Here is a 115,343-nt window from a genome sequence, read left to right on the forward strand (position 1 = left end):
TCTATTCGCAATAAACAGAGGTTTTATCGCCAGGGTTTGAAAGCTATGTCACTTATACAGCAAGCTCTTTAGCTCCCCTGTCGCCCCCTGAAGATACTTGGTATAAAGCTGGATACCTTTACCAATTTTTTGAAATTCCACTTATTGGGAAAGTGGAGAGTAACTCACTGGGGATTTTTTTTACTCCCGAAGAAATGGGCGAACCGGGAGTCATAACTCTTCACTTTTAACTTTTGTGAGCAGACCTTCACAAGCATCAATCAGTAAATCAATGACCTGATTAAATCCTTCTTGACCACCGTAATAGGGATCTGGAACTTCCTTTAGAGTGTGTCGAGAGCAAAACTCGCATATCAAACGCACTTTATGCTGATATTGCTTAGTTTGATCAAGAGTGAGGATGTTCTCATAATTTTCTCGATCCATAGCCAAAATCAAATCAAAGTCTTGAAAGTCTGACTTTTGAAACTGGCGTGCTCGACCACGCAGTTTAATTCCCAACTTAGTAGCAGCCGCAGCACTCATACGTCTGTCAGGTGGGCTACCAACGTGATAGCTAGATGTACCAGCAGAGTCACAGAGGATGCGTACGCCTTTGGGGCCGGCGGAGTCATCGCTCAAGCCAGCCTGCTCAATTAGATGATTCATGATATTTTCTGCCGATGGCGATCGGCAGATGTTACCTAAGCAGACAAACAGCAACTTGTAAGGCATAGATATACTTTGTCATTTGTCAATAGTCATTTGTCCTTTGTCCAGTGACTAATGACCAATGACCCTTACGGGTGATGCTCCTGCGTCGCTACCGCTTCTCTACGAGACGCTACGGGTAAGCGAATCTATGCCGTAGGCTTTACGCTAACGCCAGTCACTCATGGGGGAAACTCCTTCTCTACAAGATGCTCCGCGTTCGCGTAGTGTTCCGAAGGAAAGGCGCTAGCCTCTCCCTTTGGGAGAAGACCGCGCTAGCTCATTAATAACCAATGACTAAAATCCAGGTAACTCCAACCCACTAGTTAATTCTTCCATACGTTCTCGCATTGTTGCTGTGGACTTGTTATAGGCTTCTTTCATTGCTACTGTTACAAGATCAGAAAGTACTTCTGCACCTTCTGCTAAAGCATCTGGAGAAATTTCTACCCGCTTGGGTTCTTGGTTCCCACTGACAATCACCCTCACAAGACCACCGCCAGATTCTCCTTGAATCTCCATTTGCTCCAATTCTTCTTGGAGTCGCTTTGCACCTTCTTGAACTTGCTGTGCTTTCTTAAAAGCTTCGGCTAATTCTTTCATTTTTCCTAAGCCAAAGCCGAATCCCTGTCCTTTTCCTGTCATAATTATTTGTACGCGTGTGCGTTGAATAACAAATCAAATTCAATTATAGATGCGGTAAGCAATTTGCCTCTTTTTTTACCAATAATTAATGCTTCATAGAATGGGGCAAAACAATTCCGTTAACGTTAGCGGGGCGTTTAGCCCGTTCCGAGTTCCGTGTTCTGAGTAAATAGAGTGAGATTCACAACTTAGCACTTAGTCAGCACTCCTGAAGAGCATTGGGCACAAGAAGCAGAGGTGCGGAGGGGAAAGACTTACTGCAACTGCTCCTCTGCTCCCCCGACTCCTTGAATTAAAAGTTTCAACAAGCACCTTGAAACTCTCCGAGTATTTTGACTTCTGGCTCTAAATTAATAGACCAACGTTCTTGTACTTGGTGTTGGATGTGGCGAATGAGACAGAAAATATCACTAGCTTTTGCCCCACCACGGTTAACGATAAAATTAGCATGGAGTAATGCAACTTGTGCGCCACCAATTTGGTAGCCTTTCAGACCCGTTTGTTCAATTAACCAGCCAGCACTGTAAGGTTTCGGATTGCGGAAAACACTGCCACAACTGGGAAAGTTATATGGTTGAGTGCTTAAGCGATGCTTTTTATGTTCTTTGGTGATTGCCACAACTTTTGCGGGGTCTGCACCTGGCGCGAGTTGTAAGGTGGCTTGGGTGACTATGCGATCGCCACCTTGCAATAATGAAGTCCGGTAGCTATAACCTAACTGTTCCGGGGTAAGAGTTTCTAGTGTACCATCGCGTGAAAGTACCTGGGCACTAACTAACATATCTGCGATACAGCTATTATGTGCCCCTGCGTTCATCACCACGGCACCTCCGGCTGTTCCAGGGATACCAACAGCCCACTCCAATCCTTGCCAACCTAATTCTGCTGCTGCCCATGCCAAGCTGGGAATCGATTCTCCCGCTGCAACAGTTAATTGACCGCTTTGGGGGTCAAAGTGGCTGAAGCGGAGATGACGAGTAGCAATGACTAGGCCTGATATACCACCATCGCTTACCAGCAAGTTAGAACCTGCTCCCAGTGTTGTCACCTTTAAATTACGTTCTTTTGCGTATTTAAGACTTGCTTGCAGTGCTTCTAAGTTTCGGGGGGCAACGTATAAATCAGCGGCTCCCCCAACTCTATAGGAAGTAAACGCTGACAAACAAGCCTGTGACTTGATAGCACAATCAGTACCGGGTAAGTAAATTACTTCGCTCTCCACTGAATTAGCTGTTTGATGTTTCTTTGTATTTAAAGCAGAAACTGTGCAGAGGTTTCCAGCTGCCTGGGAAATGGTCATCTTTACTTTGTTTTGGTAAAATTTTTACATTAATTTACCGCAAAGACACGGTAATAGAATTCACAGATGAAACCGTTGCTAGAGTGGCACTTTGCTTGGAAATAAAACAGCTGGTTCACAGAGTGTCGTAATGATTTCAGGAATCACCTGGTTCAAATTTCCAGCTCCCAAAAACAGCGCCAAGTCTCCTGGGCGTAGTGTTTGTAGCAAGTACTCACACACTGCGGGTAAAGTTGGTTGATAAACTACCTGCGAATGCTGTTTAGCAACTTCCGCCGTTAGACGTTCACCACTAATTTGCTCCAAGTTAGGTTCGCCTGCACTGTAAATATCAGTCAGTACAACCAAATCAGAATGGGTAAAGGACTCGGCAAATTCTTCTAAAAAAGTCAGTGTACGACTATAGCGATGGGGTTGAAAGATGGCAACCACTCTTTGCCCTGGTCTTGCCTGTAAACGTGCTGCTGCAAGAGTAACGCGAATCTCGCTAGGGTGGTGAGCATAGTCATCAATGAAAGTAATGCCATTGACTTCACCTCGAAACTCAAAGCGTCGTCTTGCTCCTTCAAAGGTGGCGATGCCTTTAGCAATAGCTCCAAATTCTAAGCCCAAGGTGCGACCAACAGCCACTGCGGCTAGGGCATTGCTGAGATTATGCCGACTGAGCAACCGCAACGTCAACACGCCCAAAGCTTTGCCTCTTTCCCAAACCAAAGCCGTGGTACCATCAGCACGATAATCAATATTGGTGACGGTGTAATCGGCGTCAGTATCTGAGTATAAGCTGTAGGTAATTGTGGGTTGCAAGCGATCGCGCACCGTAGCACAATCAATACTAGCTATTAACGTTTTACAATTCTTAGCAAATGTCTCGAAGATGTCAATGACTTCTTCTAATGTATCGTAATGGTCAGGATGATCGAGTTCAATATTGGTGATGATGCCAATTTCGGGAGCGTGTTTTACCAGAGAACCATCTGATTCATCTGCTTCGGCTACCAAATATTGGCTTTGTCCCAATCGAGCATTACCTTCCCAAGCATTGACTTCGCCACCGACTAAAATCGTTGGGTCTAGACCTGCTTCCAGAAGCATATATCCAATCATGCTACTAGTTGTGGTTTTGCCGTGTGTTCCTGCCACTGCAATACTGTAGTAATCGGCAATTAAAGCTGCTAGTACATCTGAACGATGTAAAACTGGACAACCTAATTCCAGAGCTGCTTTATATTCTAAATTATTAGTGTTAATTGCTGTTGAACAAATGACTTGAGGCAGTTTTGACTTAGTATTAGCAGGTAATTGTTCTTGGGAATTTAATACTACTGGATTAGCTAATACCTGAGGGTGAAAGAATTCGAGATTGCTTGCCTCTTGTTTACCAAAAATATGAGCGCCGATAGATTCCAACTTGTGCGTAATGTGGTTAGGACGAAGATCCGAACCTGATACTGGAAATTGACGCTTTGTAAGAACGTATGCCAGAGCAGACATACCTATGCCACCGATGCCAATGAAATGAAATGGTCTACCACTAAAATCTACAGAATTAGTCATTTATTGCTCCTCTTACACCACACCACACCATAATCACAAATGACACGCGTATCATAACAGGAATTTGATTTTTACCGAAACTACTCCTGTATCATGTTCATGTTTGATGCCCAAAAGATGTTTCTGCTCTGGCTTTCCTGGTTCAGAATGATTTTACCTTGGTTGGAGGTTTTTGCTATTTCTGAACTGTTCTTAAGATTATTCTGAAAATTTTGGCGGCATCGGGAAAGAAATTCTTGTAATGTCAAATACATATTTTTGGCTACCTTACTGGAATTGGCTACATAATACATTGTTTAGTGAAACTAATTTGAAATTGCATCAAGTCTAAGCGCGAATTGAGTACAATAGTACATTGGTAATGAAACTATTTTTCAATTGCATAAAAACCAGGCTTATCTGGATGCAGCAACTAGCAATTTTTGGTGGCACATTCGATCCAATTCATTGGGGACACCTGCTCGTAGCCGAGACAGCTTTGCATCAAGTATCCCTTGAAAAAGTAATTTGGGTGCCATCCCTAAATCCGCCTCACAAAGAAGCAGCTTTGTTTGAGCATCGTGTCAAAATGCTGCAATTAGCCATCAAAGATAATCCAGCGTTTACTGTCTCACTAGTGGAGACAAATCGCTCTGGGACTTCTTATGCCATTAACACCCTGATTGACTTATCTGCTTGTTCCCCAAATACTCACTGGTACTGGATTGTGGGCTTGGATACTTTCCAAACCTTGCCCGGTTGGTACCGTGGACACGAACTAGCACAAATGTGTGATTGGTTAATTGCACCCCGACACCTAGGTGGTGAGACTATAACTCAAAGCAAATTAATCTGCAAGCGAGTGGAGCAACAACTTAGAGAGCAGTCATACAACATTCACTGGCAACTCTTGAATATACCTTTAGTAGGAGTTTCGTCAAGTCTAATTCGCAAATTTTGCCGCGAACGCCAGTCAATTCGTTATTTAGTCCCAGAAACGGTCAGATCATATATCATTAACAACAATTTCTACTCGAACAAATCTGAATAAATTATGTGTTTTTTTATTGATCTAACACTTTATGGTTAAAAGTGACCCCCCCCTTTGCGATATGATTGGGGTCAACGATATCAACATATAAGCATAAATAACAGAGGGCAAGACACTGTGATAAGAGTTGCAATCAACGGTTTCGGACGGATTGGACGTAACTTTGCCCGTTGTTGGGTGGGTAGAGAGAATAGCAAGCTTGAGCTTGTCGCTATCAATGACACTTCAGACCCTAGAACCAATGCTCACCTGCTGAAGTATGACTCAATGCTAGGTAAGATTAAAGGTGCTGAGATTAGTGCCGATGATAACTCTATCATCGTTAACGGTAAGACCATTAAATGCGTATCCGATCGTAACCCCGAAAACTTGCCCTGGAAAGACTGGGGAATTGACCTAATTATCGAAGCAACCGGGGTATTTACTAGCAAAGAAGGAGCGCTCAAGCACGTAAATGCTGGAGCCAAGAAAGTTCTGATTACCGCTCCTGGTAAAAACGAGGATGGTACTTTTGTGGTAGGTGTGAATCATCATGACTATGACCACAACAAACACCACATTATCAGTAACGCTAGCTGTACTACCAACTGCTTGGCACCAATCGCCAAGGTGTTGAACGATAAGTTCGGTATCATTAAAGGCACGATGACCACCACCCACAGCTATACAGGCGATCAGCGCTTGCTAGACGCTTCTCACCGGGATTTGCGACGGGCAAGGGCCGCAGCGGTAAACATTGTACCTACCTCTACTGGCGCAGCAAAAGCAGTGGCACTGGTTATCCCAGACCTCAAGGGCAAGCTAAATGGCGTTGCCTTGCGCGTACCAACCCCGAACGTCTCAATGGTAGATTTCGTAGTTCAGGTTGAAAAGCGTACTATTACTGAAGAAGTTAACCAAGCTCTCAAAGATGCTGCCGAAGGCCCACTTAAAGGGATTTTGGACTACAGCCAACTAGAACTGGTATCTTCCGATTATCAAGGTACTGACGCTTCTTCGATTGTCGATGCTAGCTTGACTTTGGTTATGGGCAATGATTTAGTAAAAGTTATGGCATGGTATGACAACGAGTGGGGTTACAGCCAACGAGTCTTGGATCTGGCAGAATTGGTAGCCGAAAAGTGGCAATAATTAATTAGTCATTAGTCATTAGTCATTAGTCATTGGTCATTGGTCATTAGAAAAAGGACAAATGACATAGATGCGCCAGCGGCTTCCCGCAGGGTAGGACAAAGAACAAAGCACTATTGACCAAAATGTTGAAATCCCTGGCTAAGACTCAGAACTTGGTCAGGGAACTTTTTTTGCTCGTCGTGCAATATTACTGTCGATTTGGCTGTAATTCTGCCTGCGATCGCAGCACCTTCTCCAAGGTATTGCACTAAGGCTAATGCTAACTCTTGTGGTAAACACAGCACTAATTCAAAGTCTTCGCCACCATATAGAGCATAAGCTAGCGCTTGCTCTTGTGTCAGCCAATGGTTAAAAGTTTTTGGTAGGGGAATTTGTCTGCATTCTAAGACAGCGCCAACGCCACTCGCGCGGCAAATTTGGATTATCGCATCTGCCAAACCATCGCTGCTATCCATACCAGCAATCGGGAGTTGAGTACAGACGCGATTAATCGCGTCTGTACAGGATTGATTAATCGCGTTTGTAAAGGAGTTAGGAGTTAAGATTTTCCAGAGGATTGGTAAGACATCTAATCGTGGCTGTGGGCGTTGGTGTGCGCGGATTAGAGTCGTCTTTTCTTCGTTGTTGAGATTTTCTCCTAATTCAGGATGCAAAAGCAGTTCTAAGCCAGCTCTTGAGGCTCCATGAACGCCTGTAACAACGATCGCATCTCCCACAACAGCAGCGGAACGGCGGATAATTTGACTAGAGTTAACTTGACCAAAAGCGGTAATTGCCAGAGTAGTAACAGGCGATCGCACCACATCACCCCCGACAATTGGGGTCTTGTATTTTTGCAGGCATTCTGTCATTCCTTGGTACAAGCGCTCTACCCAACTCACCTTAACTTCACCAGGTAGTCCCAACCCGATAGTGATTCCCAATGGCGAAGCACCCATTGCTGCTAAATCTGATAAATTGGCAGCAGCAGATCGCCAACCAGCATCTTCTGGGGAAGTGGTGAAATTACTAAAATGCACCCCATCAACCAGTACATCTGTAGTCACTACCAAAGATTGCCCTGGTACAGTCTCAAGTACTGCGGCATCATCCCCGATAATTTCTGGTGGGCAGAAGCGCTGTAATCTTTTTAAAAGACCTTGTTCACCAATGTCTTTTACCTGTTGAGAAGATAAATCACTATTCACAATCGGTTTTCCGTGTTGCAAAATTACGAACAAAACTGATGATTTACTTTACTGTTTAAGATAAGGGTATTGTTTAGGAGTCAGTTGGAATGGTAACAACACCAGTAACCAGCATTATGTTTGAGGAGTACTTAACCTATGATGATGGTAGCGATTTCCATTATGAGCTGGTGGATGGGAAGCTAGAGTTAATGAATCCACCTACTATTGAACATTTCCTGATTGCCAAATTTTTTGAGCAATTACTAGATGCAGAAATCAAACGTTGTAGCTCACCTTGGCTGTATTTTCAGGAAAGTGGGATGAGAACGGGTAGAAATAAATCTAGGTTGACCGATCTGTGTGTAGTGACACTGGAGCAAGCTAGAGAATTATTGAATGTTTCAGCAGTATTTGAATCACCACCGTTACTAATTGTCGAGGTGGTCAGTCCAGAGTCTGTGAAGCGGGACTATCGTTATAAACGCTCGGAATATGCGGTGTTAGAGGTTCCTGAATATTGGATTGTAGACTCACTCGAAAAAAAAGTTTCCGTGTTACTACTAGAAGATGGATTGTACAAAGAAATAGTTTTTACAACAACTCAACAAATTGGATCGCGGACTTTTCCAGAATTAGCGATTACAGTTGATCGGATATTCACTGCCGGAAATCTGAATCAGGGGAGACGCGATTAATCGCGTCTGTACAAGATTATTTCCCCTTGTTCCCCCGCCCTCTTAATTATGCAGCTTGCGGCTGAACCAAATTTTCTATTCCCTGAACCACAGTTGCCGATTCAATTTTGTCACCAGCCTTCAGTTTATCCAAAACTTCTTTACCTTCGGTGAGATAGCCAAAAACGGCATAACGACCATCCAATAGGTTGCGTCCGGCGGGGGTGAGTTCTGGTTCAAATAAAAAGAAGAAAAATTGTGATGAACCACCATTTACTTCACTTTCAGGACGAGCCATTACTACTGCCCCAAAGGCAGAGAATGGTAGAACTGGCATATCAACGTAACGACCAGCTTCTTCTAAAGTAATGCCATAAGTAGGTACTTTATCGCCTTTAACTAAAATTTCTAAGGGAATAGCGCGATATTTGCCCGTTGTTGGGTCAATAAAACCCACATCTTTCCCAGCAGGATCTCCAGTTTGGAGAAAGTAAGATTCTTCAGAACGGGTAAATTCTAAGCCATTATAAAAACCCTTCTGTACCAAATCTACAAAATTACCAGCAGTTACAGGGGCGCTATAACCGTCTACGACAAGAGCTAAATCGCCTTTATTGGTTTTAATTTCTACAGTGGCACGACCTTTAAGTTGTGGCAGGTTGCTATATTCAGCAGGCACTTCAAAGGGAAATTGTTTCACCATTGAATCTTCTAGCCCAGTAACGAGATTTAGTAGTTTACTTCTCTGTTGCAGAATTTGTTCTTTATCTTTGCTGTTCGCCAATTCTTCCAATTTACCAACCCCAGCTTTCAACTCGGTAATCCAAGCTTCAGCTTGGGGTTGGCGTTCTGCCGGAACGCTTGTTAAGATTTGGGAAGGTTTATCGAGAATGCGGGATGCTTGGCTGATGTCTTTGGAAATAGCACCCCAACGTCGATTCGCCCGCAGTTGGGCAGAGATGTCCTCTAAGCTGCCTTGTAGTTGCCGGACAGGTTTGTTATCTATCGGGAGTGCATACCGTAACAAAGCCTTTCCGTCGGTAATTGCATTGCCGGCTGGGAGTGCGGCGCTACTGGAGGGAGTCCACCCAGCTGTAGTTATGCCTAAAAATATTGTTATCAGCAGTATTGCCATTAGGCTCTTCTTCAGCCAGGATTTTAAGAAGTTAAGCATGGGATAACTCAAATGCAGCAGTGAATTGTTGACTGGACGTAACCCATAAATAATCTTCCCACGTTAGGTGATGAGTGGAGCAGAGGTCTAGGGCTGAGGAAAAATGACTAATGACAATGACACCAAACTAATGACAAATGCCCAATGACGACCCTAGAAGGGTACAATAAATGCCGATTGTCTTCCAAAATTTGAAAGTTTCATGATCTCCAGTAACGACTTTCGACCCGGTGTTTCAATTGTATTGGATGGGTCTGTATGGCGAGTGCTTGAATTCTTGCACGTCAAACCAGGCAAAGGTTCCGCCTTTGTACGAACTAAGCTAAAAAATGTCCAGAGTGGGAGCGTTATGGAAAAAACGTTCCGAGCAGGGGAAACAGTGCCACAAGCCACTCTAGAAAAAAGTACGATGCAGCATACCTATAAAGAAGGCGATGAGTTTGTCTTTATGGATATGGAAACCTACGAAGAAGGCAGATTGACTCGCGAACAAATTGGCGATCGCGTCAAGTACCTCAAAGAAGGTATGGAAGCCGAAGTGATTCGGTGGGGCGAACAGGTATTGGGAGTAGAATTGCCTAAGTCTGTGGTTCTGGAAATTGTACAAACAGATCCAGGTTTAAAAGGTGACACTGCCACAGGTGGCTCAAAACCAGCAACTCTGGAAACTGGTGCAGTTGTGATGGTTCCTTTATTTATTTCCCAAGGAGAACGTATCAAAGTTGATACTCAGGAAGATAAATATATCAGCAGGGAGTAACTTTCATCTTTATGGAGATGTTTGCTCCCGATTGAAATCCCTACATAGGGATTAATTCCCTGCCACACTTAAGATGCTCATTTACGGATAGGTCGAGGTAATAAAAACTGTGCCATTGGACTTTAATGAAATCCGCCAACTTTTGGCAACTATCGCACAAACAGATATTGTAGAAGTCACGCTCAAAAGCGATGATTTTGAGCTAACAGTCCGTAAGGCTGTGAGCATTAGCAATCAGATGTTATCGGTAGGTCAAGGGACTTTAGGCGGTGTGGTAGGTTCAGGCTTGACATCGGGTTCATCTGGGGGAAACCAGATGAGCGGAAGTCAGCTAACAGAGGTGTCCACATCTCGTGTATTTGAGAATACTGGAACTAGCACACAAATGCAGTTGTCAGTAAATCCTCCCTTAACCATTGACCAAAAATTAGTAGAAGTGCCTTCCCCAATGGTAGGAACGTTTTATCGCGCTCCTGCGCCTGGGGAAGTGGCATTTGTGGAAGTGGGCGATCGCGTCCGCAAGGGTCAAACAGTCTGTATCATTGAAGCCATGAAGCTAATGAATGAAATCGAAGTCGAAGTCTCTGGACAGGTGATGGAAATTCTTCTCGAAAATGGCGACGCTGTAGAATATGGTCAACCTTTGATGCGAATTAACCCTGATTAAGTATTAATGTATATATGAAGTGAGTCATTGTTAAAATTTTCTGTTCTTGCGGGTTAACCCTGATGAAACAAACGTTGCCTTTACCACCAGAAGTGATGCAACAAGTAGCTGAATACTTCAGCTTGTTAAGTGAGCCAATGCGCCTACGGCTGCTACACTTATTACGGGATGAAGAAAAATGCGTGCAAGAGTTGGTAGAGGCAACACAGACTTCTCAGGCAAATGTATCAAAACACCTGAAGGTAATGTGGCAAGCAGGTATTCTTAGCCGCCGCAGTGAAGGAACTTGCGCCTATTACCGGGTGGAAGATCAAATGATTTTTGATTTGTGTAATCGGGTTTGCGATCGCCTCGCTACAAGGTTAGAGCAGCAAGCCCGTAATTTTCGTGTGTTAAATAGCAAACGTTAGGTCAGTTGTCATTATGTCCTTTGTCTTTTGTCCAAAACGAATGACTAATGACTAATGACCAATGACTAAAGCGGATAATCTTTCTGAAACTGTTCGCGAGTTAGCGGTTGTTGTAACTCTACACCCTCACCGCCTAAAACATCCAACGGTTTGCCGTTCACGTCAATATACACCTTGGCTTTGGGATTTAAACTTGTCGCAGTATAAACAACTTGTCCGACGCGGCCCATCATTGAGGTGCTACCACCACCACTGGTAAAATCATCAGATAAATTAACGTGAACTTCGTTATTTTCCGCCTTCAGTCCCAATAGCTTGGTTCCTTTAGGGATAGTTGTTGAATCTGTCCCTTCTGTTGGGCCTGCTAACAAACTCTGGAAAGCTGCTTCTAAAGGCTGGTTGGGTCGAATAGAAGCGACTTTAACAGGTTGGGGAACCAAAGCAACATTTTTATCTTTTGGTCTGAGCCAATAAACATTAGGGGTTTGCTCATTAGCTGGCTGCCTAGTTGATGGCTGTACTGGTTGTTCAATGCGGCCAGAAGGGTTTGATGGTGTGGGAGTATTGCTGGACTGTGTGGTAAACCAAGCTACACCGCCACCCACCGCTACAACCGCTGCTGACACGGCTGCAATTACGCCTGAAGAAATACGATTAGATCCTTGTTGGTCTTTCATGTTCAAAACCTTCCTAACTGAGGGCTGATATGGTAGTTATGTGAGGAGCAGCCTGGTTAAAGACGATACTTATAAGTAGAGAGTTTCCCACAATCTAGAGCAGACTTGATGGCTTTTAATTCTGCAAGTCCCTAATTCAATTTTAGAATTTTTATTTTTAATCTGTCATTTACCAGATTATGTAAATTATGGGGAGTGGAGATTGGGGAGGTAGGGTAGCAGGGGAGCAGAGGAGAAGTTCAGTAAGTTTTTTCTCTCTGCCCCTCCTCACCTCTGCCTCTTATGCCCAATTCCCCATGCCCCATGCCCTATGCTCTATGCCCTATTGCTTCGGTAATCCACTGTTTAAGTGTTGTTGTAACTTCATCAATGACTATTTCTTGAGATTTACGAGTGGCTCTTTCTACAACTTCAACTTTGCCATTAGCGATCGCCCGCCCGGTTACAATTCTATAAGGTATGCCAATCAAATCAGCATCTTTAAATTTCACTCCAGCACGTTCGTCACGGTCATCTAGTAGGGTTTCAATTCCTGCTTGATTAAGTTCTGTGTAAAGTTTTTGGGCGATTTCGATTTGTTGAGCATCCTTAATGTTAGGAATTGTGACGATCGCGTGGTAGGGCGCGATCGCAACTGGCCAAATAATCCCATCTTTATCGTAAGATTGCTCTACAGCAGCTTGCGCTAGTCGTGATACACCTACGCCAAAACAACCCATAAATAGCGGCTTTTCTTCACCCTGTTCATTGGTATAAGTTGCTCCCATTGCTTGGGAATATTTAGTACCTAATTGGAAGATGTGACCTGCTTCAATTCCACGAGCGCTTTGTAAGGTTTGTTCTGGGTTATGGATGGCGCGATCGCCTGGTCTTGACTTACGTATATCTACTACTGTACTTGGCAATGTAAATTGCTCACCCCAATTAGCACCAACCACATGATAGCCAGCTTCATTCGCACCTGTAACAAAGTTTTTTAAATCAACGGCTGTTTGATCTACCAAGCGCAAAAACTTGGGATGGATCTGCTTGTTGGCGGTAATATACTCATCTGCGATGTCTGGTGCAATGTAACCTAAAGGTAAAGATTTAGCTGTCCATGCTTGCTGGGCTTCTATATTTGGTACATCCAAACTAATAATAGTTTTAGCACCATATAAAGGCGCTAATTTGCTCAATTCATTTTGCAATTTGACTTCATTAACTTCCTGATCGCCTCGGATACTTACCAAAACCAACACCGTTAAACCATTATCATAAACTGTCTGATAAAGGACATTTTTCACCAATTGAGTGGGAGAAGAGTTGAGGAGTTGACAGACCTTTTCAATGGTTTCTGTTCCAGGTGTATCGCGTTTTTCATAGGTTGTAAACCGTGAGGTTTCGGCGTCAATTGGTAAAGAAACAGCCTTTTCTACATTAGCGGCGTATTTACCATCCTCAGTGTAGAGAACTTCATCTTCGCCAGCTTCCGCCAAAATCATAAATTCTGTGGAACCAGAACCACCAATTGCACCCGAATCAGCTTCTACTGCCCGAAAAGCTAAACCAGAACGCCGTAGGATATTGCTGTAGGCTTTATACATATCCTGGTAAGTTTCTTTAAGGCTGGCTTCATCGGCGTGGCAAGAGTAGCCGTCCTTCATGATAAATTCCCGTCCGCGCATTAAACCAAAGCGGGGACGAATTTCATCACGGAATTTGGTTTGAATTTGGTAGAGGTGTAGTGGTAGTTGGCGATAAGAGCGAATCATATCACGAGCGATCGCTGTGATTACTTCCTCATGAGTTGGGCCTAATCCTAATTGTTGCTCACGGCGGTCAATCAGGGAAAACATAATCCCCTCAGCTTTGGTGTAAGTGTCCCAGCGTCCTGATTCCTTCCATAAATCAGCAGGTTGTAATTGTGGAAGAAGACATTCTTGTGCGCCTGTAGCGTTCATTTCTTCCCGCACAATCTGGGAAACTTTTTGCAGTACCCGCCACATTAACGGGAGATAAGCATAGATACCACTACCGATACGATGAATGTAACCTGCACGGAGTAATAATTTATGGCTGGGAATCTCAGCATCAGCCGGATCATCCCGGAGTGTAACGAATAACATTTGTGAAAGTCGCATCGTTTATTCCCTTTCCAGAATCTCTAATTTGTTTATAAACCACCTGGCGATTAGAAATCGTGCACCAGATGCTTCAAATAGGGTAAAAAAGCCGGACGCCAGTCGCCTCAAGTCGGGAAACCCTTTCGGCAATCGCTCATGGGGGAAACCCCCAAGACCGCGTTGCCTTACCACAGCGCTGGCTCCCCAACACACTGGCTTGGCTACACAAACTCTCGTCCGCCTGAACGGACTAAGAAGGCATCCTAGTTTTTGAACTTGCGTGGTGTGCGATCGGCATCTTACAGGCGTTAAGATATGGCATGATATAATCTTTGCAACTATTTAATCTAGGTCTAGGTTATGAGTCCTTTGACATTAAAACTAGACACCGTTCACCTGAGTGACGAACAATTTTATCACTTATGTCAAAATAACCGCGAATTGAAATTTGAACGCACTGCCAAGGGAGAATTAATCATCATGTCCCCCGTTGGAGGTGAAAGCGGGAATAGAGAAGCAGATTTAATTATTGATCTGGGAATCTGGAATCGGCAAACTGCCCTGGGTTACACTTTCAGTTCTTCTACTATATTCAAATTACCCAATGGTGCTGACCGTTCTCCAGATGCCGCTTGGATTCAACGAGAACGTTGGCAAACACTTACACCTGAACAAAGACGTAAATTTCCCCCCATTGCACCCGATTTCGTGATTGAATTAAGGTCAGCAACAGATGATTTGGAAATGTTATGTTCCAAAATGCAAGAGTATATGGATGCAGGAGTGCAATTGGGATGGTTGATAGATCCACAACACCAGCAAGTGGAAATTTATCGCCAAAAACAATATGTGGAAGTGCAAAATCTGCCCACACAATTATCAGGTGAAAGTGTATTGCTAGGATTTAGCTTGAGTCTTTCTTGTTATTAAGATTTGCAAGTGCTGCTAAACTCCACTATCTGCTAACACTATTCATTGCAGCAGAAAATACTTTATAAGTCTGTGTAAGTACGCTTCATTAAAATAATCTACGTGGGCGGACTAAGAAGGTATCCTAGTTTTCTAACCTGAGTAATGCGCCAAGCACAGCGCAATAGGGAGGTTTTACTTCGACTTCATTACTCAGGGCATATTACAGCCGTTAGGATATCTTAAAAGAAATAACCATCAGGCGATTAGAATCAGGGCATCTTTAGGAGAAAACTACCTTGGCAAATGTAATTTATCAAGCACAGGCACCCTTAGAATTTATTCCTCCCGCGTTTAACCCTTTATTGTTACGAGTTGTCCATCTGTTGCTACCCAGTTGGATAAAATGGCAAACATCTATTACCGAAATTGAAGCAGACAACGTAGAGGTTCTGGTGGATCTCTATCGCCAGTTTCAGGAGGGTAAGATCCGTTTTCTGCTGGCATTTCGCCATCCGAAAACAGACGATCCGTTTTGTTTAGGCTACTTGCTGTCTCAACTGGTGCCAAAGGTAGCGCGATCGCAAGGTACAACACTACAACTTCCCATTCACGCTCATTTTATCTATGATCGCGGTATTCCTCTATGGGCAGGTGCCCACGTTGGTTGGATTGCTTCTCATTTAGGTGGTACTCCGATTCAGCGAGGTAAGGCTGACTGGACGGGGTTACGTTCGGCGCGTGAGTTGTTTGCTAATGGTAAATTCCCGATGGCGGCTGCGCCTGAAGGTGCTACCAATGGCTTATCAGAGAATATCAGCCCCCTAGAACCTGGTATTGCCCAATTAGGCTTTTGGTGTGCTGAAGATTTGCAAAAAGCTGGACGCGACCAACAGGTTCTAATTGTACCAGTTGGGATTAAATATAGTTACGTTGATGCTTCTTGGGAGGCGATCGCTAATCTTTTAAGTGAATTGGAAACGGCTAGTGGTTTACCTGTGAATCCAGCAGAAAATGCTTCTATAGAATCGCTTTATCCTCGGTTGTTGACTTTGGCTGAACATTTACTTTCGCTGATGGAAGAATTTTACACGCGCTTTTATCATCTAAAGCTTACGGATGCCAAAACAGTAGTAGGAGAAATTGAAGATAGAAATGAAGCACTAGCAGTTCGTTTACAAGCTTTATTGAATGCAGCACTGTTAATCTCAGAACAGTATTTTAATTTACACTCAAAAGGTAGTTTAAGTGATCGTTGTCGGCGAGTAGAACAAGCAGGTTGGAATTATATATTTAGAGAAGAATTTAAAGATGTAAAAGGAGTATCTGCTGTCGAAAGAGCTTTAGGCGATCGCATTGCAGAAGAAGCGAATGCACGGATGTGGCACATGCGTTTAGTAGAAAGTTTTGTGGCAGTTTCTGGTAATTATATTCGTGAAAATCCAACAGCAGAAAGGTTCGCTGAGACGACTTTAATTTTATGGCAGATGATTGCTAAAATCAAAGGCAATAAAGTGCAACGTCCGCAACTAGGTAAGCAAAAGGTAAAAATTACTGTGGGTGAACCCATATCTATTTCTGAGCGTTACCCAGCGTATAAGGAAAATCGTTTAGGTGCTAGGCAAGCTGTTGCTGATGTGACAAATGATTTACAGCACGCGTTGGAAAAATTGATTTAATTCGGCGTTGCATAAATGCGGGATGATTCAGTTATTCCCGCGGTCACCAAAATTAAATTTTGAAAATATCTTATGAAGAATCGAGCGATCGCCACGCTTGAATAAACTATACAGTAATTCTCATTATCAGAATGATTACTCACCGCTTGCTCCCATACAGAAGTTAATCATACAGTTTTCTGAAATGAGGCGATGCCTACGGCGGGCTACGCCTACGCATTCGTACATTCTCCAAATATCAATACTGCACGCAAACAAGCACAAAAGGTGGATGTGTAAGATTAATTAGAACATTCTCGACTCAATAGCAACTGCCCATTATCAAGCCGATATAGACCTTGCGGTTCGACAATCGGATCGCCTTTTTTCCAGGGACGGGATGTAGTTTCTACACCTCTTACTTCACCAGTTGTGTAGTTAGAAACCAAAACCCCAGGACGATTAGTGGTAAAAGCACCAGAACCTGTAATGGTAAAAGAGTTTTCTTGTCGCTTTGTGCCGCGTGAAATGCAACTATTGGCGATGAGTGCGTTGGTGTCGATGACTGGGGGTAATTCGGTGAAGCTGTTTAGGATAGAACTGGTATCGGGTGCGTTAATATTGATCAGACCTGAAACGCCTAGTTCAGAACTGGCTGTAATATCACTTTTTTCAGTTGGCTTTGTCCGCGACTCGATACCGAAGATACCTTGCGAGTTAATTTCGACGTTTCCACCGCGTCCTTTAAAGGCGTTGGCGCTAATGTCGCTGTTTTCTTTGGGGATGGCGACGATGAATTTTGAGTTGATATTGATATTACCGCCATTGCCACCTTTAGCAGCGGTGGCTGAAATGATACTGTCTCGACGTAACAAGATTAAGTTTGCGTCATCAATATTAATACTACCACCATCTTGGGATGCAGTTTCGGCGATAATATTAGCGCGACCGCTCAATTTTACTGTATCGGCTTTGATATCGATATTGCCTGCAATACCACTACCTTGACTATTGACTGATACCTGAGCGCGATCGCTCACGTTTAATTGTCTAGCATTCACTTGAATATTGCCACCTTGACCGGAAGCGCTGCTAGTAGTGTTAGCAAATAATCCACTTGCAGATCCTTGTTTTTCGCCAGAGAAGATTATGCTATTACTATTTAGAGTTATATTACCTGCTTGTCCACTGCCTGCCGCCGTTGTAATAATTCGTCCACCTTGGGTAGCTTCAAAATTATTTGCGTTAATCGTCACATCTCCGCCACGAAAAGCCGAAGTCGTTTGAGCATTGACTAAACCGCCATTACTAACACGGAAAGAATTTGTGTTAACAGTTATTGTTCCCCCTCGTCCGCTTGCATCGTCATTTGTTGCAGTAGACAATAAACTCGAAAATTCAACTCTACTAATTCCATCTACAACAACAGCATCACGAGCGTTAATAGAGATATTTCCAGCCCTACCTAGACCAGATGTAGAACCACTGAATCGTGCGCCATCTTCAACGAATAGCGAACCTGTATTAATGCGAATGTTGCCACCATTACCTTTACTATCATCGGCAACAACGCTGAAAACAGCAGTAGGATTTATATCCTCAAATTGTCCAAACCCAGAAGCAAGAAAACTGTCACGAGCATTAATAATAATATCTCCTGCATCCCCTCGCCCAAAAGTACTCGCTTGGAGTTGGGCACCATTTAGCATGGATAGCGCACCTGTATCAATGCGGATTGTTCCACCTTTACCATCACCAAACTCTCCAGGATTAAGAACACTTCCCACAATATTTGAGATAACTGCCCTACTATCTAATGAAACGCGATCGCTTACATTAATAAAAATATTGCCAGAATTACCTTTTCCTTGTGTCAAAGCTTGTAATGTTGCATTATCTCTCATGAATAGGTTTCTAGCATTGATGCGAATATCTCCTGCATTACCAATACCACTACTTTCAACACTGCTAGAAATTCCAGTGGAAATCCGTGTTCCTTCTTGAAGCCCAAGTTCTGAAAAAGATACATCCCCACGGGTGTTGATAGTTACATCTCCTGCATTTCCCCGTCCCAAAGTATTAGTTAGTAACTGAGAACCATTAGTCATAGATAAAGATTCGGCTTCAATGCTGATTGTCCCACCATTTCCTCTGGCGTTTGTTCCTACTAAACTAGAAATAACAGAGGTTTTATCCAGGTTCACTTGATAAACAGCATTGACTGATATATTACCTGCATCACCTTCTGCATAAGTGTCACTGAACAGGGCAGAACTATTAGAAAGTGAAAATGCTCCACTTGTAACATTGATAGTCCCTGCGTCACCTTCTCCATTAGTGATGGTTTTGATCTCACCTTCATTTGCAAGAGTTACTTGATTGCGTGCTTGAATTTCAATATTACCTGCGTTGCCTTGTTTTGTTGTGATCGTACTTAGGCTTGCACCATCAGCAACAACTACTGAGTCAGCACTGATACGAATATTCCCGCCATTCCCTTTCCCTTGTCTTTCGGCTGTACTTAAAATGCCACTATAAAGATTGAGATCGGGTTTACCCCCGGTAAATAAAACAGTGTCACGTGCGTCAATAATTACATCTCCTGCATCACCTTCACCAAAGGTGCTAGTATCCAGTTGAGCAGCACCAGCGATAGACAGTGAACCTGTAGAAATGAGAATATCTCCACCGTTGCCGATACCTTCATCATTAACCAAACTGCCGATCGCAGCGTCGTTATCTAAAGAAATGCGATCGCCTGCTTTTATCGTTATATTTCCAGCATTACCCCGTCCGTTGGTAGTAGTTCGCAGTTCAGCATCATTATTCATTAATAATTGATTGCCAGCATTAATTGTAATAGTGCCAGCATTACCCTCTCCATCAGTGCTAGCTTTTATTTTTACCCCATCAGCCAGCTGTGATAATAGTCTTGTGTCGATGTTGTTTGTATTATTAACCCCATCTGGACTCGCACCCATAACGACTTTTGAATTAGGATTTAATGAGATATTATTGCCTGCATTAATCAGAATGTTACCTGCATTACCTCTAGCATTTTTTTCTACACTACTGCTAATTTCACTAGGCAATACATAAATAAGTAAGCCTTCTGTACCGCTATCAATAACATTTTGAACAGCCCCACCATCAACTATTACTGAATCACGAGCTTTAACAGTTATATTGCCTGCATTACCTTGGTTTTTAGTGAGTGATTGTAACCCACCTCCATTGGTTAAGAATAGCGATCCAGTGTTAATGCTAATGTTACCTGCATTACCAATTCCTTCCTCTTCAACGGTAGTAAAAATAGTACTACCATTGCTAACTTTTTGAGTCACTCCATCTATAGATACTGTATCTCTTGCATTGATAATGATGTCACCAGTATTACCGCGTCCAAAAACACTAGTATCGATTTTGCCGCTATTTGTAATAGACAAAGAACCCGTATTAATCTCAATATTTCCACCTTGTCCAAACGCCTCGTTTTCGACAGTGTTAAGAATAGCGCTAGGGCGTAACTGAGAATTCACCCCATCTATAGAAACGCGATCGCTAGCATTGACAATTACCTTACCTCCATTTCCTTGTCCAAAGGTACTAGCATTCAGTTTTCCACCCCCAGTCACCGAAAGATTGCGCGTTGTAATATCAATATTGCCAGCATTACCTTCGGCCCCCGTTTCCACAACGCTGAATATCCTGCCTCCATTTAAAGCAATATCATTGTTAGCTTTGACAACAACACTACCAGCATCACCTTTGCCCCAAGTGCTAGCGCTAATATAACCAGAATCATTATCAGTAACAGACATTGAATCTGTACTAATGCGAATATCGCCACCTTTACCAATAGCATTAGGAAACACCCAATTTATAATAGCAGTCTGGGGAGCGATTTGTAATTTTCCTGTAGTGTTGATTGTGATATCCCCAGTTTGACTATTAACTGTTCCTAATCCGTAATAAATACCCGCTTGTATTGTGCTGCGTGAAATATCCAGATTGCCAGCATTAATTGTGATACTTCCACCATTGTTAGCTGCTACATCTATTAAAGAATTTGCAATATTTATATTTGCCCGTGCAAGGTTGTCAGGTAAGCTGAGACTGCTATCTGAATTTATCCCTATTGTTCCCGTTCCGCTAACAGCAGCAAGTTCAAGCCGTCCACCAAAAACCTCTAAAGTGCTTCCATTTAATCCAATATCACCACTAACCAAAGCCAGATTTTTTCCTGGTGCTACGCCTAAAAGAGATTGGTTAGCAGTTATAACACCACTCTGCTGTTGAGCAAACAACAAAGCCGAAGGATTAATAGTCAACAATGGCGATGCTTCGGGATTTGTCGCACTAAAATTTCCCTGGTTTCTAAACTGTACCGCGTTTGCAGTCGTTCCCACAAAAGAACCCTGCACATCTAAACTGGCATTTTTCCCAAACATAATGCCATTGGGATTTATCAAAAATAAATTCGGGCTAGAAGTACCAGATGTACCGAGTCTCCCCAAAATTTCTGAAGGGTTATTACCTGTCACCCGTGCCAGAATATTTTGAATATCTGCGCTAGGACTCAAGAAATATGCTCCCCGTCCCTCGCTGATATTAAATTCTTGAAAGCTGTGAAACAAATTGATTTGGCGAATCGCACCACCTGTAATTACTTCTATGGGTTGCCCCTGAAAGTTGCCTATAACTTGAGAGGACTCAGCCCCAAGTGTGTTATCAGGCACGATATTACTTTGCTGTGCCTGGCTTTCGCTAGTGAGGAGACTTACACTTAAGCAGCCCAGCAACCCTGCCAATCCGAACTGCAAACACCTGTTTAATCCGTATTTGATCGTCATAGGGTGCTATTCATATAGATTATTTGAGTATCTAATAAAACTGCACCTTTGGACGATAAACAAGCAAATATTCGTTAATTATGCAGTTTTCTGCAATTCGCACATTCTCCAAATATCAATACTGCACGCAAACAAGCACAAAAGGTGGATGTGTAAGATTAATTAGAACATTCTCGACTCAATAGCAACTGCCCATTATCAAGCCGATATAGACCTTGCGGTTCGACAATCGGATCGCCTTTTTTCCAGGGACGGGATGTAGTTTCTACACCTCTTACTTCACCAGTTGTGTAGTTAGAAACCAAAACCCCAGGACGATTAGTGGTAAAAGCACCAGAACCTGTAATGGTAAAAGAGTTTTCTTGTCGCTTTGTGCCGCGTGAAATGCAACTATTGGCGATGAGTGCGTTGGTGTCGATGACTGGGAGTAATTCGGTGAAGCTGTTTAGGATAGAACTGGTATCGGGTGCGTTAATATTGATCAGACCTGAAACGCCTTGTTCAGAACTGGCTGTAATATCACTTTTTTCGGTTGGTTTTGTCCGCGACTCGATACCGAAGATACCTTGCGAGTTGATTTCGACATTTCCACCGCTTCCTTGAAAGGCGTTGGCGCTAATGTCGCTGTTTTCTTTGGGGATGGCAATGATGAATTTTGAGTTGATATTGATGTTACCGCCATTACCACCAGCTTGGGCCGTGCCTGCGTTGGTGGAGATTTGACCACCACGCCGCATTAGAAGTAAATCCCTAATTACCAGCTTAATATTACCCCCATTGCCTGATGCTGATTCAGCGATGAATCTTCCCTGTTTATCTAAAGTAACTTTGGGCGAGTTAACTTCAATATCACCTGCAACACCAAAGCCTGAAGAACGAACAAAGAAACCACTATTAGCATCATCTTTAGGAAACCTTTTAGGAAGTTGAGCTTCTGTATTCTCAGGATTTATGTAGGTATCTGAAACAATTACTTGGTCTTTAGCATTGACTATAATCTTACCTGCATTACCACCTCTTGTGGTAGTTGTAATAAGTTGCCCACCATTACGAGCTTCCACTATTCGTGCATTGACTGTAATATTCCCACCATCACCAAAATTATAAGTTCTTGCGTCTAATAAAGCACTATCGGACATACGAAAAACATCAGTATTTACGGCAATATTGCCACTATTACCTGAAGTTTCAGTATCTGTAAAGAATCCACTGGAACTGCCAGTGATTGAATTAAAACCAGAAATCTTAACACTGTCAGTTGCATTAATCTGAATATTTCCAGCTTTAAGGTAATTGCTAATAAATTCAAAAGCATCTACAAAAGGATTTCCAGGAGAAGTAATTTCTACACCAGCATAAGCTCCACGGCTAGTGGTAACAAATTGAGCGCCATTCGTTAATGAGAGAGAGTTCGCTGTAACATTGATTTCTCCACCATTACCTAATCCTTCACTTTCTATAGAACTAAATATAAAACCATTTGAAAAAGACACAGAATCCTTGGCTTGTATGAAGACGTTGCCTGCATTTCCTTCTCCAGAGGTACTAGTCGAAATTCTGGCATCATCGGTTACAGATAACGAGGCAGAGGATATATTAATGTCTCCGCCTTTACCAACCGTTCTTCTTCCTAAGTCGCTTATAATTCCACTTGGCTTTCCTTCTCGGATTCCTGTGATTGCAACTGCACCGATGACATCGATATTAACATTACCTGCATTTCCCTGCTTGAATGGCTGTCTAACAGAACTGTCATCATTATTGTTAATAGAGGTTAACAATTGAGCGCCATCACTAATGGAGAGTGAAGCTGCCTTGATGTTGATATTGGCACCATTACCCTCACTTTTTGACTCTACGTTGCTGAAGATGCTAGTATTACTTCCTGAAATTGAAACAGAACCAGAAGCACTGACAAACACATTTCCTGCATCCCCACGTCCAAGAGTACTAGAAGCTAATTGAGCGCCATTGTTTAACGAAAGTGAGCCAGTAGCGATCTTAATATCACCTCCCTTGCCCATAGCTCCTGGCATTACAATGCTCAAAATTCTGCCATTCCTATCAAAGGAAACTTTATTGCTAGCATTAACTATTACCTGACCTGCATTTCCTTCTCCAGAAGTACTACTGTCTAACAAAGCATTATTAGTAACAAACAGAGAGTCCGTGGTGATGTTAATATCACCTCCTTTTCCTGTGGCTGTTGATCCAACATTGCTTCGAGCTGTGCTATTGAATCCATCCCTATGATTGCCATCAAAGATGACTGTGTCACGAGTATTAATTGTTATGTTACCTGCATTCCCTTTGCCATTGGTACTAGTACTCAGTGCAGCACCATTTGTGATAGATAGTGACCCAGCAGTTATGCGTATCTCACCACCATTGCCTTCCGCTCCTCTTAATACCCGACTGAGGGCAGCACTATTGAGTCCATTGCTCCCCACACCATCAAAAACGACTCTATCACGAGCATCAATGCTCACAGTACCTGCATCTCCTTGCCCAAGGGTGCTAGCAGTCAAAAAAGCACCATTTGTCACAGATAATGACCCTGTGGAGATGTTAACGCCACCTCCCTTGCCTACCGCTCCTGCTCCTGATATGCTAAAAACCGCACTGGCTGATCCATCAAAATTCACTGTATCGCTAGCATTAATGGTTACATTACCAGCATCTCCCTGACCAAAACTGCTGGCACTCAATTGTGACCCGTTGTTCACAGAGAGCTTTCTAGTGTTGATGTTTATCGTACCTGCTTTCCCCACTCCTCTAGCATCTACAAGAGCAAAGACTTCGCTTCCCACATCCAAGAAGGCTATATCACTGGCGTTGATATTCACATTGCCTGCATCTCCTCGTCCACTAGTAATGGCATATAGTCCTGCATTATTAGTGACAAAAATTGAGTCAGTGGTGATATTAATGCCACCAGCTTTACCTACCGCTCCCGTCTCTGCACTACTAAAGGCAGCACTAGCAGCTCCATCAAAGCGTACTGTATCGCTAGCATTAATGGTTACATTACCAGCATCTCCCCGTCCAAAAGTGCTAGCACTCAGTTGTGAACCATTTTTCACAGACAGCGACCTGGCATTAATGTTGACATCGCCGCTTTTTCCTACTCCTTCAGTTGTCGTTAGGCTAAAAGCATTAGCCCCATCAAATAAAACATTTTCACGAGCATCTATAATGATATTTCCCGCATTCCCTTGTCCTAAATTTGAGGCAGCAAGTAGAGCGCTATCCTCTAATGTAAGGGAACTAGAATTTATGGTAATATTACCTCCATTGCCTTTTGCTCCCAAATTCACAAAATTATAAATTCCGCTCCCAACTCCAGCAACTTTGATTTCTCCGGTAGCATTAAGTGTAATATCACCTGCAACAGTCTCAGGTGTACCCAAATCTTGCCCAATGCCAGCAATCAGTACACTTTCTTCTAAAATATCTATATTACGAGCGTTGACTATGATGTCTCCACCATCACTAGCACTTACATTTATATTTGCAGCATTTTTGAGAGACACATCTGCCCGCGTAACATTCTCTGGAAACGTTAGACTGAAATTATTATCATCTAGCTGAAGATTAATATTTCCAGGAGCAGACAATCCTCCTAACTCAACTCGACCACCATAGGCTCGCAATCTGCCACCATCCATGTTAATGTCGCTACCTACAAGCAGTAAACTCTTTCTATCTGGCACTCGTAAACCAGATGCATTTATGCCTGAAGGAGATATTCCTGCTGGTACAATTGAGTTATTTTGAATTGCCGCATTCTTATTAATCTGATTAAAAAATAAAGCCGAAGGATTAATAGTCAATAATGGTGCGGTTTGGGGATTTGTGGCACTAAAAACACCCTGATTACCAAACTGTACTCCGTTCGCAGTCGTCCCCACAAAAGAACCCTGCACATCTAAACTGGCATCTTTTCCAAACACAATCCCATTAGGATTTATCAAAAATACATTAGGATTAGAACTACCAAATGTGCCGAGTCTCCCTAAAATTTCTGAAGGGTTATTACCTGTCACCCGTGCCAAAATATTCTGAATATCTGCGCTAGGACTCAAGAAATACGCCCCCCGTCCCTCGCTGATATTAAATTCTCCAAAGCTGTGAAACAGATTGATTTGGCGAGTTGCACCACCCGTAATTACTTCTATCGGTAGTCCCTGAAAGTTGCCTATAACTTGAGAGGACTCAGCGCCAAGTGTCTTGTCGGGTACGATATTACTTTGCTGTGCCTGGGTTTTAGCAGTGAAGATACTTGCACTTAAGCAGCCCGCTAACCCTGCCAATCCAAACTGCAAACACCTGTGTAATGCGTATCTTATCGTCATAGGGTGCTATTCATCATGATTATTTGAGTATCTAATAAAACTGCACCTTGGGACGAGAAACAAGCGAATATTCATTAATTATGCAGTTTTCTGCAATCAGGCGATCGCACTCGTGCATTTTCCAGGAATGAAAACTGCACCCAAACAAGCAGAAAAGGCGGATGTGTGGCATGAATATGTCGGATATTGTGTAATTCATCGGCAACAGTAAAACTACTGACTGCTAATTAGTCCCTTGATTTTTCAGCTAAGTAATTACACAACTTCAGCTTTTTACAAATTAATTGCAAATTTTAGGAGGATGTGAAAACGATGATTATCGTCATGAAATCTGGTTGTCCTCGACAAGAAATTGAATTACTATTGACAGAACTTTCGCACTGGAAGATTGTCCCAGAAATCTCTGTAGGAAAACACAAAGTAGCAATTGGTTTGATTGGCGATACAACGGAAATCGACGTGCAGCAAGTGCAAAATCTAAATCCTTTTATTGAGCAAGTGCTGCGGGTAAAGAAGCCATTCAAACGAGCTAGTTTAGAGTTTCGTTATGGTGAACCCAGCGATGTAAAGGTGTCTACACCCTCCGAAACTGTCACCTTTGGTCAAAACCATCCTGTAGTCGTAATTGCAGGCCCCTGTTCTGTCGAAAGCGAGGAGATGATTGTAGAAACTGCGCTGCGAGTCAAAGCCGCAGGTGCAAAGTTTCTCAGAGGAGGTGCTTACAAACCACGAACTTCACCCTATGCTTTCCAGGGACATGGAGAAAGTGCTTTAGACTGGTTAGCAACAGCTAGATCGGTTTCTGGCTTGGGTATTATTACTGAGGTAATGGATGGGGCTGAATTAGAAATGGTGGCATCAATCGCAGACATCCTGCAAGTTGGTGCCCGCAATATGCAAAATTTTTCCCTTTTGAAAAAAGTCGGTGCAACAGGTAAACCTGTGTTACTCAAACGTGGTTTGTCAGCCACTATTGAAGATTGGCTGATGTCTGCTGAGTATATTTTGGCAGCAGGAAATCCGAATGTGATTTTATGCGAACGGGGCATTAGGACTTTTGACAGAGAGTATACACGCAATACTTTAGATATATCTGCAATACCTGTTTTGCGTAGTCTGACTCACCTGCCAATTGCTGTTGATCCTAGTCACGGTACTGGGAAATCAGAATTGGTGACACCAATGGCAAGGGCTGCTTTAGCAGCTGGTTGTGATTCGCTAGTGGTTGAGGTTCACCCTAATCCTCAAAAAGCCCTTTCAGATGGGCCTCAGTCGCTCAATTTTGCCAACTTTGAAGAATTTATGAGAGAAATGGCTCCCTTGGGCAAATTCTTTGGTCGCTGGCAAGAACAGAAATACACAAAAAGTATCGAAACTAATTCTCTACTCCCCTTACTAAATTGGAAGATTGGAGTTCTTTAACAAGAGAGGCAGGAGCAAATACTGCCTGATGCTGGCAGACTCGCTACCGCTGCACTATCTGTCTCTTGCGGCGACCTTTCGTGGAGCTTGCAGGTTTAAGTCCCTCACCAAAATCTCCGATTTGGTGGATTGGAATTAGATGGGGTTGAAGCCTCGCCTGATCAAATTCCAACCTCTTGCCTCCTGTCTCCTGCCTTCTTCATTAATTGTCAAGGTTGAAAACTTTAGTCATAAACTCTCAAAAACATGGATACTCTTCGCTTAAGTAAAAACACTGCTAACAAAACTGTCTTTCCTTTTGTGTATGGTTCTGATGAGACTGTAATTGTAGGCGATCGCAATCTCACTGTTGAAGAAGTAACTAGTGTAGCGCGTTATGGCAAACAAGTACGTTTAACTGACGATCTGGAAAAATTGGCTAATATCCAAGCATCCTGTGATTTTATTGGTCATGCAGTTAAATCTGGCGAACCTATTTATGGGGTGACAACTGGTTTTGGTGGTATGGCAAATGTGGTGATTTCTCCTGAATCTGCAGCTTTACTACAAAATAATTTGATGTGGTATCACAAAGTAGGTGCAGGAAAAAAATTATCTCTGGCTGATGTTCGGGCTGCAATGCTTCTACGTGCAAACTCGCACATTAGTGGTGCATCGGGGATTCGTTTGGAAATCATTAAGCGGATGCTGATATTTCTCAATGCTGGTGTTACACCTCATGTCTGCGAATATGGTTCAATTGGTGCTAGTGGTGATTTAACACCTTTAGCATATATCACTGGGGCATTGATTGGTTTAAATTCCAGCTACACCGTTGACTTTAACGGTGAAGAAATGAATGCACTAACAGCACTAAAAAAGCTCGGTTTAGAACCATTACAACTACTTCCGAAAGAAGGGTTGGCGATGATGAATGGTACATCAGTGATGACAGGTATCGCCGCCAACTGTGTCTACGACACCAAAAATCTTTTAGCATTAGCAATGGGCGCTCACGCCTTAGCTATTCAAGGTTTAAATGGGACTAATCAATCATTTCATCCATTTATCCATAAGCTTAAACCACATTCAGGACAAAAATGGGCAGCTAACCAAATGCTCAACCTGTTGACAGGTTCACGGTTAGTTCGAGAAGAGTTAAATGGTTCTCACAACTATCGCGGTGAAGATCCGATTCAAGACCGTTATTCACTGCGTTGTTTACCTCAATATATGGGGCCAATTGTCGATGGACTTGAACAAATTCAAAAACAAATTGAAGTAGAAATTAACTCTGTAACTGACAACCCGCTCATCGATGTAGAAAACCAAGCAAGTTATCATGGTGGTAATTTCTTAGGGCAGTACATTGGCGTAGGCATGGATCAATTGCGTTACTACATTGGGTTGTTAGCTAAACATCTAGATGTTCAAATAGCCTATTTGGTAGCACCAGAATTTAACAATGGGCTTTCTCCATCTTTAGTTGGTAACAAAGAACGGAGTGTAAATATGGGTTTGAAGGGATTACAAATTACTGGCAACTCGATTATGCCTCTGTTAACCTTCTATGGAAATTCCATAGCTGACAGATTTCCTACCCACGCAGAACAATATAACCAAAATATCAATAGTCAAGGTTTTGCGTCAGCAAATTTAGCGCGTCAATCTGTAGAAATCTTTCAACAATATATAGCGATCGCCTTAATGTTTGGTGTGCAAGCAGTTGATTTACGCACATATAAAACTGTTGGACATTATGATGCCCGTGTCACTCTCTCACCTGCAACCAGAGATTTATATCTTGCAATCCGCGATGTAATTGGACAAGTGCCTTCTCCTGACAGACCTTATATCTGGAACGACCACGAACAAGCTCTAGACGAACATATTGCCAAAATTGCAACTGATATTGCCAATGGTGGACAGATTGTGCAAGCAGTTAACCATCTTTTGTTGACTTTGAACTCTTAATACCAATGATGCACGCGTTAAACACTAGATGCAATCTCAATCTCTAATTAACAGTCATAATTTTTTCAAATTGGAGAGAAAATACAATGGTTAAACAAAGCATTTACCAAGATGTACTTAAAAAGCCTCCTGGCCCAACAGCTTTTCCGATTATTGGCTGCTTTCCACAAATGTCAACAAATCCGTTGCAATTCCTCACCAATTCAGCGCGTAAATATGGTGGTGTTGTCCATCTGGGGTCAATCGGCCCGCAACAACTTTACTTGATCGCCGACCCAGATTGTGTGAAGTATGTCCTGCAAGAAAATCCTCAGAATTATACAAAAGGTCAAAATTTTCAGGACATGAAACTGGTAATTGGTGAAGGCTTGGTAATTAGCGAGGGTGACTCATGGCGTTCTCAGCGTCGTTTAATGCAACCATCTTTTCACCGCCAGCAAATCGTCGCAATGGTCAATGACATGACCGAGCTTACTGCCCAGATGGTAGAACGTTGGAAAAAAAAACCCGCAGGTGCAACCCTCAATGTCTCTGAAGAGATGCTCGTGCTGACACAGAAGATTCTCCTGAAGACGACTTTGGGTGTCGATGCTGATAGCGACACTAGCGAATTAATTCAGGCTTGGAATACTATCTACAAATTCCTGAGCGATCGCTTATGGGCTATCATCAAACTGCCTATTAACTTCCCTACGCCAAAAAACCGCCAGTTTCAACAAGCAATTAACACCCTCCGCACAATTGCCAACAACATCATCCAACAACGCAAACAAGGCAATCATACCACTCATGACATACTTTCAATGTTCATGAGTACTCAGGATGAGTCTGGTAGAAAATTGAGTGACCAGCAATTACATGACCAGATAGTTGGACTCTTCTCTGCTGGATTTGAGACTTCAGCTGTAACACTTGGCTGGATCTGGTACCTGCTTTCCAAATATCCCACTGTGGAACGCCAGTTACAAGCAGAACTAACTACGGTATTGGCTGGAAGAACCCCGACCTTTGAGGATCTGCCGCACCTGAAATATACCAAAATGGTCGTCCAGGAAGCAATGCGACTTTATCCGGGTGCTTGGGTTTATGCCCGCAACAACTTAGCCGATGATTTGATTGGCGGCTATCATATCCCAGCTGGCTCCATGCTTTTGTTTAGTCCGTTTGTCACGCACCGCCTTCCTGCTTTTTGGGATAATCCTGAAGGCTTTGATCCTGAGCGATTCACACCAGAACGTTCTGTTAATCGTCCGCGTTATGCATACTTTCCTTTCGGCGGCGGTCAACGTCAATGCTTAGGTGACATATTTGCATTAACGGAAATTCAGTTGATTATAGCAATGGTGTGTCAATGTTTCCGCCTCAATCTACTGCCTGAACACCCGGTTGAGTGCCAGCCATTGCTAACTCTGCAAACACGCAAAGGCATCCTGATGACATTGCAGCCACGAACTGAACTTGATAACGTCAGTCAGCTAAATACTCAAAAGACATTATTAACACTGAATTCTGACTGGAGATCCTCTGCTTCTAAGTTCTGAATTCTTCTTATCAATCACTATTGAATTAGACGAAGGTAATCAATTTGAGTGAGTCTTTTTAGCTATGAATATTGCTCATCATATCGAGCGAGGTTATCAATTCTATCCTGATAAAATCGCTCTGATATTTGAAGATAAATCTTTTACTTACAAACAGCTTAACCAACTAGTAAATCGTCTTGCGAATGGCTTAAGTGGATTAGGAATTAAAAAAGGCGATCGCGTAGTTTTGTTTTTGCCAAATATTCCAGAATTCATCATTTCTTATCTTGGCATTCTCAAAATCGGTGCGGTTGTCGTTTCAGTCAACGTCATGCTGAAAAGCAATGAAGTTAGCTATATTCTTAATGATTGTGCTGCTAAGGCAATAATTACCACAGAGTCACTCGTTGAAAATGTACCAGAGGCAGATTTACCCGAACTGCAACACATTTTAATTGCAGAAGGTAGCGCCAAAAAGGGAATGACTTTAGCGAAACTGATGGAAAGTGCTTCTGGCAATGCAGATGCTATTGAAATGGATCGCTATGCTCCTGCTAGCATCGTTTATACATCGGGAACAACAGGTTTTCCTAAAGGAGCGACACTTTCTCACGGCAACATAATTTCTAATATGTATTCCCAAAACCGTTGTTGTGGAATGCAACCAGATGACCGATTACTACTTTACTTACCATTATTTCATTGCTTTGGTCAAAATGCTATTCTCAACGCAGCATTAAACGTCTGTGCCACAATTATCCTAAAACGTCGATTTGATCTTGAGCAAATACTGAACGCGATCGCTACTCATCAAGTAACAATGTTCTTTGGAGTACCAACGGTATTTATCAATCTTCTAAATAGTGATTTATCTGGCTACAACCTCAATACTGTGCGTTACTACTTTTCAGCCGCCGCACCGATGCCAATTGAAGTTGCCCAAACTTGGCGGGATAAATATGGAAAAGTGATTAATGAAGGATATGGTTTAACTGAAACATCACCATGTGCATCTTATAATCACGATTTGAAATACAAACTCGGTTCCATTGGCGCTCCAATTGAGAATGTAGAAATGAAAGTTATTGATGATAATGGTCGTCAGGTACAGCTTGGTGAATTGGGTCAGATAGTAATTCGAGGGCCTAACGTCATGCTTGGTTATTGGAATCGCCCATTTGAAACTGCGGAAGTAATTAAAAATGGCTGGTTCCATACTGGTGATATTGGTCGGGTAGATGAAGACGGTTTTTTCTACATCGTTGACCGCATGAAAGACATGATTAATGTGTCTGGATTTAAGGTATATCCGACTGAAGTTGAAAATGTGATTTATCAACATTCCTCTGTTGCTGAGGTAGCTGTATATGGCGTTAAGGATGCTATCAAAGGTGAGAGAGTTCAGGCAAATATTATTCTCAAGCAGGGCAACATAATTAACAAAGAACAAATCCTCAAGTTTTGTTCTGAAAGAATGGCAAAATACAAACTGCCCTCTGCTATTAATTTTGTAGATTCCCTACCAAAAAATCCAACTGGTAAAGTTCTAAAACGAGTTTTACGCCAGCAATCAAGCTCTCAATTAGCTGCTGTTAATAACTAAATGCTAGCTTGAACCACGTAATCAATAAAGCTAAAAAATCAACAAATAGGAATTAATTTTGACAATGGTGAATACTAAATCTATCAACAAAAACGCTAATTCTTCTCAAGCTTTGGGAACAAAAATTAACCCTCCATCTAATCAAATTTTATTTGAAACTTCAACTGGATCTTCTATTTTCTCTCCGGCATCGCTAAATGAAAAATCGCCAGAGTCAGAATTAACCCCTACGGTTGCAGAGGCTCTAGTTGAGATCCTGGAAAATTTGGGAGTTAACTACGCATTTGGTGTTTCAGGAGGTGGTATTGGGCCATTATGGGCAACATTAAACCGTAGCAACATCGAATTGCTTCACTTCCGTCATGAATCAGGAGCAGCTTTTGCCGCTACCGAGGCTTATTTTGCCAGCGATCGCCCCGTCGTGGTATTCACTACTACAGGCCCTGGTATCACTAACGCTCTGACTGGGCTTTTTGCTGCACGAGGGGAAGGAGCAAAGGTAATTTTTTTGTCAGCTGCAACCTCAACTGGAAATCGCGGGCGGGGAGCTTGTCAAGAAACCAGCGCCCACACAATGCCTTTCTCAGGAATTTTTACCTCAGGCCCACTATTCAATTACGCAACCATATTAGAGTCTGGAGATCAACTACCAGAAATTTCTCGCAGACTTGCCCAAGGTTTAACACAACCAGGCAGCTTTGTAGCTCATATTAGTGTTCCAACGCCAATACAAACGACACCATTAAAAGTACAGTTACCTCAATCAGTGTTTTCTCAATCTGTACCAACTGCTAGTGAAGAAGCGATCGCTGAATGTGTAAAGTTGTTATCAGCAGAATCTTTTGCTATCTGGGTTGGCTTCGGTGCGCGACACGCCGCAGAGGAAATCCGCCAGTTGGCAGAAAAAACTGGAGCGGCGGTAATGACATCACCCCGCGCCAAAGGCATTTTTCCAGAACATCATCCCCAATTTATCGGTGTCACAGGCTTTAGTGGGCATTTATCTGTTCTGAAATATATGCAGGAACAACGACCACAACGCATACTAGTGTTGGGAACACGCCTTGGTGAGCCGACTTCATTCTGGAGTCCGGCAATGATTCCTGTTAATGGGTTCGTCCATGTTGATATCGACTCACAAGTTCCAGGAGTGGCTTATCCATCAGTAGAGACTCTTGCTGTCCACTCGGAAATCAAAGCATTCCTCAAAGCTTTATTAAAACACCTTCCAGAGCGTCTTAATTGGTTTCCCACTTCCTCACTACCCCGTCCTGAAACCTATACAAATACTCAGCGCCCAAATGGCTTAGTGCGACCTGAAGCACTGATGGATGCAATTCAACGGCTGATTATTGAGGGCAGCGATGCCTCAGTTTTAGCTGAAGCAGGTAACTCTTTTGCTTGGGCAACTAATTTACTGCGATTTAACCAACCAGGTCGTTACCGGATTAGTACTGGTTTTGGGTCTATGGGTCATGCTGCCACTGGGGTAGTTGGTATGGCATTGGGACGAAAAGGTAAAGCCGTTGCGATTGTTGGGGACGGAGCAATGTTGATGAACAATGAAGTCAGCACAGCAGTGAAATTCGAGATTGCATCAGTCTGGATTGTACTCAACGATGGACGCTACAATATGTGCGCTCAAGGAATGGCATTGCAGGGGTTAAGTGGGAACGTCCCTATAGATACGGAGATACCGAGTACTAATTTTGCTGCGATCGCTAAAGCTATGGGAGCCGATGGCATCTGTGTTAATACTGAATCTGACTTGGAATTAGCTATAGAAAAAGCACTTGCTTCTACTATTCCATTCATTGTTGATGTCAAGATTGACCCAACCCGACCCGCACCGATTGGAGGTCGCATTCAAAGTCTGATTAAGCAAGGAGCCATAGAAGCCAAAACAGCCCGTTCCTAAATCCGTACATCTAATCAGGACAAGGGGACAAGAAGAAATTTCTCCCTTGTCTCCCCCCTCTCCCTTATCTCCCTTAACTGAACCGTATTGAGTCTTATTCCATTGTGTAACGCCAAAAACAAAATCAAAAGGAGATTTGTCATGACAACATTAGAACCAGTAGGTATTCGCGCAGTCTCAGTTAACTTTCCTAGCATCATCCGCACAAACGATTACTACAGAGAAAATTTCCCCAAGATGGTTGCTGAGGCTGAACAAAAAACCCTAGCTAAACTTTTTGTACCCGATAAAGCCACTGTTGATAGTGACGACGATATCTGGTCACAAGAAGTCGCACCGTATATGTCAGACCCCTTTCGTGGTACTGTCGAACGAAGGGTATTAGCTACCGATGAGACTTCGCTCTCACTAGAATATCGCGCTGCTATCGATGCTCTCGAAGCTGCAAAGCTATCTCCTGAAGACATCGATCTGATGCTCGTTACTTCATTGTTTCCAGAGCAAATCACACCTGGTAATGCTGCCTTTCTCGCTGGGAAATTAGGACTACAAGGTGCGGCGTGGAATATAGAATCAACTTGCACTTCAGTGTTGGTTTCGCTTCAGACGGCCTGTTCTTTGGTGCAAACGGGACGGTATCGCAATGTGTTAGTGGTTGTCTCAACTACATATTCACGCTATACCGACGAAAATGATACTCTGGCGTTTTTATCAGGCGACGGTGCTGGAGCTTTTGTAGTTGGTAAGCTGAAACCAAATCAAGGTATTCTCGGTACGAAAATTGCCAATACTTCTGCTACCTGTGGAGCTTTCTATAATGAATTCACCACCGATAAGCATGGCTACGTCAAAATGTTCATCCGAGGCGGCAAGGGTGCAAGTAAGATGTTCAACGAGACGACGGTGAAGTTTATTCGTCTATGTTGCCACGGTGCGATCGCTGATGCTGGACTCACCTTAGATCAAATCAACTTTTTTGTTTTTAATACACCCAGCGCTTGGTATTCACGAGTTTGCATCCGCGCTTTAGATATCGAACCAGAGCGTACAATCAACATCAATCCCCTGTATGCCAATATTGGGCCAACCTTTCCCGTTGCTAATCTGTATCATGCCGCCCACGCAGGTAAAATCCGTGAAAACGATTTAGTTCTCGTCTATACAATGGGTTCGTCATCTAATGCTGGTGGCTGTGTAATGCGTTGGGGCGATGTCGCGCTAGGCCCTGCTCCCGCTCCCTCAGTCAGCCTTTCTCAACCAAAGGATAGAATTCTGATCCGTCACTAGAATTGTAGTTCTATATCTATAGGACTTACGCACCCTCTACGAATTCTTTTCTTCTCTACGAGAGGCTGCGCCAACGAGACGCTCCGCGTTCGCGTAGCGTTCTAAAGAAAAGGTATCTTGGCGGTTCGATAAATTAAGCTTTTTAGCAAATTTTGCGTAAGTCCTATCTCAATTTGAGATTGTGCATAAAACTGTATTGCTATTCCTTTCACAATACAAGGATTATGTACATACAGATGGTACTTTTGCCGATAACGCGTAGGCGTAGTCCGCCGTAGGCATCGCTTACCAAACAATAAAATTCCCAGCATTCAAGTTATATTGCGAGATAACTAAAATGGCTTTGTTGAATAAATTCTCGATGGCTTCTGCTATCAGCGTCACAGCATGTTTAGTTTTAGGAATGGTTGGCATAAATCCAGCCGAAGCTGCTCTTTTTAAATTTACTTTCGAGGGTGAAGGAGCAAATGGTTACTTTATTTATGATGACTCAGCTAATAAGATAGAACCTCTTGGGCCGAACTTTCCTCTTGCTGAGTATGATGGCTCAGTGGAAAAGTATTTTGTTAATGTAGGGAATATTCTGGCTCAGGGAACAAAAGGAGCGCAGCAAGATATACATGATGAGGCCAGAAATATTGTTTATCTTGGACGTGCTGGTAGTTTGGGCTACGATGGTGCCATTGATGACTTTATTCTTTACGTTCCTCCGGCTGCTCGTGGGCAGCAATACGGTTTATCAATTCGCTTTAGTTATCCAGAGGGAAGCTTTTCAGATTCTGTAGTCCTACGAACGAGCCTACCTGACACGGCTAGACTCAGAGTTTATCCATACTGGGACTTTCCTAATACAACGGGAGACTACACCTTTGAAGGAACTGTTAAAACAAAAATCGAGCAAATTCCTGAACCTGCATCAGTGTCTGCATTACTGGGAGTAGGTGCTTGGTTTCTCTTCCGTCGTCAGCGCCGACAATTATTATCTACACAGGATTAATTACACCGAGCCAGTTTAATATATTTAGGTCAAAAAAGAATGCAACAAATAGACCATTTGTAGAGATGCAATTCATCGCGTCTTTAGCCAAGGATGTGTTGCAATCATTAATTTAATTGGTATTAGTTTTAAGAACTAATTTGACAATCAATCTTTTAGAAAGGTAATAAAAATGGCTCTACTGAATCAATTATCGCTTCCTGCTATTTCAAGCGTAGTAGCATTAGTCGTGTCAGTAACATTAAGCATAGATACCGCTCAGGCAGCATTGTATAAATTCACTTTCGAGGGTGAGGGAGTGAACGGTTACTTTACTTACGATGACACTACCATAGGGTTTGCAGATTCACCGAACGCTACCGGATATTTTGAAGGTGGATATGATTATAAATTTGACTTAGGCGAGAAGGGAGTTTTTCAAGGAACTATTGGCAATCCGATTGTTTTTTTACCCCGTCTAGAAGATGGTATTACAGCACCTGAAACCGACGATTTTCTTTGGGAAGTACTCGCTTCTCAACGGGAACCAGCATCCCCCTTCGCTTTGGTGAACTATTTTCATTACCCAAAGGGTTCATTTGAGGGATCTACCGCTATACGAACAACAGTCCCAAGTACTGCAATCCTTGATGTCTATCCAAATGTGGACTTTCCTAATTCAATAGGCAACCTGCTGTATACAGGAACTGTCCAAACCCGAATTGAGAAGGTTCCTGAACCTGCATTGTTGCCTGCATTGTTGGGAGTAGGCGCTTGGTTTATGTTTCGTCGCAGACACAAATTAAGTACTTAAGGATCAAATCATTATGGATAGGCTCACATTTCTTACACATACATCTCAACAAACTAATATGTCAGCGACACTCCAAAAATGGCGGGTGCGGGGACTCAGGGGTGCAACTACAGTTAGTCACAACTCATCACAAGCGATCGCCGAAGCTGTGGATGAGTTATTGAATGCCTTAGAAGTCAACAATCCGCTAGATCCTGCCGAAATCGTTAGTGTCACTTTTTCCGCTACTCCTGACTTAGATGCAATATTTCCCGCTGCAGTAGCGCGTCGTCGTCCGGGGTGGGAGCAAGTTCCTCTGTTGGATGTGCAGCAAATGCAGGTAAACAGTAGCCTGAAGTGCTGTATTCGAGTACTAATTCATTTTAATACTTCTATGCCTCAGAATGCATTACGCCCGATCTACTTGCGCGGTGCTGCACAGTTACGCCCAGATATAGCGGTATTCAGTTAGGTGTAGCCCGCCCTTAGACATTGCTCTTCGATGTGGCAAACAAATTATAATATATTTGAAAAGTCTTATGCTTCCAGAAAAGCTGAAAGAAATTGACCAACAACTCATTGATTTACTAAGTAAAAGAATTGCAGTTTTGGCTGAATCACAATCCATTTCTTTAGAGGAACAAATTACTAATTTTGCATTTGACTTGGTGCAGGCTGGTGTTCCAGAATCGATGTGGCAAAACCTGGTTACAGGTTGTAGCTCTGCTGTTGCTAGTGCATTTTCGCCTCCAACTAAGACCAAGCCACGACGGGTTACTCTAGTTGGTGGACGAGGGATAATGGGGCACTTCTTCCAGCAGAAGTTATCAGCCGCCGGTCACTACGTCAGTATTCTTGATCAGGGTGATTGGGAAAAAGCAGAATCTCTGTTAGAAAAAGCAGATTTAGTTTTAGTCTGCGTTCCGATTGAACAGACAATAGAGGTTATTTATAAGCTTGCTAAATACCTTTCTCCGACTACTGCTTTAGCTGACATTGCGAGTATTAAAACTTCAATATTACAGACTATGCTTGAGGAGCATAGTGGGCCTGTAATGAGCTTGCATCCAATGTTTGGCCCAGGTATCAAATCGTTCTTGTCTCAAAAAGTTGTAGTCTGTTCTGGTCGTGGAGACGACGCCTTCCAATGGCTTCTGGATTTGATTCAAAATGATGGTGGCAAACTGATTTTATCTACACCAGAAGAACACGACAAAATGATGATTGCTGTTCAAGCAATCCGTAACTTTAAAACCTTTTGTCTTGGAGTTTTTCTAGCAGAAGAAGAAATTGACATCCGTCGAAGCTTGAATTTTTCTAGCCCAATTTTTCGTCTAGAAATTGATATAGTTGGCCGCTTATTCACTCAGTCTGCACCTCTGATAGTAGATATTATGCTTGCTACATCAGAGCGCCGTGAAGCTATTAAACGATTAGCGGTCACTTGTAATCGGTTAGCGCAATTAATTATTCACAACGATCGAGATAGCCTGATTCGGGAGTTTAAAACAACCCATAGCATTTTAGGAGAAGAAATGAGCTCTGCTGTAGAGGAAAGTACTCAGATGATTAACACCCTGAGCACACTCTTAGCAGCTAGGGATATCGAACAAAAACAACCATATTTTGTTAGTAAACAAAGTGCGATGCCTTCTCTACGAGAGGCTTCTCTTTCAGAGACGCTAACGCGAACGCCAACGGTGGGCGTAGCCATCGCTAATCAACCCATAGCATCATGAGCCGATAAGAGTTTCAGAGAGTTCTTGCATAAATCCAAGACTTTGTAGACTCAACGCTAATTTTTACAATACAACCAAAAATGTTAACTAGAAAGCAATTTTTAACGATGAGTGCAGGTTTAGGATTAGGAATTCTGCTTCCCGAAGTAATCAAAGCCAAGAAAACCTATGCAGCCTCGCCTCGACTCTCAAAATTTACCGAGTCTCTGCCCATTTCATATCCGATTTCACCACCTAGTACCTTAGATATTGCGCCAGGTAAACATTCGTTCCATAGCAGCTTAGGATCTTTTCCCACTTGGGGTTACGGCGGATTGTCTTATCTTGGCCCCACTTTCGAGGTAACAAGGGGAACGCCAGTTAGGATTCGGGCATTCAACAAACTCGGTACTCATCCATTAGCTGGGTCAGTCGATACAAGCTTACATGGTGTGAATGCGTCCGACATAACTAACCCACGGACAGTCATACACTTACACGGCAGCAATACCGAACCTGACAGCGACGGTTATCCAGAAGACACATATCTGCCCGGACAGAGCAATGTGTACAACTACAACAACAATCAAGAAGCAGGGACACTCTGGTATCACGACCATTCCCTTGGCATGACCGCTTTGAACCTCCAAGTCGGTCTAGCTGGAATGTATCTGATTCGGGATGATGACGATCCCATTGGTGGCAATGGCCCTCTTGGTATCCCTGCTGGAGCGCCCTATGAAGTGCCCTTGATACTACAAGATCATTCGTTCAATTCCAATGGTTCAATGTCCTTTCCAGCAAAATGGGATCATGAGTTTTACGGTGATGTTGCTGTCGTCAACGGCAAGGCTTGGCCAAACCTCAATGTTGACCGAACTTTGTATCGCTTCCGCATCGTCAACGCTTCAAACTCCCGATTCTTCAGACTTAAGCTGTCGTCAAATCAGCAACTAATTCAAATTGGCTGTGACGGAGGATTCTTGAACACTCCAGTATATTTGTCTAAGCTACTGCTCGGGCCTGGTGAACGAGCTGATGTGCTAATCGATTTTTCTACAAGTCTGCCAGGAGATAAGATTATATTGCAAAATGACGCTCCTGCACCGTATCCCAAGGGCTTGGCTACGGTCATTGACCAGGGTTACTTTAAAATGCCAGAAATCATGCAGTTCACAGTGAATCGAGGCCCTGCTGTTTCTAAAGCTATTCCCACACGGCTGCGAGTTAACAATCCATTGATAACAAAGATTGCTACCAAACCAGTAAGACAGCGCAACCTGGTTCTAACAGATATTTTGAACTCTAACTTTCAGGTGTTAGCGATGATGCTCAACGCGGTTTACTGGCATGAAGCAGCCAACCACCCAGAATTGAGGGAGCAACCACAAGTAGACACAGTAGAGCAGTGGAACTTCATCAATCTACAGCCATTCGCCCACACAATGCATTTGCATCTAGTACCATTTCAAATCCTCAACCGCCAATCAATTAATGATACTGCCTACTCTGCAGCATACAGGGCTACTGGGCCACGTCAAGTACTTATGCACCATGCACCTGGTGGGGATAAAGTGCCATTCGGTTATCCACCACTTGATCCTACCCCCTATTTAAAAGGTTTAGCAAAACCACCAGCAGCGAACGAAGCTGGTTGGAAGGATACTGTGGTAGTCAATCCGTTTGAGGTTGTTCGTCTAATAGTTCCGTTCGGTGCTAAGGCCACAGCGAATTTACCTTTTGGCAATTCATTTACTGGACGCTTCGTGTGGCACTGCCACATGCTTAATCACGAGGATAACGACATGATGCTACCCTTTGACGTGCTACCGTAGCCCTTGCCAACAGCTATTAGTTACACAAATAAGTAGTCATAAAAAATCCTTGTTAATAATGGTTTGAAATAAAATGAAAAATGGAATGAATTTTGACAAAAAGCTTGCAGTTACCATCACTAGTACGGTCTGCCTTTTAACAACTACAATGGCTCCTGTTTCAGCCGCAATTTTTAATTTTTCTTACTCTGGTGCGAGTGTACTTGACCCAAATGACATTGTTACAGTCGCAGGAAAATTAACAACTAGCCCCTACGATTCAGCTACAAATAGTTATGAAATTATAGATATTACTGGCACAAGAAATGGCAACCCAATAGAGTCTTTATTATCTCCAAGATTATTTCTTGACAATGACAATCTCTTATTCGTTGAAACTCTGGCATTAGATGAATTTGGATTTGCTTACACCGTAGGAGGGGCGTCATATAATGTATTTCATACTTATGACTACTTAGAAATAGGCGATCAAGGTTATTATACAGGTTATCCCCTTAATTCTTTTTCTATAACACCTATCCCTGAGTCTTCGTTAATGTTAGGTCTACTAAGTATAACTGTTTTAGTGGCTATCAAAAAAAAGAAATAGTAGACTAGCTCATTTAAAAAACTCGATAATCCCAATTTGGGCATTGCTGATTCAGGTCAAATGGTAAAGACAATTCATTAGCGACAGCATCACCTAAATCAACTAAAATCAGCCAAATGGTAAATAAATTTTGGAGGTTACTTCATATAGCAATTATCTAGAAGTTTAAAATATCTAATGATTCTTCTATCTCTAAATCTAATATTATTTCTCGTGTATTTTTGAGTGCTTCTAGTTTACCTTCTTTACGATAAATGTCTGCCGCTTTTTGAAAATCTTCAATTGCTCCTTGTTTATCTATAATTTCTAAACGAATGTTACCACGATTATAATAAGCATCAGCATAACTAGGATTAATCTGGATTGCCTGAGTATAATCTTCAATTGCACCCTCAAAGTCTCCTAAATCTGAACGAGCATTACCACGGTTGTAATAAGCATCAGCATAACTAGGATTAATCTGGATTGCTTGAGTATAATCTTCAATTGCACCCTGAAAATCTCCTAAATCTGAACGAGCATTACCACGTTTTTTATAAGCTATGGCATCTTGAGGATTAATCTTAATTGCTTGAGGAAATCCTGGCTGAGAGCCTAATAAATAACGAGCAATCCCACGGTTTTTATAAACATCAGCATAATGAGGATTAATTTTAATAGCCTGGGTATAATCTTCAATTGCTCCTTGGTTATCTCCAACATGAGAACGAGCTTCAGCCCGATTTTTATAGATTATGGCAACATTAGGATTAATTCTAATAGCTTGAGTATAATCATTAATTGCTTCCTCTAATCGCCCCAATTGATAGAGAGCTAAACCTCGTTTATTGTAAGATTTAGCATCATGAAAATTCATCTGTATTGCCTGAGAATAATCTGCAATCGCCGCTTCATAATCTCCTATTTGATAATTAGCTAAACCTCGTTTATAATATAAAAAATCAACATCACTTTGATGAACTTGTAAAGCTTGATTATAGTTAGTAATTGCATTTGTATATTCTCCCCTTTGAAAGCATTCATCACCCAATTTTACATAAAACATATTTAAATCTTCATGATTTGATTCAGGCTGAAAAGAAGATTTTACTACCTGATAATTAGTTGGCTTAGATAGAGTTTCTTGTTTCGGAAGATATTTATAAATAGGTGGTTGTTGCTGAGAAAAATTATTTATAGAAGATTGTAACTGTTCTAGATAGCACCATAAACCACCACCATATAGTAATTGTTCTATTCCAAAAGAAATTTTACCAGTCTTCAACTTAATCATTTGGGTTGGCAGAAAGCCAGCCAAAAAAAGGTGATATTCAGATTGTGCTTCACTGACATCTTCTTGAATTAAAATGCAAACTACAACTGCGTTTTTTTCAACTTCTTCAGAACTAATTGACCATCTAACTCTGTCAATGCGACCATGACGAGATTTAACCTCTATACCAATAGATGGGTCAGAAGTCAAGGTAAAATCTATATTGCCATCGCCGCCAAATCGCTTTTCATAATCGACTTCGGTGATAAAATCAGCTAAACGTTCTTTGACAACTTCCTCACCCAACTTTCCTTTGAGATAGCTAATAAAAACATCACGCACTGGTAAAACACGCTTATATTTTTCAGCCATCTGCCAGCAAAATTCCCGTAGTGCCTTTAATCTCTCTCCAGAAATTATAGTTAATTCACTATATTGACCTTCTGTTTCACAATGAAGCAGACAACCAGATGCTAATCTTTTAATAAAATCAGACTGTAGCGATCGCAGTAGTGTAATCCAGTCCATTTCTGTTTCTGCGAATCTTTTGATGATTTGATGAGATTATTCTATTAAAATATCCATTCGGCGTAAACCTTTTAATTAGCTTGGGCGATATTCCAGAAAATTACCAATTGTTTTGAAATAATTCTTAATTTTTCTTAATATTTTTCAATTAGCAGAGGGTGAGATTGGATTAGAGGGAATGTATTAAGACATAGCAATTAGCAGGATTTATATCAGTTTTGATGGTGCAACCATGTATGATTACGCCAGAGTTTTGAGAAGTTGGGGAAAGAGTGCGATCGTGCCAGAAGCATTTTTTAGTTATGCTTACGCAGTGGTTTAGCTAGCTGATTCAGAGCTTCTTTGTAACTTGACGAAGCTAAACTAACAAAATCATTGTGTCATAGTTAACGGTAGTGACTTTTGAAGCGTGAATAAATATTCTAATTAGTAAATCCAACTAAAATTGTAATTTTATCACTCTAATTTTTTATGAGTAGTTCTAATCGACCAGACTATCCAGATGAAGATTTACAACTCCTGCTTTCTTATCAACGATAAATAAAATAAATTCTACAAGAAGTAATTAATGTCTATATACGGTTTGCTATCTCCATTAATTAAAAGACTATTATAATCTTCAAAACCGCATTCTTTGGGATATACAATAATATAAATGTAGAGAACAAATAGCGGCACCTGATGATCCTATTGATTTTTAAAATACTAAGCATATTTAACTCTAAATCTTTCAAAGAAAATTATTTGGGCGCTCAATTAATGTAATTTTTTGTAAAAATATTTGCTCTTGAATGAGAGTTTTGCGGATACGCTCATTCTTGTATGCAGTAGCGTTGGTTGATTCGCAATATGGACACTTTGGCTTTCCATTCCAGCGAATTTGCTCAAGTAGTGCAAGGCATTCTTCGTGATTTTGTCACATTGTTATTCTCAGAACTCTGAAAATAACGATGTCAAAAATTACTCTTTAGTTTTCTAGCAAGATGTATCAAGCTTTAAGGAAAAGCCAATGTTATCTTGCTATGGCGCAAGTATATGCTTTTAATAAGCAGTATTTTTAATTACTATATTTTGGTTTCTGTAACAGTGCATCCGCACAACTACCATCTGCTTCTGACAAAGCTGGCACTGCCTCTTTGCTGTAATCTATTACCAAATCATGCAATCGCTACTATCAGTCTCCCATGTATTCCTGGCCATAATTCAGAAGCTTCTAAATACGGCTTCATTCTTAGAAATGGATAAGCCATAACAAATATCCCGAAACCAAAATTTTAGAAGTAATCTCATAGTCCCCCTCCTCACTTGCAGGTTGAGGTGGAGTTCTAACGGGACTTAAACATTTTTTAGCAATAAATAAGCCTCAAACCCTTGCAGGGTTAGGAAAATACATCAAATGCCTGAAAACGCCTAAAACCCAGATATATCAGTAAACCAAGCAAAATGATGTCAAAACCCTTTGGAATATACGTTTGAGGTCATTTTATCGGTGTTTTTTGCCTAAGTCCCACTAAGAACAACTAGTAAGGGCTGCACTACATTGATCTTCCCTTGCTAACCAACCGTTAACACCTTGATATTCCACCTGCGCCCAATCTCCCTGACAGCTTAACAATTTGACAACTGTATTGGCAGGAATTCTTCCCATTTTTTGGCTTTGTTGACTGGTACTAGCATATAAATCCACGCCATTAGTACCGTAGCCCCGCGTTGTTAAGCCTAACTTTGGCACAAATACCCATCCAGTTCCTTGAAAACCATTGCTAGCATTAGTAATTTGCACCCAATTTCCAGCAGCACCAATAACCTGAACTGTTTCGTTGATGGGTATTTGTCCTATAATTACGTTATTTGTACTTGCACCACTCCGCACATTTAAACCTTGAGCATCTGTATCGGTGACGTAGGCAAAAATATCACACTTTTGAGAATTGCTTGATTTCGCTAAACTTATTTCACTAGCTATACCAGTATTGAGTATCATATTAATACAACTAAATGCCAATCCGATCGCTAACTTTGATGCTGGATTTTTCACTTTTTTTGTCATAATTTCTTCAAGTTTCTGGCATCAGTACCCAAGGCTGGAGTCTTAGTTTATATCTCCGAATCTACCTAAACAAATTCTGGTTAACTTTGTAACGTAGTTCTATCAAAGTGATTTTAGTACTGTAATAACACTTTTAATTTTACAAAATTTAGTTTTGCGATGTCTACGACGGGCTACGCCTACGCTGATGGATGCAACACAACGATATCATTGCGTATTAATGTGTTAGTATATTATGGTGTAGTTAACGCCAACAGTAAGTTAAAATTTCGACAAAAATTCATTAAGTAATATGAATAATCAGATGCAGTTTATATCAGATAGCATAGTTCAATAAATTAATAATCTCGATAATATGAGTATTTTAGAATTAAGACAAAGAAGAAATTATTAGCTTATTTAAGGCTAATGGAATCTTGCTTTTTAGAGGATTTGATGTTAATGTTGATATTTTTAAATAATTTACCAATCTCTTGTATATCGATTTTATCAATTATGCTGGTGGTGCATTCAGTAGAAGATTACAGCAGTTTTCATTTATTTAAATGATATCTGTCGTAAGGGTACAGCATTGCTGTGCTTTTACTGCATGATCTATAACACAATATTTTTCAGTTAAGGGTTATTGGTGTAGATAATTGGTCTTTCAAGACGCGATAAGTCGCGTCTCTACGTCAGGACTTTGTTGCTCTATCTAAACTGTATTGATCTATAACAGGTTACTTCATATCATAGCCAAACAAATTCGGGTCTACTTCTCCTAACTGCAACTCTGCCAAACCATACTCTGCCCATCGTCTCTCTACCATCGCCGCCACATCTGGGTCGGATTCTAAAGGCGAACCCCATTCATGGCTTGTTTCCGGCGGAATCTTTGTAGTTGCATCAATTCCCATACGTCCACCTAAGCCAATCTTTTCACTGGCAAAATCTAACGTATCAAAAGGTGTATTTGGCAAAATAAAGACATCCCGCACTGGGTCAACTTTGGAACTAATGGCCCACACAACTTGACGCGGATCGCGAATATTTATGTCTTTATCCACAACAATTACAAATTTAGTGTAAGTAAATTGTGGTAAAGCACTCCAAAATGCTAAAGCCGCCCGTCGCGCTTGTCCTGGATACGCTTTATCAATGGAAATAATCGCCGCTTTGTAACTTAAAGCTTCCATTGGTAGGAAGAAATCGACAATTTCTGATACTTGTTGCCGTAGTATGGGCGTATAAATGCGATTTAGTGCGATCGCCATCATCGCTTCTTCTTTCGGTGGACGACCGCTAAATGTTGTTAAGTAAATCGGATTTTTCCGGTGCGTCATACACTCGAAGCGGATTAACGGCGAATCTTCTACACCGCCGTAATAACCCATGTGGTCGCCAAAGGGCCCATCTGGTAAGACTTCCCCTGGTGTAATCGTTCCTTCCAAAACAAATTCAGAATCGGCGGGAACTTCCAAATCTACAGTTTTACATTTTGCCAACTGCACACCAGAACCTCCGTATAGTCCTGCAAACAGCCATTCTGATAAATCTACAGGGATGGGTGTGGCAGCTGCCATAATAATTAGAGGATCTACACCAAGTGCGATCGCAACTTCTAATTTTTTCCTACGTTCGGCTGCTTTTCGCAAATGCCTCGCCCCACCCCGTACCGATAACCAGTGAACCGTCATCGTATTCTGAGATTGTAGTTGTAAACGATACACTCCTACATTCGGAGTACCATTTTCACAATCCTTGGTAATTACTAGTCCCAGCGTGATAATCTTGCCAGCATCATTAATATAAGGACGTATCAAAGGCAACTTATTTAAATCTAAATCATTACCTTGAAGCACAACTTGCTGACAAGGGGGGAAAAAGTCTCGCCCTGGTTTGGCCTTTACCACATCAAACAGCACTTTTCCAAAATCTATCGCCTGGGAAATCTTCTTCGGTGGTTTTGGCTGTTGCAGCATACTCAATTTTTTCCCTAGAGTTTCCAACTCCTCTGGATGCTGCATATTCATCGCCCAGCAAATCCTTTCCACAGTTCCCATCAAATTCACCGCCACCGGGAAGGAAGCGCCTTTGACGTTTTCAAACAACAACCCTGGGCCACCTTTTTGCAGCATCCGGTTGGATATCTCAGCAATTTCCAAGTCTGGGTCAACTAAAGCTGAAATTCGCCGTAATTGTCCTTTTTCTTCCAAAATTTTAATGAATCCCCGCAAGTCTCTCGCCATTGTTTTAATAAAGCTAATTATTTAAGAAGTGTGAAGCGCTTTCTTATATTATGGAGCATTGGGGATTGGGGAGGCAGTGCGGTCTTCTCCCAAGGGGAGACGCCAAGGGCGATGGGGTTTCCCCAAGTGGAGCAACTGCCGTCATTGGGAAGAGACAAAGAAGAAACTTCTTCAATCATTGTCCCTTATCCCCCTTGTCCTCCCCATTCGGGAAATTGTTGGTTTTAATTCAATACAGTTTAGAATGAGCAACAAAACCCTAATGTAGAGACGCGATTGATCGCGTCTTGAAAAACTAATTATCTAAACCGAATAACTCTTAACCCAAGCGTATTGGGTTTTAATTAGAAATTAACCTATTTAGTAACTTTTCTTAACTGTATTTTCCGAAGCATTTAGTTATTGTATTTAGGGATACGCAATTATTTTTTACAAATAAGCGTTAACCAATCAAACATGGCCAGAATATACTATACCTTCCTGGCAGGCGGCCTTGTTATATAGTCCCTGCTGGGTTTATTTGTTACAAGCTTTAAGTTTTTTCTAAATTTTCGTGAGTTTGCGTTAGCGTAGATCAATTTAAACATCACCAACACTATTTTCAAAAATGTTTACAACAAATGCATTGGCTGTAGGGGTATACAACTTTATATTGGTGTCCAAAAAAATATATAATTAATAATTTTTTCTAACATCATCGAACTAAGAATTATACACTTAAAAAGTGTGAGATATTCAAGTAATAATATTGACTTTACCAGTGTCAATATCGTAACAAGCACCAACAATTTTTAGTTTATTTTCACCAAGCAATTTAGCTAAAATAGTTGAGCTTTCTTGCAATTTTTCAGTCTGATATTGAATGTTGGCTATAACTGCATCTTGCATATTATCACCCGTTCTGAACTTTACCCTTTCTACAGATGGTTTGATGCCCTCAATAATCAAACCAATTCTTCCAGGAAGAGGTTCGTTTTTGATTGCTTCTGCTACTGCACCGCATCTTCTATGACCCAAAACTATAATCAACTGCGAACCCAATACTGCTGTAGAATATTCCAGACTACCTATAACCGTGTCACTGACAACATTACCAGCAACTCGCACAACAAATAAATCTCCAAGTCCTTGATCGAAGACAATTTCTGCAGGTACTCTAGAATCTGCACAGCCCAATATGGCAGCAAAGGGATACTGAGCTTTAGCAACTAATCGTAGGCGTTCTAGTGATTGATCGGGATATTGACGTTTTTGATGGATAAATCTTTGATTACCATCAAGTAAGCGTCTGATGGCTTCATTCGGACTGATTGAATTAGGGTTAACTGGGTGAATATCAGCAACAGCAGTTTGCTCTGTATTCCAAAAGCTATCACCAAAAGTAGTAGCTGCAATACCTACAACACTGGCGAATTTCAAGAAATTACGTCGTCCGACAAATCCATTAATTCGACTCATCAATCTACCTGACAACAACAAAGCTGTTCCCTAGAAGATATCAGACTTAAGTAAGATGCAAGAGTACCTAATAACACGGTTTAAGAGTCATTTAATATTCACGTGATTTAAAGTTGTTAGAATCCAGTCTGCGTTAGCGATGAAAACAGATGAACAAGCGATAGAAGATAGTCGTTAAAGCGGCTCTATCGCTCCTTTTCTATCTATTAATCAATCAAATTATAAGTTTTTTAAAAGTCTTTCTGTGGAGAAATTTTAGATAGAGCAGAATTCAGAATTCATGAGTCAAAATAGGCTACACTTTGCGGCGCTAACAGAAGAAAAATAGTTTTTGTACCTGGCTTCGAGACTTAGATCTGATTCGTAAAGAAAATCTTAAGGGTACTCAACTCATTACTAGGTCTGAGTTTCAGCGAATAAGTGCTTTATTGGCTTAAATTCCTGAAACCAATACTAGACAAGTACTTTACTTTAGTTTACAAATTAGCTCTTAGATTGTGTACTTAACTCACTTGAAATCTTCTGTAAATATAGGGATAATTACTTGATTAGCGTAGGGTAGCAAGAACCGCAGGTATGCTCACTCTCTAAACCAGTCTATTTATACAAGAACGATTACGCCCGTTTGCTTTAGCTTGATAAAGGGCTTGATCTGCTGCCTCAATCAAATCTAATGGAACTATATTGGGTGTTGGAATCACTGTGGCAATTCCAATACTCAAGGTGACGTGATGTTTCACAGCCGAGGCCGCATGGGTAATATTTAGCTGTTCTAAAGCTTTATGAATTTCTTGGGCAACATAAAAAGCCCCATCACTAGCAGTATTAGGCAAGATGACGACAAACTCTTCTCCGCCATAACGAGCAACTAAATCTCCAGAACGTTTGACACTTTGTTTGAAAGCTTTGGCAATAAAGCGCAAACAATCATCTCCAGTGGCATGACCATAAGTATCGTTATATTGTTTAAAATAATCAATGTCGCATAAAAGTAGTGAGACAAAACCTTGTTCTCGTGAAAAATATTGCCAGACAGAATTAAGCCGATTATCAAAACATCGACGATTGGCGATTTGAGTTAATTCATCTACCATCACCAGATTTTCAAGTTGCTGGTTGGCACGCTGCAATTGTTGATAAAGTTCTGATTGCTGAATAGCGATCGCCACCTGTGTTGCTAATTGCTGAAGCAGTTCGCTTTCCCAAGGTTGCCACTCACGCACGGTGCTACAATCATGAGCAACCAAAAGTCCCCAAAGGCGATCGCCTTGTAAAATTGGTACAACTAGCTTGGCTTTGACTTGCAACCTTTCCAATAACTCTAGATGACAAGGGTCCAACCCGGCAGTGTAGATGTCTGGAGTAACTTTGAGCGTACTTTCTTGATAAGACTGTCCCTGTGTTTTGACAAAAAAGCTGTCTGTAATTTCCATATTCAAAATCGATTGCCAACCTTCTGCTACAGATTCGGTGACAACCATACCACTCCAATCACGGTTAAAGCGGTAGATGATGACGCGATCGGTTTGTAGAAAATGTCGAACTTCAGCAACAGTTGTGTTCAAGATTTCATCTAAGTCTAAAGACTTACGGATATGTTGAGCGATCGCATAGACCATGCGTTTCCGTTCTGTTTGCTGTTCCAGGGCAATTTGTGCCTGTTTACGGTCTGTGATGTCTGTTAGTGATGCGACCACCGCAGATGGTTTTGATTCATCGGATTCAAACAATGGTTGAGAATTGATTGAAATCCAAGTCAAGCTGCCATCAAGTTTGTGAACTCCCATAATGACATGAAATTGGGGTTGTCCGGTGCGTAAGGTGACAAAGGCGGGGTGAGTTTTCTCTGTAACAGAAGTACCATCTTCATGAATCGCACGCCATCGCGGATCGATGGAAGTTCGCCCCATCATTTGATCGGCTGTTAACCCTAAAATTCTTTCGGCACTGTCATTACAGGCGGTAATTCGCCCATCGGATTGCTGTACAACAATACCTTCTGCCATCACTGTAATTACAGAACGATAGCGTTGTTCGCTTTCTCGCAGTGCTTCTTCCATACGCTTGCGCTCAGTAATATCAGTATGGGTTCCTAGCATCCGTAGGGGAAAACCATTGGCTGCGCGACTCGAAATTTGCCCCCGATCTAGAATCCACTTGTAAGTTCCATCTTTGCACTTAATCCGATATTCACTGACATATTGTTGGGTTTCACCGTACAAATGCTTGATAATCTCTTCGATAACCCTCGCTTTATCATCTACATACACCCGTTCTTCCCATTCACTGAGGGTATTTCCAATTTCATGCTCTGTAAACCCTAACATTTCTTTCCATCGCTGGGAGAAAAAGACTTCATTAGTTTCAGCATTCAAATCCCAAACTGCGTCGCCATTTCCTTCCAAGGCATACTGCCATCTTTCTTCACTGGTTTTAAGTGCGGCTTCGATTTGTTTGCGTGGGGTGATGTCTTCAAAAATGTATAACCGCCCAAAGTATCGATCCTGAGTATCTCGAATTTGGCTGGAAAAGCGGCGAATCGTTCGCCCATCAACAAATAAAATTTCATCTTCAATCGTGCTACGATTTTCTTCAGACTGCAACAGTTTAAAAGATTCAGCAAATACTGATACATCAACAATTGAAGGTATACACGCAGGAATAATGTCATTATTTTTGAAAGCACCCAAATGCATTTGGTCTTCTAGATGTTCGATGCCCCAAATTTTACAGAAGTGGTGATTGAAATAAAGGATTTCGTCGGTGCGATTGTCAACAACAAAGAATCCCAGCAAAGAAGTGTCAGTCATGGAACGCAGTAAAGTTTCCCGCCAGCGCAATTCTGACTCTGTACGCTGGTGTTCTTGTAGCGCTGCTTGTTGCTTGGTAATATCCTTTTCGTTGACAAGGATAATGGAGTTACCCGTTACAGGATCGCGGGTGCATCGTATATCTATCCCATGCCATTGAATTCCCTCAGTGGTGAACACCTGAGCCTCTATGCTGAACATCTCACCTAAATTAATCGCTTCCATAGCTTGTTGCCCTACACTCTTGTCGACAAAGTGACTTAGGAAAATATTCTCAACTGACGAGTTAGGGTGTAGCGTGTCCCGATAACAGCGAAGGGCTGCCGGGTTTTGCATCAAAGGCACACCATCCATCGTGTAAAGTGAGACGAACGCTGTGGTGTGACGTAGAGCTTCAATTGATCTGAGTGTTTCTTGATCGATTTGATTGATGACTTGTGTTGATCCTTCAACCAGCATCGCCATTCGCCCTTGTTCAATTTGAATTCCAGAAAAGATGCAGCGAAGAGAAACAGGTTTTCCTTCTGGGTAAAATATCCAGTTTTCAGTGATGGTTTTCCCTTGCTGAAATTCTTGCAAATAACTTTGCATTCGAGTGTGAGTAAACTGGGAAATATCACTGAAGTTGCGATTGAGCAATTCTTCTCGATTTTGAGCATTCCAAATATGCAGTGCGGATTGATTCGCCCACCACATCTGCAAGTTTTGAATATCATAAATCCAAACTGAAGTTTGTAATCGGTCAAATGCAATCAAGTCTGCAACTGATATATTCTTTGGCAATACCGTTCTTGTTATAATGGATTCTCTAAAATTTTTATACAGATTTCTTTTGATTGATGTCAACTTCAACTTTGGCTGAACTATCAAGTTTTTCAGATTTTGATTGAGTTGCGGCGTTAGTTTTTGGCAGGATGTAGCCCTTCGCTGATGGCGTTCTGCTTCTCCAAGAGCGATTCTTAGCTCTGCGGCTACTAGTTGGAGATACTCAATTTCTAAAGAACTCCATTGACGTGAGCCATTGCACTGGTGAGCAATTAATAAGCCCCACAAATTAGGATATGTACCAGAAACTCCATCAATTTCTTGATTGTTTACTAAAATTGGTACTACTAAATTAGCTCGAATCTGCAAGTCTGTTAATAGCTTTTTATAACAAGGGTCAAGTGTTGTAGTATTAATATCTTCAATGACATCAACGCATCCATCTCGATATCGCGCTGTATTAAAGCAAGGATTGTAAATTAATTGCCCTAGGATTGGTTTCCATGCATGATTTACAGACTCTTCTGCTATTACTCCATCTCCATCAGGCAAAAAGTGATAGATAATGAGGCGATCGCTTTCTAAGGTTTTTCTAACTTCGCTGACAATAATCTTGAGAATTTCACTCACTTCAAGTGACTGGTGAATTTGGCCAGCCAGCATCCTAATTTGATCGAGGATTTGCTTTAAATCAATTTCAGAACCCGGTAGACGATTGAATAGCATGGTAACACAATAGGAAAGCTATGTATATTTACGTAGCCAAAATATAAAAACTTGCTTGGGCATTTCATTTTATTCCAAATTACCTAAAACGTTAAGTTAAATTCAAGCTTAAATTTGATAGTTGGTAATAAGTTCAAATTAAACCAATTGCTCAAAGGCTAAACTTTAATATTAGTGCTACGATTTCTAGCAATTTTTATTTGAATGAGATACATAGTAGGGATGTACAGCGTCCCTAGGAATTGTTTAAATCCAAGTAATTGCAAACTCTGCTATATCTCAATACGATTCACTTCAGGCTAAAATCCTATTTTTAACTTAGATACAGAGCGGATTGCCACAGGCTACCGCAGAGGACACAGAGAGAAGAAAGAAATTCTTAAATAAATTATGCTATACGTTGGATGCTTGACGTGTTTAACGCCTTTTTGTTTACTTTATTAATGGGCGTTGCATAAATGCGGGATGAATCAGCTAAACACAGGTATCTCTCTATACTTTAGATAGTGAAGTAATAATCGAATTGAGTGTTTGAGCATATCTACTGATTTGGAATAGCACAATGTTTTTCGATGTAGTCGTGCCAAATAATGACGTAAACGTGTATTTTCACCTTCTACTCTGGTCATATATGTTTTACTGATGATTTGGTCTCCTGGTTCAATAAAACTGGAATAAACTTTCCATCCGTCTGTGACATAGAAATAACATTGCCAACTGCAAACAATATCCCACAAAGGTTTAAATGTTTCTGCATTATGGTTTCCCAAAACCCAAGCTAAAATCCCTGGGCGAAAGTGATTTACTGCTGTCCATAGCCAAATTTTATTTTTTTTGAGCCGACGAAAGTTTCTAGTTCATCCAATTCTCCTACTTCGGGAATCTCGTCATTTGCTGGTGCATCGGGCAATTTTTCACCAATTTGTTTAACCCAAAAAATAACAGTTGTGTGATAGCGAAGCGTTAGCGAGTCCGCGAGCGTCTGAACACCTTTATCACGTTCAATTGCTCGAAATCCCATACCATTTACATATGCTTTTAAGCAATCTTGTTTTACCTCATCTGAGTACCCTTTTGGTAGACTATAAACATCGATAAATTGGCGTTAGCGGAGCGGGGCGGAACGCACTTCGCAATTTACACAAATGTGATTCTGTTTACCTCTTCGCTTTCCATTTTTTCTAATCTCAGTAGAGTTACAGTATGGACAATGCACAGTAAAACACCTCAATTCATCCCTTTATTATGCAACGCCAAATATTTTTATCCCTAAACAAAAAATATAAGTTACAAAAATAAAAAACTAATAAAGATATAGATTTTTTTACAAAACTTAAAAATTAATCTTCCCACCCTAGAATCTTGGTAACTTCGTTGCAAATAGAGGTGGGTTCAAAAGGTTTGGTAATAACCCCGGCAATTCCCATCTGGGCAAAACGGGAGCGATCGCTCCCTTGGACTTTCGCTGTTAACAGAATCACTGGTATAGCTTGGGTTGCTGAATTTGTCTGAAGTTTTTCGTAGACTGCAAAGCTGCTGTTTGATTTCTAGCCAGTTGTGGTAAAGCGGTGACGCTTGCGCTGTATCCACCTTAAGGTGGTTTGGAGAGCGCGAACATCAACAACTGGCCATTGGGTAGGATTTTGAGACGGGAATTGATCCCTTGTAGAATTTTCTCAATGTCCCTGTAACCCTGTTGATATATAAATTAAAACTGCAACAGAAAAACTTTGGATGCCAAATTGCCAAAAGCACATATTTCTAACCTACAATGTACACACAAGTCGAAAAAAGCTTGATTTTCCATTGTTCTCTCGTTTATCTCGTTCCCATACTCTGCATGGAAATGGCTATTAGATGCTGCTTGCTGCCTCCAGTCAGGCATTGAGTCTTTGACTCAATAGACCTCTTGCATAAATCAAAAATAAAGAACCCCATCCCGCATTTGAGAAAAGCAAACGCTCCCCTTCCCCTGCAAGCGGGGAGGGGTTGGGGGTGGGGTGTTAGGGACTTTTGCAAGAGGTCTAATGAATGCATTCCCAGTCTGAGACTGGAAATGAGAAAAGTCTTATCAAGCTAGGTTTTTAGGACCTGTGTGTACACCGTAGGTAAGGCGTGGGGGAGTGAATTTGATTTCAGAGTTTATGATTTTTACTCTAAAATTCCTGGAGGTAAACTCATAAACTCCATTCCAAAATAATGATGCGGCGACACGAAGACGCAGATTTTAGAGAACTGGTATAAAATCACTCTCTGTAATCAAGCTGAAATTGATACCGCTCAAAATAGCTAATGTCTCATTTGTGGAAGTAATCCGAATAAAAGTCTTATTACTAGTTGCAGAGATAGTTAAAGCCCCATAAGTTAAGCCACCGAATAAACCAAGTTTGTCGATGCCATCCTTAAAATCAAGGATGCTATCATTACCGTTGCCTGATGCGAGAACAAAAATATCCACACCTGTTTGTCCATAGAGTAAATCGTTGCCAGCACCCCCAATTAGGATATCGTCACCTGCACCACCATAAAGGTGGTCATTACCAGCATTACCAATCAGGCGATCGCTGTCATTCTGACCATACAGGTAATCATTGTTACTGCTGCCTAAGAGACTATCATTACCATTACCACCATAAAGATAGACACTAGCAATGGTGAATGATGAAGCATTTAAAGTATTGTTACTAATACCACCTGTCAATGTTACTCGTTCAATATTGATCAGGTTATCATTACCATTACCGACTAGTTGAGTATTAGTTAGGGTAAAGTTGACATCGGCGGATTCACTTACCGAATCAATGCCATCACCACCGTCGAGAATATCATCGCCTTTACCGCCATAATGGCAAACTGACTGTCGGAGAATCGTTGATAGCGGTAACATTAATCGTCTTAAAGACAGTAGCACTAGTACCGCCATCACCATCAGTCAACACAAAACTAACGTTACGGGGAGTAGTAGCGGGATTCTCAGAGACATTGGCGTAACTAATACTGCGTATCAAGGCTTGAACGGCAGTAGGCGTAGCTTTAGAATTAAAGTTGATTACCAAGTCTTGAGTGCCAATACCGCCACTGAAAGTGGCAATAAAGCTATCATTGTACAAAATGCTTGTGTTGTTGTTGACTTGAATTTTATTTGTTGTGTTGCTTTGGATGATCAGGCGGTCGTCAGCAGTTCCATCATTACTGAAGTGAACAGTCAATTTACCTGAATCGAAGTTTTGGGAATCAGGGTCTAGGACGTTTGCACCTGGATCAATGAAGATAGCAGGGTCGTTTTCAATGTAGGTGGGATTAGTTCCTGGCAAACTGATTATCGGAGAATCGTTGATAGCGGTAACGTTAATCGTCTTGGAAACTGTGGCACTAGTACCGCCATCACCATCACTCAACACAAAGCTGACAGTACGGGGAGTAGTGGAGGGATTCTCAGAGACATTAGCGTAACTAATACTGCGTATTAAGGCTTGGATAGCAGTAGGCGTAGCTTTATAGTTGAAGTTGATGACTAAATCTTGGATGCCAATACCACCAGTGTAATTACCAATTAAATTAGTGTTGTAAAAAATATTTATGCCAAAGTATTCAATTTTATTTGTCGGACTATTTTGAATGGCAAAACGGTCATCAGGAGTACCGCCATTACTGAAGCGAACAGTTAATTTACCTGAATCAAAGTCTTGGGAATCAAAGTCTGTGACAGTTGCACTAGGGTCGATGAAGATGCCAGGTGCATTTTCAAAGTAAGTGGGGTTTGTGCTGGGCAAAGTAACTGTAGGCGCTTGATTACCAACATTTAAAGTTACTGTTGCAATATTAGAATCTGCGATCGCATCATTAGCTTTATAGCTGAATGTATCAATACCTTGAAAGCCAGCATTAGGAGTGTAAGTAAAAGACCCATCCAACTGCGATGTTACAGCCATAGAGTATTAAAGATGGAGAGAACCAAGTTTGTAACTCTTGGGTATAGCGTTCTAAACTACTGAGACTGAGTTGAGTATTACCCAGGTAAAGGCAACCAGGAGAGCCATGAGAAACAATGTGGACACTTTCAACTCTCCGGCGCTGTAAAAGTGTTTGAGTAATTTGCTCTACCCCATCTTGGCTCGATTCAACGACTATTACCTCAATTTCTGATACAACATTTTTCAGCAATATTTCATAGTTATTAACGGAGGAGTCAAGGAAAAGGATGCCTAGATTCTGAATATTCATGTTCTTGGAGTTCTTCGCTAAAGTTTAGATATCTCGTTGTTAGTGAAAATCTTGGATAAGAGATAATAGATTGAGTGATTTCAGGACAAAAACATGAGCCATCAATCATTTATTGAGAATTAAATTTGATTTTTCACAATAAATAAATTTTTAATAGAAAAATCATTCTCACTTCGCTATTTTGCTGGTAGCAGATATTAATTACATCGATATATTTTCTGAAATATTATTAAGAAGCGATAAAGCCTCAAAAAATAATTAGTAATGATTAGTAATAATTACTACTTTAATAAGAAAGAATGCAGAATTGAGTATGAATTCTGCACGTCTGGCAGATAAGTCTAATGGATATCTGACAAGCAAAGCTCTCTCGATAACTCGTCGCAATCATACGCCCGCAGCTTGGACTGCTATGCCAACGTTAACGGTTGTGACGAAGTTGGTCAGAGCGATCGCTATTTGGTTTTTCTATTTTCATACCTTCTAGTATAAAACTCACTTGACAACATGAGTTAAAAGGTGATATTGCTTTTATACCGATTGGTAAATAAATTATTCACTGATAGTACTGCCGCTTCTGATGTCACCGGGACAATGCCTGATCTCGAAGACAGCTACAGCGTTTAAGTATAAATACTATCAAAGTTCATATTCAACTCATTCAAGGGAGCCACTACCATGTCACAGAAACTCACAGGAAAAATCGCACTTATTACCGGTGGTAATAGCGGCATTGGACTCACCACAGCAAAGCGGTTCGTTGCAGAGGGGGCCTATGTCTTTATTACAGGTCGTCGTCAAGACGGACTTGATGCTGCGGTGAAGGAGATCGGTGAAAATGTTACTGCTGTTCAGGGCGATGTGTCGAATCTCAGCGATCTGGATCGCCTTTACGCCACGATTAAAGAGCAGAAAGCACGCCTCGATATCCTCTTTGCAAACGCGGGTGGCGGCGAGTTTGTGCCGCTCGAACAAATCACCGAGGCGCACTTCGACAAGTATTTTGGTATCAACGTCAAAGGCACGCTTTTCACCGTGCAGAAGGCGCTGCCGTTGATGCCTGCTGGTGGGTCGATCGTCATCAACGGGTCGATGGTATCGATCAAGGGTATACCAGCTTTCAGCGTCTATGCTGCTACCAAAGCAGCACTGCGATCGTTCGCACGCACGTGGTCAGTCGATCTCAAAGACCGCCAAATCCGAGTCAATGTTGTCAGTCCTGGGACGGTGATTACACCTGGCTACAAAACTGAACTCGGCATGAGCGACGAGCAAATTGAGCAAATTAAGGCGGATACCGCTACCACCACGCCTTTGGGTCGCCCAGGCACACCGGACGAAATCGCCAAAGCAGTCTCTTTCCTTGCCTCTGACGAGAGCAGCTATATCACTGGCATCGAATTGTTCGTCGATGGCGGCACAGGACAAATCTAATCGTTTTTGGTCAGGACGACTCGATAAAGCCAACTAAGCAATTTTAGGCAATTTGAGTTACTTGCTGATTCACACGGGGACGACCAAAGCGCTCCCAAGCACTCCCTCCTCGCAGAAATAGCTCTAGGAAGCGCAATGGTTCTCCTGAATCACCTCTTGACCAACCGGAACTACCAGGAGCAAAGGCCAAAGTTCCTTCAGATACTTTGAAACTACCATCAGAATACACTGCATCGCTGACCACATCTCCAATCCGGATCACGATTTTGCTTTGAGGCTGCAAATTCAGTGTATGGGCCCCGATAGTTGTTTTGATGTTGCCGTAGCCATCAATCCAGGCAATTCGATCTGGTGGAACATCTGGGATTTGCTCACTCTTAAGGCTATCTCCCAGAATGCTAAAATCTTCATTCACAATGGCAGCCGCCGCCGGAGGAAATACATCCCGCGAGCGAAACTGTGAGCCACCACGAGAAACGTTGATCGTTCGCAACTCCTTTGTATAGTCTTTGATAAAGGAGAGGGTGTAGCCTGCATTCACACCCACTACTTTTACACCATTAGATAAAAGGGCATAAGTTAGTCCTTCACCTTCATTGTCTCGACGAGCTTCAGGATCGTCCTGACGAGGCGCACAGTTGTGATAAATTAGGCGATCGCTAGGGCCAGGATTGAGTCCCAGTTGGGCAATCCAGAATCCCGTTGCTAAGGTACTAAATGCTGGAACCGAAAGCAAATGAATTTGGGCATGGGGAAAAGCCATCAGCAGACGTTGTGTGACTTCAGTAAATGCCGGATCTCCTGTACCGTAGTCTGCAATGACGCAGATAAACATTCTGCTCCTCCTTTTGATGAGTAGTAATTTGCAATCAACCTAATTCATAATTAGTAATTATGAATGATTCCGTCACTATCTGATTACAGAGTGAAATGAAAAAACGAGTGTTGATTTCACTCCTAATTAATAACGTTAAAGTCTTAATCAACGCAATGAAAACAATCTCCTCACTTTTTAACGAAGAACGCAACCAACTCCAGACAGATATTGATAACACAATCGGCATTGAGCAAATAGTTAAACTGGTGCAAAACCGACTCGATAATCTTGAAAGAATTTATATTGAAAAGCTTAATTTGACTCAAGTTCGTCTAGCTTCCTTTTTCTTGGATACGCTGCGGCAGTCTATCGCCACTTTGGCAGCAGCTAATTATCTTCAAGCGGCTCCAACAGAGCAAAAACAAATTACTAACCCAAGTACAAAACTTTTTTCCAGCAGATTAATCCTGAAACTACTACAGGGGCTAGTTTCTATCGGCATCTTAGGCTCGTTGTTTTCCTTAACTAAAACTACCCCAGCTGCGTGGATGGCTATCTTATTAACTTCTCTACTTATCGGACTAGAAATTGTACTTCAACTCGAATTAAATAACCAGCAAAATAATTCTATATCTGAAGGATTATTGGAATTACCTCAACCGATTCTGCGAGTTGATAGCAAAGTATTTCTAGATTGCCTTAGCGATGCTCTCAACACTATCGACCTAGCAGTAGCTAGAGTAGAAGAATCAAATAAACATGAAGGCGACTTAGCAATAGAAGAATTGCCAGAGCTATTAAATTTTCTGCAAAGGCTAATGGGCGCATCGAAACTTGATAAACCCCAAATGGCTCATGAACTGGCGAAACTTCTGCCACAAATTTTAATGTCTCAGGGAATTAACACTCAAATTTACCGACCAAATGACCCGCACAGCGATCGCGAGTTTTTTGACTTTGAGCCAAGTATCGACCCTGATACCAAAGATCATGTAACTCTAACTCCGGCTCTGTTGAAAGGCGATCGCTTGATTAGACGCGGTAGGGTAATTGAGCCAGCATATTCCTCTGCTAGAGAATAATAGATAATAAGGATATGGAAATTTTAGAAACAATCGGTTTTGATTTGGGACACGGTGAAACGGCTGTAGCTAAAGCTGTAGTCGAAAGTATCGAGCCTCCCCAGATGTTGGAGATTAATAACAAGAAGAACCAAATTACAGCTCTTGGTTGGCATCCCAAACTTGGCTATCTTGTCGGTGAACAAGCATTAATTCAAGCTGGCGTCACCCAACTGACAATCTCTTTCAAGCAAAAACCCCACAACGATCCCAAATATCGGGAAACAATTAGCACTTTTGTGGCAACCTACTACCGTCTTTTGAAAGAAAGTAAACAAGTTGCAGGTGGAGAAGGTAGCTATTTTTACATAGGTTGCCCTTCAGGATGGTCAATTAGCGATCGCACCGAATATCAAAAGCTACTTCAAGAAGCTGGCATTCCCCAACTAAATGTTGTGCCCGAATCGCGGGCTGCTTTCATGCAAGCCAAGGAAGCCGGGAAGTTGGAGTATGACAAACTTGTTGGCTCGGTGCTAATTGTCGATATTGGTTCTTCAACCACAGATTTTACTTTGGTTAAAAGCTTAGAAGAGATCCCGATAGATTTCGGGAGTAATACTTTAGGTGCATCTTTGATTGACAAGGCTATTTTTGCCCGGACTCTCGCCAACCACGAACAAAAAGCATTACTGGAAAAAGTATTTCAGGAATATCCGCATCACCAAGCTCGTTGTGAGCTTGCTTGCCGCAAAGCTAAAGAAGATTACTTTTCTAATGAACAGCTATACAGCGATCCTCAGTCCTTTGCGCGTGGCTTCGAGTCAATCAACGAACAGATTTATTTTATTCCCCAAGTCAATAAATTGCTGATGGAGGAAATCTTAAATCAACCCTTACCTGAATTAGAGCATCATAGTTGGATTAAATCATTTCGCAACTCTTTAAAGGAGGCAAAAGAAAAGCTGGAAAAACTTGGAATCGTGCCCAAACTTGTACTGATGACTGGCGGTGCATCTCGCATGAAGTTCACCCACGTTCTTTGTCAGGAAATGTTTCCTGAACCAGAAACGCTGCTTCGCCCCGATCCGGAGCCGGAACGGTGCATTGCAATGGGTTTAGCACGAGTAGGACGATGGGATCTGCGGGCTGCTGCTTTTAAAGAAGAAGTGAACAAACTATTTACCTCGAATAAGCTTAAAGGTTTGATTGAAAGGCATATCCCGGAGTTAATCGAATCACTAACTAAACCTTTGGCAGATGGCTTGATTGTCAACGCAGTTAAACCAGCTTTAAAAAATTGGCAAAAAAACAAAATACGGACTTTAGCTGATTTAGAAACAGCTTTGATCGGTCGGGCAGAACAGTGGCTCAAAAGCGATCGCGCTGTGCAGATAATTAATCATCAATGCGCTTCTTGGTTTAGCAATAAAATCCAACCCGATTTAGCCGCACAAACCGATCCGATATGTCGAAAGTTTCAGATACCTAGAAGCAGCTTAAGGTTCGAGGATAGTATTGACCCAAATTTTGTTAATCCAGAGTTACAAATTGGAGATGCTATCCTGGCTGAAACAGTAGCGTTTATCGTCAATGTAGTAATTGGTGGAGGCGCTGTGGCTAGCATTATCACTCTCATACTAACTGGACATTTAACCTGGCCGATTGCACTAGTATATGGAGCTTCAGTGATGGCGGCAGGAATGGAGCTAAATCGTAAGACTGTTCAAGAAATTATTAAGACAAATGTAGATGTACCTAGTTGGATTCGTTCTAATTTTTTGAGCGATAAAAAAATTGAGGATATGTGTAAGCAAATAAAGCCTGAGTTAGAGAAAGTTCTTCAAGAACAACTGACAGCAAATCAAGAGGCTTTTGACAAATTGATTGTCAAAGTTGAGCAAGGACTTCAAACAAGCCTTTCTACCAAGGTTCAATCTTGCATAATTCTGATCCAGTAGTGGTAGTTAGTGAGCCACAACAATAACATTATTCTAGATTTTCGCTTACTAATGAATTCAATATGTAAGCTGCTCAAAAGTCAATGGTTAAAATAATAGTTTTATTTCTGATTATTGGGCTGATTATTGCTGGGATTTTATTCAATCCGATTTTAGTAAAAAGGCGAAGGAACCGTTTCAAGCATCGTCCTTTTCCCCCACTTTGGAGTGCCATTATTGAGAATAATCTTCCCATTTATCTGTGTCTTTCTCCAGATGAAATCAGACGACTTAAAGGACATATTCAAGTGTTCTTAGCAGAAAAGCAATTTATTGGCTGTAGAGGATTACAGGTGACAGAGGAAATGAAACTGACTATTGCGGCTGTCGCTTGTTTACTTCTATTAAATGAACGTGGGCAGTACTTCGCTAGACTTCGTTCAATTCTGGTGTATCCTAGCGCTTATTTTGTTCAGGAAACAACTTCCATTGGAAAATATGTTGTTGAGGAAAAGCGTGTAGCCAGACTAGGTGAATCGTGGACAAATGACCAAGTAGTACTGTCTTGGGAACAAGTGAAACAAGATATTAATAACTGGAAGGATGGACGTAACGTTGTGCTTCATGAATTTGCCCATCAGTTAGATCAAGAAGATGGTAAAGCTGAAGGAGTTCCGATACTGCAATGCAATTCAGATTATGCTATTTGGGCGAAGGTGATGACACAAGCATATCAGCAACTTTGTAATGATGTTTTGCAAAGTGTAAATACGGTAATGGATAGCTATGGCGCAACGAATCCCGCAGAATTTTTTGCCGTAGCGACTGAGACATTCTTTGAGAAACCGCACCAATTGTTATCCGAATATCCGGCACTTTATGAGCAACTACAACGTTACTATCAATTAAATCCTGTGCAATGGATGTGAACCAATTAAAGTAAAAAGTAAAAGATAATCTCCATAAATACAGTAAATTTAAAGTTAGTGAGCAACAGTCCTACTGTAATTTTAAACTAGGAGGTTTTCATTGCCAGAATCTTCAAAGCTACTGCTTCAGGGACGGGCATCACTGATAACCGATTTCCTTGTTTCACCAACATTAATTCTTCGGCGCTAAACTCTTCTTTGAGTATTGATAGCAAGATTGGGTTAGAAAAAGTTTCAACAAATTCCACTACAACTGTTTGCCACCGAGGGGATTCAGTACTTGATTTCGGGTCGTAGTATTTACTTTCTGGTTCAAACTGAGTTGGGTCAGCAATATCTTTTTTCACTACACGCATTATCCCAGCAATATTGGGAGGATTACTGCTGGAGTGATAGAAAAAAGCTAGGTCTCCTTCATCCATAAGGCGCAAAAAGTTGCGAGCTTGATAATTGCGAACGCCGTCCCAGATAGTCTCCTTCTGCTGTTGAAGGTCAGCAATGCTATAGGCTTCTGGTTCTGATTTCATTAGCCAATAATTCATCTACAGAAATTATGTATATACAAAAGTATTTTAATTTTGAGTAGGTAAGTCAGTTCGTAGTAAAGACTTTAGCTACTTATTTTCTAAGCACTAAAGTGCCTACTACAAGCCCTCTTGCACTAACTTAGACATTGTACTCGTGACTATTTGGCTTAACTGCGGTAAGCTATAACAGCATAAAACGGATCTTCTCCAGCTGCACCCAACCACTGTAATAAATTCGGTAATGTTGATTTATGGGCTATAACTTCTGGGGTTGTAAATCCTAGAACTGATGCAAAGTACTCTTTGACTAATTCGACTCGCTGTGATTCTGAAGCCTCTCGCCAAGCTTGAATCGCCTTTTCAAAAAACATCCGGTTAGAAAAACTGATAATTGCGACACCGCCGGGTTTTAGAATGCGGTAAATTTCGGAAAATACTGCTTCTGGATATTGCACATATTGCACAGATACGCAATTGAGAACAGCATCAAAATCTTCATCTGGTAAAGGTAGCTGCGGATTTTCGTTAAGATTTTGCACAAAGTAATGATTTAAGCGGGGATTTCGTGCTAATTCCTCAGCGTTGAGTCCGTGTCCTTCCACATGGTCAAACTCCATCTCTTCTGGTAGATGAGACACCCAACTGCTCATCATATCAAAAATGCGGGTGTTGGGTTTGAGGCGATCGCGGTATAAATCCGTTAGCTGTTGAATAAATCCTTCATCAACATGGGTAACGAAGCGGGGATAGGCATAGAACAGCTTATCGTCTGTATCGTCTAATTTCAGGCGTTGATTCGGTCTTAACTGCATAAATCTCTGTTTTGGAGTACTTTTTTGGAAAATTGCGGCAATTTAAAATATTTTTCAAAAAACACTATCTAACATATTTTAATAACAATAGGACAATAAACGAGTCTAAATAGCAGCATTCAATTTTATCAATTCAATGTTCCATAAACTACACTTCTGGCAGCATATTTTGCGAAAAATCCGCCTGGTAGAATCGTTACCCTATTTAAGTTTATTCTTTTGGACGCTACCCTTATTATTATTTACTTCTGGGCACAATAGCCTGATGGCACATGATGAAGCCCTTTACGCTTCGCGTGCCCGTCTGATGTTTGATTCTGGTAATTGGATAACTCCTTGGGAAAAGGCACATCATAAAACACCTGGGTCTTATTGGTTAATTGCCAGTTTCTACAAATTGTTTGGTATCAGTGATACTACTGCGCGTCTTCCTAGTATGATTGCTAGCATTTTTAGCTTATGGCTGGTGTATGAAATTGGCAAAATTATGCTAGACAAAAAATTAGCTTGGTTAGCTACTGCAATTTTAAGTGTAGAATTTCTCTGGCTACAATCCTCTCGTTTAAGTACGCCTGATGTACCGATGATTTTCTTGGTACTTTTAGCTATTTTTTCTTTACTAAAAATAGAATTACATCCTAAATATCGCTATTTTTGGAGTTTTATAGCTGGTTTTAGTTTAAGTTTAGGCTTCTTAGTCAGAAGCTTTATGATTTTTTTGCCAATCATAGCTTTATTCCCTTATTTAATTTGGGAACATCACCGTCATCGTCATCTTACTAACCCAGTTTTATATTTAGGCTTTTTCGTAGGTTTGATACCCACCTGCATTTGGCTGTGGTTAAGCTGGCTGCACTATGGAAATCAGAGTTTTGAGGAGTTACTCAAGTTTGTTGTAAAACTAGGTTCTGAAGATCGGGAGCATAATGGGGTGCTATTCTATGTATGGAATATTCCTTTAAAAGCATTTCCTTGGGCTTTTTTCGGACTTTTAGGTTTGTTTTTAACTCTCCGTCGTCCCATTCCTCGTTACCAGTTAATATTAGTTGGCTTTCCCCTTGTCTTATTTGTAGAACTTAGTATTTTCAGCACTCGTTTATCTCACTATAGTCTTTGCCTTTATCCATTTATAGCTTTGTTGGCAGCTGTGGCTTTAAGCTGGTTAGGCAATATTTATCAGACAGGAATTTACACACAATTCCCTGTTCAAAAAGGTAAAAAAAATATATTAAACCTTTTTGCAAGGAATAACCTGCCTCAAAACCTCAGTTATGGCTTTGGTGGATTCGGTGTTTTACTTGTAATAGCAAGTACTGTTATTATTAGTTACGGTGGTTCTGACATCCGCAAGGATGCAACTGTTGCCTTGGCTATGGGGTTGGGTTGGTTAATTTTACCTGTAGTCTGGATTAGTCGTTACCACTTTGGCAAGAAGTTTCTCACAGCACGTTACTGGATTGCAGGATGGTTAATTACCTGTTGGCTGACTTTGGCGACGATGGGTAGCATCGGTTTGTTAAGTGACTATAATCCTGTTTTAAGAACTTTTTTACAACAAAGTGCGATCGCTTCAATTATCCAATCTCATCCGATCTACCTTGTGCAAATAGACCAGAAAATCCAAGTACTGCTTAATTTCTATCTTGCTATTCCTCCCCAAGCAGTAGTTTCTATTTCCCAAGTACCAGCTTTAAGCTATGCTTTGATCTATACTGACCAGTCCCCTAAATTATCTCGGACTCACCAAGTTCTCGGTACAGTAAAAGAGTACCAGTTGATTCAAGTTCTTCCCTAAGACGGATGCAAAACAAGTATTGTTAAATAATATTGATTTAAGTATAATATTACGTGTACTAAGTATTTGCTTAAATGGTTTCTACATCCAATTACTCCCCACCTTTAGAGTCGTGGCAGCAAAATCTGGCACCATATAATTTGGGCTACAGAATCAAATTAGTCTCACAACTGCTGACTCGCAAGTTTACTGAGAGATTAGAACCCTTTGGACTTACGCCATTTCACTGGTTGGTGTTGTGCTGTCTTTGGCAAGAAGATGGTTTACCTACTTCTAGTATTGGTGAAAAACTCAAACAAGTGGGAGGAACTTTAACAGGCGTATTAGATCGGATGGAAGAACGCGGCTTGGTGCGTCGAGAACGCGATGTTCATGATCGCCGCATCTGGCGGATCTGGCTCACGGATGCAGGTAAGGAACTAGAAGCTGTTTTGCCACCAATCGCCGCAGCCGTGCGTGATGAAGCGATGGAAGGTATTTCCTTTGCTGACCGAGAACTGTTTTCTCAAATGTTGAATCGAGCGATCGCTAACCTCTCCTAAAGATGATTTTATAATCACCCGACCGGGGGAGGCAGTGTAAAGATATATTTTGAGATAATATTACGCATACTAAGGAAATAAGAATTTTTTTCAGAAAAAACTACGCATTCTAAATAAACGACTATCAATCAGATTATTGAATGAGCAAGCGAGGTAACAATCATGGGTGCTAATACCTTGAATGGACGCAACGGACACAAGACCATAATTTTAGAAAAAGAAGTGATTCCTGATTTAGAGACTTTAGAAACTGCTACTACACAGACAGAGACATCCGCAACAGCAGAAGCACCTGTTGTAACTCCTGAGACAGAGAAAGAAGTTCCAGCGAAACCGAAGCCCAAAAGACCGACTGGTTTAATTTTGGCAGGATTAGGTGTAGGTGCGATCGCCGCAGGTACTTTTGGTCTTCACTACTGGCAATACGCCTCCACCCACCAGGAAACAGACAACGCCACCGTTGCGGGAAATATTCACCAAGTTAGTAGCCGCATTCCTGGAACTATAAGTGAGGTGCTAGTGAATGATAACCAACTGGTGCAACCGGGACAATTGTTAGTGAAGTTAGATCCACGGGACTATCAAAGTAAGGTGCAACAGGCACAAGCAGCCCTGGAAAATGCTCGTGGTCAGGCGCAAGCCGCCCAAGCAAATATTGCTTTGAGTTCCCAAACCACTACTGGTAAAACAACTCAAGCGCAAGGAGATGTCAGTGGTGCAGTAGCAGCAATTTCTACAGCCCAAGCAGCAGTACAAGAAGCCCAAGCTGGGATTCCCGCTGCCCAAGCAGCAGTACAAGAAGCTCAAGCTGGAATTCCCGCCGCCCAAGCACAGGTAGCGCAAACAAACGCGAATTTGGAAAAAGCCCAAGCAGATTACAATCGTTACAACGAATTGTATAAAACAGGTGCGATTCCTCGTCAGCAACTAGACACAGCCAAGGCTGCTTATGATGTAGCCAAAGCACAGAAAAATGCCGCGATTCAGGGAGTACAACAAGCCCAAGCCCAGTTAGCCTCCGCCAAAGTTGGTGTCGCCAAAGCCCAGTCTCAGTTGGCACAAGCGCAAGAAAATGTCACCAACGCCCAAGCTAAATTGGCAGCCTCTAAGGGAGGATTGCAACAAGCTACCGCAGGCGGACAAGATACAACAGTTAAGCGTAGTCAATACGAAGCAGCAAAAGCAGCGATCGCCCAATCAGAAGCATCGCTCAAAGACGCACAATTGCAACTATCTTATGCCAATGTTACCGCCCCCAGTGCTGGACGGGTAGGTAGAAAAAACGTGGAAATTGGCAACCGAGTGCAATCGGGAACACCATTAATGGCGATCGTGGATAACGAGTATTGGGTAGTTGCAAACTTCAAAGAAACTCAATTAGAAAAGATGCGTCCAGGCGAGCCAGTAGAAATCAAGCTGGATACTTTTCCTCATCACAACTTTATTGGTCGTGTTGACAGTATTTCCCCAGCTTCCGGCGCTCAGTTTGCTTTATTGCCACCAGATAATGCTACAGGTAACTTCACTAAAGTTGTCCAACGCATTCCTGTTAAAATAGTTTTCGACCAAAAGAGCATTCAAGGATACGAATCGCGGATTACTCCTGGGATGTCTGCGGAAGTTGCTGTGGAAGTAAAGTAATACTAAATCGGCTTAAAACAGATGAAAAACCTCTTTCTGCTTATAACATTCTCCTACATCTAAAGAGAGGCGTATAGAGATCAGGTGAGATGATATCTATAAAAGCAGATTGGTATAAAACAAGCCTGACATGAAAAAATCCCTACTACCTGCTTTAAGGTCAAGAAACTACCAGCTGTTTTTTGCTGGACAAGGTATTTCCCTAATTGGGACGTGGATGACGCAACTTGCCACGATTTGGCTAGTTTATGACTTGACAAAATCTCCATTAATGCTAGGAGTTGTAGGATTTTCAAGTCAAATTCCTAACTTTTTTTTAGCTCCCTTTGGCGGAGTATTTGTAGATCGCTTTTCTCGATATCGTACCTTAATTGGTACACAAATCTTGGCAATGATTCAATCGTTAACATTAGCAGTACTGGCGCTAACTGGAGTGATTGAGGTATGGCAGATCATCGCCTTGAGTTTGTTTCAAGGATTTATTAACGCCTTAGATGCGCCAGCCCGCCAAGCTTTTGTGCCAGAATTGGTTGAACACAAAGGAGATTTAGCCAATGCGATCGCTATCAACTCCACGATGGTTAACGGTGCGCGATTAATTGGCCCTGCGATCGGCGGTTTATTAATTGCTGGCATTGGAGCTGGCTATTGTTTTTTAATTGATGGTTTGAGCTACGTTGCTGTAATCGCCGCTTTATTGGCAATGAAAGTTAAACCTTGGAAAAATTTGGGAACTGAGGGTAATCCCTTACAAAAAGTCAAAGAGGGATTTGTATATGCCTTTAGCTTTCCACCCATTCGTTCTGTCTTATTGCTATCAGCTTTAGTCAGCTTCATGGGGCTGCAAAATACTATTCTCGTCCCAGTTATTGCCGAACAAGTTCTCAAAGGTGGTGCAGAAAGTTTGGGTTTTTTGATGGCGGCATCTGGAGTTGGAGCCTTAACTGGTGGTATTTATTTAGCTACACGCCAAACAATCTTAGGAATTGGGAAATTGATTGCTTTAGCTCCAGCAATTTTGGGAATTGGTTTAATTGCCTTTTCTTTGTCTCGATTTTTACCACTCTCTTTATTTACAATGTTATTCGTTGGCTTAGGAACAATTCTCCAGATTGCTGCTAGCAATACATTTTTACAAACAATTGTTGAGGATGATAAACGCGGGCGATTGATGAGCTTATATACAATGTCATTTTTGGGGATGATTCCCGTGGGTAATTTATTAGGAGGTTTTTTAGCAAGTCATATTGGCGCTCCTAACACTTTAATGATTGATGGGATAGCTTGTATTTTAGGGTCAATTATTTTTAGCAAACAGTTGCCTGCTTTAAGAAAAATAATGCGTCCAATTTATGAGCAAAAGGGGATTATTACGACTCAAGAAGTTTAAGATAAATAACCGCAGTGAAATTTAGATTTACCTTAATGTAGCTTTCAATAGCAATTATTTTTTAATTTGTAACGAAGCTAATTCAAGCTCACGTTGAGGCAAAGAATATATTGGTATAAAAATTAAAATAACATTTTTTGCTACTTAACCTTGAAAATGGAACAAAATTATGGCTAATACAGGTGTAATTCGTCAGCAAGGGCAAAATCCTGCTTTGCCACCAGAGCGTGTACCGCTAAAAACCTGGATTGGTGTATTAGCCAGTATGCTTGGTGCATTTATGGCGGTATTGGATATTCAAATAACTAATGCTTCGCTGCAAGATATTCAAGCAAGTTTAGCAGCAACTCTCGAGGAAGGTTCTTGGATTTCTACCGCGTATCTCGTAGCAGAAATTGTGGTAATTCCTCTAACAGGATGGTTGTCACGAGTATTTTCTCTGCAACGTTATTTATTAGTCAATACTGCACTATTTATTTTCTTTTCTATTTGCTGTGGTTGGGCGTGGGATCTTAATTCCATGATTTTCTTTCGCGCCTTACAAGGTTTTAGCGGCGGAGTATTAATTCCTACAGCTATGACAGTTGTTTTAACAACTTTACCCCAATCAAAACAATCAGTTGGGTTAGCAGCATTTGGGTTTAGTGCAGTTTTTGCACCCTCAATTGGTCCAACATTAGGAGGTTGGTTAACTGAAAACTTTGGTTGGGAATACAACTTTTATATAAATATAATTCCAGGAATATTAATGCTGGCTGGTGTTTGGTATGGAATTAAGCCAGAAAAACCCCAAATTAATTTACTGAAACAAGGTGACTGGTGGGGAATTATTGCGATGGCTATTGGGTTAGGTTCCCTGCAAGTTGTTTTAGAAGAAGGTAGCCGCAAAGATTGGTTTGGTTCAGCGTTGATTGTACGCTTAAGTGTAATTGCAGTAATTTTTTTGGCGATATTTTTCTTTATAGAATTAACTCGTAAACAACCATTTATTGATTTACGGCTTGTACTTAGGCGGAACTTTGGATTAGCCAGTATTGTTAATGTGTCGTTGGGAGTAGGATTGTATGGTTCAATTTATATTTTACCGTTATATCTCGCTCAAATTCAAAAATACAATGCTCTGCAAATTGGTGAAGTATTAATTTGGGCTGGTATTCCCCAACTGTTTATTATTCCCCTCATCCCGAAATTAATGCAACGCATTGACGTGCGGTTAATGGTAGCTATTGGTGTGACTTTGTTTTCCATCAGTGCATTTATGAACTCTGGAATGACTAATGAAACAGGATTAGATCAATTACGTTGGTCGCAATTTGTGCGCGCAATGGGACAACCCCTAATTATGGTGCCGCTTAGTTCTATTGCCACTGGTGGATTGAGTCCGAAAGAAGCAGGTTCGGCAAGTGGTTTATTTAATATGATGCGAAATCTGGGCGGCTCTATTGGAATTGCTTCTTTAGCAACTTTATTAACAAACAGAGAGCAATTTCACTCAAATAGATTGGGTGATGGAGTATCTTTATATAATCCAGAAACTCAACAGCGAATTGACCAAATGACGCAGTATTTTATTAGTCGCGGAGCAGATTTAAGTAGCGCCCAAAATCAGGCGATCGCATCTATATCCAACATCGTTCGCCGGGAAGCATTTGTAATGGCTTTTAACGATTGTTTCTACTTTATTGGCATTGCTTTGTTAGTTAGTGGAATTGCCATTTTATTCCTCAAAAAGGTGAAGCCAACTGGTGGCGCTGTCGCCCATTAGATTTGTTGTATGAGTTAATATGTGCTAATTTCACCATATAGAATGAGTGTAGAATGCTTCCGCCGCAATGAGCAAGGATATTGGGTACTTTATCCTGATGAAAAAGTGGAAGAAGTGCATTTAGTTAGTGTTGGTTTTCGTTGTGCGATGCCTACGACAGGCTACCCTACACAGAAATATATGAAGATATAATATTGATAGATGAGAATTTTCTTAATCTAACATTTCTGGGTCAATTCCTAAAGCGTTGAGTTGTTCAGCAGAGAGAGTACGCAACTTCTCTGTAATTAAGAGCCGCTTCTGTCGTTCAGTTTCAGCCCTTTGTCGCTCAACTTCCGCCCGTTCCTCACCCGTTAGCAGTAAATTTCCTTGTGCATCCCACCACCGCAACCAAGGTAGCTCTGCATTTTGATAAAATCCTTGCCAGATTCCTAACTCTACGCCCATAGGGGCAATTGGGTAATGTCCCCGTTCATTGGGTTTCATCAGTTGATAGGTATTATCAATTAGATGGTAAACTTCCACTTGCGCTTTTGCTACTTCATAAATCCCATAATAAGGGACTCGAATTGCTTGCTCATAAACCCAAAATTTACCAACATTTCCACCTTCACCTTGAGATGGTGGCGTGTTATTGCGTTCTTCTGAACCATCTCCAGAGACAAATTCAATCACAATCAAGGGCGCGACGTACTCTTTCCACAGCACATAAGAACGCCGCGTTTTACCTTCAAGGGTCGGTGGTACATTGGGTACATAAAACCAGTCTGGTGCTTCAGCCCCTTTCTCAGGAGGATCTGTCAATCGCCAGTAGATACCTAAATCTTGCCCAATACAATATTGACTATCAGGATGAAGTTCCTCAAAGACAAGTTTAATCGAGTCAGTAAGTAAGATACTTTGGGGATGCTCTTGCCAGTTTTTCACAAATGTACCATCTGAGTCTGGTAACTGGGTGTGGTCAGGTAAAGTTAATGCCGATAAGGAAGTCATAGGCTTTAACCGAAGGTTTCTATGATTTTCATTGTAAATTATGATTTTGTATACCACTGAAAGTTTGCAGTTTTTTATACTACAGTTATAATACATTTGATAAAAGTAATCCAAGTAAAAAAATGGACTCATCGGACATCATTACACAGCAAAGCTATAGTTCCCAGTTAAATAACTTTGAAGCAGGTGTGTTAGATTTTTTAAAAGAACAAGGTTTACCAACTGACTCTGTATTAGTTTCAGTAAATGAGCGTGTAATTGTTTTTAAAAATCTCACCGATGTATTATCAAAGATTAATGATGAGCAGAAGCCCCGTTCTGTATACATCTCTAAATATATTGCTGCTGTAGCATCAGGTTTATTTGATGCAGCATTAAATTACTTGTGGGACGAAACAATTTTAGAGTTAAGAAAGCGGGTATCTCAATATGATATTTCATATTTTTATGATAATGCCGTAAATAGTCCAGAAAAGCGTAAACATCTGAATTCAGAGGATGATTTAGTTAAAGTAAATGATAGCGAATTAATTGAGGGTGGCAGAAAAATAGGATTAATTTCAGAGATTGGATACAAGCATTTAGACACAATCAGATATATGCGTAATTGGGTGAGTGCCGCTCATCCAAATCAGAATGAGATTACGGGGTTAAACCTAATTTCTTGGTTGGAAACCTGTATTAAAGAAGTTATTTCTTTACCTTTGTCTAATGGAACAATAGAAATACAGAAATTTCTCAAAAATATTAAAAAACATAATATTTCTGAATCAGATGCTAGACAAATAGCAGCATTTTTTATAGAGCTTAACCAAGAACAAACTAACAATTTAGCATCAGGATTATTTGGCATATATACGCGTTTAGATACAACACCACAGACAAGGCAAAATCTTCATAGGCTAATACCTTATTTATGGGATAGAGTCGATGAGCAGGCACGTCAACAATTTGGGATTAAGTATGGCAGGTTTGTTGCAAATAATGATCAACTAGAAGCAAAGCTTGCCCTTGAGTTTCTAGAGATAGTTTCAGGCAAATCATATATTCCTGAAACTCTTTTATCCGCAGAAATAGATACTGCTGTTGATAACTTACTTAATGCTCATCGTGGGTGGGATAACTTCCATAATGAACCACCATTTGCAAAAGCATTAGAGACACTTATTAACGACAGGGGACAAGTTCCTCTTCAAATACGTGAAAAGTATGTTTTGGGGCTAGTAGAAGTTTTTATTACTAATGGAAATGGAATCTCCCGCAATGCTGAAACTAGTTATAAGTCTCTAATTGAACGATTCGGCACAACTCAAGCAGTTATGGCAATTTTGTCTTTCAATAATACAATGATTGCTAGTAAACTTCAGCATAACTTATGTAAAATTAAGTATCGTGAACTTTTAAACATGATGAAATTAAAAGTTTCGGCTCCAGCAGTTAAGGAACTAATAGATGAAATTGAAAAATATAAAGGCCCATTAGATAGGTTGAGAGAACAATCAGATTTTAAGAAAAAAGTTGATAACATGAGGAAAATTATTTGGTAAAAGAAGGTAAGTAACAATGTAGGGTGCATGAAATATTAACAACACACCCTAATTATTACCATATCTGACACCATTCATCTACCTGTTGATTTTCAGGAAACATTATGCTCATCAGTAGTTTTGATCTCTTTTAAAAGTCGTTCTACTTGGTTAACTTTTTCATTTCTATTCTGTTGTTTGAAAATATTTAAAGCTTTTTCTAAAGAAGATAGTGCCTCATCTTTTTTATTTGTTTGCCACAATGCTACTCCAAAATTAGTCAGCCCTTCACCATAATTAGGATTAATTTCCAGAGCTTTTTTATATTCAGTAATGGCTTCTTCCCAGCGACTTTGGCTAGCGTAAACAACACCGATCGCATTGTAAGCTAGAGCGTATTTTGGCCGGAGGCGAATGGCTTCTCGATAGGAGCTAATTGCATCTTCTGGTTTCTTTTGCCGAAAAAGCACATTTCCCAGTTGAAAGTGTCCAAAGGCGTCTTCTGGGAATTTTTTAATTAATTTGCGTAAATTTTCTTCTGCACCTGTTAAGTCTCCCTGACTAAATAAAGCATTGGCTTGTTGCAGCATCTGCGATCGCTCTGGTGTATCTGTACCTGAAGCTTGTGCTATTTTTTGTGGTTGTCTGTGTGCAGACTGTTCTGGCGAATGTAAAGAAACTTGTCCAGGAACCGCTAACACTAATGGTGATATCCCCATGAGAGCGATCGCACTCAGCATCATGCCGCTAAAAGATTGAACAAATACTAATTTGGGTTTGCGCTTCACCTTCATCGCCTGAATGCCTCAATAATGTCCTATTCTTATAATAATGTGATAGATGCATTAGTAAGTCTGCAATACACTAAGAAGTGTGTCAATATGCTGACTCTACGGTGTTTTTAAAATTTCCGGTATAGGCGAACACAACTATTTTTTTATAAGAATAAATTGGTATGTGCATACTCATGTATTATTTCTCTGGTCATACCAACTATTTACCCTTAAAATAATATTAGCTATTTCTTTATCATCAAGTTTTTTCAGATCATCATTTTCATTAAAGTGTAGGCTAACTTGCTTTTGTTCATTTATTTTAGGTTCTAAAATCCATTTATAATAACCTTGGTCGGTTTCTACAATAAAGAAAAATAGGCAAACTGGAAATGGTAAATTTTTGAACTTTTCTAGCTTATTTAACCTATTTTTTAACTTTAAAATATCATAATATTTCTTTAATTTAGATGTAAAATCTCTTGCTTTTACTTCAACACCAAAAAGTCTTCCAGTATAAACTCCATCTTTGGTAATTGTGATTAAAAAGTCTAATCCTTGATTTGGTGTTGGCTGAGAAATAATCAAGTCATCACGACGAGTTAAGTAAACAACGGCAAGAGATTCTGCCCGTCTTTTAATATACCAAGGTGCTTTAACTTTCATTATTTTATCTCTAGTCTCTATCAGCAAATTTTGAAACTAACTGATTAGTATGGTATTTGCTCCAAAAATTATCAACTTCTTGCCATAGCAATTCTCTATTTTGTCTGATAATTTTAAATTGAGTAGAAAGGCTTGACAGAGACTTAAGACTTTCACCATTTGCAGAAACTATGTAACCTACCTCTTGAATTTCATCGATACCTACTATATAAGTTGGTGCTGGATAAGATGCTAAACCAATTACATTTTCTTTTGGCACTTTCGTCTTCAAACGATTATATTTTTTAGTGTAACCTTTTCTTGTTGTCTTCACTTGTACAAAGAAAAAAGGAACAGATTTACCAGCCCCTACCAACTCTACAATAAAATCAATATATTGCCATTTATTTCCTAAAAACTGCGGCTTGAAAATAGGGCCAGCATGAGAGTGAAATTCCGTCATTAATACTGTAAAAATTGCTTCGGCTCTTTGCCCTAGTGGATCTCTCATTTATAGACCTATTTTAATCGAGCCTGCTTAATAAATAAAGGGCAGGCTGTTTTGCCTACCCTACATTATTAAGTATTGCTTTAGATTAGTTTGTTATTAACAAACTTTTATTTTGAGAAGTTTGCATTGTTTATACACTTTCTCGCAACTTATCTAACACGCTTCTATCTTCTAAGGTTGAAGTATCTCCAGATACATCTTCTCCAGCAGCTAGATTCCGCAATAAGCGCCGCATAATTTTGCCCGATCGCGTTTTGGGCAAAGCGTCTGTGAAGCGGATTTCTCCGGGACGCGCGATCGCACCAATTTCTTTGACAACGTGCAGTTTGAGTTCTTTACTCAGTTCCTCACTTGCCTGATAAGTGCCTTCTAAGGTCACAAAAGCAACTACTTCTTCACCCTTAAGTTCATCAGGTTTACCCACTACCGCCGCTTCTGCAACTGCTGGATGCGAAACTAAGGCTGATTCTACTTCCATTGTACCGAGTCGATGTCCTGATACATTCAGTACATCATCTACACGACCCATTACCCAGAAATAGCTGTCTTCATCAAGTCTCGCGCCATCACCAGCAAAGTAAATATACTTACCATCTTTAGGCGGAATGTATTCCCAGTAAGTACGGCGGAAGCGTTCTGGATCGCCGTAGACTGTCCGCATCATTCCTGGCCACGGATGGCGTACTGCTAAATAACCGCCTTCTTTTTTGGGTACGGTGTTTCCTTCTAAATCTACGATATCTGCAATAATTCCCGGGAAGGGAAGAGTTGCAGAACCGGGTTTGGTGGGAATTGCCCCTGGTAATGGTGTAATCATGATACCGCCGGTTTCCGTTTGCCACCAAGTATCGACAATTGGACAACGTTCTCCACCAATAACTTTGTGATACCACATCCAAGCTTCCGGGTTAATCGGTTCGCCAACGGTTCCCAACAAACGCAACGAAGACAGGTTTCGCGCGTTGGGATGTTGTTCGCCCATCTTAATAAATGCCCGAATTGCCGTAGGTGCGGTATAAAAAATATTAACACCGTATTTTTCAATCACATCCCAGAAACAGCCAGGATTAGAAGTACGGGGCGCACCTTCATATATTACCGTGGTTGCACCATTAGAAAGGGGGCCGTAGACAATGTAGCTGTGTCCAGTAATCCAACCGACATCGGCAGTACACCAATATACATCAGTGTCTTGCAGGTCGAATATCCACTTGGTGGTCATGTGGGTATACAAATTATAACCAGCAGTTGTATGCACTACACCTTTCGGTTTGCCCGTGCTGCCGGAAGTGTAGAGAACAAACAGCATATCTTCGCTGTCCATTGGTTCGGCAGGACAATCAGCCGATGCATCTTTCTGTAATTCGTGCCACCAATGATCGCGTCCGCCCAACTGCATATAAGTTTCTTGTCCGGTGCGCTTGACAACGAGGACATTTTCTACACTGGGAACAGCACCATCAGCTAAAGCTTTGTCTACCTGTTCCTTGAGAGGAACGATCGCATCTTTGCGCCAACCACCATCAGCCGTGATTACCAGTTTAGCTTGAGCATCAATTAAGCGATCGCGCAAAGCTTCGGCACTAAAACCACCAAACACTACACTATGAGGTGCGCCAATTCGGGCACAGGCTAACATTGCGATCGCAGCTTCCGGAATCATCGGCATATAAATCCCAACGCGATCGCCTTTTTGTACGCCCAGTTGCTTCAATACATTGGCGAACTGGCAAACTTCTCGGTGCAGTTGGGCATAAGTCAGGGTACGCGAATCACCTGGTTCTCCTTCCCAAATCAATGCTGCTTTATTTTTGCGCCAGGTAGTGAGATGTCTGTCAAGACAGTTGTAAGAAATATTAATCTTACCGCCAACAAACCACTTCGCAAAAGGTGCTTGCCAGTCTAATACTGTGTCCCATTTTTGAAACCATTCTAATTCTGTTGTCGCTAAATCTGCCCAAAATTGCTGCGGATCGGCTTTGGCTTTGTCGTAGATACGCTGATAGTCATCCAGGCTTTTAATATGGGCGTTCTGCGAGAATTCTGAGCTAGGATGAAATAGGCGCTTCTCTTGGAGGATTGATTCTATAGTTGGTTGAGACATGGTTACATTTACAAACGCTATTATTACTAAAAACTATTCTTAGCTTAGTTGTGCTAGACGTTGTTTAGATTTTCGTTAAGCTAGGTAAAAATTGCTGAGTTATTTAGTTTACATTGATTTTCATCTAGCAAAAGCAAGCGCTCAAGAAATGTATTGAGGTTACATTGCAACCTATCTACTGCGAATGTTGGAAAATATAACTAGTATTGACAAACAACGCCTGAAATTATGACGCTTACCGTCGAAGCTAGCAGCCTATCTCTCAACGATGTTCATCGGTTTCTTAAACTAGAAGAGCTTGCAACTGGTTCATTTACAGAGTTCTTAAATTTAGAACCGTTAACAGAGTTTGAACAACAAGATTTATTGCGAATTAGAAAGGACTTCCACCGTTATCTCAGGTTGGGTAAAATATCTGAAGGTTTAGTTAAATTCTTAACGCTTGCACCCTTAATGCGGTTAGCTGGATTTTACGATGTGCCGATTCGGTTGACAATGGAAGATAGCATTGCGATCGCAGTTGAAGATGAAGACAGAAGAATTACCGGACGGATGGATATTTTAGCAATCAACTGTCCTCAAAATAATATAGCGCCGCCATTTTTGGTTCTAGTAATTGAAACAAAAAATAGTGCGCTTGAAGTGGGTGAGGGTTTACCTCAATTACTCACTTATGCTTTTAAAAGTTTAGCTCAACAACCATCTGTTTGGGGTTTGGCAACTAACGGACTGCGTTATCAATTTGTTTCTTTAAAACATGACCAGCAGCCAACTTATCAGTTAATGCCATTATTAAATCTGAATGAATCTCCCGGTGCAATTGAGTTATTACAAGTTTTAAAAGCCGTCTGCAAGTTACCGAATTTTCAGTAAAATGAACGTATAATCGCGGAGCGCTCGCTGATGTCTGAACCTGCTACCCTAGAAATCATCTCTGATAATATTTCAGAGAACGAAGTTATTTTTCCTCCTGGCGATATACTGAGTGATGAACCACCATTGGAAAGCGATCTACACCGAGAACAAATCGATTTGCTGATTCGCATACTAAAATTATGGTGGCGAGATAGGCAAAATTTCTATGCTTCTGGCAATTTGACGATTTACTACAGTCCTAACCAGAAAAAATTAGAACATTTCCGTGGCCCAGACTTTTTTGTAGTTTTGGGAACCGAGAAAAAAGACCGTAAAAGTTGGGTAGTTTGGCAAGAAGATGGCAAATATCCGAATGTGATTGTAGAAATTTTGTCAAGTTCAACCACAGCAGTTGACCGAGGTTTAAAAAAACAAATTTATCAAGATACCTTCCGTACACCAGATTATTTCTGGTTTGACCCTGTAACAATGGAGCTTCAGGGATTTCATTTAGTAGATGGTAAGTATCAAGAAATTCAAACCACTACTGATGGACGTTTGTGGAGTCAGCAGTTAGAACTTTATTTAGGAGTATATGAAGGTAAATTAAGATTCTTTACTACTGAAAATCAATTGATACTATCATCAGAGGAATTGGTTGAACAAGAACGTTTACGTGCCGAACAGGCAGAAGAACGTGCCAAACGAGCAGAGCAAGAAATTGCTCGACTGCGGGAGGCTTTACGTATACAGGGCATCGAACTAGAGAATATTTGATTACATCAGGAAATGAACTAAATACATTTTCAAGTTAAAATCTAGTTATCAATGTGTAAAAAAAGCGTAATCTTCTGAAAGTAGAACATCGATTGCAAGCAACAGAAATTAAGGATCAGCTAAAGTCCCTTATCGAGCAAGCCTCCTCGATAGATCATAATTTAGCGAGAAGATTAGATGAAATCAATCGTTGGGTAAAAGACATCAAGCCAGGTTCCCTGACTGCAAAACCTTTTGTTATTGCCTTTCTGCTAGAGGTGATTACGGATTCGACAATATGGCTGATGATTAAATCCTTACCTTCAGAAGAAGAACAAAAAGCAAAGTTCGAGTTGATGACGCCGATTGAGAGATATTGGTATGGTTATTTATTTCCCAGATGGTTTAATGCAAGTGACTCCAAGTTTTATATTTGGAAGCAAAAATTGATGGCAGGCGAATTTAATCAGGTAGATGATGATATCATTAAATCAATAGCCCAAGATATTGTTCAGCGAGAAGGTAGTTTTTGGCAGCGTTATATAGCCGACCTTTCTATGGCAACAGATTTAATTGTTAGTCGTAACAATCAACCACTGTGCATTCAAATTACCAGTGTTTCTGAAGAACTTAATCACCAAAAGTACGAAGCTTGGCAAAATACACTGCGATCATGGGAAATCGAGAGAGGATTGTTCTTAAGTTACAATCCCAAGGATACTAATTTTGTCAACCAGTTAGTCAACGTGGCCCTGTATAACAGTGATTACCTTTCTGGTGGTAAATATTTAAAATTTTCGTGAACTTTCAGGAATTTGATATTTCAGATTTGTGTCTAGCCTATATACTTACGTGCTAATTACAGCTTTTATGCCTAATAAAAGAGAAACTCATTGCAATAATCAAGTAGATACATTTGCTGAAGCTTTAGCGACGGCACGACAAATGCAGCAGAACTGGTTAACTTATGGAGTTGATTTTGTCAATATTTACGTTGAAGATATAGAGGGAGACTGGTTAGAAACCTGGGGACAGGATGAAATATTAGGTAATTTTCAATTAGATACTATTAAAGAATTTTTAGTAAGTAATGATAGTGTAGCTGTGAAAGTAAGAGAGTATTTGGGAGAGCGATCGCTATTTGATTTTGCACTAAACTTAGATGAATCTTGGAGAATTTCTGAAGTAGATGAAAGGCTATCGGTTGTAAAAAATCTCTTAGCTAATGGTGACATTATTGATACAGATGATATCAGGTTAGTAGATTTAGTAAATAGTCTGTTGGTAAAGTTAGAAGAGATTTTGTGAAATTTTCAATGACAGCAGATTTTAGGTAAATTGAATATAAGGTTTTGGGCTTTAACCACAAACCAAAACTAGCGTAGGTTGGGTTGAGGAACAAAACCCAACATTTTCGGGCTTTGTTGCGTTTCACTTAGTCCGCTGATAAGTGTAAATATTGAAGCATTTGTTGTAAACATTCAAATGTTTCTTATCAATGTTGAAGCAATTGTGACTAACATTGAAGCATTCATAAGAAACGTTTAAACATTTGTGGCAAACATTCAAATGTTTCTTATCAATGTTGAAGCAATTGTGACTAACATTGAAGCATTCATAAGAAATGTTTAAACATTTGTGGCAAATATTCAAATGTTGCTTATCAATGTTGAAGCAGTTGTGAGTAATGTTGAAAGTTTTTCCTTAAAGCGTACATTCACTAGAGAAACTGGATTAGCCTCTATCTGTCTGGAATCTAAACATCTGTTATTGTATCCATCAGTGAAGATGTCGCCAGATAAGGTAGGATACTTTGGAACCAATCACAGCTAGTGCGATCGCAACCCTCGCTTTTACCAAAGCATTTGAGAAAACTATCGAGAAATTCACTGAAGCAGCCCTTGTTAAAATGGATGAGCTGCGAAAAAAGATTTGGGAGAAGTTACAGGGAAATCGGAAAGCAGAAACAGCCCTCGTTGCTGCTGAAAACGGCTCGAAACCCGATTTAGACAAAGTTGCTGCTTACTTACAGATAATTTTACACGAAGAACCGGAGTTTGCTAAAGAAGTAGAAACACTGGCTCGTGAAATTCAGGCTGGTAAAATAGTAGATAAAAGCAATATGACCCAAATCAATCAAGACAATGCCAGGGGATGGCAAACTAAAGTTGAGGGTGGAACAGCTTATGTCGGTGAGATTAACATTCATCATGCACTGCCCAATTCTTGAATTGAGCCATCATGAACCAAAGCAACCAAGATAATGCTAAGGGATGGGAAACTCAGGTTGAGGGTGGAACAGTTTATCAAGGCGATATTAGTATCTATAATTATCCTACTCAGCAGTTACACTCATCTCCTCCAAATAATATTCCTTATCGGGGTGTCGCCAACTTTGTCGGGCGGGATGAGAAACTTGTAGAACTACATAAAAAGTTGCTGCAAAATGACAACGCAGCAATTTTAGCTGTGGCTGCTATGGGAGGAATCGGTAAAACTGAACTGGCGACACAATACGCACATCGCTACAAAGTCAATTATCCTGGTGGGCTTTGCTGGTTAGATGCCAGAAAACCAGATTTAGCAGCAGAGATTGTAGAGTTTGCTAAGTTTTACATGAAACTGGAAGTACCAAAAACCTTATTGACTTCCCAGGAACAAGCAAAATGGTGCTGGCATAATTGGCAACCACAAACAGGACTGGTCTTGGTAGTATTGGACAATGTTGACGATGTGACTAACTGGGGAAAATCTCGCCAAGTCCTGCCAACAGATAACCGCTTCCGCATATTGATGACAACTCGGTTGCGAAATCTCGGTTCAACAGTTCAACAGATAACTTTGGATGAACTGTTACCAAACGATGCTTTGGATTTGTTGATAGCTTTGTTAGGTGAGAATGATAGGCGGGTGCAACGAGAACCACAAACGGCAGCAAATTTATGTAAATGGCTGGGATATCTGCCTTTAGGTGTGCAATTAGTCGGCGCGTATTTGGCAGAAGATCCAAATTTGTCTTTGGCAGAGATTTTACAACGATTACCACCCCAGCAAAAATCTCAATTAGAAGCCGTATTTGAATTAAGCTGGCAGCAACTCGATTCTATGACACAGTATGTCGGTGAGTTGTTGAGTTTCTTTGCCCCAGATATAATTCCTTGGCAAATAGTTGAATCTGTCAGTCAGCAACTAAATTGGGCGAAGGTAGATGTTGATGAGGCGAGAAAGCAACTTTATCAGCGCCATTTAATTCAAAGCGTAGCAGAAGGAGAAAGTTGCTATAAAATTCATCCTTTAATTAGGGAGTTTTTGCAGGGGAAATTAGTAGGGTTAAACACAGCCGATGACTTCAAAAAAGCCTTTGCCGCAGCATTAGTAGAAATTGCTGATAAAATACCTCAATCTCTCACCCTTGAGGATATCAAGTCAGTGCAACTGGCAATTCCTCATTTAACTGAGGTGGCACAAAATCTGATTAGTGTTGTGCAGAATGAAAATTTAACATCAGTTTTCACTGGTTTGGGTAAATTCTATCAAGGACAGGGTTTGTATACCCTAGCAGCACCTTGGTATGAGCAAGGATTATTAACAGTTAAAACCCGTTTGGGAGAAGAAAATCTCGATTTCTCCAGCAGCCTGGGCTGGCTGGCAAATCTCTACAATTTTCAAGGACGCTACAACCAAGCTGAACCCTTGTATTTGCAAGCTTTAGAACTTTATAAACGCCTGCTGCGAGAAGCACATCCCTATGTCGCCACCAGCCTGAACAACCTGGCAAATCTCTACAAATCTCAAGGACACTACGAGCAAGCTGAACCCCTGTTTCTGCAAGCTTTAGAACTGAGAAAACGCCTGCTGGGAGAAGCACACCCTTCAGTTGCCACTAGCTTGAACAATCTCGCAAGTCTCTATAAATCTCAAGAACGCTACGACCAAGCCGAACCCCTGTTTCTGCAAGCTTTAAAAATTCGTCAGCAGGTGTTTGGGGTGAATCATCCCAATACGGTTACTGTTCGGCAAAATCTAGAAAGTCTTCAAGCTCAAAAGAGTGCTAACCGTAAAGTTAAAAATAATGCTAATAATAATTCCTTGTGGCAGAAATTTTTAGGGTTATTTGAGTGAAGCAAAAGTTGTAATCGCCAAAATATCTTCAGATTCTAAATCGTCATAATCTTTCAATATTTCTTCAGTACTCATGCCAGATATGAGCAGTTCCAAAATAAACTCAACTGGATAATTAAGTCCTCGAATACAAGGTTTACCGTGGCAGATTTATGGATTATGAGTAATGCGTTGTAGAAGTGTGTCATTCATAAAAAAAATTCATAAATTATGACGATATTTTTGTTCTCATATCTTAATTCTAGATACCAAATAACGACAGCAGAAAAATAATTGTAGCTACAAATAAATACTTTTTACTTTTAATTTATTTTTGATATAGAGTATTTATCAGTATAAAAACATACTTTAAAATACAAATAAGAAAGGCGATCGCCCTCTGCCAAGAATCTGCGATTGTCTTTCTGTAAACCCCCATTCTGGGAGACAATTACAATGATGGCACAAGTACAAAAGTTTGTAAAAAATCACAACTTCGCCCAAGCAGAATTACACAGTACTTAGAGGGCGAATTAAATACATCCATCCTGAATCAATCTTCTGAAAATCAATTACCGAAAAGAGAACCGATTAAACATCTATTAATAGGTTCTCCAAAAGCAGTTATTAGCACAATTCACTATCTGCAAGTGATTGGCTACGCCAGCATCGGCGATTGGAGTCCGCTATTACCAACCGCCAACCCGGCGAGGTAATGAGTATTTTAATCCGTCAGATTTTAATGCAATAGGACATATCAAGATAGTGCGTTGTCGTGCAGCGCAACGCACCCTACTTTAACTTCATCTGTCGTAGGGGTTTAGCACTGCTAAACCTAAAAAGCATCGTCTTATAAATTTACGAGTTACGCATTTTCTCTTTTCTCTGTGTTCTCTGCGCCTCTGTAGTTCAATAAATCACTCTTAAACCGCAGAGGCACAGAGAGCGCAGAGAGGAAAGCTTGCGATCGCACTCAGCTAGATGTTAAAACTTTTGATGTATTGACTTCTACGCAAATTCCCTCATCTGCACAACGAGCGTACACATTCAACCCCTTCAAAATGCACCATAACCACGTTAAGCTGAATGAGAGTGGCAATTTATTGCGCTTTTTAATATGAAAATCTCTGTTCTTGTCAAATTTTAATTTTTTCTGCTTGAGAAACCCGGAATGCTAGACCGAATTTTTGATTACCTTGACTTTCATTTCAGCATTGAAGCCCCGATAGTTCTGCTGATCCTGGTGCTTTTAGAAGCGCTGTTATCTGCCGACAATGCCATCGCCCTGGCTGCGATCGCTAGGGGGCTGGAAGACGAAGAACTTGAGCGTAAAGGACTCAACTTTGGTTTAGTCGTTGCTTATGTGCTGCGAATCACCCTGATTCTCACTGCTACTTGGGTACAGCAATTCTGGCAATTTGAATTATTGGGCGCTGCTTATCTGCTGTGGTTGGTATTCCAACACTTTACCTTGCAAGAATCCAATGACGACGAACACGATCGCGCGCCGCGTTTTACTTCATTGTTGCAAGCTATACCCGTGATTGCATTTACAGATTTGGCATTTTCTTTGGATAGCGTGACAACTGCGATCGCAGTTTCTCAAGAAAAATGGCTGGTGCTAACGGGTGCAACAATTGGTATTATTACGCTGCGATTCATGGCGGGATTGTTTATCCGTTGGCTAGACGAGTATGAAAACCTTGAAGACGCAGGCTATGTAACTGTAGCCTTGGTAGGCTTGCGCTTATTGTTAAAAGTGGTCAATGATAGTTTAGTTCCACCAGAATGGATTATGATTGCTGCCATCTTCCTGATTTTAGGCTGGGGATTTTCCAAGCGTGTTGATACTGAATTACCCCAAGTAGAATCGGAAAAGAGCGAAATCTCTAAGTAAGAAGAGGGGACAAAGGGACAAAGGGACAAAGGGACAAGGGGACAAGGTGACAAGGTGACAAGAGGTGAGAACTTGCAACAAGTCTTTCCCCTTGTCCCCAATTCTCCTTGTCCCCTTGTCCTCTTCTCCACGCCAATGCCCCATTCCCAATTCCCCACTCCTTAATTTCTTACTCGTGTAACCAAGGCGTTAAGTGTGGTTGCCAACTAACCAATTCTTCATCCTTAAACCATAAGGCTACTTCCTGTTGCGCGGTTTCTGGAGCGTCAGAACCGTGAATTAAGTTGCGACCAATATTCAGTCCAAAATCGCCGCGAATCGTTCCTGGCTCTGCTGTTAAGGGATTTGTCGCACCAATAATCTTTCTGGCAGATGCAATAACACCATCACCTTCCCATACCATCGCTACCACTGGGCCAGAAGTGATAAATTCCACTAGACTACCAAAAAAGGGACGTTCTCGATGAACACCATAGTGTTGTTCAGCCAATTCCCGACTGACTTTCAGGAACTTTAAACCAACTAGGGTAAAACCTTTAGTTTCAAAGCGACGGATAATTTCTCCCACTAATCCTCGCTGGACTCCATCAGGCTTGATTGCTAAAAATGTCCGCTCCATTGCTATCTCCCAAAGCTTAATAAAGTTTTTATCTAGTCAATTGTCCTTTGTCCTTTGTCCTTTGTCCAAGGGTTTTGCACTAACGATTAATGACTAATGACATACGACTCTTGACCAATCAGAGTTTATCTCAGAAATCATCTTTGGGTGCATATACGTTCCTAGATGAATGCGCTAAATTGTTAACTCGTGGGTGAAAAACAGAGGTTACGAAGAAATGGGTGTTGAGCCAACTGCTACATCTGACGAGGTGGTACAAGTACCGTCCAATGGACAAAAAGAAGTGAAAAATCATAAGCAAAAAAAGCTGTTACCACCTAGTCCTACCACAGGAGATTTACCTCACTCCTGGAAAATTGAGGATAGCGAAGCCTTGTACCGCATTGAAGGATGGGGACAACCTTATTTTTCCATTAGCGCTGTTGGACACGTGACTGTAGCACCCAAGGGCGATCGCGGGGGATCTCTTGACTTATTTGAATTGGTCAACGCCATGAAGCAGCGCAATTTGGGACTTCCCATGTTGATTCGCTTTTCCGATATTTTGGAAGACCGGATTGAACGGTTGAATGCTTGTTTTGCCAAAGCGATCGCCCGCTATAATTACCCTGGTGTCTACCGTGGTGTGTTTCCCGTCAAATGTAATCAAGAACGGCATTTGATTGAGGATTTAGTGAAATTTGGCAAACCTCATCAATTTGGTTTAGAAGCCGGTTCCAAGCCAGAATTAATGATTGCTTTAGCTGTGTTGGATACACCAGGAGCATTGTTAGTTTGCAACGGCTACAAAGACCGAGAATACATCGAAACAGCAATGTTAGCCCAAAGACTAGGGCAAACACCAATCATCGTCTTAGAACAGATTGAAGAAGTTGATTTGGTGATCGATGCTAATCGCCAGTTAGGTATTAAGCCAATATTAGGTGTTCGTGCTAAACTCAGTACCCAAGGCATGGGACGTTGGGGAGCCTCTAGCGGCGATCGCGCTAAATTTGGTTTGACAATGCCTGAAGTAATCGAGGCTGTTGACAAATTACGGGAAGCAAACCTGCTCGATTCTTTGCAGTTGATGCACTTCCACATCGGCTCACAAATCTCTGCCATTAATGTGATTAAAGATGCTATCCAAGAAGCCAGCCGCATTTATGTAGAATTGGCAATGCTGGGAGCAGATATGAAATACCTTGATGTTGGTGGCGGCTTGGGCGTAGATTATGATGGCTCCCAAACCAACTTTTATGCATCAAAAAATTACAATATGCAAAACTATGCCAACGACATCGTGGCAGAGTTAAAAGATACCTGTGCAGAACGGCAGATTTCCGTACCAACACTGATTAGTGAAAGTGGACGAGCGATCGCTTCTCATCAGTCAGTGTTGATTTTCGACGTTCTCAGTACCAGTGATGTCCCCCTGAATCCACCAGAACCTCCACAAGAGGGAGAATCCCCAATTATTAATTATCTTTGGGAAAGCTTTCAATCCATCAACCAAGAAAATTACCAAGAGTTATACCACGATGCTGCACAATTCAAAGAAGAAGCTATCAGTCGGTTTAACTTAGGAATTTTACGCCTTAGAGAACGAGCCAAGGCCGAACGGCTCTACTGGGCTTGTTGTCAAAAAATTCTTAACATTACTAGACAGCAAGAATACGTACCAGATGAACTGGAAGACCTAGAACAAATTATGGCTTCCATCTACTACGTCAATATGTCAGTGTTCCAATCAGCACCAGATTGCTGGGCAATTGACCAGCTATTCCCGATCATGCCAATCCATCGTTTGGCTGAAGAACCAACGCGGCGAGGAATTTTAGCAGACCTCACCTGCGACAGTGACGGTAAAATCGACCGTTTTATAGACCTACGTGATGTCAAATCGGTTTTAGAGTTGCACACCTACAAGCCCGGAGAACCCTATTATTTGGGGATGTTCTTGAATGGAGCTTACCAAGAAATCATGGGCAATTTGCACAACCTGTTTGGTGACACCAACGCCGTTCACATCCAATTAACACCCAAAGGCTACCAGATTGAACACGTTGTCAAAGGTGACACCATGAGCGAAGTAGTAAGCTACGTTCAGTATGACTCCGAAGATATGGTGGAAAACATTCGCCAGCGCTGCGAGAAAGCATTAGAAGAAAATCGTATCACCTTAGCAGAATCTCAACGACTACTGCAAACCTACGAGCAGAGTCTTGGAAGATATACGTACTTGAATAGTTAGGATTGGGCATTGGGCATTGGGCATTGGGCATTGGGCATTGGGCATTGGGCATTGGTTATTCCCCTTATCTCCCTTGTCGCCTTGTCTCCCTTGTCCTATCTATTCCCCATGCCCCATGCCCCATTCCCTAATTTGTATTTGTCCCCAACAATTCCTCTATCGCTTGTCGCTCAACAGGGTTGTGTGATGGCGGTGTCTGACGAGCATCGGTAATCAACCAGTCTAAAGCAGCAGCTTGAACATCGATCGCAGCGCCAGTTTTATCTACGCAATAACGTCCAAATACTAGCTTATCGACTAATCGGATTCCAGGGCCTAGGCGCGACCATTCAAAAATCACGCTGTTTTCCACTGTTGCACCACTACATATCCAACAATTGGGGCCAATCATCGCTGGGCCGACAATTTTAGCTCCATCTTCGATTCTTGTCATCCCGCCAATATAAACGGGGCCTGTGATATCCACTTTGTCCCAATTTATGGCAACATTTAAGCCAGTGTAAATGCCGGGAGCGACTTCATGACCAGGAATTTGCACATTTTTGATTTCACCCAGCAGCACACCGCGAATCGCCCGCCAATAGTCTGGGACTTTACCAATATCTACCCATTCAAAGTCCATAGGAATGGCGTAAAACGGGGCTTTGATTTCTACCAATTTGGGAAACAATTGGCTACCAATGTCATATTCGACATCAGAAGGAATATAGTTAAAAACCTCTGGTTCAAATATGTAAATACCTGTATTGATGTTGGTGCTGAGGGCTTCTTCAGTTGAAGGTTTTTCTTGGAAAGCTTTGACACGTCCCTCTTCGTCAGTCACAACTACACCATAGCTAGAAACTTCTTCCTTAGGGACAGATTTAGTGATAATAGTAGCGATCGCTCCTTTGGATTTATGCCATTTAACAGCCGCAGTTAAATCCAGGTCAATTAAAGCATCACCACATAAAACCACAAAGGTATCATCAAAAAACGGTGAGAAGTCTTGGATGCGCCGCATCCCTCCAGCTGAACCTATCGCTTCACCCACCAATTTACCGTCGTCATCAATTTTTCCTTCAAAGGAATAGGCAATCTGCACCCCAAACCGCTGACCATCACGGAAATAGTTTTCTATTTCCTCTGCCAAATGACTAACATTGACTAGAATCTGGTCAAATCCATGATGGCGTAACAGTTCCAGCAAGAACTCCATCACTGGCTTTTGCAGGATGGGCATCATCGGCTTGGGCATAGTGTACGTAATCGGACGCACGCGAGTACCCTTGCCAGCCGCGAGAATCATCGCTTTCATAAAAATTTATTCCTCAACCACAAGCCAGTTTACTTTCATTGAGTGATACTTAATCATCAGTTTTTATTTCTACTTTAAGTCATCCCCCAGAATAGGGATAACAGTAAATTAATGGTTATTACAACCATTGATATACTTAAATGACAAGCGATCGCTTATCTTTTCAATTTACCCGGATTTTGTGGCTGAATCAAAAATCTATCATAAGGTAGGAGACAGGTGGTTACTGAGCGTAGTCGAAGTGACCACCTGCCTCCTGCCTTTCTTAGAGAAATTGTCTGCACTACTTTTGACTTTCTTAATTCATCGGATGCTCAAAAGGTTTGCCGATATTAGCTGAATCTCTAATTAAGCGAATTTTAATTTCATGGTAAAAGTCCTCTTGAAATAGCTCTACTTTCGATTGAGCCGAGAGTAATAGTAGTGCCCAGAAAACGCTAACTAGGTTACTGTGTTTAGACTCATGTCCAGACCCATTTTGGTTGAGAAGCTTTGTCTTAGTCCACAATTCTACAAGCTGTTCTAAATTCAACCAATTTTGTTCTAAACTTAGCTCTCTTGCCGATAATTTCAACACTTGCTCCAATTCCCCAGCGACTTCTGTCAGATTTTCCTGATGAGCTAACTCCAGCGCTTCCCGCATACTTTGGACGCTAGGTTGACGCCTGGGACGGATAGGTTTGTTGACTTTTTCTACCAGTTTCAGTTGGTTAGCCATAATCTGCAATTGTTCGATTAACTCTTGCAGAGTCACCCGGCGCTTTGGTGGCGGCATTGCCGCTGGACGACGACGCAATTGCCGTTCTAATGGTAGACGATGACCCTGATGCGATACACCGTCTTCACCTGACAATAGGGCATCATCTTCTAAACCATCTTGTGCATCTTTGACTGTTGACAATTGCATCAAGGTATTGGCTTTGAATAATACCAGCATTGATGCTGATAAAAATGCCTGTCCAGATTGAGACAAGTCCGCTTCATAGCCTTTTGTTATTGCCCCCGGTGCCATCAGTTCTAAATAGCGGTCAATCACCTCAATCACTTGGACATCCCAAGGATCAATTTCTCCCTGCTCGGCTTGGTAAATCAAAAATGTGATTGTTTCTAACAGCTCGGAAGCTTCCATCAACAGGTTCTAAGTTAATTAATGAGAATCAAAAGACTGTAAATTAAACAGCAAACTAATTGACTATTAGCAAAGCGTATACTCTATACACTCGCTTGCGCTTCTTTTGTTCAGAAATTGCCTGCTGGCAGTATCCTCTAAAATTTGTAATCGATTACCATTGTGAATTGTGAGATTAGATTGTGCAACTTTTCACTTTGGGCATTGGGCATGGAGAAGAGACAAGGTAGACAAGGAAGAGGGGAGACAAAGGGGAGACTTGTTCAATAATTCCCCCTCATCCCCTTGTCCCCTCATCTCTCGTGCCCCCTGCCCTGCCCCTTAATCAGGAGGTGAGTCATGGGCAATAGTGACAGTTGAGACAAAATTACTCGGCTTGCCACTCTTAATCGCATCAAAAGTGCCCTTAATAGTACCAGCAATTGGAACAGCAACAATTGTCCCTAATAAGCCAGCAATCTCAAATCCCATCAAAATAGCCACAAAAATCCAAATGGGATTTAGTCCGATAAAATTGCCGAGTATCCTGGGAGCTAACAAGTTATCTTTAAGCTGCTGCATGACAATTGCCGCGATCGCAACTTGAACTGCTAACCACCAATTTTGCAGCAGTACTAAAATCGTCACCAGACCAATACCCAGAGACGCCCCAATAAAGGGAATGAGTTCTGAGATCCCAATTAATATGGCAAACAACAGGGCAAAAGGCACCTTTATTACTAAAAAAATTGGTGTCAGGGTTAGCACCATGAACAATCCTAGTAACAGCTGGCCGAGGAAGAAGTTCTGAAAGTTTAAGCGCAAGGATGTGGTCAGGGGATCTCCAATGTTAGAGGGCAAAAGATTGATCAGACCATACCAGACGCGATCGCCATATAAAAGCATATAAAATGCAAGCACAATGACTAACACTAAGTCAACTAATCCAGAAAGCAGTGTTCCAGCAAATCCTACTGCACCAGAAGCTAGCTGTTGCACTACATTTTGAATGTTGGCATTGATTTGACTGCTCACAACCCTCAGATCGATTGGCAAACGTCGTTGCTTTGCCAACATCTCAAACTGCTCTAGGTTTGCTTGACTAGCGCCTAACCAATCAGGAATCTTATTTAAAAGTTGGATTGTTTGGTCAATAATCAACGGCACTAGGGTGATGCCCAGAATCCCAAGCAGCGTTAATGTTGCCAGTAAAACTATGATCACTGCCTGAGTGCGCGTGATCCGGGCACGTTCAAAGAATTTAACCGGGTAATTTAGCAGAAAAGCCAGAATCGCCGCAATGCTCAAGACAGTAATGGGATGCTGGAAATAGCGAAAAAGCAGGGATAGTAGCCAGATATTGAGAGCGATAACTGGACCGCTCAGACCATAAATTAACAAACGTCGGAGGGAGGCCGAACGGCGCATTTTATGCAACCTATTTTAGATATTTTTTGAGAGAGTTTGTAAAATTCTTGATGGCGTTGATCGTCATCCGATCATCATCATAGATATTTTTGAGAAAGATATATATAAGCGTATCTGATAGCAAGGAAACAAATCACAATGGACAAAACCGTAGCTGACCTTCGCAAAGACTACACTTTGGAAGGTTTGAGCGAACTCGAAATAGACCTCAATCCTTTTATCCAATTTAAAAAATGGTTCGATCAGGCACTCGCAGCCCAACTCCCTGAACCCAATGCCATGACCATTGCCACAGCCACACCAGACGGTAAGCCTTCAGCCAGAATGGTGCTGCTTAAGAATTTTGATGAACGGGGCTTTACCTTCTTTACCAATTACAACAGTCACAAAGGACAAGAATTAGCAGAAAACCCCCAGGCGGCTTTAGTCTTTTGGTGGGCAGAACTGGAACGTCAAGTCCGAATTTCGGGGTATGTGGAGAAAGTTTCCGAAATTGAGTCCGACCAGTATTTTCACAGTCGCCCTACAAATAGTCGCCTGGGTGCGTGGGTATCTAATCAAAGTGAGGTTATAGAAAGCCGAGAAGTTTTGGAGCGACGCTTGCAGGAGTTCCAGAGTAAATATGAAAATCAGGAAATTCTTCGACCGCTTCATTGGGGAGGCTTACGAGTTATCCCTACAGAAATTGAGTTTTGGCAAGGACGCCCTAGCCGTCTGCACGATCGCTTACTCTATAGCCGTTTAGATAATGGCACTTGGAAAATTGAGCGGTTGTCACCCTGAAGAAGAGGCAAGGGGAGCAGGGGAGCAGGGGGGACAAGGGGAGGATTATTGAATAAATCTCTCCCTTATCTCCCCCCTCTTCCTTGTCTACCTTGTCTCTTTTCAATGCCCCTCTTACCACTCGGCGAGCGCATCTTGAATTGCTGCTCTTGCTTCTAATAGAGATTGGGTACGGGCATCACCTTCATTCAAGGTATTAGCGTTAATAAATTGAATGTCTGTAATCCCAATAAAGCCGAAAATTGCCCTCAGGTAGGGTTCTTGGAAGTCATAAGCAAGGAAAGGAGATGTCGCGCTAAAGTCACCGCCGCGAGCTGTAATGATAACTGCCTTTTTACCCTCGACTAACCCTTTAAAACCTTGAGCATCTAAAGCAACAGTCCGGTTAATACGAACGATTTGGTCGATGTAAGCTTTAAAAGTGGAAGGTATATTGAAGTTATACATTGGTACTCCAAAGACGTAGCGATCAGCTGCCAAAAACTCATCAACCAGTTCGTCAGAAATCCTGATTGCCTCAGTTAATTCTGGAGTATGGGTTTCTGGTGGTGAAAATGCCGCTGCAATCCAAGGCTCATCAACGTGAGGAACTGGGTGATGCCCTAAATCACGATAAGCGATCGCATCTTCAGGATGCGCTGCCCTCCAACCACTGACGAATTCCTTAGATAATTCTCTGGAGTGCGATCGCTCACCACGAGGGCTGGAATCAATATGTAGAATATTTACCACCAAATATCTCCTGATTAACTAGGATTTACTGCTTTTACTTTTTTTGAGTCTCTATTTCAAAGTATTACATCAGATACTAAAAGTAACTAGTTACTAAAGTAAAGTAGTTACTACAAAGTAACTACTAGATAATTTTGGCTAACTTATCAATGTCTGCTTCTACAAATCCTGATGCTTGCCCAATAAGTATTTTGATGTCTTTATTATCGGGGCCCTGGACAATGTACATACTATGGGTGTTGTGTAATCGCGGCCCTATTCGCTTTGGTGCATTGAAGCGCCAAGTAGAAGGTATATCAACCAAAGTGCTGACAGAAAGACTGAGGATGCTTGAGGCAGCAGAAGTTATTTATCGCCAGTATGAACCAACTATTCCACCTCAAGTTACTTACGGTCTTACAGAACACGGTCAGGAACTCATTGAAATCCTTCATCAACTTAATGCACTTGCTGAACGCTGGTATGGCAGCGAACAACGAGAACATAGCAATAGTAATGCTTAACTCTAGATTCCACAGGTCTTATCTCAAACCTAAGTCTTTTTAAGGTTATTGTCTAAGATATTTTGACTGTGGGCTTCAAGACAGTTCCATCCACACCAAAAGCTCCTCCATATCAAATAGAGGAAGTTTTTGAATACCAGCTTTTTCAAGAATATTGTCTTGTGTACTTCCGCGCCAGATTACGCAAAGTACAAAATCCACGATCGCTCCCTGATTACGCAGCGCTTCGGTACTTTTTACAACCTGACCACCTGTTGTAATCACGTCTTCAATGATACACAAATTTTTTCCTTGAATATTAATTCCTTCTGCTATCTTCTCAGTTCCATATTCTTTTTTTGTCTTCCGAACAAAGACAACTGGTAATTCAACTTCTAATGAAATTGCTGTCGCTAAAGGAATTCCCCCTAATTCCAATCCGGCGAGAATTTCCGTGCCTGGTGGAATCTTTTTTACCATTTCTTTAGCTAACCGCTTCAGTAAAAAAGGATTAGATTCAAACTGATATTTATCAAAATAATGAGAAGATATCTGACCAGAACGTAACCGAAACTCTCCATTCAAGTAGGAAACACGAACAATTTCTTTGGCTAATTCGCTATGACTCATTTTTACAAAACGCTGGGTAAAGTGTAAAAAAAGCCGATGGAGAATGCATCGGCTTTGCTAATAATATTCAACAGATAAATAGTCTACTGTTCCGGGATTGCTGCTGCTTTGGGAGGAAACTGAATTCTGGGATCTGGCATGAAATTGTATCTCAAGTACAATCCTCCTGAGACGAACAGGATAATTAACAACCCACCGATACCAAGGGGACTAGGAAGCCAGAAAACAGCTTCTATGTGGTTTAGCTCACCAGGCTGGAGTTTCCACACTAATTGATTACCATTTTTTTCTGGCTCAATTGCAGTTTCAGTTAGTTGAATATTTTTGGCTCCCCAAGGAGTCTTCAAGCTAAATTCCAAATCGAGAATTGAACCAGCATTAGCTAGTACATTACCTTTGCTAGCAATTAGAGAGAGCGATCGCAAATCCAAATCATAAATCAACCGATTTCGGACTAAAAGTAAAAAATTATTCTCCTCTAAGAGAACGTTTGATTCAATTTTCGGCAGTTCTGAGTCAGATTGGCTCTCTACAGACTCAGAAGGTTGATTTGCACGGGAGTTAAAGAATTCGTTGAACTTCTCTTGCAATTCCCTACCATTGCTAAAAGGAATTGTGACGATGATTTCTTCTTGGGAAACTCGCTGTGCTTTACCTTCAAGTTGACGGGCGCGACGTTCTATGCTTTTTAACCATTCGTACACCGAATCGCCACTAAAACTGGTTAGCCGTTCTCCCAACTTAATATGCTGTACTAGTTCGCCACTATTTGAGTTGTCAAAATTAAGCCCCACATCGTACTTCACACAGCCAGTCAGTAGCAAAGATGTTAACAGCACTAGCCACAGAATAGGATTTCGCATGGGAGAGACTCGGTTCATTCGTTTTCGACCATTCAGTGATGAGAGCAATTTCATGTTTGCCAATACAAAACTAAATGGTCTGATTAACCACAAAAAAATCTTTCCGAAAATTGAAGAATTCATAACTATAAATCTCCCCAAAAGTCAAACTTTTTAACCAATCTTGACTTATTAGTATTGTTTAAGATTCCTGGAATAGCATTTTGATCGCTCTGGGACTGGGTAATAAAATATGAGTAAGATTTAGTCTGGGTCTGAATCTTCATTCAAATCTTCCTAATCCCTAATCCAAAATCCAAAATTGTTATCAGCCAGGGGTTCCTGAAAAACTCAACCAAACCAAGTACGAGATGGTTAAACCAATGGCAATTAGCGCTACCCAGATAAAGCGATTATCTCTGGTATTGACCTGACTGAGGTCAACGAATTCTGGCTCGGCAGGTTTAGGCTTTTGCTGGACAGAAGATTTAGTAGACTTAGCAGGTACAGAAATTTTCAGTTCATTATCGGCTAATGTACCCAAATCGGGGATTTCGGTCATCCATTCGCTAGGTCTTTTCAGCTTTGGTGCTTTTAAGATATAAAGCATCCGCTGTGCTTGTTTGCTGATTTCAAAATGAGCATGGCGTTTGAGTCTTTCGCAAAGAGCGATCGCATCATCCGTGCGTCCAGCTGCTTCATAAGCTGTCACTAGATGAATTTCTACTTCGCCCCCAAGGCGAGAATTACGAGCTAACAGAGCGCTGGCTTTTTCTAAATTTTCTATGGCTTCGCGGTATTGCCCATTTTCAAAGGCAACTTTCCCAGTCTGGTAGCGGGTTTTAGCAATTTCTAAACTTTCTACACTCACGTCTTATACAAAAATTACCACTGTTTTCATTTTGCCAATGCCAGCAATCTTTTTGGAATCTTTTCAAAAGCTGGCAATCTGAGAGTGGATAAACTTCTAAAATTTTAACTATAGCTGCAACTATTTTCTAATTAAAAATTCCGGTATCAAATGCAGGTGAGCAAAATATGCTGAAAATCAAGCATTCACAACTGAATTGGCTCTTAGCAGGGATGACTTTAGCAGTGATGGGTGTAAGCATTACTCCAGCTTCCGCCCAGTCTGTGATCGTGATTGATGGTGGTTATGGAGTCAGGCAATCGCCTGCTGTGGGTTCCTTTATTTATGGTAGTCCGATTCCCACACCTATGCCTGTAGACCCAACAACGGGACTAATACCACAACGCAATTATTACCGCGATTATTCCTATCCCCAGTTCCGGCAAAACGTGAGAAATTCCACGCTGGTTAATCCAACTTACCCCAATTATTCTTATCCCCAGTTCCGGCAGAACTTGAGAAATTCTACGCTGATTAATCCAACAATTCGAGATTCAACCCTAGTTAATCCGGTGATTATCAATAATAATTCATGGCATCGTACACCATTTAGCGGTGGGCGATCGCGGGTTATTATTACTTATCCTCGGTAAAGTGAGGAGTCGGGAGTAGACTAAGATAATTCCTGTACAGACACGATTAATGAGCCAGCGCGTTGCGGCGGTTCCCCCCGTTATAGCGACTGGCGTCGCGTCTGTACTCTTAACTTTTACAAAGTAAACTGCGAACCGAGAATCATCGTCCCAATTCCACCATCAGTAAAGATTTCTAATAACAGGGCGTGGGGAATGCGACCATCGATAATGTGTGCTGCACGGACTCCTTGAGCAAGCGATCGCACACAACAATTCACTTTAGGAATCATCCCACCGCTAACTATACCATTGGCAATCAACTCGCGGGCTTCACGGATATCTACTTTCGGAATCAAAGTAGATTGGTCTTTGTAATCTTTTAAAATTCCACTAGTGTCGGTCAATAAAATTAACTTTTCTGCTCCTAATGCAGCAGCAATTTCTCCCGCTACAGTATCGGCGTTAATGTTATAAGCTTGCCCTGTCTCGTCAGCGGCAACGCTAGATACTACCGGAATATAGCCATTGCTAGCGAGGGTTTCCAAAATCTTGATATTCACATTGCTGACTTCCCCCACAAAGCCGATGCCTTCTTGACCTTGGGAACGGGCTGTAAATAGATTACCGTCTTTACCGCAAAGTCCTACAGCCAATCCACCAGCTTGGTTAATCAGGGAGACAATTTCTTTATTAACTCGACCAACTAAAACCATTTCCACCACATCCATTGTGGCGGCATCAGTGACTCGCAGACCATTCTTAAATTGTGGTTCGATGCCCAGCTTATCTAACCAACTGTTGATTTCTGGGCCACCACCGTGTACTACAATCGGACGCAAGCCCACGCAGGATAAGAATACAATGTCGCGGATAACCTTGTCTTTGAGTGTGCTATCTTTCATCGCTGCGCCACCATATTTGACAACAACAGTGCGACCGGCGAATTGTTGAATATAAGGTAGTGCTTCGCTTAGTACACGCACACGAGTGGCTTCAGCTTGCCTAATGTATTCAGAATCATTGACCGTCATGAGGAGCCTAACAGAGAGAGTTAAAACCTATTTCAGTCAGTGTAGAAGACTTTGTAACTAGTCACAATCTTTGATGCCAAAGTCGAGTATGTTTGTACTGATCAGCCATAGCTGTTTGGTTCAGTTACGAGTTCACCATCTGGCATAACGGTATTGTAGAAATAAGCCCCATATTTTTCCGCACCGCGCCAGTTAACTTCTAATAAATTAGCATTTTCAAGATTGACACTCTCCATACGAGTAACTCTCAAATCAGCACCACATAAATCAGCACCGTTCAGATTAGCGTCTCTTAAATCAGCACCCCATAACTTAGTTTTACAGAGGACACCCCACTCAAATCAGCACCACTGAGATTAATACCAGACAAGTCAACTTGGCTTAGAACTGCACCACTGAGATCGACTCCTGAAAAATCATTTTCCCCAGCATCTAGACGACTGAAAAACTCTTCAATATCCATTGAATACTTTGGTGACACAGCAGTAAAACTTCAAGCTTTAGAGTCAATCCCATAAATACGACAGATGAGACAGGCTAGATCAGGATGGTGTGTTACTTCGTTAACGCACCCTACAAAATAACTATTCCCACATTACTCGACGAACATAACAGCGATCGCTCCTTCAAACCTCTAGAATTGAAATCATTCAGCTGAAGCTATGGAATGAAAATGACCACGCTGCTAATTCAAACTGAAAGCACACCCTTAATGGTAAATTTCCCCTCCCTTGTGCAGATGACAAATGAGCAGTTCTACGAATTTTGTCAAGCCAATGGAGATTTACGAATTGAGCGTACTGCCAATGGGGAAGTCATCATTATGCCACCAGCTTTTTCAGATACGGGCAACCGTAACTTTAACATTGCTGCACAGCTGGGGAATTGGACTGAACAAAATGGCACTGGCATAGGCTTTGACTCCAGTGCAGGTTTTACACTACCCAATGGCGCTATGCGTTCCCCTGATGCTTCTTGGATTGAACTAGAGCGCTGGAATGCCTTAACAGATGCACAAAAAGCTTCATTTGCACCAATTTGTCCTAGCTTTGTGATTGAGTTACGTTCTTCCAGTGTCGGCGTAGCCCGTCGTAGACATCGCCTGATAAAATTACAAGACAAAATGCAGGAGTACATCGATAACGGTGCATCACTAGGCTGGTTAATTGATCGGCAGAATCGAAAAGTCTACATTTACCGTCCGAACCGAGAAGTTGAAATTTTGGATAATCCCGAAGCAGTTAGTGGTAATCCAGAATTACCAGGATTTATCCTGCGGATGGGCAAAATTTGGTAACTTAAGTCTTCTTAATGAGAAACTTGTGTTTTGAGAACGTTAAGAATTGCTTCAAGTACTCGCTTGGCAACATCTTCAGGTGTATCTCCCTCTCGCTCAGTGATGTGCAATTGGGTTTGAGAGTAAAGTGGTGTTCGTTGTTCGATGAGCGATCGCATTATGCTACGCCATAATCTGTATACTGACGCTTGTATGGAGTTTGCAAACCCAAGACAATATCCTCTGGTATAACTCCCATCATCACTAATTCCTCTGCCGGATTGCGATCGGTTAAATTCTGTTGCAGCCAGATTTTGCCATCTTTAATATCAAAATGCATCACGCATCGATAAATACGATTAAATCCTTGCCAACCGACATTCATCCATTGATAATAATTGCGTTCTGTGTCTAAAATGAGTTGGACTTCGACATCCTTATCCGAGACATCATCACTGGCATAGTTTGTCAACAATGTTTTAACATACTCTTGATATTTTGTTAGTTTATCCACTATACAATCACCTCATCTACTGGATTGTAAACAATTAATAGCACCTGATACTGTTTGATCACAGTTTAAGTAAACTCCAGTTGAAAAAATGTTTGGTACGTATCCAATAGAACTGCTAAGTATAATACTTGCTCTGGTTCATATCCCGCTAATGCTAGACGCTAACTAAGGAATTGTCCCAAAGCGAAGTAAAAATCTGTAATTGCCGAGGGGTTTAAAAAGCTTTTGATTTTAATTGCTATTTTTTCATTTCCTTTTTCTGCGGCAATTATTTTCTCTGCGCCTAAATCGATTTGGAAGTTAACTTGCCTAAATTTAAATTTTAATGGATTGCTCATAATTATCTATTGTTCTTTTTGCAAAGCTTTTTTAACTGATTCATGAAAAATATCTTTTGCAGACACAGTTAGCTCAATATTCCCCATTAAAGAGAAACAGGTTTTTTCAGTATGCTAGGAATTGCCTCAAGTACTTGCTTGGCAACCTCTTCAGGTGTATCTCCCTCTCGCTCGGTGATGTGCAAATCGGCTTGAGAGTAAAGTGGTGTTCGTTGTTCGAGGAGCGATCGCAACTTACCTTTAGGATCGGCATCTTGCAGCAGTGGTCTTGTGGTATCTTCAGCTAAACGACTGTAAATTATCTCCACTGGCGTATCTAGCCACACTATCAAACCGTGGTGTAAGTGACCCCAATTTTCTTGTCGCAGTACAATCCCCCCACCAGTTGCTATAGTCAACTTTGTAAAAGCACAAACTTGTGAAAGTACGTCGCTTTCTAACTGACGAAACCCGGCTTCACCAACTTGTGCAAATAACTGATTGATAGATTTACCTGTTGCTTGAGCAATGACATCATCGGTATCTACAAACCCATAACCCAGTTTTTTTGCTAGTAAGCGCCCTACTGTCGTCTTACCAACGCCCATAATCCCAATTAAGTACAGGTTGACTCCTTGTAATAAGCTGCTCACCAGTTGCTTCGCTCCAATTATAAGTTTTGAGTGCTGAGTCACAGTTTTAAATTATAAACTCAACAACTCAATCTAGGATTTAAAAACGACATCACAAACAGGACTGATAGCTGCATCAGATGGAGAACAGCTTTATTTTGCAATGTCTCAGAATCGGGTAATTTTCACCCATAATGACTTTGTGATACTTCATCAAGGTGGCTTTATTATGCACTCAGGAATTACTTACTGCGCTCAGAACCGCCGCTCAATTGGGGAAATATTGAAAAGTTTAATTTTAATCTGGGAAGTTCTTGAGCTAGAAGAGCTGAAAGCTTTTATTGTTTTACTCAAATGTAAAAGTGCGATACCTTTTGGAACGAGACGCTGTAGCTTACTTCCCTGTTCGCGCAGCGTCACGTAGGAAATGAATACAGTAGCCTTTCCTGGAGAATCAGGGGTACGCTAACGCATCTTGGGCGACTCCAGTTTTTAACCTTCATTGAGTATCTGATTTGGTTACTCAGCATTTATTCTATGTATTTATATAAACCATTAGAAAGATAAACTCTAACAATATTACTACTACAACTTTGATGCTGATATTAGCAATTTCCGCAGGAAGACAACTACAAATTAAACCTCTAAGAAATTTATTTTCAACGGATGTCAAGGCTTTTCCCTTTGCATTTATCAACTTTACTTGTATTTTTTCTAACTAGCAATTGTTTTAATATCTGCGAATTCATCTTCTTTTTAAGAGGAATTAAATGCCATAATTACTGTTGTTAATGTATTTAAAGTAACTTAGGTAATAGATTAACGATTTTTCTGTGAAATTATCATAAGTAATAAACGATGAATTTCTCAGGAATGTAGTAATTTTCCTAAAGTAACTTGGTAATAGCTGCATAATAATCACTATACTTAACTAAAAAATTAACTTAGCTTGTTTGAAACTTTATCCAAACAATATCTGTCTATCTAAATAATCAAGGTTTTTACTCTGATGGTTAATTTTAAGTATACACAATACCGTGTTTCTAACAGCACAGGGTCGTTATTCTAAAAGTTCAGTTATAACAAGACCTGCTCAATTAAATGTTTATGATAAAGGTGTAAATAATGACTGATTTACCGCGATCGCCCAAAAAAAGCTTGTAAATAAATTGAAGTTTCGATACAAAGACTACTGCATATTCCACCCCAATAAGCCTGAATGAATAAATATTGTATGAATGAGGTGTCAACCATGACTCGAATTCGTGACGTTGTAGAAAGAGCTTTAGCAACTGGCTATTTAACAGTTGCAGCTGAAGATCAACTACGACAACTGTTGACTACCCGATATGACTTGGAAGATTTCAATGCTTTCATGATTTTGCAGGAAGCTGCCATGACTGGTAAGGTCAAGCAGGAGTCTAGAGAGCGGTGTGGCATTAAATAGAGATGTAGCCTGCTACATCTCACCGACGGGGGCGTTTACCATCATCTTCAAAATCATCATCCTCAAAAAATTCCCAATCATCATCATCCGCTTGATTGCTAGTTGGCGGCTGGTAAGGGGGAATAATTACCCGGTAATCAGCATCGTAAATTGATTCAGTTTTTCCCGCAGCTGTATTTTTTGGCTCACGGTAGCTGTAGGAGTAAACTGAACCAGACCGAGAACTACTTTTGGCTTCTGATTGACGTTCGTAAGTTGTTGAATCTCTAGGCTGTTGAGCTTGAGGACTAGGGGTAGGTGCTGATGACTGTTCATCAAAGTTCCAATCATCATCTCTACTGCTATTTGTCTCCCAATCATCAAATACCTCATTGCTAGACTCTTCATTTTTACTAGCTGGTGGTGGAGAACTGGCAGGGCGAGATGTAAATTCTTCTCTTTGGGTTGTGGCACGGCTTGAAGGGGTGGTTGCTCTGTTAGGAGTTTGGCGTTGTCCTGCCACAAAATAATTGGATAAATTAAATAAGGTAGCAATCAATATCGATGTGAAAGCACCAGTGGCAGTACTGAACAAAATCCATATCGCTAGTGGTAATGGTTGAGTTCGCACGCCCAAAAATACTAGCGATAGGGCAGGTGAGAAATTTTGGACTAATAACAGCGTTAGTCCTCCCAGTACTGCCACCAATAAAATTAAGCGAATTACAGCCATAAAAAAGGTAAAAGGTAGAAGGCAAAGGGCAAAAGGCAAAAGGCAAAAAGCAAAAAGGCAAAAAGCAAAAGTAACTCTATGTTTCTTTTACCCTTCTCTGCAAGACGCTGCGCGAACGGGTGACGCTCCTGCATCGCTAACGCTGCGCTAACGCCACTTGACGCCAGTCCGCTCAAGTCGGGAGATCCGCCCACGCGGCTGGCTCCTTTATGCCGGGGAACCCGTCCACCGTAGTGGCTCACCTTTTTACTTTTACCTTTTTACTTCCTTCCTTGCCACCGCTGAATTGGGATACAGTCAATATCTAGTTGATCTAAAGCACGGGCAACTACAAAATCAACTAAATCCTCAATGGTTTGGGGATTGTGATACCAGGCGGGAATAGCAGGGACAACTCTCACTCCAACTTCTGCTAAAGAAGTTAAGTTACGTAGATGGATGAGACTAAAAGGAGTTTCACGCGGGACAATAACCAGCTTTCGCCCTTCTTTGAGTTGGACATCCGCTGCTCGTTCTAGTAAATCGGAACTCAAGCCAACCGCTAGCTTTGCCACTGTACTCATGCTGCATGGAATAATCATCATCCCCAGAGTCGCAAAGGAACCGCTGGCAACTCCGGCTCCGACATCGCTCCAAGGATGACACCGGAGTTTACCCAAAAGTGGAACTCCAGCCTGCTCTCGCCAGAATAATTCTTGCCCGGTTGGTTCTGATGGCATCCGAATTTCCTGTTCTGACTGCCAAACCATGTAAGTTGATTTAGAGGCAACCAATTCAATACTATACTCCGCTTCTAGCAAAAATTTGATCGCGCGAACAGCGTAAATCAGTCCAGATGCGCCCGATACGCCTATAATTAAAGGTTTGGTGTGATTTGACACGTAATTTTTAGTGGATTTTACTCATCCTCAGAGTAAGGATCTAGGTCATCAGGCTCCATATCATTTGGTAAGTAGAGGTCTGAAAGGTCATCATGGGAATCATTGCCAGTTAAACCTTTAGCGAAGCCATCACTGCCAACTGTTACCAAATCAATTTGCTGACGGTAGTAATCGACACTTTTAACTTGGACAGCGACGCGATCGCCTAGTCTGTAAGAAGCGCGATTTTTCCGCCCAAATAGTGCCTGTTGTCTGGCGCGATATTCATACCAATCATCTTTGAGAGAACTAACGTGTACCAATCCCTCTACTCTCAAAGGCATACCAGGATTACTCCTAGACTCCACCTCAGCGGCTGGTACTTCAATTTCCACAAAGAAACCGTAGGATTGAACCCCGGTAATCACGCCTTGAAATACCTGACCGATGCGTTGCTTCATCAGTTGGGCTTTTTGCAGTCCAGCTAAATCGGCTTCGGCTTCTTGGACTTCTTTTTCTCGGTCGTTGATTTGGACGATTACCCTAGTCAAATCGCTTTGCAGTTCTTGTTGCAATTCCGGGGGTAAAACGTTCCAGTTAATTTCCTCGTGGCTGGAGGAGTGGCGGAGATTAACGCGCTCTCTAACACGAGTATTGCGGCGATCGCGTCCGTTTTCGAGTAGCGTATAATACACTCTCTGCATCAGCAAATCTGGGAAACGCCGCAAGGGAGCGCTAAAATGGACATATTGCGGTAGTGCCAGACCAAAGTGAGATCCTTTGGTGGTACTGTATGCAGACGGCTTAAGGGTATCTTGTAATAAGTAAGTAAGAACTTGCTCAGAAGGAGATTCAGCAAAAGCTGTGGTCAAATGTTGGTAATCTAAGGGTTGGATATCGATTTCTGGATCTAATGTTAGGTCAACGCCTAAATTGACTGCCAATTTCAGCATTTCTTGGACATCTTCAACATCAGGAGTACCTTGGACTCGCCAGATAGCCGGAACACCAAGGGCATTTAAGTGAGTTGCGAACAGTTGATTAACTAACAGTACCAACTCTGTGAGTAGTGATCGCACTGGTAAATCATTTACCACCACAGCGCCAAGAATCCCCTCATCATAATAGGCGTTTTGGCTAGGCGGTAGATTCAACTGGAGGCTACCACGAGTCAAGCGTACCTGTTTTACGGCTATTTGCAAGGCTTGGAGGTCTTGCAGTATTTGGGAAACCTGTGATGATTTATCTTGATCGCCTGTAAGAATTGCTTGGGCTTGTTCTGTAGTCAGTGCAGTCTCGACATTAATTACACTGGGTTGAATTTCCCATTCCAGCACTTCTCCCGATTGGGGATCGATAGTAATCAAAAAAGAGATGGTTAAGCGATCGCTCCCAGGTACTAAAGAACAGCGTTCTACCACAGTTGGCGGCAAGATTGGCAACACCAATTCTCCTAAATAGACTGATTTGCCCCGTTTGAGTGCTTCTCTATCTAGGGCTTCGTCAGGTTGGACATAGTGAGAAACATCGGTGATATGAACGCCCAAAAGCCAATTTCCGGCTAAGTTTTTTTCTAAACTAAAAGCGTTTTCTATAACTTTGGTATCACTATTTACCCCTTCAATCGTGAGAGTATACAAATTACGTAAATCCAGCCGATTTTTCAGGTCTGCTTTTAGTAGCTTTTTGGGCAATTTAGCGGCTGCTTCTAAAACATTATCTGGAAAAGTCCGGGAAAGGTCGTGTTTGCACGTAACTAAATCTATATCAGCTGCGGCTTCGGCATCGCTACCGAGGATTTGCACTACTCGACCAAGGGGAGGATATTGTGCCAACGGGTAACGCAAAACTTCCACATGAACCAGATGATCGATCGCTTCTTCTAACTTTGCCCCGTTCGGTTGAATCTTGAGTTCAAACAGCAATCGATCGTCTAAAGGCACAGCCCGAAAACCAGTTTCTACTTGCTTAATTCGTGCTAGTAAAGTGTGGTTAGAACGTTCGAGAATCAGCTTCACCTCACCTTCTGGAGAGCGACGCCGACTGCCTTCTTTGAGAACTCTCACCAAAACGCGATCGCCATTCCAAGCATTACTCAGATGACTTTCGCGGATGTAAATATCCTCAGCTCCTTCCACATCTTGAATAGCAAAGCAAAAGCCTTTACTAGAACAACGGAGTTTTGCCTCGATTATTCCCTCTTCTGAAACACGGCGGTACTTGCCCCGTTCCTTCACTAAAATACCGATTTTTTCCAGAACATCTAAAGCAATGTGAAGTTTTTGTAAACTTTTTTCATCTTCACAGCCAAGTTTCTTTTCTAAAACCTTCCGAGCTACCAATTTATCATCGGTGAAATTGGCAAGGAGTGTAGCGATTGAAAATTCCATGCAGTGAACCGACCTTTGGTCAAAACATCATTTGTTGTTTAATCTGGTTCCTTTCTGTATACCCTCACGGCTTACAGAAATAAGCTGGAAACTAATTGCCCTGAAGCAAGCTTCCTAAGTTCTAAGGAAAGGAAGCCCGACCCAGTAAGAGCGGGAAACTACTCACCGCAGTTCCTTTGCAAAGAAGCCAACCCACGGACAACTCTGGGCATTTACGAACTTCTCACTGCACGGTGCTCTCAGAATTCGCCTGCGTTCAAGTCCCTTCACCTAACCAAACTTAAGATTGCACGCCTGATTAAAATTTAGCCCCGCTAGTTAATTACGCGACGGGTTTTTGAGAAGCTGGGTTTAGAGAATCCATACTGCCCAAAAGCGCTATGCAGGGGAGCCACTACAGTCCTGGGGTCTCCCCAAGTAGGAACAAGTGGCGTGGAAACTACAGGTGTTTGATTGTCTAGAGAGAAGGTAATTTTACGCCATTAGACTCTGATTTTTAACTAGGAGGAACTGCTGGTGAACCCAATTTTCCCACATGTAGAATCGGTAACAATTAGGTAAGCAGCTTAATAAGCAGCGAGGGCGAACCTTATCTCCACTATTGTAGATTTAGAGGGCACTTCCAGAAAATAGTTCTAGATATAGACTTGGGTATTCAGTATAGCATTGCAAGCAAGACTACCCAGATAAGTTAGCACTGACCAAAAATTTCGTCAAAAAAGAGCTACTGCTACAATTGGGACACAACACAAAGCATTAAAAGGGACTGGGGATTGGGTATTAGGGATTAGGATTAAAATAATTCTTTCCCAGTCCCCAGTCCCTAATCCCAAGTCCCCAGCAGATTTAGATTGGTAGCAGTATTATGTTGGCTCAATTCCAGAGCTTGTATCCCAAAGGCAGTTTGATTTCTGAATTAGTACAAATTTTTCAAGGAAAATATATTGTTCGGGCAAGCGTGCAAATTGAAGGTGTCACCCGTGCTACGGGTATGGCAGCAGCAGAAACAGTAGAAGCAGCAGAAGACCAAGCCAGAACCAGGGCGCTGATAGTTTTGGGTATTACAAACGCGCCACCAGAATCAGTGGCGTTGACCTCAAATCCAGTTTCTCCAGCACAGCTAAATCCTGACTTGAATACTAAAGGTGGATTGAGTGAGCCTGCTGCTTATTCCTCTGCAAAAGATGAGGATTTTGTTAGTAGTCAGTGGTCAGCAATCAGCAACAAAGAAATATCTATACCGCCTTCCAAAGAACGGAACATCAAACCAGAAGTAGTAACAAACAGTAACGAACAATACGGGTACAGCAATGCTGCGCCTTTATCAAACGATACCTATGGCCAGAATTTAGATCAAAATCCGATGAGTGCCAACCGGGAGCTAGAATTCGACCCTCCAGTTGAGAACTTGGAAATAAATTTTGATAACCAGCCAGAAAATCAAACCTTTCCGGCAATTTCTGCCAACAATGTCACACCATTTACACCTCGGAGTTACAGCCCTCAAGAAAATGTCACTACCCCGCCAGCAACAGCAAAGAGAAAGAAAAAAGCTGAACCCGTGGATTTATCGGATGTAATTGCTAAAACAGATGTTGAACTTCAGCGTTTAGGCTGGACACCAGAACAGGGACGGGAGCATCTAATTGAAACCTACGGTAAGCGCGGGCGGACTTTGCTGACTGAAGAAGAATTACACGGATTTCTCAAATACCTGCAATCACAGCCAGACCCAATAGCGGGATTTTGATTAGTCAATAGTCATTTGTCCTTTGTCATTTGTCCTTTGTAATTAGTAAAGGTCAATGACTATTGACGTAGGCTATTGAAACTGTGACGAAGTTATGGAACCTGTGAATTTTGCTAAACTACTTGCTCAAATAGATGTCGAAATGCAGTCATTAGGCTGGACAAGAGAAGAGGAACGGGAGCGTCTCAAAAGAAATTATAGGGAGAGATCGCGTACTTTGCTCGCATATAAAGAATTGTTGGACTTACTCCAATACCTTTACCTTGTATCTCAACCGACACCAACATTAGACGAAATTCTGATTGCCAAAATTAATGTGGAAATGCAGCGATTACGGTGGACAACAGAGCAGGGACGGGAACATCTCAAAGAAAACTATGAGAAGCGATCGCTTACTTTGCTTACAGAAGTCGAATTATTAGACTTCCTCCAATATCTTATATCTCTACCGACATCACCATTAGAAATTCTGATTGCCAAAATTAATGTGGAAACGGAGCGATTACGCCAGATAACAGAGCACAGACAGGAACATCTCAAAAAAAACTATGAGAAGCGATCGCTTACTTTGCTTACAGAAGTTGAATTATTAGACTTCCTCCAATACCTTGTATCTCAACCGACACCGCCATTAGACGAAGTTCTGATTGCCAAAATTAATGTGGAAACGGAGCGATTACGCCAGACAACAGAGCACAGACAGGAACATCTCAAAAAAAACTATAAGAAGCGATCGCTTACTTTGCTTACAGAAGTCGAATTATTAGACTTCCTCCAATACCTTATATCTCAACCGACACCGCCATTAGACGAAGTTTTGATTGCTCAAACAGATGTTGAACTTCAGCGTTTAGGCTGGACACCAGAACAAGGACAGGAACATCTGATTGAAACCTATGGGAAGCGATCGCGTTTTTTTCTAACCGATGAGGAATTGCATGAATTCCTCCAATATCTCAAATCTCAGCCAGATCCAATAGCAGGATTTTGATTTCCAACTTTTAAATCAAGTTTTGAACTTCTAAATCGAGTTTTGAACTTCTAAATCAGGTTTTAAAATCAAATAACCCTTCTTCATAACTGAAGAGGGGTTATTTTAGGGTTTAAGGAAATTAAAAGTGGTAAATCACCATTTAACCAATCGTGACTATTAATTAAGAACAGCAACTGCTGGGCGACTACCAGCGGAGTGACGGTCAATCACTTGGTCAATCAAACCGTATTCCCTGGCTTCCTCTGGCGACATGAAAAAGTCACGCTCAGTATCTTCAGCAATCCGCTCAATTGGTTGACCTGTATGTTCGGCTAAATAGTCGTTTAGCCGCCGCTTATGGTAGAGAATTTCCCGCGCCTGAATTTCAATATCAGTCGCCTGTCCTTGAGCGCCACCTAAAGGTTGATGAATCATAATCCGAGAATGAGGTAGACTCATCCGCTTACCCTTAGTACCCGCGCTGAGGAGAAAAGCGCCCATACTCGCCGCCAATCCGGTACAAATTGTACAGACATCAGGGCGAATATGTTTCATAGTGTCAAAAATGCCCATACCAGCCGTCACCGAACCACCGGGAGAATTGATGTACATATAAATGTCTTTCTCCGGGTCTTCAGCATCCAAATACAGCAGTTGGGCAACAATCAAGTTGGCAATATTGTTATCAACTTGTTGTCCCAAAAAGATGATGCGCTCACGTAACAGCCGTGAGTAGATGTCAAAGGCGCGTTCACCTCGACCCGATTGTTCAATAACGATAGGAATCATGGAAGCGTGTTTGTGGCTACTTTAAATACATTTTATCCGTGACAGCACGAAACTGGGGCTGATCTCTACTATTCCCAGGTAGATATAAGTAAATCTTGGCTATTCTGTCTTATTCAACAAAAAAGCAAAATGTGCTTTTGCCATAAATTCAACTTCTAAGGACACTTTTTAGGAACAAAGGCTGTCCAAGAGAATATCCTGGTTTAGAGAAGAATAAATCAAAAAACTTCAATTGTCGCCAATCTGATATTTTGGACTTTGCTACACAACTTTGGCGATGTATTGATTAGACTGATAACCGAAATCCTATTTGCTTAGAGAATTATATTAACCATTAGTAACATTTTAAACATTTTTTTAGGATTTCCTTCGGCATTTATCGAGTTATTTTTGTTAGATTCGGTTAACTGAGAGTACAAGGTGTATTTAGAATAACCAGTCGCAGTTGAAATGCTATCCACTTAGAGAGAGACGTGCCATGCTGGAAAAACTCATACAAGCCGCCATCATCACCTTCTTGCTCCATCTGATAGCAGGACTTAGCCCAAATACTTTAATGCAAACAAAGACAGCATCACCTATGCAGCAAGAAATGCCACCAAATATTGTTAGCTTGCTATTGCGATCTTTTCAATAAGAATGTTTCATAATTTGCACAGGTGTAAGTAAGTCGGCGTATATAAACTCAATTATATAGATGATTTCCTTGTAGTTAACGCTGACTACAAAACTGCAATTTTTTACATAACTTACTTAGGCAAGATTAAAAATAAAAGTATAATTCGCTCGTTGAGTTTCTGACTTAATGTACATAGCTGTCTAGGCTCACACTCTTGAGAACAGGGTAGACTGAGCAAAGAAGGCAAACAACTTGCGTTTAATTATGACTAATCGCCTTGCTGAAGCTAAGAGCCTCTATCTCCGCAAACACGCCGAAAACCCAATTGATTGGTGGCCTTGGTGTGATGAAGCACTTGCAACTGCAAGGGCGCAAAATAAACCGATTTTTCTCTCCATTGGCTATTCTAGTTGCCACTGGTGTACTGTCATGGAAGGCGAAGCTTTTTCTGATATTGCGATCGCTGACTACATGAATACTAATTATCTTCCGATCAAAGTAGACAGAGAAGAAAGACCTGACCTCGATAGCATCTATATGCAAGCTTTGCAGATGATGAGCGGCCAAGGGGGTTGGCCTTTAAATATTTTTCTTTCCCCAGAAGATTTAGTACCGTTTTACGCTGGTACTTATTTCCCTGTAGACCCGCGTTATGGTCGTCCGGGATTTTTGCAGGTGTTGCAAGCCCTTCGCCGTTATTACGATACAGAAAAAGCAGAATTACAGCAACGCAAAGCCTTAATTATTGAGTCGCTGCTCACGTCTGCGGTGTTACAAGATGGTACAACAGATGAGCTTGAAGATCATGAATTACTCCGCCAAGGTTGGGAAACCAGTACACGCGTAATTACTCCTACTCAATCCAGTAACAGTTTTCCGATGATTCCCTATGCAGAATTAGCACTGCGGGGAACTCGATTTAATTTTGAATCTGGCGATGATGGTGAGCAAGTTTGTACCCAGCGGGGACTAGACTTAGCGCTGGGCGGCATTTATGACCATGTAGCTGGTGGTTTTCATCGCTATACTGTTGACCCGACTTGGACAGTACCCCACTTTGAAAAGATGCTCTACGACAATGGACAGATTGTGGAGTATCTAGCTTCTTTATGGAGTGCAGGAGTACAAGAGCCAGCCTTTGAGAGAGCGGTTGCTGGGACTGTACAATGGCTGAAGCGAGAAATGACTGGACCAGAAGGTTACTTCTATGCTGCTCAAGATGCCGACAGCTTCACTAAATCTACTGCGACAGAACCAGAAGAAGGAGCTTTTTACGCCTGGAGTTACAGCGAATTACAACAACTGTTAACGCCTGAAGAATTAACTCAATTACAACAGCAATTTACTGTTACCTCTAACGGCAACTTTGAAGGACTTAATGTTTTACAAAGACGCCATTCAGGTCAACTGAGTGCAACGCTAGAAACATCATTGAGCAAGCTGTTTACGGCTCGTTATGGCGTTGATTCTGAGTCACTAGAAACTTTTCCTGCTGCTCGTAACAACCAGGAAGCAAAAACTATTAACTGGCCAGGTCGCATTCCCTCGGTGACAGATACGAAAATGATTGTCGCCTGGAATAGCTTGATGATTTCTGGGCTGGCTAGGGCTGCTGGGGTTTTCCAACAACCTTTATATCTGGAATTAGCAGCACAAGCGGCGAATTTTATTTTGAAAAATCAGTTTGTTGGTGGGCGTTTCCAGAGACTCAACTATCAAGGAGAACCAACTGTTTTAGCGCAGTCTGAAGACTATGCTTTGTTTGTTAAAGCTCTGCTAGATTTGCAAGCTTCTAACCCTGAGGAGAAGCAATGGTTAGAAAATGCGATCGCTATCCAAGATGAATTTAATGAATTTCTCTGGAGCGTAGAATTAGGTGGTTATCATAACACATCAAGCGATTCTAGTCAAGAGTTAATTGTTAGAGAGCGTAGTTACGCAGATAATGCGACACCATCAGCCAATGGAGTTGCGATCGCAAACCTTGTGCGTCTGGCCCTACTCACCGATAATCTAGATTATTTGGATTTAGCGGAACTTGGTTTGAAAGCTTTTAGAAGTGTAATGCATCGCGCTCCCCAAGCTTGTCCCAGCTTGTTTACAGCTTTGGATTGGTATCGTAATTCTACTTTGATTCGCAGCAGCACTGAGCAAATCAACGCTTTGATTCCCAAGTATTTGCCGGCGGCTGTGTTTGCCATTACATCCGATTTTCCAGAGGGAAGCGTTGGGTTAGTTTGCCAAGGTTTGAAGTGTCTTGCACCAGCAGAAAATGTAGAGCATTTATTGCAGCAAGTCCAGCATAGTCAGGTGAGGGCGTGAAATAGTTTTATTTCTCCCAACTAGAATGTTACCAGCAGGTCATCCAGTCTTGATCGTAACTTTCTGCGCGGTTGCTCATTTAACCCCGTATAGTGTGATGCCTAAACAGACCAAGGATTAACCATTACCACCCTTGTCCCAGAAAAATCTTTTTCGTTACGGGTGACAAGTGATAAAGAGTTATGAATTGCGCTCACTGCAATCAGAGAATCCATCAGAGGTAGAGGTCGCCCCCAAAGTTCTAGTTGCGCAACTAAATTTCCCCACAACAACATTGTTGAGACATCTATATTTAAGATTCTTTGTTGAAAGCGATTGGGCAAGGTTTCATTCAGCCAAGTTGTTAGAGATTCTTTCCGTTTAGATGCAGTAATTTTACTGATGCCTTTAGCAATTTCGCCAATTGTGATAACGCTAAGGTAAAGCGTTTCTGGCACTTGGGCATCTAACCAATCTAAAACTTGTTGATTTGGTTGTTTGGCAACAAGTTCAGAAATCACGCAGGTATCAAGGAGATAAGTCATGGGGTGAAGGCATCGCTCTTAAGGGTGCGATCTCGACTAAGGTCAAGTTCTTCGGTGAGTTCAGCTAGGGGGGATTGACGGAAAAACTCTGAGAGTTTGCTTGGTTGATCTGGGTGGGTGTTGTTGTGTGTGGTCAGGCTTTGGGCAAGGAATTGAATGATGTATAGTTTATCGTTGGGGGAAAGCTGAAGGAGTTGTTGTTCGAGTTCTTGGATAGGCATGATGGGGTTTAGGTAGAAGATAAATTTATTCTACTTTCAGCGTCACGGGTTAATTTAGTTTGACTCGTTTTTTACCCTCTATTTTTTTAACGAATGACTATTAACTCATGTAGCAAATTAACTGCGATTGTATTAGCTGGAGGTAAGAGTTCTCGCATGGGTCACGATAAAGCCTTGATTCCCATTCAAGGGGTACCATTGTTGCAGCGAGTTTGTGGGATTGCTCAAGGCTGCGCTGATACTGTTTATGTAGTAACTCCCTGGCCAGAACGCTATCAAGATTTGCTTTTGGCTGGTTGTCAGTTTATCGAGGAAGTACCTTTGTCTGGAAAATCTCTAGCCCACGGGCCTCTAGTTGGGTTTGCTCAAGGGCTAGCTAAAGTTAAGACAGATTGGGTGCTATTGCTAGCTTGCGATTTGCCGAGGTTGCGGGTTGAGGTGTTGCAAGATTGGGCAAGTAGACTTGATAGCGTCGAGGATAATGCGATCGCAGCTTTAGCTTGTCATCCCAAAGGTTGGGAACCTCTGTGTGGTTTTTATCGCCGTAGCTGTTTGCCACAACTCCTAGAGTTTATCAACCAAGGGGAGCGATCGTTTCAACAGTGGCTTCGGCAATATTTTGTAGAAGTTTTGCCCTTAGCAGAACCAGAAATGTTGTTTAACTGTAATACACCAGAAGACTTAGCTTTAAGTTGAGTTGGGAAATGGGACTTAATTGTGAACTGAACCTGCGGAAACTCTAACTATAAAGTCATTGGTAATGCCTGATTAAATACCATATTCTTAAGTGTGTAGGCATTTCAAGCTATTTTGTCTCCTTGAAGCTGTGCAAGTGATATTTCCTTAGTGTAAACTATCAGACATATTTTATACTGCAAGATTTGTATGAAAATTGAAGATTGAACCGACATATATAGCAAAGTGCTGTTAGCGTCAGCAGGGCGTTTAGCCCGTGCTGAGTAAAAATCCAGTTGCTTCAAAGCTTTGAGCAATCATCACTGTCCTAACATTAGTGGCTACGGCTATATCTTTGTGGTCAGGGATGCATCCCAGTTTTTTTTAATGAGAAAATAATTGTCATTGCGTTCGCG

At 41.5% G+C, this 115,343-nt stretch carries 100 protein-coding genes and 6 pseudogenes; 52 read left to right on the forward strand and 54 right to left on the reverse strand.

What is annotated here, in order from left to right; translation table 11 throughout:
• Window positions 1-210: 210 nt before the first annotated feature.
• The 4 genes from V7K89_RS02090 to murC form a co-directional block, all read right to left on the reverse strand.
• Window positions 211-714 carry a low molecular weight protein-tyrosine-phosphatase gene (locus V7K89_RS02090; RefSeq protein ID WP_335184098.1) on the reverse strand — a complete coding sequence of 168 codons (504 nt, stop codon included), beginning with the start codon at window positions 712-714 and terminating at the stop codon, window positions 211-213.
• A gap of 273 nt (window positions 715-987) precedes the next feature.
• Window positions 988-1,335, reverse strand: coding sequence for a YbaB/EbfC family nucleoid-associated protein (locus V7K89_RS02095; protein ID WP_322673862.1), 348 nt, complete (start codon window positions 1,333-1,335; stop codon window positions 988-990).
• A gap of 301 nt (window positions 1,336-1,636) precedes the next feature.
• Complete coding sequence (gene murB / locus V7K89_RS02100; protein WP_335184099.1) at window positions 1,637-2,635, reverse strand: UDP-N-acetylmuramate dehydrogenase; 999 nt, start codon at window positions 2,633-2,635, stop codon at window positions 1,637-1,639.
• Window positions 2,636-2,713: 78 nt separating this feature from the next.
• On the reverse strand, window positions 2,714-4,192 hold the full coding sequence (murC, locus tag V7K89_RS02105; protein WP_335184100.1) for a UDP-N-acetylmuramate--L-alanine ligase: 1,479 nt from the start codon (window positions 4,190-4,192) through the stop codon (window positions 2,714-2,716).
• A gap of 403 nt (window positions 4,193-4,595) precedes the next feature.
• Here murC and nadD point away from each other — a divergent pair, with 403 nt between their 5' ends.
• Window positions 4,596-5,222: a nicotinate (nicotinamide) nucleotide adenylyltransferase gene (nadD, locus tag V7K89_RS02110; protein WP_335184101.1), complete on the forward strand. Its 627-nt coding sequence runs from the start codon at window positions 4,596-4,598 to the stop codon at window positions 5,220-5,222.
• A gap of 117 nt (window positions 5,223-5,339) precedes the next feature.
• Complete coding sequence (locus V7K89_RS02115) at window positions 5,340-6,353, forward strand: type I glyceraldehyde-3-phosphate dehydrogenase (RefSeq protein ID WP_335184102.1); 1,014 nt, start codon at window positions 5,340-5,342, stop codon at window positions 6,351-6,353.
• 113 nt (window positions 6,354-6,466) lie between these two features.
• Here V7K89_RS02115 and thiL read toward each other — a convergent pair whose 3' ends face one another.
• Entirely contained in the window at window positions 6,467-7,543 is a 1,077-nt protein-coding gene (gene thiL, locus V7K89_RS02120) for a thiamine-phosphate kinase (protein WP_335184103.1), read from the reverse strand.
• Between the two features lie 89 nt (window positions 7,544-7,632).
• Here thiL and V7K89_RS02125 point away from each other — a divergent pair, with 89 nt between their 5' ends.
• Window positions 7,633-8,220 (forward strand): Uma2 family endonuclease, encoded by a 588-nt coding sequence (locus V7K89_RS02125; RefSeq protein ID WP_335184104.1) that lies wholly within the window; start codon window positions 7,633-7,635, stop codon window positions 8,218-8,220.
• A gap of 46 nt (window positions 8,221-8,266) precedes the next feature.
• Here the strand turns inward: V7K89_RS02125 and V7K89_RS02130 are convergent, their stop codons facing one another.
• Window positions 8,267-9,373 carry a peptidylprolyl isomerase gene (locus V7K89_RS02130; RefSeq protein WP_335184105.1) on the reverse strand — a complete coding sequence of 369 codons (1,107 nt, stop codon included), beginning with the start codon at window positions 9,371-9,373 and terminating at the stop codon, window positions 8,267-8,269.
• Window positions 9,374-9,575: 202 nt separating this feature from the next.
• Here V7K89_RS02130 and efp point away from each other — a divergent pair, with 202 nt between their 5' ends.
• The 3 genes from efp to V7K89_RS02145 all read left to right on the forward strand — a co-directional run bounded on the left by efp (window position 9,576) and on the right by V7K89_RS02145 (window position 11,210).
• Window positions 9,576-10,133, forward strand: a complete 558-nt coding sequence (gene efp / locus V7K89_RS02135; RefSeq protein WP_094349903.1) for an elongation factor P — start codon at window positions 9,576-9,578, stop codon at window positions 10,131-10,133.
• A 109-nt stretch (window positions 10,134-10,242) separates the two neighbouring features.
• Window positions 10,243-10,800 (forward strand): acetyl-CoA carboxylase biotin carboxyl carrier protein, encoded by a 558-nt coding sequence (gene accB, locus V7K89_RS02140; protein ID WP_335184106.1) that lies wholly within the window; start codon window positions 10,243-10,245, stop codon window positions 10,798-10,800.
• Window positions 10,801-10,862: 62 nt separating this feature from the next.
• Complete coding sequence (locus V7K89_RS02145) at window positions 10,863-11,210, forward strand: ArsR/SmtB family transcription factor (protein ID WP_335184107.1); 348 nt, start codon at window positions 10,863-10,865, stop codon at window positions 11,208-11,210.
• A gap of 65 nt (window positions 11,211-11,275) precedes the next feature.
• Here the strand turns inward: V7K89_RS02145 and V7K89_RS02150 are convergent, their stop codons facing one another.
• Entirely contained in the window at window positions 11,276-11,887 is a 612-nt protein-coding gene (locus V7K89_RS02150; protein ID WP_335184108.1) for a GerMN domain-containing protein, read from the reverse strand.
• A 308-nt stretch (window positions 11,888-12,195) separates the two neighbouring features.
• Window positions 12,196-14,010: a proline--tRNA ligase gene (locus tag V7K89_RS02155; RefSeq protein ID WP_335184109.1), complete on the reverse strand. Its 1,815-nt coding sequence runs from the start codon at window positions 14,008-14,010 to the stop codon at window positions 12,196-12,198.
• 342 nt (window positions 14,011-14,352) lie between these two features.
• Here V7K89_RS02155 and V7K89_RS02160 point away from each other — a divergent pair, with 342 nt between their 5' ends.
• Window positions 14,353-14,922: a Uma2 family endonuclease gene (locus V7K89_RS02160; RefSeq protein ID WP_335184110.1), complete on the forward strand. Its 570-nt coding sequence runs from the start codon at window positions 14,353-14,355 to the stop codon at window positions 14,920-14,922.
• Between the two features lie 278 nt (window positions 14,923-15,200).
• Window positions 15,201-16,580 (forward strand): 1-acyl-sn-glycerol-3-phosphate acyltransferase, encoded by a 1,380-nt coding sequence (locus V7K89_RS02165; protein WP_335184111.1) that lies wholly within the window; start codon window positions 15,201-15,203, stop codon window positions 16,578-16,580.
• 281 nt (window positions 16,581-16,861) lie between these two features.
• On the opposite strand, the gene V7K89_RS02170 is transcribed toward V7K89_RS02165, so the two are convergent.
• Both V7K89_RS02170 and V7K89_RS02175 read right to left on the reverse strand, forming a co-directional pair.
• A complete protein-coding gene (locus V7K89_RS02170; protein WP_335184112.1) occupies window positions 16,862-21,412 on the reverse strand; it encodes a two-partner secretion domain-containing protein in 4,551 nt (1,516 codons plus the stop codon).
• A 158-nt stretch (window positions 21,413-21,570) separates the two neighbouring features.
• Complete coding sequence (locus tag V7K89_RS02175) at window positions 21,571-25,767, reverse strand: two-partner secretion domain-containing protein (RefSeq protein WP_335184113.1); 4,197 nt, start codon at window positions 25,765-25,767, stop codon at window positions 21,571-21,573.
• 312 nt (window positions 25,768-26,079) lie between these two features.
• Here V7K89_RS02175 and aroF point away from each other — a divergent pair, with 312 nt between their 5' ends.
• The 12 genes from aroF to V7K89_RS02235 all read left to right on the forward strand — a co-directional run bounded on the left by aroF (window position 26,080) and on the right by V7K89_RS02235 (window position 41,384).
• Entirely contained in the window at window positions 26,080-27,189 is a 1,110-nt protein-coding gene (gene aroF / locus V7K89_RS02180; protein WP_335184114.1) for a 3-deoxy-7-phosphoheptulonate synthase, read from the forward strand.
• Window positions 27,190-27,435: 246 nt separating this feature from the next.
• Complete coding sequence (locus tag V7K89_RS02185; protein ID WP_335184115.1) at window positions 27,436-29,142, forward strand: HAL/PAL/TAL family ammonia-lyase; 1,707 nt, start codon at window positions 27,436-27,438, stop codon at window positions 29,140-29,142.
• Window positions 29,143-29,228: 86 nt separating this feature from the next.
• A complete protein-coding gene (locus V7K89_RS02190) occupies window positions 29,229-30,683 on the forward strand; it encodes a cytochrome P450 (protein ID WP_335184116.1) in 1,455 nt (484 codons plus the stop codon).
• A gap of 64 nt (window positions 30,684-30,747) precedes the next feature.
• Window positions 30,748-32,268, forward strand: a complete 1,521-nt coding sequence (locus V7K89_RS02195; RefSeq protein ID WP_335184117.1) for a class I adenylate-forming enzyme family protein — start codon at window positions 30,748-30,750, stop codon at window positions 32,266-32,268.
• Between the two features lie 64 nt (window positions 32,269-32,332).
• The gene (locus V7K89_RS02200; RefSeq protein ID WP_335184118.1) at window positions 32,333-34,186 is read left to right on the forward strand and encodes a ScyA-related TPP-binding enzyme; all 1,854 of its coding nucleotides are present in this window, start codon (window positions 32,333-32,335) and stop codon (window positions 34,184-34,186) included.
• A 141-nt stretch (window positions 34,187-34,327) separates the two neighbouring features.
• Window positions 34,328-35,473 (forward strand): 3-oxoacyl-ACP synthase III family protein, encoded by a 1,146-nt coding sequence (locus V7K89_RS02205; RefSeq protein WP_335184119.1) that lies wholly within the window; start codon window positions 34,328-34,330, stop codon window positions 35,471-35,473.
• A 337-nt stretch (window positions 35,474-35,810) separates the two neighbouring features.
• A complete protein-coding gene (locus V7K89_RS02210) occupies window positions 35,811-36,470 on the forward strand; it encodes a PEP-CTERM sorting domain-containing protein (RefSeq protein ID WP_335184120.1) in 660 nt (219 codons plus the stop codon).
• Window positions 36,471-36,642: 172 nt separating this feature from the next.
• Entirely contained in the window at window positions 36,643-37,263 is a 621-nt protein-coding gene (locus V7K89_RS02215; protein ID WP_335184121.1) for a PEP-CTERM sorting domain-containing protein, read from the forward strand.
• A 58-nt stretch (window positions 37,264-37,321) separates the two neighbouring features.
• Entirely contained in the window at window positions 37,322-37,714 is a 393-nt protein-coding gene (gene aroH, locus V7K89_RS02220; protein WP_335184212.1) for a chorismate mutase, read from the forward strand.
• A 67-nt stretch (window positions 37,715-37,781) separates the two neighbouring features.
• Window positions 37,782-38,981 (forward strand): bifunctional chorismate mutase/prephenate dehydrogenase, encoded by a 1,200-nt coding sequence (tyrA, locus tag V7K89_RS02225; RefSeq protein ID WP_335184122.1) that lies wholly within the window; start codon window positions 37,782-37,784, stop codon window positions 38,979-38,981.
• A gap of 107 nt (window positions 38,982-39,088) precedes the next feature.
• Window positions 39,089-40,795 carry a multicopper oxidase family protein gene (locus V7K89_RS02230; RefSeq protein ID WP_335184123.1) on the forward strand — a complete coding sequence of 569 codons (1,707 nt, stop codon included), beginning with the start codon at window positions 39,089-39,091 and terminating at the stop codon, window positions 40,793-40,795.
• A 73-nt stretch (window positions 40,796-40,868) separates the two neighbouring features.
• Window positions 40,869-41,384: a hypothetical protein gene (locus V7K89_RS02235; RefSeq protein ID WP_335184124.1), complete on the forward strand. Its 516-nt coding sequence runs from the start codon at window positions 40,869-40,871 to the stop codon at window positions 41,382-41,384.
• Window positions 41,385-41,541: 157 nt separating this feature from the next.
• Here V7K89_RS02235 and V7K89_RS02240 read toward each other — a convergent pair whose 3' ends face one another.
• The 12 genes and pseudogenes from V7K89_RS02240 to V7K89_RS02295 form a co-directional block, all read right to left on the reverse strand.
• Window positions 41,542-43,164 carry a tetratricopeptide repeat protein gene (locus V7K89_RS02240; protein ID WP_335184125.1) on the reverse strand — a complete coding sequence of 541 codons (1,623 nt, stop codon included), beginning with the start codon at window positions 43,162-43,164 and terminating at the stop codon, window positions 41,542-41,544.
• Window positions 43,165-43,894: 730 nt separating this feature from the next.
• Window positions 43,895-44,065, reverse strand: a pseudogene (locus tag V7K89_RS02245) (transposase); the annotation flags it as partial.
• Between the two features lie 256 nt (window positions 44,066-44,321).
• A complete protein-coding gene (locus V7K89_RS02250; RefSeq protein ID WP_335184126.1) occupies window positions 44,322-44,414 on the reverse strand; it encodes a DUF4058 family protein in 93 nt (30 codons plus the stop codon).
• Between the two features lie 260 nt (window positions 44,415-44,674).
• Window positions 44,675-45,214: an SH3 domain-containing protein gene (locus V7K89_RS02255; protein WP_335184127.1), complete on the reverse strand. Its 540-nt coding sequence runs from the start codon at window positions 45,212-45,214 to the stop codon at window positions 44,675-44,677.
• Between the two features lie 719 nt (window positions 45,215-45,933).
• A complete protein-coding gene (locus V7K89_RS02260) occupies window positions 45,934-47,442 on the reverse strand; it encodes a UbiD family decarboxylase (RefSeq protein ID WP_335184128.1) in 1,509 nt (502 codons plus the stop codon).
• A gap of 735 nt (window positions 47,443-48,177) precedes the next feature.
• The gene (locus V7K89_RS02265) at window positions 48,178-48,900 is read right to left on the reverse strand and encodes a carbonic anhydrase (RefSeq protein ID WP_335184129.1); all 723 of its coding nucleotides are present in this window, start codon (window positions 48,898-48,900) and stop codon (window positions 48,178-48,180) included.
• A 587-nt stretch (window positions 48,901-49,487) separates the two neighbouring features.
• Complete coding sequence (locus V7K89_RS02270; protein ID WP_335184130.1) at window positions 49,488-53,201, reverse strand: diguanylate cyclase domain-containing protein; 3,714 nt, start codon at window positions 53,199-53,201, stop codon at window positions 49,488-49,490.
• 470 nt (window positions 53,202-53,671) lie between these two features.
• Window positions 53,672-54,417 (reverse strand): annotated as a pseudogene (locus tag V7K89_RS02275) (IS1 family transposase).
• A 124-nt stretch (window positions 54,418-54,541) separates the two neighbouring features.
• On the reverse strand, window positions 54,542-54,682 hold the full coding sequence (locus V7K89_RS02280; RefSeq protein ID WP_335184132.1) for a hypothetical protein: 141 nt from the start codon (window positions 54,680-54,682) through the stop codon (window positions 54,542-54,544).
• 746 nt (window positions 54,683-55,428) lie between these two features.
• Window positions 55,429-56,088, reverse strand: coding sequence for a calcium-binding protein (locus V7K89_RS02285; protein ID WP_335184133.1), 660 nt, complete (start codon window positions 56,086-56,088; stop codon window positions 55,429-55,431).
• On the reverse strand, window positions 56,036-57,133 hold the full coding sequence (locus V7K89_RS02290; protein ID WP_335184134.1) for an Ig-like domain-containing protein: 1,098 nt from the start codon (window positions 57,131-57,133) through the stop codon (window positions 56,036-56,038). The genes V7K89_RS02285 and V7K89_RS02290 overlap by 53 nt, the downstream gene beginning before the upstream one ends.
• Window positions 57,087-57,425: a DUF4347 domain-containing protein gene (locus V7K89_RS02295; RefSeq protein WP_335184135.1), complete on the reverse strand. Its 339-nt coding sequence runs from the start codon at window positions 57,423-57,425 to the stop codon at window positions 57,087-57,089. The genes V7K89_RS02290 and V7K89_RS02295 overlap by 47 nt, the downstream gene beginning before the upstream one ends.
• Window positions 57,426-57,738: 313 nt before the next feature.
• Between V7K89_RS02295 and V7K89_RS02300 the strand changes: the two genes are divergently transcribed.
• Window positions 57,739-57,912, forward strand: a complete 174-nt coding sequence (locus V7K89_RS02300; RefSeq protein WP_335184136.1) for a hypothetical protein — start codon at window positions 57,739-57,741, stop codon at window positions 57,910-57,912.
• Window positions 57,913-58,103: 191 nt separating this feature from the next.
• Window positions 58,104-58,859, forward strand: coding sequence for an SDR family oxidoreductase (locus V7K89_RS02305; RefSeq protein ID WP_335184137.1), 756 nt, complete (start codon window positions 58,104-58,106; stop codon window positions 58,857-58,859).
• Window positions 58,860-58,902: 43 nt separating this feature from the next.
• Here V7K89_RS02305 and V7K89_RS02310 read toward each other — a convergent pair whose 3' ends face one another.
• Window positions 58,903-59,694, reverse strand: a complete 792-nt coding sequence (locus tag V7K89_RS02310; RefSeq protein WP_335184138.1) for an SAM hydrolase/SAM-dependent halogenase family protein — start codon at window positions 59,692-59,694, stop codon at window positions 58,903-58,905.
• A 155-nt stretch (window positions 59,695-59,849) separates the two neighbouring features.
• Here V7K89_RS02310 and V7K89_RS02315 point away from each other — a divergent pair, with 155 nt between their 5' ends.
• The 3 genes from V7K89_RS02315 to V7K89_RS02325 all read left to right on the forward strand — a co-directional run bounded on the left by V7K89_RS02315 (window position 59,850) and on the right by V7K89_RS02325 (window position 63,603).
• Window positions 59,850-60,758 (forward strand): hypothetical protein, encoded by a 909-nt coding sequence (locus V7K89_RS02315; protein WP_335184139.1) that lies wholly within the window; start codon window positions 59,850-59,852, stop codon window positions 60,756-60,758.
• A 14-nt stretch (window positions 60,759-60,772) separates the two neighbouring features.
• Window positions 60,773-62,695, forward strand: a complete 1,923-nt coding sequence (locus V7K89_RS02320; RefSeq protein WP_335184140.1) for an Hsp70 family protein — start codon at window positions 60,773-60,775, stop codon at window positions 62,693-62,695.
• A gap of 83 nt (window positions 62,696-62,778) precedes the next feature.
• Window positions 62,779-63,603, forward strand: a complete 825-nt coding sequence (locus tag V7K89_RS02325) for a zinc-dependent peptidase (protein WP_335184142.1) — start codon at window positions 62,779-62,781, stop codon at window positions 63,601-63,603.
• An 86-nt stretch (window positions 63,604-63,689) separates the two neighbouring features.
• Here V7K89_RS02325 and V7K89_RS02330 read toward each other — a convergent pair whose 3' ends face one another.
• Together V7K89_RS02330 and V7K89_RS02335 are read right to left on the reverse strand one after the other, a co-directional pair.
• Window positions 63,690-64,145, reverse strand: coding sequence for an EVE domain-containing protein (locus tag V7K89_RS02330; RefSeq protein WP_335184143.1), 456 nt, complete (start codon window positions 64,143-64,145; stop codon window positions 63,690-63,692).
• 152 nt (window positions 64,146-64,297) lie between these two features.
• The gene (locus tag V7K89_RS02335) at window positions 64,298-64,942 is read right to left on the reverse strand and encodes a class I SAM-dependent methyltransferase (RefSeq protein WP_335184144.1); all 645 of its coding nucleotides are present in this window, start codon (window positions 64,940-64,942) and stop codon (window positions 64,298-64,300) included.
• 136 nt (window positions 64,943-65,078) lie between these two features.
• Here V7K89_RS02335 and V7K89_RS02340 point away from each other — a divergent pair, with 136 nt between their 5' ends.
• From V7K89_RS02340 to V7K89_RS02365, 6 genes are all read left to right on the forward strand, one after another.
• Window positions 65,079-66,737: an ArnT family glycosyltransferase gene (locus tag V7K89_RS02340; RefSeq protein WP_335184145.1), complete on the forward strand. Its 1,659-nt coding sequence runs from the start codon at window positions 65,079-65,081 to the stop codon at window positions 66,735-66,737.
• Window positions 66,738-66,811: 74 nt separating this feature from the next.
• Window positions 66,812-67,279, forward strand: coding sequence for a MarR family winged helix-turn-helix transcriptional regulator (locus V7K89_RS02345; RefSeq protein WP_335184146.1), 468 nt, complete (start codon window positions 66,812-66,814; stop codon window positions 67,277-67,279).
• Between the two features lie 162 nt (window positions 67,280-67,441).
• Complete coding sequence (locus V7K89_RS02350; RefSeq protein WP_335184148.1) at window positions 67,442-68,920, forward strand: HlyD family secretion protein; 1,479 nt, start codon at window positions 67,442-67,444, stop codon at window positions 68,918-68,920.
• Between the two features lie 130 nt (window positions 68,921-69,050).
• Window positions 69,051-70,310 (forward strand): MFS transporter, encoded by a 1,260-nt coding sequence (locus tag V7K89_RS02355; RefSeq protein WP_335184149.1) that lies wholly within the window; start codon window positions 69,051-69,053, stop codon window positions 70,308-70,310.
• A 169-nt stretch (window positions 70,311-70,479) separates the two neighbouring features.
• Entirely contained in the window at window positions 70,480-72,075 is a 1,596-nt protein-coding gene (locus tag V7K89_RS02360; protein ID WP_335184150.1) for a DHA2 family efflux MFS transporter permease subunit, read from the forward strand.
• A 42-nt stretch (window positions 72,076-72,117) separates the two neighbouring features.
• The gene (locus V7K89_RS02365; RefSeq protein WP_335184151.1) at window positions 72,118-72,267 is read left to right on the forward strand and encodes a hypothetical protein; all 150 of its coding nucleotides are present in this window, start codon (window positions 72,118-72,120) and stop codon (window positions 72,265-72,267) included.
• A 21-nt stretch (window positions 72,268-72,288) separates the two neighbouring features.
• On the opposite strand, the gene V7K89_RS02370 is transcribed toward V7K89_RS02365, so the two are convergent.
• Window positions 72,289-73,068 carry a Uma2 family endonuclease gene (locus V7K89_RS02370; RefSeq protein WP_335184152.1) on the reverse strand — a complete coding sequence of 260 codons (780 nt, stop codon included), beginning with the start codon at window positions 73,066-73,068 and terminating at the stop codon, window positions 72,289-72,291.
• A gap of 122 nt (window positions 73,069-73,190) precedes the next feature.
• On the opposite strand from V7K89_RS02370, the gene V7K89_RS02375 reads away from it, so the two are divergent.
• Window positions 73,191-74,615, forward strand: coding sequence for a hypothetical protein (locus V7K89_RS02375; protein WP_335184153.1), 1,425 nt, complete (start codon window positions 73,191-73,193; stop codon window positions 74,613-74,615).
• A gap of 92 nt (window positions 74,616-74,707) precedes the next feature.
• Here V7K89_RS02375 and V7K89_RS02380 read toward each other — a convergent pair whose 3' ends face one another.
• The 4 genes from V7K89_RS02380 to acs all read right to left on the reverse strand — a co-directional run bounded on the left by V7K89_RS02380 (window position 74,708) and on the right by acs (window position 78,627).
• On the reverse strand, window positions 74,708-75,388 hold the full coding sequence (locus V7K89_RS02380; protein ID WP_335184154.1) for a tetratricopeptide repeat protein: 681 nt from the start codon (window positions 75,386-75,388) through the stop codon (window positions 74,708-74,710).
• 171 nt (window positions 75,389-75,559) lie between these two features.
• Window positions 75,560-76,033 carry a DUF4365 domain-containing protein gene (locus V7K89_RS02385; protein ID WP_335184155.1) on the reverse strand — a complete coding sequence of 158 codons (474 nt, stop codon included), beginning with the start codon at window positions 76,031-76,033 and terminating at the stop codon, window positions 75,560-75,562.
• Window positions 76,034-76,043: 10 nt separating this feature from the next.
• Window positions 76,044-76,523 (reverse strand): DUF4365 domain-containing protein, encoded by a 480-nt coding sequence (locus tag V7K89_RS02390; RefSeq protein WP_335184156.1) that lies wholly within the window; start codon window positions 76,521-76,523, stop codon window positions 76,044-76,046.
• Between the two features lie 130 nt (window positions 76,524-76,653).
• Window positions 76,654-78,627 carry an acetate--CoA ligase gene (gene acs / locus V7K89_RS02395; RefSeq protein WP_335184157.1) on the reverse strand — a complete coding sequence of 658 codons (1,974 nt, stop codon included), beginning with the start codon at window positions 78,625-78,627 and terminating at the stop codon, window positions 76,654-76,656.
• Between the two features lie 228 nt (window positions 78,628-78,855).
• Between acs and V7K89_RS02400 the strand changes: the two genes are divergently transcribed.
• The 6 genes from V7K89_RS02400 to V7K89_RS02425 all read left to right on the forward strand — a co-directional run bounded on the left by V7K89_RS02400 (window position 78,856) and on the right by V7K89_RS02425 (window position 84,360).
• Window positions 78,856-79,500, forward strand: coding sequence for a restriction endonuclease subunit R (locus V7K89_RS02400; protein WP_335184158.1), 645 nt, complete (start codon window positions 78,856-78,858; stop codon window positions 79,498-79,500).
• Window positions 79,501-79,530: 30 nt separating this feature from the next.
• Window positions 79,531-80,259, forward strand: a complete 729-nt coding sequence (locus V7K89_RS02405; protein ID WP_335184159.1) for a Uma2 family endonuclease — start codon at window positions 79,531-79,533, stop codon at window positions 80,257-80,259.
• A 92-nt stretch (window positions 80,260-80,351) separates the two neighbouring features.
• Window positions 80,352-81,041, forward strand: coding sequence for a hypothetical protein (locus tag V7K89_RS02410; RefSeq protein ID WP_335184160.1), 690 nt, complete (start codon window positions 80,352-80,354; stop codon window positions 81,039-81,041).
• A 67-nt stretch (window positions 81,042-81,108) separates the two neighbouring features.
• Entirely contained in the window at window positions 81,109-81,546 is a 438-nt protein-coding gene (locus tag V7K89_RS02415) for a hypothetical protein (RefSeq protein ID WP_335184161.1), read from the forward strand.
• 505 nt (window positions 81,547-82,051) lie between these two features.
• Entirely contained in the window at window positions 82,052-82,468 is a 417-nt protein-coding gene (locus tag V7K89_RS02420; RefSeq protein WP_335184162.1) for a hypothetical protein, read from the forward strand.
• Between the two features lie 11 nt (window positions 82,469-82,479).
• Window positions 82,480-84,360 (forward strand): tetratricopeptide repeat protein, encoded by a 1,881-nt coding sequence (locus tag V7K89_RS02425; protein ID WP_335184163.1) that lies wholly within the window; start codon window positions 82,480-82,482, stop codon window positions 84,358-84,360.
• Here the strand turns inward: V7K89_RS02425 and V7K89_RS02430 are convergent.
• Window positions 84,349-84,510 (reverse strand): DUF433 domain-containing protein, encoded by a 162-nt coding sequence (locus tag V7K89_RS02430; protein ID WP_335184213.1) that lies wholly within the window; start codon window positions 84,508-84,510, stop codon window positions 84,349-84,351. The genes V7K89_RS02425 and V7K89_RS02430 overlap by 12 nt on opposite strands.
• A gap of 374 nt (window positions 84,511-84,884) precedes the next feature.
• On the opposite strand from V7K89_RS02430, the pseudogene V7K89_RS02435 reads away from it, so the two are divergent.
• Window positions 84,885-85,090 (forward strand): annotated as a pseudogene (locus tag V7K89_RS02435) (hypothetical protein).
• 420 nt (window positions 85,091-85,510) lie between these two features.
• The gene (locus V7K89_RS02440) at window positions 85,511-86,236 is read left to right on the forward strand and encodes a TerC family protein (RefSeq protein WP_335184164.1); all 726 of its coding nucleotides are present in this window, start codon (window positions 85,511-85,513) and stop codon (window positions 86,234-86,236) included.
• 169 nt (window positions 86,237-86,405) lie between these two features.
• Here V7K89_RS02440 and ndk read toward each other — a convergent pair whose 3' ends face one another.
• Window positions 86,406-86,855: a nucleoside-diphosphate kinase gene (gene ndk / locus V7K89_RS02445; protein WP_335184165.1), complete on the reverse strand. Its 450-nt coding sequence runs from the start codon at window positions 86,853-86,855 to the stop codon at window positions 86,406-86,408.
• A 217-nt stretch (window positions 86,856-87,072) separates the two neighbouring features.
• Between ndk and speA the strand changes: the two genes are divergently transcribed.
• Window positions 87,073-89,088 carry a biosynthetic arginine decarboxylase gene (speA, locus tag V7K89_RS02450; RefSeq protein ID WP_335184166.1) on the forward strand — a complete coding sequence of 672 codons (2,016 nt, stop codon included), beginning with the start codon at window positions 87,073-87,075 and terminating at the stop codon, window positions 89,086-89,088.
• Window positions 89,089-89,215: 127 nt separating this feature from the next.
• On the opposite strand, the gene V7K89_RS02455 is transcribed toward speA, so the two are convergent.
• From V7K89_RS02455 to V7K89_RS02465, 3 genes are all read right to left on the reverse strand, one after another.
• The gene (locus tag V7K89_RS02455) at window positions 89,216-90,385 is read right to left on the reverse strand and encodes an NDP-sugar synthase (RefSeq protein WP_335184167.1); all 1,170 of its coding nucleotides are present in this window, start codon (window positions 90,383-90,385) and stop codon (window positions 89,216-89,218) included.
• A 298-nt stretch (window positions 90,386-90,683) separates the two neighbouring features.
• Window positions 90,684-91,514, reverse strand: coding sequence for a ScpA family protein (locus V7K89_RS02460; protein ID WP_335184168.1), 831 nt, complete (start codon window positions 91,512-91,514; stop codon window positions 90,684-90,686).
• Window positions 91,515-91,835: 321 nt separating this feature from the next.
• Entirely contained in the window at window positions 91,836-92,921 is a 1,086-nt protein-coding gene (locus tag V7K89_RS02465; RefSeq protein ID WP_335184169.1) for an AI-2E family transporter, read from the reverse strand.
• A gap of 138 nt (window positions 92,922-93,059) precedes the next feature.
• Here V7K89_RS02465 and pdxH point away from each other — a divergent pair, with 138 nt between their 5' ends.
• Window positions 93,060-93,704 carry a pyridoxamine 5'-phosphate oxidase gene (gene pdxH, locus V7K89_RS02470; protein ID WP_335184170.1) on the forward strand — a complete coding sequence of 215 codons (645 nt, stop codon included), beginning with the start codon at window positions 93,060-93,062 and terminating at the stop codon, window positions 93,702-93,704.
• 114 nt (window positions 93,705-93,818) lie between these two features.
• Here the strand turns inward: pdxH and V7K89_RS02475 are convergent, their stop codons facing one another.
• Window positions 93,819-94,436, reverse strand: coding sequence for an FMN-dependent NADH-azoreductase (locus V7K89_RS02475; RefSeq protein ID WP_335184171.1), 618 nt, complete (start codon window positions 94,434-94,436; stop codon window positions 93,819-93,821).
• 149 nt (window positions 94,437-94,585) lie between these two features.
• Here V7K89_RS02475 and V7K89_RS02480 point away from each other — a divergent pair, with 149 nt between their 5' ends.
• Entirely contained in the window at window positions 94,586-94,939 is a 354-nt protein-coding gene (locus V7K89_RS02480) for a winged helix-turn-helix transcriptional regulator (RefSeq protein WP_335184172.1), read from the forward strand.
• Window positions 94,940-95,014: 75 nt separating this feature from the next.
• Here V7K89_RS02480 and pyrE read toward each other — a convergent pair whose 3' ends face one another.
• The 3 genes from pyrE to V7K89_RS02495 form a co-directional block, all read right to left on the reverse strand.
• Window positions 95,015-95,548 carry an orotate phosphoribosyltransferase gene (gene pyrE, locus V7K89_RS02485; protein ID WP_335184173.1) on the reverse strand — a complete coding sequence of 178 codons (534 nt, stop codon included), beginning with the start codon at window positions 95,546-95,548 and terminating at the stop codon, window positions 95,015-95,017.
• 83 nt (window positions 95,549-95,631) lie between these two features.
• Complete coding sequence (locus tag V7K89_RS02490; protein ID WP_335184174.1) at window positions 95,632-96,534, reverse strand: DUF3153 domain-containing protein; 903 nt, start codon at window positions 96,532-96,534, stop codon at window positions 95,632-95,634.
• A gap of 184 nt (window positions 96,535-96,718) precedes the next feature.
• Window positions 96,719-97,261: a tetratricopeptide repeat protein gene (locus V7K89_RS02495; protein WP_335184175.1), complete on the reverse strand. Its 543-nt coding sequence runs from the start codon at window positions 97,259-97,261 to the stop codon at window positions 96,719-96,721.
• Window positions 97,262-97,428: 167 nt separating this feature from the next.
• On the opposite strand from V7K89_RS02495, the gene V7K89_RS02500 reads away from it, so the two are divergent.
• Complete coding sequence (locus tag V7K89_RS02500) at window positions 97,429-97,893, forward strand: hypothetical protein (protein WP_335184176.1); 465 nt, start codon at window positions 97,429-97,431, stop codon at window positions 97,891-97,893.
• A 116-nt stretch (window positions 97,894-98,009) separates the two neighbouring features.
• On the opposite strand, the gene argB is transcribed toward V7K89_RS02500, so the two are convergent.
• The 3 genes from argB to V7K89_RS02515 all read right to left on the reverse strand — a co-directional run bounded on the left by argB (window position 98,010) and on the right by V7K89_RS02515 (window position 99,387).
• A complete protein-coding gene (gene argB, locus V7K89_RS02505) occupies window positions 98,010-98,906 on the reverse strand; it encodes an acetylglutamate kinase (RefSeq protein WP_335184177.1) in 897 nt (298 codons plus the stop codon).
• 101 nt (window positions 98,907-99,007) lie between these two features.
• The gene (locus V7K89_RS02510; RefSeq protein ID WP_335184178.1) at window positions 99,008-99,142 is read right to left on the reverse strand and encodes a hypothetical protein; all 135 of its coding nucleotides are present in this window, start codon (window positions 99,140-99,142) and stop codon (window positions 99,008-99,010) included.
• A gap of 56 nt (window positions 99,143-99,198) precedes the next feature.
• Window positions 99,199-99,387 carry a pentapeptide repeat-containing protein gene (locus V7K89_RS02515; protein WP_335184179.1) on the reverse strand — a complete coding sequence of 63 codons (189 nt, stop codon included), beginning with the start codon at window positions 99,385-99,387 and terminating at the stop codon, window positions 99,199-99,201.
• Window positions 99,388-99,579: 192 nt separating this feature from the next.
• On the opposite strand from V7K89_RS02515, the gene V7K89_RS02520 reads away from it, so the two are divergent.
• Complete coding sequence (locus tag V7K89_RS02520; protein WP_335184214.1) at window positions 99,580-100,203, forward strand: Uma2 family endonuclease; 624 nt, start codon at window positions 99,580-99,582, stop codon at window positions 100,201-100,203.
• Between the two features lie 11 nt (window positions 100,204-100,214).
• Here V7K89_RS02520 and V7K89_RS02525 read toward each other — a convergent pair whose 3' ends face one another.
• The 4 genes and pseudogenes from V7K89_RS02525 to V7K89_RS02540 form a co-directional block, all read right to left on the reverse strand.
• Window positions 100,215-100,361: a hypothetical protein gene (locus tag V7K89_RS02525; RefSeq protein ID WP_335184180.1), complete on the reverse strand. Its 147-nt coding sequence runs from the start codon at window positions 100,359-100,361 to the stop codon at window positions 100,215-100,217.
• The gene (locus V7K89_RS02530) at window positions 100,361-100,696 is read right to left on the reverse strand and encodes a XisI protein (protein WP_335184181.1); all 336 of its coding nucleotides are present in this window, start codon (window positions 100,694-100,696) and stop codon (window positions 100,361-100,363) included. The genes V7K89_RS02525 and V7K89_RS02530 overlap by 1 nt, the downstream gene beginning before the upstream one ends.
• Window positions 100,696-101,040, reverse strand: a pseudogene (locus tag V7K89_RS02535) (element excision factor XisH family protein). Before V7K89_RS02535 ends, V7K89_RS02530 begins: the two are co-directional and overlap by 1 nt.
• Before the next feature lie 80 nt (window positions 101,041-101,120).
• Window positions 101,121-101,666, reverse strand: coding sequence for a shikimate kinase (locus V7K89_RS02540; protein ID WP_335184215.1), 546 nt, complete (start codon window positions 101,664-101,666; stop codon window positions 101,121-101,123).
• Window positions 101,667-101,760: 94 nt separating this feature from the next.
• On the opposite strand from V7K89_RS02540, the pseudogene V7K89_RS02545 reads away from it, so the two are divergent.
• Window positions 101,761-102,069, forward strand: a pseudogene (locus tag V7K89_RS02545) (hypothetical protein); the annotation flags it as partial.
• A gap of 109 nt (window positions 102,070-102,178) precedes the next feature.
• Here V7K89_RS02545 and V7K89_RS02550 read toward each other — a convergent pair.
• A pseudogene (locus V7K89_RS02550) lies at window positions 102,179-102,363 on the reverse strand (NB-ARC domain-containing protein); the annotation flags it as partial.
• A gap of 534 nt (window positions 102,364-102,897) precedes the next feature.
• Between V7K89_RS02550 and V7K89_RS02555 the strand changes: the two are divergent.
• A complete protein-coding gene (locus V7K89_RS02555) occupies window positions 102,898-103,092 on the forward strand; it encodes a hypothetical protein (protein ID WP_335184182.1) in 195 nt (64 codons plus the stop codon).
• Between the two features lie 19 nt (window positions 103,093-103,111).
• Here the strand turns inward: V7K89_RS02555 and V7K89_RS02560 are convergent, their stop codons facing one another.
• The 4 genes from V7K89_RS02560 to V7K89_RS02575 are packed head-to-tail and all read right to left on the reverse strand — an operon-like array spanning window position 103,112 to window position 107,054.
• On the reverse strand, window positions 103,112-103,804 hold the full coding sequence (locus V7K89_RS02560) for a LapA family protein (protein WP_335184183.1): 693 nt from the start codon (window positions 103,802-103,804) through the stop codon (window positions 103,112-103,114).
• Window positions 103,795-104,046 carry a hypothetical protein gene (locus tag V7K89_RS02565; RefSeq protein WP_335184184.1) on the reverse strand — a complete coding sequence of 84 codons (252 nt, stop codon included), beginning with the start codon at window positions 104,044-104,046 and terminating at the stop codon, window positions 103,795-103,797. The genes V7K89_RS02560 and V7K89_RS02565 overlap by 10 nt, the downstream gene beginning before the upstream one ends.
• Window positions 104,047-104,064: 18 nt before the next feature.
• Window positions 104,065-104,685, reverse strand: coding sequence for a flavin prenyltransferase UbiX (locus V7K89_RS02570; RefSeq protein WP_335184185.1), 621 nt, complete (start codon window positions 104,683-104,685; stop codon window positions 104,065-104,067).
• Between the two features lie 17 nt (window positions 104,686-104,702).
• Window positions 104,703-107,054, reverse strand: a complete 2,352-nt coding sequence (locus tag V7K89_RS02575) for a ribonuclease R family protein (RefSeq protein WP_335184186.1) — start codon at window positions 107,052-107,054, stop codon at window positions 104,703-104,705.
• Window positions 107,055-107,919: 865 nt separating this feature from the next.
• On the opposite strand from V7K89_RS02575, the gene V7K89_RS02580 reads away from it, so the two are divergent.
• A complete protein-coding gene (locus tag V7K89_RS02580) occupies window positions 107,920-108,804 on the forward strand; it encodes a hypothetical protein (RefSeq protein ID WP_335184187.1) in 885 nt (294 codons plus the stop codon).
• Between the two features lie 94 nt (window positions 108,805-108,898).
• Window positions 108,899-109,795 (forward strand): hypothetical protein, encoded by an 897-nt coding sequence (locus V7K89_RS02585; RefSeq protein WP_335184188.1) that lies wholly within the window; start codon window positions 108,899-108,901, stop codon window positions 109,793-109,795.
• A gap of 159 nt (window positions 109,796-109,954) precedes the next feature.
• On the opposite strand, the gene clpP is transcribed toward V7K89_RS02585, so the two are convergent.
• A complete protein-coding gene (gene clpP / locus V7K89_RS02590; protein ID WP_322729505.1) occupies window positions 109,955-110,566 on the reverse strand; it encodes an ATP-dependent Clp endopeptidase proteolytic subunit ClpP in 612 nt (203 codons plus the stop codon).
• Window positions 110,567-111,044: 478 nt separating this feature from the next.
• On the opposite strand from clpP, the gene V7K89_RS02595 reads away from it, so the two are divergent.
• Both V7K89_RS02595 and V7K89_RS02600 read left to right on the forward strand, forming a co-directional pair.
• Window positions 111,045-111,203: a hypothetical protein gene (locus tag V7K89_RS02595; RefSeq protein ID WP_334913277.1), complete on the forward strand. Its 159-nt coding sequence runs from the start codon at window positions 111,045-111,047 to the stop codon at window positions 111,201-111,203.
• 246 nt (window positions 111,204-111,449) lie between these two features.
• Window positions 111,450-113,507, forward strand: a complete 2,058-nt coding sequence (locus V7K89_RS02600; protein ID WP_335184189.1) for a thioredoxin domain-containing protein — start codon at window positions 111,450-111,452, stop codon at window positions 113,505-113,507.
• A gap of 101 nt (window positions 113,508-113,608) precedes the next feature.
• Here the strand turns inward: V7K89_RS02600 and V7K89_RS02605 are convergent, their stop codons facing one another.
• Both V7K89_RS02605 and V7K89_RS02610 read right to left on the reverse strand, forming a co-directional pair.
• Window positions 113,609-114,031, reverse strand: a complete 423-nt coding sequence (locus tag V7K89_RS02605; RefSeq protein WP_335184190.1) for a type II toxin-antitoxin system VapC family toxin — start codon at window positions 114,029-114,031, stop codon at window positions 113,609-113,611.
• Window positions 114,028-114,252, reverse strand: coding sequence for a hypothetical protein (locus V7K89_RS02610; RefSeq protein ID WP_335184191.1), 225 nt, complete (start codon window positions 114,250-114,252; stop codon window positions 114,028-114,030). The genes V7K89_RS02605 and V7K89_RS02610 overlap by 4 nt, the downstream gene beginning before the upstream one ends.
• Window positions 114,253-114,345: 93 nt before the next feature.
• On the opposite strand from V7K89_RS02610, the gene V7K89_RS02615 reads away from it, so the two are divergent.
• Window positions 114,346-114,948, forward strand: a complete 603-nt coding sequence (locus tag V7K89_RS02615) for a molybdenum cofactor guanylyltransferase (RefSeq protein ID WP_335184192.1) — start codon at window positions 114,346-114,348, stop codon at window positions 114,946-114,948.
• Window positions 114,949-115,343 lie beyond the last annotated feature (395 nt).

This window comes from Nostoc sp., assembly GCF_036917515.1.
GTDB lineage: Bacteria > Cyanobacteriota > Cyanobacteriia > Cyanobacteriales > Nostocaceae > Nostoc.

Bases quoted from the DNA above. Each gene is read 5' to 3' on its own strand.
- V7K89_RS02145 (WP_335184107.1), top strand. From the start codon at position 10,863: ATGAAACAAACGTTGCCTTTACCACCAGAAGTGATGCAACAAGTAGCT.
- V7K89_RS02320 (WP_335184140.1), top strand. From the start codon at position 60,773: ATGGAAATTTTAGAAACAATCGGTTTTGATTTGGGACACGGTGAAACG.
- murB (WP_335184099.1), bottom strand. From the start codon at position 2,635: ATGACCATTTCCCAGGCAGCTGGAAACCTCTGCACAGTTTCTGCTTTA.
- V7K89_RS02200 (WP_335184118.1), top strand. From the start codon at position 32,333: ATGGTGAATACTAAATCTATCAACAAAAACGCTAATTCTTCTCAAGCT.
- V7K89_RS02520 (WP_335184214.1), top strand. From the start codon at position 99,580: ATGACCACGCTGCTAATTCAAACTGAAAGCACACCCTTAATGGTAAAT.
- V7K89_RS02370 (WP_335184152.1), bottom strand. From the start codon at position 73,068: ATGACTTCCTTATCGGCATTAACTTTACCTGACCACACCCAGTTACCA.
- V7K89_RS02335 (WP_335184144.1), bottom strand. From the start codon at position 64,942: ATGCAGTTAAGACCGAATCAACGCCTGAAATTAGACGATACAGACGAT.
- V7K89_RS02425 (WP_335184163.1), top strand. From the start codon at position 82,480: ATGAACCAAAGCAACCAAGATAATGCTAAGGGATGGGAAACTCAGGTT.
- speA (WP_335184166.1), top strand. From the start codon at position 87,073: ATGGGTGTTGAGCCAACTGCTACATCTGACGAGGTGGTACAAGTACCG.
- V7K89_RS02350 (WP_335184148.1), top strand. From the start codon at position 67,442: ATGGGTGCTAATACCTTGAATGGACGCAACGGACACAAGACCATAATT.
- V7K89_RS02595 (WP_334913277.1), top strand. From the start codon at position 111,045: ATGCTGGAAAAACTCATACAAGCCGCCATCATCACCTTCTTGCTCCAT.
- V7K89_RS02215 (WP_335184121.1), top strand. From the start codon at position 36,643: ATGGCTCTACTGAATCAATTATCGCTTCCTGCTATTTCAAGCGTAGTA.
- V7K89_RS02130 (WP_335184105.1), bottom strand. From the start codon at position 9,373: ATGCTTAACTTCTTAAAATCCTGGCTGAAGAAGAGCCTAATGGCAATA.
- clpP (WP_322729505.1), bottom strand. From the start codon at position 110,566: ATGATTCCTATCGTTATTGAACAATCGGGTCGAGGTGAACGCGCCTTT.
- V7K89_RS02555 (WP_335184182.1), top strand. From the start codon at position 102,898: ATGACTCGAATTCGTGACGTTGTAGAAAGAGCTTTAGCAACTGGCTAT.
- V7K89_RS02125 (WP_335184104.1), top strand. From the start codon at position 7,633: ATGGTAACAACACCAGTAACCAGCATTATGTTTGAGGAGTACTTAACC.
- V7K89_RS02240 (WP_335184125.1), bottom strand. From the start codon at position 43,164: ATGGACTGGATTACACTACTGCGATCGCTACAGTCTGATTTTATTAAA.
- ndk (WP_335184165.1), bottom strand. From the start codon at position 86,855: ATGGAGCGGACATTTTTAGCAATCAAGCCTGATGGAGTCCAGCGAGGA.
- V7K89_RS02330 (WP_335184143.1), bottom strand. From the start codon at position 64,145: ATGAATTATTGGCTAATGAAATCAGAACCAGAAGCCTATAGCATTGCT.
- nadD (WP_335184101.1), top strand. From the start codon at position 4,596: ATGCAGCAACTAGCAATTTTTGGTGGCACATTCGATCCAATTCATTGG.
- V7K89_RS02175 (WP_335184113.1), bottom strand. From the start codon at position 25,767: ATGACGATAAGATACGCATTACACAGGTGTTTGCAGTTTGGATTGGCA.
- V7K89_RS02465 (WP_335184169.1), bottom strand. From the start codon at position 92,921: ATGCGCCGTTCGGCCTCCCTCCGACGTTTGTTAATTTATGGTCTGAGC.
- V7K89_RS02295 (WP_335184135.1), bottom strand. From the start codon at position 57,425: ATGAATATTCAGAATCTAGGCATCCTTTTCCTTGACTCCTCCGTTAAT.
- V7K89_RS02185 (WP_335184115.1), top strand. From the start codon at position 27,436: ATGGATACTCTTCGCTTAAGTAAAAACACTGCTAACAAAACTGTCTTT.
- V7K89_RS02405 (WP_335184159.1), top strand. From the start codon at position 79,531: ATGTCTGAACCTGCTACCCTAGAAATCATCTCTGATAATATTTCAGAG.
- V7K89_RS02305 (WP_335184137.1), top strand. From the start codon at position 58,104: ATGTCACAGAAACTCACAGGAAAAATCGCACTTATTACCGGTGGTAAT.
- V7K89_RS02510 (WP_335184178.1), bottom strand. From the start codon at position 99,142: ATGGAGAGTGTCAATCTTGAAAATGCTAATTTATTAGAAGTTAACTGG.
- V7K89_RS02460 (WP_335184168.1), bottom strand. From the start codon at position 91,514: ATGGAAGCTTCCGAGCTGTTAGAAACAATCACATTTTTGATTTACCAA.
- V7K89_RS02500 (WP_335184176.1), top strand. From the start codon at position 97,429: ATGCTGAAAATCAAGCATTCACAACTGAATTGGCTCTTAGCAGGGATG.
- V7K89_RS02155 (WP_335184109.1), bottom strand. From the start codon at position 14,010: ATGCGACTTTCACAAATGTTATTCGTTACACTCCGGGATGATCCGGCT.
- argB (WP_335184177.1), bottom strand. From the start codon at position 98,906: ATGACGGTCAATGATTCTGAATACATTAGGCAAGCTGAAGCCACTCGT.
- V7K89_RS02260 (WP_335184128.1), bottom strand. From the start codon at position 47,442: ATGGCGAGAGACTTGCGGGGATTCATTAAAATTTTGGAAGAAAAAGGA.
- aroH (WP_335184212.1), top strand. From the start codon at position 37,322: ATGTCAGCGACACTCCAAAAATGGCGGGTGCGGGGACTCAGGGGTGCA.
- V7K89_RS02345 (WP_335184146.1), top strand. From the start codon at position 66,812: ATGGTTTCTACATCCAATTACTCCCCACCTTTAGAGTCGTGGCAGCAA.
- V7K89_RS02400 (WP_335184158.1), top strand. From the start codon at position 78,856: ATGACGCTTACCGTCGAAGCTAGCAGCCTATCTCTCAACGATGTTCAT.
- aroF (WP_335184114.1), top strand. From the start codon at position 26,080: ATGATTATCGTCATGAAATCTGGTTGTCCTCGACAAGAAATTGAATTA.
- pdxH (WP_335184170.1), top strand. From the start codon at position 93,060: ATGGACAAAACCGTAGCTGACCTTCGCAAAGACTACACTTTGGAAGGT.
- V7K89_RS02270 (WP_335184130.1), bottom strand. From the start codon at position 53,201: ATGCTATTCAATCGTCTACCGGGTTCTGAAATTGATTTAAAGCAAATC.
- V7K89_RS02355 (WP_335184149.1), top strand. From the start codon at position 69,051: ATGAAAAAATCCCTACTACCTGCTTTAAGGTCAAGAAACTACCAGCTG.
- V7K89_RS02250 (WP_335184126.1), bottom strand. From the start codon at position 44,414: ATGGCTTATCCATTTCTAAGAATGAAGCCGTATTTAGAAGCTTCTGAA.
- V7K89_RS02230 (WP_335184123.1), top strand. From the start codon at position 39,089: ATGAGTGCAGGTTTAGGATTAGGAATTCTGCTTCCCGAAGTAATCAAA.
- murC (WP_335184100.1), bottom strand. From the start codon at position 4,192: ATGACTAATTCTGTAGATTTTAGTGGTAGACCATTTCATTTCATTGGC.
- V7K89_RS02235 (WP_335184124.1), top strand. From the start codon at position 40,869: ATGAAAAATGGAATGAATTTTGACAAAAAGCTTGCAGTTACCATCACT.
- V7K89_RS02210 (WP_335184120.1), top strand. From the start codon at position 35,811: ATGGCTTTGTTGAATAAATTCTCGATGGCTTCTGCTATCAGCGTCACA.
- V7K89_RS02480 (WP_335184172.1), top strand. From the start codon at position 94,586: ATGTCTGCTTCTACAAATCCTGATGCTTGCCCAATAAGTATTTTGATG.
- V7K89_RS02090 (WP_335184098.1), bottom strand. From the start codon at position 714: ATGCCTTACAAGTTGCTGTTTGTCTGCTTAGGTAACATCTGCCGATCG.
- V7K89_RS02255 (WP_335184127.1), bottom strand. From the start codon at position 45,214: ATGACAAAAAAAGTGAAAAATCCAGCATCAAAGTTAGCGATCGGATTG.
- V7K89_RS02160 (WP_335184110.1), top strand. From the start codon at position 14,353: ATGAGTCCTTTGACATTAAAACTAGACACCGTTCACCTGAGTGACGAA.
- V7K89_RS02310 (WP_335184138.1), bottom strand. From the start codon at position 59,694: ATGTTTATCTGCGTCATTGCAGACTACGGTACAGGAGATCCGGCATTT.
- V7K89_RS02365 (WP_335184151.1), top strand. From the start codon at position 72,118: ATGAGTGTAGAATGCTTCCGCCGCAATGAGCAAGGATATTGGGTACTT.
- V7K89_RS02455 (WP_335184167.1), bottom strand. From the start codon at position 90,385: ATGAAAGCGATGATTCTCGCGGCTGGCAAGGGTACTCGCGTGCGTCCG.
- V7K89_RS02315 (WP_335184139.1), top strand. From the start codon at position 59,850: ATGAAAACAATCTCCTCACTTTTTAACGAAGAACGCAACCAACTCCAG.
- V7K89_RS02585 (WP_335184188.1), top strand. From the start codon at position 108,899: ATGGAACCTGTGAATTTTGCTAAACTACTTGCTCAAATAGATGTCGAA.
- V7K89_RS02605 (WP_335184190.1), bottom strand. From the start codon at position 114,031: ATGACTTATCTCCTTGATACCTGCGTGATTTCTGAACTTGTTGCCAAA.
- tyrA (WP_335184122.1), top strand. From the start codon at position 37,782: ATGCTTCCAGAAAAGCTGAAAGAAATTGACCAACAACTCATTGATTTA.
- V7K89_RS02375 (WP_335184153.1), top strand. From the start codon at position 73,191: ATGGACTCATCGGACATCATTACACAGCAAAGCTATAGTTCCCAGTTA.
- V7K89_RS02580 (WP_335184187.1), top strand. From the start codon at position 107,920: ATGTTGGCTCAATTCCAGAGCTTGTATCCCAAAGGCAGTTTGATTTCT.
- V7K89_RS02600 (WP_335184189.1), top strand. From the start codon at position 111,450: ATGACTAATCGCCTTGCTGAAGCTAAGAGCCTCTATCTCCGCAAACAC.
- V7K89_RS02440 (WP_335184164.1), top strand. From the start codon at position 85,511: ATGCTAGACCGAATTTTTGATTACCTTGACTTTCATTTCAGCATTGAA.
- V7K89_RS02560 (WP_335184183.1), bottom strand. From the start codon at position 103,804: ATGGCTGTAATTCGCTTAATTTTATTGGTGGCAGTACTGGGAGGACTA.
- V7K89_RS02265 (WP_335184129.1), bottom strand. From the start codon at position 48,900: ATGAGTCGAATTAATGGATTTGTCGGACGACGTAATTTCTTGAAATTC.
- V7K89_RS02360 (WP_335184150.1), top strand. From the start codon at position 70,480: ATGGCTAATACAGGTGTAATTCGTCAGCAAGGGCAAAATCCTGCTTTG.
- V7K89_RS02385 (WP_335184155.1), bottom strand. From the start codon at position 76,033: ATGAAAGTTAAAGCACCTTGGTATATTAAAAGACGGGCAGAATCTCTT.
- V7K89_RS02300 (WP_335184136.1), top strand. From the start codon at position 57,739: ATGAATTCTGCACGTCTGGCAGATAAGTCTAATGGATATCTGACAAGC.
- acs (WP_335184157.1), bottom strand. From the start codon at position 78,627: ATGTCTCAACCAACTATAGAATCAATCCTCCAAGAGAAGCGCCTATTT.
- V7K89_RS02150 (WP_335184108.1), bottom strand. From the start codon at position 11,887: ATGAAAGACCAACAAGGATCTAATCGTATTTCTTCAGGCGTAATTGCA.
- V7K89_RS02340 (WP_335184145.1), top strand. From the start codon at position 65,079: ATGTTCCATAAACTACACTTCTGGCAGCATATTTTGCGAAAAATCCGC.
- pyrE (WP_335184173.1), bottom strand. From the start codon at position 95,548: ATGAGTCATAGCGAATTAGCCAAAGAAATTGTTCGTGTTTCCTACTTG.
- V7K89_RS02190 (WP_335184116.1), top strand. From the start codon at position 29,229: ATGGTTAAACAAAGCATTTACCAAGATGTACTTAAAAAGCCTCCTGGC.
- V7K89_RS02290 (WP_335184134.1), bottom strand. From the start codon at position 57,133: ATGGCTGTAACATCGCAGTTGGATGGGTCTTTTACTTACACTCCTAAT.
- V7K89_RS02380 (WP_335184154.1), bottom strand. From the start codon at position 75,388: ATGAAGGTGAAGCGCAAACCCAAATTAGTATTTGTTCAATCTTTTAGC.
- V7K89_RS02095 (WP_322673862.1), bottom strand. From the start codon at position 1,335: ATGACAGGAAAAGGACAGGGATTCGGCTTTGGCTTAGGAAAAATGAAA.
- V7K89_RS02285 (WP_335184133.1), bottom strand. From the start codon at position 56,088: ATGTTACCGCTATCAACGATTCTCCGACAGTCAGTTTGCCATTATGGC.
- efp (WP_094349903.1), top strand. From the start codon at position 9,576: ATGATCTCCAGTAACGACTTTCGACCCGGTGTTTCAATTGTATTGGAT.
- V7K89_RS02610 (WP_335184191.1), bottom strand. From the start codon at position 114,252: ATGCCTATCCAAGAACTCGAACAACAACTCCTTCAGCTTTCCCCCAAC.
- V7K89_RS02615 (WP_335184192.1), top strand. From the start codon at position 114,346: ATGACTATTAACTCATGTAGCAAATTAACTGCGATTGTATTAGCTGGA.
- V7K89_RS02195 (WP_335184117.1), top strand. From the start codon at position 30,748: ATGAATATTGCTCATCATATCGAGCGAGGTTATCAATTCTATCCTGAT.
- V7K89_RS02170 (WP_335184112.1), bottom strand. From the start codon at position 21,412: ATGACGATCAAATACGGATTAAACAGGTGTTTGCAGTTCGGATTGGCA.
- V7K89_RS02490 (WP_335184174.1), bottom strand. From the start codon at position 96,534: ATGAATTCTTCAATTTTCGGAAAGATTTTTTTGTGGTTAATCAGACCA.
- V7K89_RS02525 (WP_335184180.1), bottom strand. From the start codon at position 100,361: ATGCGATCGCTCATCGAACAACGAACACCACTTTACTCTCAAACCCAA.
- V7K89_RS02415 (WP_335184161.1), top strand. From the start codon at position 81,109: ATGCCTAATAAAAGAGAAACTCATTGCAATAATCAAGTAGATACATTT.
- V7K89_RS02575 (WP_335184186.1), bottom strand. From the start codon at position 107,054: ATGGAATTTTCAATCGCTACACTCCTTGCCAATTTCACCGATGATAAA.
- V7K89_RS02390 (WP_335184156.1), bottom strand. From the start codon at position 76,523: ATGAGAGATCCACTAGGGCAAAGAGCCGAAGCAATTTTTACAGTATTA.
- V7K89_RS02325 (WP_335184142.1), top strand. From the start codon at position 62,779: ATGGTTAAAATAATAGTTTTATTTCTGATTATTGGGCTGATTATTGCT.
- V7K89_RS02205 (WP_335184119.1), top strand. From the start codon at position 34,328: ATGACAACATTAGAACCAGTAGGTATTCGCGCAGTCTCAGTTAACTTT.